Source organism: Sphaerisporangium corydalis (assembly GCF_025506355.1).
Taxonomy (GTDB): domain Bacteria; phylum Actinomycetota; class Actinomycetes; order Streptosporangiales; family Streptosporangiaceae; genus Sphaerisporangium; species Sphaerisporangium corydalis.
The window spans coordinates 57146-168873 of record NZ_JANZYP010000008.1; the positions used below are offsets into that span (position 1 = coordinate 57146).

The 111728-nt window shown below is 71.6% G+C and carries 107 protein-coding genes (2 of these 107 running past the window's edge); 60 read left to right on the top strand and 47 right to left on the bottom strand.

From position 1 onward, the window contains the following. Positions 1-894, top strand: the 3' portion of a protein-coding gene (locus tag NYZ98_RS08265) for an MBL fold metallo-hydrolase (RefSeq protein WP_262841968.1). 81 nt of this gene lie to the left of the window's left edge; 894 of the gene's 975 nt are visible here — the last part of the coding sequence; its start codon lies off the left edge, out of view; its stop codon occupies positions 892-894. 301 nt (positions 895-1195) lie between these two features. On the opposite strand, the gene cysS is transcribed toward NYZ98_RS08265, so the two are convergent. From cysS to NYZ98_RS08300, 7 genes are all read right to left on the bottom strand, one after another. Next, positions 1196-2590: a cysteine--tRNA ligase gene (cysS, locus tag NYZ98_RS08270; protein ID WP_262841969.1), complete on the bottom strand. Its 1395-nt coding sequence runs from the start codon at positions 2588-2590 to the stop codon at positions 1196-1198. 133 nt (positions 2591-2723) lie between these two features. Next, positions 2724-4583, bottom strand: coding sequence for a sigma factor-like helix-turn-helix DNA-binding protein (locus NYZ98_RS08275; RefSeq protein WP_262841970.1), 1860 nt, complete (start codon positions 4581-4583; stop codon positions 2724-2726). Between the two features lie 69 nt (positions 4584-4652). Then, positions 4653-6722, bottom strand: a complete 2070-nt coding sequence (locus NYZ98_RS08280) for a UvrD-helicase domain-containing protein (protein WP_262841971.1) — start codon at positions 6720-6722, stop codon at positions 4653-4655. Between the two features lie 11 nt (positions 6723-6733). Continuing rightward, the gene (locus NYZ98_RS08285) at positions 6734-9238 is read right to left on the bottom strand and encodes a hypothetical protein (protein WP_262841972.1); all 2505 of its coding nucleotides are present in this window, start codon (positions 9236-9238) and stop codon (positions 6734-6736) included. 69 nt (positions 9239-9307) lie between these two features. After that, on the bottom strand, positions 9308-10060 hold the full coding sequence (locus NYZ98_RS08290; protein WP_262841973.1) for a class I SAM-dependent methyltransferase: 753 nt from the start codon (positions 10058-10060) through the stop codon (positions 9308-9310). A gap of 167 nt (positions 10061-10227) precedes the next feature. Next, entirely contained in the window at positions 10228-11310 is a 1083-nt protein-coding gene (locus tag NYZ98_RS08295; protein ID WP_262841974.1) for an ABC transporter substrate-binding protein, read from the bottom strand. A gap of 144 nt (positions 11311-11454) precedes the next feature. Then, positions 11455-11676, bottom strand: a complete 222-nt coding sequence (locus tag NYZ98_RS08300) for a putative acetyltransferase (protein ID WP_262841975.1) — start codon at positions 11674-11676, stop codon at positions 11455-11457. A gap of 105 nt (positions 11677-11781) precedes the next feature. Between NYZ98_RS08300 and fdxA the strand changes: the two genes are divergently transcribed. The 3 genes from fdxA to NYZ98_RS08315 all read left to right on the top strand — a co-directional run bounded on the left by fdxA (position 11782) and on the right by NYZ98_RS08315 (position 13975). Continuing rightward, a complete protein-coding gene (gene fdxA / locus NYZ98_RS08305; RefSeq protein WP_262841976.1) occupies positions 11782-12108 on the top strand; it encodes a ferredoxin in 327 nt (108 codons plus the stop codon). A gap of 119 nt (positions 12109-12227) precedes the next feature. Next, on the top strand, positions 12228-13307 hold the full coding sequence (gene dapC / locus NYZ98_RS08310; protein WP_262841977.1) for a succinyldiaminopimelate transaminase: 1080 nt from the start codon (positions 12228-12230) through the stop codon (positions 13305-13307). A gap of 143 nt (positions 13308-13450) precedes the next feature. Further along, on the top strand, positions 13451-13975 hold the full coding sequence (locus tag NYZ98_RS08315; RefSeq protein WP_262841978.1) for a DUF4178 domain-containing protein: 525 nt from the start codon (positions 13451-13453) through the stop codon (positions 13973-13975). Here the strand turns inward: NYZ98_RS08315 and NYZ98_RS08320 are convergent. Next, the gene (locus NYZ98_RS08320; protein WP_262841979.1) at positions 13972-14799 is read right to left on the bottom strand and encodes a hypothetical protein; all 828 of its coding nucleotides are present in this window, start codon (positions 14797-14799) and stop codon (positions 13972-13974) included. The two genes, NYZ98_RS08315 and NYZ98_RS08320, sit on opposite strands and share 4 nt — an antisense overlap. 56 nt (positions 14800-14855) lie before the next feature. On the opposite strand from NYZ98_RS08320, the gene NYZ98_RS08325 reads away from it, so the two are divergent. From NYZ98_RS08325 to NYZ98_RS08340, 4 genes are all read left to right on the top strand, one after another. Beyond that, on the top strand, positions 14856-15692 hold the full coding sequence (locus NYZ98_RS08325; protein ID WP_262841980.1) for a 2,3,4,5-tetrahydropyridine-2,6-dicarboxylate N-succinyltransferase: 837 nt from the start codon (positions 14856-14858) through the stop codon (positions 15690-15692). Continuing rightward, positions 15685-16758, top strand: coding sequence for a succinyl-diaminopimelate desuccinylase (dapE, locus tag NYZ98_RS08330; protein WP_262841981.1), 1074 nt, complete (start codon positions 15685-15687; stop codon positions 16756-16758). The genes NYZ98_RS08325 and dapE overlap by 8 nt, the downstream gene beginning before the upstream one ends. A 317-nt stretch (positions 16759-17075) precedes the next feature. After that, positions 17076-17837, top strand: coding sequence for an LOG family protein (locus NYZ98_RS08335; protein WP_262841982.1), 762 nt, complete (start codon positions 17076-17078; stop codon positions 17835-17837). A gap of 45 nt (positions 17838-17882) precedes the next feature. After that, complete coding sequence (locus tag NYZ98_RS08340; protein WP_262842080.1) at positions 17883-18470, top strand: LOG family protein; 588 nt, start codon at positions 17883-17885, stop codon at positions 18468-18470. Between the two features lie 36 nt (positions 18471-18506). On the opposite strand, the gene NYZ98_RS08345 is transcribed toward NYZ98_RS08340, so the two are convergent. Continuing rightward, positions 18507-18791, bottom strand: a complete 285-nt coding sequence (locus tag NYZ98_RS08345) for a hypothetical protein (protein ID WP_262841983.1) — start codon at positions 18789-18791, stop codon at positions 18507-18509. 74 nt (positions 18792-18865) lie between these two features. Here NYZ98_RS08345 and NYZ98_RS08350 point away from each other — a divergent pair, with 74 nt between their 5' ends. Continuing rightward, complete coding sequence (locus tag NYZ98_RS08350) at positions 18866-19864, top strand: hypothetical protein (protein WP_262841984.1); 999 nt, start codon at positions 18866-18868, stop codon at positions 19862-19864. 11 nt (positions 19865-19875) lie between these two features. Beyond that, positions 19876-20433 carry a DNA-3-methyladenine glycosylase I gene (locus NYZ98_RS08355; protein ID WP_262841985.1) on the top strand — a complete coding sequence of 186 codons (558 nt, stop codon included), beginning with the start codon at positions 19876-19878 and terminating at the stop codon, positions 20431-20433. Between the two features lie 70 nt (positions 20434-20503). Here the strand turns inward: NYZ98_RS08355 and NYZ98_RS08360 are convergent, their stop codons facing one another. Both NYZ98_RS08360 and NYZ98_RS08365 read right to left on the bottom strand, forming a co-directional pair. Next, entirely contained in the window at positions 20504-21325 is an 822-nt protein-coding gene (locus NYZ98_RS08360; RefSeq protein ID WP_262841986.1) for an enoyl-CoA hydratase-related protein, read from the bottom strand. Continuing rightward, positions 21325-22113 carry a PaaX family transcriptional regulator gene (locus NYZ98_RS08365; RefSeq protein WP_262841987.1) on the bottom strand — a complete coding sequence of 263 codons (789 nt, stop codon included), beginning with the start codon at positions 22111-22113 and terminating at the stop codon, positions 21325-21327. Before NYZ98_RS08365 ends, NYZ98_RS08360 begins: the two co-directional genes overlap by 1 nt. A 181-nt stretch (positions 22114-22294) precedes the next feature. On the opposite strand from NYZ98_RS08365, the gene NYZ98_RS08370 reads away from it, so the two are divergent. Then, positions 22295-22462 carry a DUF3117 domain-containing protein gene (locus NYZ98_RS08370; protein ID WP_114033903.1) on the top strand — a complete coding sequence of 56 codons (168 nt, stop codon included), beginning with the start codon at positions 22295-22297 and terminating at the stop codon, positions 22460-22462. A gap of 105 nt (positions 22463-22567) precedes the next feature. Continuing rightward, positions 22568-23995, top strand: coding sequence for a leucyl aminopeptidase (locus NYZ98_RS08375; RefSeq protein WP_262841988.1), 1428 nt, complete (start codon positions 22568-22570; stop codon positions 23993-23995). A 144-nt stretch (positions 23996-24139) separates the two neighbouring features. On the opposite strand, the gene NYZ98_RS08380 is transcribed toward NYZ98_RS08375, so the two are convergent. Further along, complete coding sequence (locus tag NYZ98_RS08380; RefSeq protein WP_262841989.1) at positions 24140-24790, bottom strand: O-methyltransferase; 651 nt, start codon at positions 24788-24790, stop codon at positions 24140-24142. A gap of 179 nt (positions 24791-24969) precedes the next feature. Here NYZ98_RS08380 and sigE point away from each other — a divergent pair, with 179 nt between their 5' ends. The 4 genes from sigE to NYZ98_RS08400 all read left to right on the top strand — a co-directional run bounded on the left by sigE (position 24970) and on the right by NYZ98_RS08400 (position 28545). Further along, positions 24970-25629 (top strand): RNA polymerase sigma factor SigE, encoded by a 660-nt coding sequence (sigE, locus tag NYZ98_RS08385; RefSeq protein ID WP_262841990.1) that lies wholly within the window; start codon positions 24970-24972, stop codon positions 25627-25629. After that, the gene (locus tag NYZ98_RS08390; RefSeq protein WP_262841991.1) at positions 25626-26141 is read left to right on the top strand and encodes an anti-sigma factor family protein; all 516 of its coding nucleotides are present in this window, start codon (positions 25626-25628) and stop codon (positions 26139-26141) included. The genes sigE and NYZ98_RS08390 overlap by 4 nt, the downstream gene beginning before the upstream one ends. A 172-nt stretch (positions 26142-26313) precedes the next feature. After that, entirely contained in the window at positions 26314-28038 is a 1725-nt protein-coding gene (locus NYZ98_RS08395) for a S1C family serine protease (protein WP_262841992.1), read from the top strand. A 120-nt stretch (positions 28039-28158) separates the two neighbouring features. Then, positions 28159-28545 carry a sec-independent translocase gene (locus NYZ98_RS08400; RefSeq protein ID WP_262841993.1) on the top strand — a complete coding sequence of 129 codons (387 nt, stop codon included), beginning with the start codon at positions 28159-28161 and terminating at the stop codon, positions 28543-28545. A gap of 85 nt (positions 28546-28630) precedes the next feature. On the opposite strand, the gene NYZ98_RS08405 is transcribed toward NYZ98_RS08400, so the two are convergent. Beyond that, the gene (locus tag NYZ98_RS08405) at positions 28631-29770 is read right to left on the bottom strand and encodes an Mrp/NBP35 family ATP-binding protein (RefSeq protein ID WP_262841994.1); all 1140 of its coding nucleotides are present in this window, start codon (positions 29768-29770) and stop codon (positions 28631-28633) included. Positions 29771-29893: 123 nt separating this feature from the next. On the opposite strand from NYZ98_RS08405, the gene NYZ98_RS08410 reads away from it, so the two are divergent. Further along, positions 29894-30337, top strand: a complete 444-nt coding sequence (locus NYZ98_RS08410) for a MarR family winged helix-turn-helix transcriptional regulator (protein WP_262842081.1) — start codon at positions 29894-29896, stop codon at positions 30335-30337. A 42-nt stretch (positions 30338-30379) separates the two neighbouring features. Here the strand turns inward: NYZ98_RS08410 and NYZ98_RS08415 are convergent, their stop codons facing one another. Together NYZ98_RS08415 and NYZ98_RS08420 are read right to left on the bottom strand one after the other, a co-directional pair. Then, on the bottom strand, positions 30380-30874 hold the full coding sequence (locus NYZ98_RS08415; RefSeq protein WP_262841995.1) for a DUF1003 domain-containing protein: 495 nt from the start codon (positions 30872-30874) through the stop codon (positions 30380-30382). Continuing rightward, a complete protein-coding gene (locus tag NYZ98_RS08420; RefSeq protein WP_262841996.1) occupies positions 30871-32139 on the bottom strand; it encodes a magnesium transporter MgtE N-terminal domain-containing protein in 1269 nt (422 codons plus the stop codon). Before NYZ98_RS08420 ends, NYZ98_RS08415 begins: the two co-directional genes overlap by 4 nt. A gap of 143 nt (positions 32140-32282) precedes the next feature. On the opposite strand from NYZ98_RS08420, the gene NYZ98_RS08425 reads away from it, so the two are divergent. Then, a complete protein-coding gene (locus NYZ98_RS08425; protein ID WP_262841997.1) occupies positions 32283-33245 on the top strand; it encodes an EamA family transporter in 963 nt (320 codons plus the stop codon). Between the two features lie 192 nt (positions 33246-33437). Here NYZ98_RS08425 and NYZ98_RS08430 read toward each other — a convergent pair whose 3' ends face one another. Continuing rightward, positions 33438-33719 (bottom strand): hypothetical protein, encoded by a 282-nt coding sequence (locus NYZ98_RS08430; protein WP_262841998.1) that lies wholly within the window; start codon positions 33717-33719, stop codon positions 33438-33440. A 478-nt stretch (positions 33720-34197) separates the two neighbouring features. On the opposite strand from NYZ98_RS08430, the gene NYZ98_RS08435 reads away from it, so the two are divergent. Further along, on the top strand, positions 34198-35304 hold the full coding sequence (locus NYZ98_RS08435) for a methyltransferase domain-containing protein (RefSeq protein WP_262841999.1): 1107 nt from the start codon (positions 34198-34200) through the stop codon (positions 35302-35304). Positions 35305-35381: 77 nt separating this feature from the next. Here NYZ98_RS08435 and NYZ98_RS08440 read toward each other — a convergent pair whose 3' ends face one another. Both NYZ98_RS08440 and NYZ98_RS08445 read right to left on the bottom strand, forming a co-directional pair. Further along, a complete protein-coding gene (locus tag NYZ98_RS08440; protein WP_262842000.1) occupies positions 35382-35759 on the bottom strand; it encodes a hypothetical protein in 378 nt (125 codons plus the stop codon). Between the two features lie 462 nt (positions 35760-36221). Continuing rightward, complete coding sequence (locus NYZ98_RS08445) at positions 36222-36551, bottom strand: hypothetical protein (RefSeq protein ID WP_262842001.1); 330 nt, start codon at positions 36549-36551, stop codon at positions 36222-36224. Positions 36552-36775: 224 nt separating this feature from the next. On the opposite strand from NYZ98_RS08445, the gene NYZ98_RS08450 reads away from it, so the two are divergent. Next, on the top strand, positions 36776-37990 hold the full coding sequence (locus NYZ98_RS08450) for a hypothetical protein (protein WP_262842002.1): 1215 nt from the start codon (positions 36776-36778) through the stop codon (positions 37988-37990). Positions 37991-38341: 351 nt separating this feature from the next. On the opposite strand, the gene NYZ98_RS08455 is transcribed toward NYZ98_RS08450, so the two are convergent. Then, positions 38342-38482: a hypothetical protein gene (locus tag NYZ98_RS08455; RefSeq protein WP_262842003.1), complete on the bottom strand. Its 141-nt coding sequence runs from the start codon at positions 38480-38482 to the stop codon at positions 38342-38344. Positions 38483-38505: 23 nt separating this feature from the next. Here NYZ98_RS08455 and NYZ98_RS08460 point away from each other — a divergent pair, with 23 nt between their 5' ends. After that, positions 38506-38697 carry a hypothetical protein gene (locus NYZ98_RS08460; RefSeq protein WP_262842004.1) on the top strand — a complete coding sequence of 64 codons (192 nt, stop codon included), beginning with the start codon at positions 38506-38508 and terminating at the stop codon, positions 38695-38697. A gap of 118 nt (positions 38698-38815) precedes the next feature. Here NYZ98_RS08460 and NYZ98_RS08465 read toward each other — a convergent pair whose 3' ends face one another. Together NYZ98_RS08465 and NYZ98_RS08470 are read right to left on the bottom strand one after the other, a co-directional pair. Beyond that, positions 38816-38962, bottom strand: a complete 147-nt coding sequence (locus NYZ98_RS08465; protein WP_262842005.1) for a hypothetical protein — start codon at positions 38960-38962, stop codon at positions 38816-38818. Positions 38963-40022: 1060 nt separating this feature from the next. Then, positions 40023-40703 (bottom strand): ATP-binding protein, encoded by a 681-nt coding sequence (locus NYZ98_RS08470; protein WP_262842006.1) that lies wholly within the window; start codon positions 40701-40703, stop codon positions 40023-40025. Between the two features lie 176 nt (positions 40704-40879). Between NYZ98_RS08470 and NYZ98_RS08475 the strand changes: the two genes are divergently transcribed. The 3 genes from NYZ98_RS08475 to NYZ98_RS08485 all read left to right on the top strand — a co-directional run bounded on the left by NYZ98_RS08475 (position 40880) and on the right by NYZ98_RS08485 (position 43421). Further along, positions 40880-41704: a helix-turn-helix domain-containing protein gene (locus tag NYZ98_RS08475; protein ID WP_262842007.1), complete on the top strand. Its 825-nt coding sequence runs from the start codon at positions 40880-40882 to the stop codon at positions 41702-41704. Further along, complete coding sequence (locus NYZ98_RS08480) at positions 41694-41900, top strand: DUF397 domain-containing protein (protein WP_262842008.1); 207 nt, start codon at positions 41694-41696, stop codon at positions 41898-41900. The genes NYZ98_RS08475 and NYZ98_RS08480 overlap by 11 nt, the downstream gene beginning before the upstream one ends. Before the next feature lie 351 nt (positions 41901-42251). Further along, the gene (locus tag NYZ98_RS08485) at positions 42252-43421 is read left to right on the top strand and encodes a serine hydrolase domain-containing protein (protein WP_262842009.1); all 1170 of its coding nucleotides are present in this window, start codon (positions 42252-42254) and stop codon (positions 43419-43421) included. Positions 43422-43532: 111 nt separating this feature from the next. On the opposite strand, the gene NYZ98_RS08490 is transcribed toward NYZ98_RS08485, so the two are convergent. Next, the gene (locus NYZ98_RS08490; RefSeq protein WP_262842010.1) at positions 43533-44234 is read right to left on the bottom strand and encodes an SDR family oxidoreductase; all 702 of its coding nucleotides are present in this window, start codon (positions 44232-44234) and stop codon (positions 43533-43535) included. Between the two features lie 92 nt (positions 44235-44326). Between NYZ98_RS08490 and NYZ98_RS08495 the strand changes: the two genes are divergently transcribed. Then, entirely contained in the window at positions 44327-44896 is a 570-nt protein-coding gene (locus tag NYZ98_RS08495; protein ID WP_262842011.1) for a TetR/AcrR family transcriptional regulator, read from the top strand. A gap of 137 nt (positions 44897-45033) precedes the next feature. Further along, the gene (locus tag NYZ98_RS08500) at positions 45034-45981 is read left to right on the top strand and encodes an HpcH/HpaI aldolase/citrate lyase family protein (protein WP_262842012.1); all 948 of its coding nucleotides are present in this window, start codon (positions 45034-45036) and stop codon (positions 45979-45981) included. A 56-nt stretch (positions 45982-46037) separates the two neighbouring features. Here the strand turns inward: NYZ98_RS08500 and NYZ98_RS08505 are convergent, their stop codons facing one another. Together NYZ98_RS08505 and NYZ98_RS08510 are read right to left on the bottom strand one after the other, a co-directional pair. Next, positions 46038-46595: a DUF6529 family protein gene (locus NYZ98_RS08505; RefSeq protein WP_262842013.1), complete on the bottom strand. Its 558-nt coding sequence runs from the start codon at positions 46593-46595 to the stop codon at positions 46038-46040. A 21-nt stretch (positions 46596-46616) separates the two neighbouring features. Continuing rightward, positions 46617-47303 carry a hypothetical protein gene (locus NYZ98_RS08510; RefSeq protein ID WP_262842014.1) on the bottom strand — a complete coding sequence of 229 codons (687 nt, stop codon included), beginning with the start codon at positions 47301-47303 and terminating at the stop codon, positions 46617-46619. A 161-nt stretch (positions 47304-47464) separates the two neighbouring features. On the opposite strand from NYZ98_RS08510, the gene NYZ98_RS08515 reads away from it, so the two are divergent. Together NYZ98_RS08515 and NYZ98_RS08520 are read left to right on the top strand one after the other, a co-directional pair. Continuing rightward, on the top strand, positions 47465-48496 hold the full coding sequence (locus tag NYZ98_RS08515) for a CPBP family intramembrane glutamic endopeptidase (RefSeq protein WP_262842015.1): 1032 nt from the start codon (positions 47465-47467) through the stop codon (positions 48494-48496). 271 nt (positions 48497-48767) lie between these two features. Further along, positions 48768-51920 (top strand): YML083C domain-containing protein, encoded by a 3153-nt coding sequence (locus NYZ98_RS08520; protein ID WP_262842016.1) that lies wholly within the window; start codon positions 48768-48770, stop codon positions 51918-51920. Here the strand turns inward: NYZ98_RS08520 and NYZ98_RS08525 are convergent. Continuing rightward, positions 51910-52323: an NUDIX hydrolase gene (locus NYZ98_RS08525; RefSeq protein WP_262842017.1), complete on the bottom strand. Its 414-nt coding sequence runs from the start codon at positions 52321-52323 to the stop codon at positions 51910-51912. The two genes, NYZ98_RS08520 and NYZ98_RS08525, sit on opposite strands and share 11 nt — an antisense overlap. 27 nt (positions 52324-52350) lie before the next feature. On the opposite strand from NYZ98_RS08525, the gene NYZ98_RS08530 reads away from it, so the two are divergent. From NYZ98_RS08530 to NYZ98_RS08540, 3 genes are all read left to right on the top strand, one after another. Then, positions 52351-53031, top strand: coding sequence for a DUF6758 family protein (locus NYZ98_RS08530; protein WP_316249541.1), 681 nt, complete (start codon positions 52351-52353; stop codon positions 53029-53031). Between the two features lie 102 nt (positions 53032-53133). After that, positions 53134-53853, top strand: coding sequence for an MBL fold metallo-hydrolase (locus tag NYZ98_RS08535; protein ID WP_262842019.1), 720 nt, complete (start codon positions 53134-53136; stop codon positions 53851-53853). A 202-nt stretch (positions 53854-54055) separates the two neighbouring features. Then, positions 54056-54910 carry a RecB family exonuclease gene (locus tag NYZ98_RS08540; RefSeq protein ID WP_316249542.1) on the top strand — a complete coding sequence of 285 codons (855 nt, stop codon included), beginning with the start codon at positions 54056-54058 and terminating at the stop codon, positions 54908-54910. A 39-nt stretch (positions 54911-54949) separates the two neighbouring features. Here the strand turns inward: NYZ98_RS08540 and NYZ98_RS08545 are convergent, their stop codons facing one another. Further along, a complete protein-coding gene (locus NYZ98_RS08545) occupies positions 54950-55831 on the bottom strand; it encodes an alpha/beta fold hydrolase (protein ID WP_262842020.1) in 882 nt (293 codons plus the stop codon). Between the two features lie 208 nt (positions 55832-56039). Next, positions 56040-57827 (bottom strand): DEAD/DEAH box helicase, encoded by a 1788-nt coding sequence (locus tag NYZ98_RS08550; RefSeq protein WP_262842021.1) that lies wholly within the window; start codon positions 57825-57827, stop codon positions 56040-56042. 385 nt (positions 57828-58212) lie between these two features. Here NYZ98_RS08550 and NYZ98_RS08555 point away from each other — a divergent pair, with 385 nt between their 5' ends. Next, entirely contained in the window at positions 58213-58926 is a 714-nt protein-coding gene (locus NYZ98_RS08555) for a ferritin-like domain-containing protein (RefSeq protein ID WP_262842022.1), read from the top strand. 400 nt (positions 58927-59326) lie between these two features. Here NYZ98_RS08555 and NYZ98_RS08560 read toward each other — a convergent pair whose 3' ends face one another. The 4 genes from NYZ98_RS08560 to ligD form a co-directional block, all read right to left on the bottom strand. Continuing rightward, positions 59327-59557, bottom strand: coding sequence for a DUF3107 domain-containing protein (locus tag NYZ98_RS08560; protein WP_262842023.1), 231 nt, complete (start codon positions 59555-59557; stop codon positions 59327-59329). Between the two features lie 112 nt (positions 59558-59669). Next, the gene (locus NYZ98_RS08565) at positions 59670-60290 is read right to left on the bottom strand and encodes a TetR/AcrR family transcriptional regulator (protein WP_262842024.1); all 621 of its coding nucleotides are present in this window, start codon (positions 60288-60290) and stop codon (positions 59670-59672) included. 160 nt (positions 60291-60450) lie between these two features. Then, positions 60451-60681: a hypothetical protein gene (locus tag NYZ98_RS08570; protein WP_262842025.1), complete on the bottom strand. Its 231-nt coding sequence runs from the start codon at positions 60679-60681 to the stop codon at positions 60451-60453. A gap of 60 nt (positions 60682-60741) precedes the next feature. After that, positions 60742-61650, bottom strand: coding sequence for a non-homologous end-joining DNA ligase (ligD, locus tag NYZ98_RS08575; RefSeq protein ID WP_262842026.1), 909 nt, complete (start codon positions 61648-61650; stop codon positions 60742-60744). Positions 61651-61829: 179 nt separating this feature from the next. Here ligD and ku point away from each other — a divergent pair, with 179 nt between their 5' ends. Then, positions 61830-62750 carry a non-homologous end joining protein Ku gene (gene ku / locus NYZ98_RS08580; RefSeq protein WP_262842027.1) on the top strand — a complete coding sequence of 307 codons (921 nt, stop codon included), beginning with the start codon at positions 61830-61832 and terminating at the stop codon, positions 62748-62750. Between the two features lie 246 nt (positions 62751-62996). On the opposite strand, the gene NYZ98_RS08585 is transcribed toward ku, so the two are convergent. Continuing rightward, positions 62997-63470 (bottom strand): hypothetical protein, encoded by a 474-nt coding sequence (locus NYZ98_RS08585; RefSeq protein ID WP_262842028.1) that lies wholly within the window; start codon positions 63468-63470, stop codon positions 62997-62999. A 350-nt stretch (positions 63471-63820) separates the two neighbouring features. Between NYZ98_RS08585 and NYZ98_RS08590 the strand changes: the two genes are divergently transcribed. Both NYZ98_RS08590 and moeZ read left to right on the top strand, forming a co-directional pair. Continuing rightward, the gene (locus NYZ98_RS08590) at positions 63821-64762 is read left to right on the top strand and encodes an alpha/beta fold hydrolase (RefSeq protein WP_262842029.1); all 942 of its coding nucleotides are present in this window, start codon (positions 63821-63823) and stop codon (positions 64760-64762) included. Between the two features lie 117 nt (positions 64763-64879). Continuing rightward, complete coding sequence (gene moeZ, locus NYZ98_RS08595) at positions 64880-66058, top strand: adenylyltransferase/sulfurtransferase MoeZ (protein WP_262842030.1); 1179 nt, start codon at positions 64880-64882, stop codon at positions 66056-66058. A gap of 35 nt (positions 66059-66093) precedes the next feature. On the opposite strand, the gene NYZ98_RS08600 is transcribed toward moeZ, so the two are convergent. Next, on the bottom strand, positions 66094-66399 hold the full coding sequence (locus tag NYZ98_RS08600) for a winged helix-turn-helix domain-containing protein (protein WP_262842031.1): 306 nt from the start codon (positions 66397-66399) through the stop codon (positions 66094-66096). Then, positions 66399-66893 carry a hypothetical protein gene (locus NYZ98_RS08605; RefSeq protein ID WP_262842032.1) on the bottom strand — a complete coding sequence of 165 codons (495 nt, stop codon included), beginning with the start codon at positions 66891-66893 and terminating at the stop codon, positions 66399-66401. Before NYZ98_RS08605 ends, NYZ98_RS08600 begins: the two co-directional genes overlap by 1 nt. A 124-nt stretch (positions 66894-67017) precedes the next feature. Between NYZ98_RS08605 and NYZ98_RS08610 the strand changes: the two genes are divergently transcribed. From NYZ98_RS08610 to NYZ98_RS08655, 10 genes are all read left to right on the top strand, one after another. Continuing rightward, positions 67018-67737, top strand: coding sequence for a hypothetical protein (locus NYZ98_RS08610; RefSeq protein ID WP_262842033.1), 720 nt, complete (start codon positions 67018-67020; stop codon positions 67735-67737). After that, positions 67731-69032 carry a S8 family serine peptidase gene (locus tag NYZ98_RS08615; protein WP_316249543.1) on the top strand — a complete coding sequence of 434 codons (1302 nt, stop codon included), beginning with the start codon at positions 67731-67733 and terminating at the stop codon, positions 69030-69032. The genes NYZ98_RS08610 and NYZ98_RS08615 overlap by 7 nt, the downstream gene beginning before the upstream one ends. A 10-nt stretch (positions 69033-69042) precedes the next feature. After that, positions 69043-69948 (top strand): hypothetical protein, encoded by a 906-nt coding sequence (locus NYZ98_RS08620; protein ID WP_262842034.1) that lies wholly within the window; start codon positions 69043-69045, stop codon positions 69946-69948. Next, on the top strand, positions 69942-71141 hold the full coding sequence (locus NYZ98_RS08625) for a S8 family serine peptidase (protein ID WP_262842035.1): 1200 nt from the start codon (positions 69942-69944) through the stop codon (positions 71139-71141). The genes NYZ98_RS08620 and NYZ98_RS08625 overlap by 7 nt, the downstream gene beginning before the upstream one ends. A gap of 102 nt (positions 71142-71243) precedes the next feature. Then, complete coding sequence (locus tag NYZ98_RS08630) at positions 71244-71618, top strand: hypothetical protein (RefSeq protein ID WP_262842036.1); 375 nt, start codon at positions 71244-71246, stop codon at positions 71616-71618. 32 nt (positions 71619-71650) lie between these two features. Beyond that, entirely contained in the window at positions 71651-71953 is a 303-nt protein-coding gene (locus NYZ98_RS08635) for an MGMT family protein (protein ID WP_262842037.1), read from the top strand. Positions 71954-72024: 71 nt separating this feature from the next. Further along, on the top strand, positions 72025-74988 hold the full coding sequence (locus NYZ98_RS08640) for a CDP-glycerol glycerophosphotransferase family protein (protein ID WP_262842038.1): 2964 nt from the start codon (positions 72025-72027) through the stop codon (positions 74986-74988). Between the two features lie 535 nt (positions 74989-75523). Then, positions 75524-76162, top strand: a complete 639-nt coding sequence (locus NYZ98_RS08645) for a type II toxin-antitoxin system PemK/MazF family toxin (protein WP_262842084.1) — start codon at positions 75524-75526, stop codon at positions 76160-76162. A 635-nt stretch (positions 76163-76797) separates the two neighbouring features. After that, the gene (locus tag NYZ98_RS08650) at positions 76798-77667 is read left to right on the top strand and encodes a GNAT family N-acetyltransferase (protein WP_262842039.1); all 870 of its coding nucleotides are present in this window, start codon (positions 76798-76800) and stop codon (positions 77665-77667) included. A gap of 253 nt (positions 77668-77920) precedes the next feature. Further along, positions 77921-79486, top strand: a complete 1566-nt coding sequence (locus NYZ98_RS08655) for an aminotransferase-like domain-containing protein (protein WP_262842040.1) — start codon at positions 77921-77923, stop codon at positions 79484-79486. Here the strand turns inward: NYZ98_RS08655 and NYZ98_RS08660 are convergent. Continuing rightward, positions 79476-80378 carry a DMT family transporter gene (locus tag NYZ98_RS08660; RefSeq protein ID WP_262842041.1) on the bottom strand — a complete coding sequence of 301 codons (903 nt, stop codon included), beginning with the start codon at positions 80376-80378 and terminating at the stop codon, positions 79476-79478. The two genes, NYZ98_RS08655 and NYZ98_RS08660, sit on opposite strands and share 11 nt — an antisense overlap. A gap of 333 nt (positions 80379-80711) precedes the next feature. On the opposite strand from NYZ98_RS08660, the gene NYZ98_RS08665 reads away from it, so the two are divergent. Continuing rightward, a complete protein-coding gene (locus tag NYZ98_RS08665) occupies positions 80712-83939 on the top strand; it encodes an ATP-dependent helicase (protein WP_262842042.1) in 3228 nt (1075 codons plus the stop codon). A gap of 74 nt (positions 83940-84013) precedes the next feature. Further along, a complete protein-coding gene (locus tag NYZ98_RS08670) occupies positions 84014-87307 on the top strand; it encodes a DEAD/DEAH box helicase (RefSeq protein WP_262842085.1) in 3294 nt (1097 codons plus the stop codon). Positions 87308-87556: 249 nt separating this feature from the next. Here the strand turns inward: NYZ98_RS08670 and NYZ98_RS08675 are convergent, their stop codons facing one another. After that, complete coding sequence (locus NYZ98_RS08675; protein WP_262842043.1) at positions 87557-88102, bottom strand: helix-turn-helix domain-containing protein; 546 nt, start codon at positions 88100-88102, stop codon at positions 87557-87559. A gap of 65 nt (positions 88103-88167) precedes the next feature. Between NYZ98_RS08675 and NYZ98_RS08680 the strand changes: the two genes are divergently transcribed. Next, complete coding sequence (locus tag NYZ98_RS08680; protein ID WP_262842044.1) at positions 88168-89094, top strand: alpha/beta fold hydrolase; 927 nt, start codon at positions 88168-88170, stop codon at positions 89092-89094. A 290-nt stretch (positions 89095-89384) separates the two neighbouring features. Further along, positions 89385-90245: a hypothetical protein gene (locus NYZ98_RS08685; protein WP_262842045.1), complete on the top strand. Its 861-nt coding sequence runs from the start codon at positions 89385-89387 to the stop codon at positions 90243-90245. Positions 90246-90391: 146 nt separating this feature from the next. Here NYZ98_RS08685 and NYZ98_RS08690 read toward each other — a convergent pair whose 3' ends face one another. Beyond that, the gene (locus NYZ98_RS08690) at positions 90392-90796 is read right to left on the bottom strand and encodes a hypothetical protein (RefSeq protein WP_262842046.1); all 405 of its coding nucleotides are present in this window, start codon (positions 90794-90796) and stop codon (positions 90392-90394) included. A gap of 324 nt (positions 90797-91120) precedes the next feature. Here NYZ98_RS08690 and NYZ98_RS08695 point away from each other — a divergent pair, with 324 nt between their 5' ends. Together NYZ98_RS08695 and NYZ98_RS08700 are read left to right on the top strand one after the other, a co-directional pair. Next, positions 91121-91948, top strand: a complete 828-nt coding sequence (locus NYZ98_RS08695) for a helix-turn-helix domain-containing protein (RefSeq protein ID WP_262842047.1) — start codon at positions 91121-91123, stop codon at positions 91946-91948. Beyond that, on the top strand, positions 91936-92151 hold the full coding sequence (locus tag NYZ98_RS08700; protein ID WP_262842048.1) for a DUF397 domain-containing protein: 216 nt from the start codon (positions 91936-91938) through the stop codon (positions 92149-92151). The genes NYZ98_RS08695 and NYZ98_RS08700 overlap by 13 nt, the downstream gene beginning before the upstream one ends. A 131-nt stretch (positions 92152-92282) precedes the next feature. On the opposite strand, the gene NYZ98_RS08705 is transcribed toward NYZ98_RS08700, so the two are convergent. The 4 genes from NYZ98_RS08705 to NYZ98_RS08720 all read right to left on the bottom strand — a co-directional run bounded on the left by NYZ98_RS08705 (position 92283) and on the right by NYZ98_RS08720 (position 98145). Then, positions 92283-93401 (bottom strand): type III PLP-dependent enzyme domain-containing protein, encoded by a 1119-nt coding sequence (locus NYZ98_RS08705; protein WP_262842049.1) that lies wholly within the window; start codon positions 93399-93401, stop codon positions 92283-92285. 144 nt (positions 93402-93545) lie between these two features. Next, a complete protein-coding gene (locus tag NYZ98_RS08710; protein ID WP_262842050.1) occupies positions 93546-95252 on the bottom strand; it encodes an IucA/IucC family protein in 1707 nt (568 codons plus the stop codon). Further along, the gene (locus tag NYZ98_RS08715) at positions 95249-96979 is read right to left on the bottom strand and encodes an IucA/IucC family protein (protein WP_262842051.1); all 1731 of its coding nucleotides are present in this window, start codon (positions 96977-96979) and stop codon (positions 95249-95251) included. Before NYZ98_RS08715 ends, NYZ98_RS08710 begins: the two co-directional genes overlap by 4 nt. Continuing rightward, the gene (locus NYZ98_RS08720; protein ID WP_262842052.1) at positions 96976-98145 is read right to left on the bottom strand and encodes an ATP-grasp domain-containing protein; all 1170 of its coding nucleotides are present in this window, start codon (positions 98143-98145) and stop codon (positions 96976-96978) included. Before NYZ98_RS08720 ends, NYZ98_RS08715 begins: the two co-directional genes overlap by 4 nt. 222 nt (positions 98146-98367) lie before the next feature. Here NYZ98_RS08720 and nudC point away from each other — a divergent pair, with 222 nt between their 5' ends. Beyond that, entirely contained in the window at positions 98368-99339 is a 972-nt protein-coding gene (gene nudC, locus NYZ98_RS08725) for an NAD(+) diphosphatase (protein WP_380706777.1), read from the top strand. Between the two features lie 27 nt (positions 99340-99366). Here nudC and NYZ98_RS08730 read toward each other — a convergent pair whose 3' ends face one another. Together NYZ98_RS08730 and NYZ98_RS08735 are read right to left on the bottom strand one after the other, a co-directional pair. Further along, on the bottom strand, positions 99367-99612 hold the full coding sequence (locus NYZ98_RS08730; protein ID WP_262842053.1) for a mycoredoxin: 246 nt from the start codon (positions 99610-99612) through the stop codon (positions 99367-99369). A gap of 214 nt (positions 99613-99826) precedes the next feature. Beyond that, positions 99827-100789, bottom strand: a complete 963-nt coding sequence (locus tag NYZ98_RS08735) for an alpha/beta hydrolase (protein WP_262842054.1) — start codon at positions 100787-100789, stop codon at positions 99827-99829. Between the two features lie 228 nt (positions 100790-101017). On the opposite strand from NYZ98_RS08735, the gene NYZ98_RS08740 reads away from it, so the two are divergent. The 5 genes from NYZ98_RS08740 (at position 101018) to NYZ98_RS08760 (ending at position 105042) form a co-directional block, all read left to right on the top strand. Next, positions 101018-103084, top strand: coding sequence for an ATP-dependent DNA helicase UvrD2 (locus NYZ98_RS08740; RefSeq protein ID WP_262842055.1), 2067 nt, complete (start codon positions 101018-101020; stop codon positions 103082-103084). Beyond that, entirely contained in the window at positions 103081-103953 is an 873-nt protein-coding gene (locus tag NYZ98_RS08745) for an acyl-CoA thioesterase (RefSeq protein ID WP_262842056.1), read from the top strand. Before NYZ98_RS08740 ends, NYZ98_RS08745 begins: the two co-directional genes overlap by 4 nt. Positions 103954-104064: 111 nt before the next feature. Then, entirely contained in the window at positions 104065-104394 is a 330-nt protein-coding gene (locus NYZ98_RS08750; RefSeq protein ID WP_262842057.1) for a hypothetical protein, read from the top strand. 127 nt (positions 104395-104521) lie between these two features. After that, positions 104522-104791, top strand: a complete 270-nt coding sequence (locus NYZ98_RS08755; RefSeq protein WP_262842058.1) for a WhiB family transcriptional regulator — start codon at positions 104522-104524, stop codon at positions 104789-104791. A 56-nt stretch (positions 104792-104847) separates the two neighbouring features. Further along, entirely contained in the window at positions 104848-105042 is a 195-nt protein-coding gene (locus NYZ98_RS08760) for a hypothetical protein (RefSeq protein ID WP_262842059.1), read from the top strand. Between the two features lie 298 nt (positions 105043-105340). On the opposite strand, the gene NYZ98_RS08765 is transcribed toward NYZ98_RS08760, so the two are convergent. Then, positions 105341-106312, bottom strand: coding sequence for an NADP-dependent oxidoreductase (locus NYZ98_RS08765; protein WP_262842060.1), 972 nt, complete (start codon positions 106310-106312; stop codon positions 105341-105343). A 171-nt stretch (positions 106313-106483) separates the two neighbouring features. On the opposite strand from NYZ98_RS08765, the gene NYZ98_RS08770 reads away from it, so the two are divergent. Next, positions 106484-107467 carry a GlxA family transcriptional regulator gene (locus tag NYZ98_RS08770; protein ID WP_262842061.1) on the top strand — a complete coding sequence of 328 codons (984 nt, stop codon included), beginning with the start codon at positions 106484-106486 and terminating at the stop codon, positions 107465-107467. Positions 107468-107494: 27 nt separating this feature from the next. On the opposite strand, the gene NYZ98_RS08775 is transcribed toward NYZ98_RS08770, so the two are convergent. Then, positions 107495-108838 carry an ABC1 kinase family protein gene (locus NYZ98_RS08775; protein WP_262842062.1) on the bottom strand — a complete coding sequence of 448 codons (1344 nt, stop codon included), beginning with the start codon at positions 108836-108838 and terminating at the stop codon, positions 107495-107497. After that, entirely contained in the window at positions 108835-109884 is a 1050-nt protein-coding gene (locus NYZ98_RS08780) for a ThiF family adenylyltransferase (RefSeq protein ID WP_262842063.1), read from the bottom strand. Before NYZ98_RS08780 ends, NYZ98_RS08775 begins: the two co-directional genes overlap by 4 nt. Before the next feature lie 356 nt (positions 109885-110240). Here NYZ98_RS08780 and NYZ98_RS08785 point away from each other — a divergent pair, with 356 nt between their 5' ends. Both NYZ98_RS08785 and NYZ98_RS08790 read left to right on the top strand, forming a co-directional pair. After that, positions 110241-110756 carry a M48 metallopeptidase family protein gene (locus NYZ98_RS08785; protein WP_262842064.1) on the top strand — a complete coding sequence of 172 codons (516 nt, stop codon included), beginning with the start codon at positions 110241-110243 and terminating at the stop codon, positions 110754-110756. Further along, entirely contained in the window at positions 110750-111340 is a 591-nt protein-coding gene (locus tag NYZ98_RS08790; RefSeq protein ID WP_262842065.1) for a glycosyltransferase family protein, read from the top strand. The genes NYZ98_RS08785 and NYZ98_RS08790 overlap by 7 nt, the downstream gene beginning before the upstream one ends. Positions 111341-111364: 24 nt before the next feature. Here NYZ98_RS08790 and NYZ98_RS08795 read toward each other — a convergent pair whose 3' ends face one another. Continuing rightward, on the bottom strand, positions 111365-111728 hold the final stretch of the coding sequence (locus NYZ98_RS08795) for an endonuclease/exonuclease/phosphatase family protein (protein ID WP_262842066.1). Its footprint extends 608 nt past the window's final position; 364 of the gene's 972 nt are visible here — the last part of the coding sequence; its start codon lies off the right edge, out of view; its stop codon occupies positions 111365-111367.

Below are 111728 nucleotides of genomic sequence, written 5' to 3' on the forward strand. Positions count from 1 at the left end.
CTGACCTGCCCGCTCCCCGACTTCCGCGAGGTCGTGAGCGTGGCCTGGCACGGAGGCTTCCGTCCCGACATCGGCGACGCCGACCAGATCCCCGTGCTACGGGCCGGGCTGCCGGCCGCCGGCGCGGGCGACGTGGCGGTGACCTGGGTCGGGCACGCGACGTACGTGCTGCGCATCGGCGGCCTGACGGTGCTGACGGATCCGGTGTGGTCGCGCAAGATCCCCGGGGTGCGCCAGCGGCTGACCCCGCCGGGCGTCGCGTGGAGCGACCTGCCGCCGGTGGACGCCGTCGTGATCAGCCACAACCACTACGACCATCTTGACGCCCCGACGATGCGCCGCCTGCCGAGGCACACCCCGGTCTTCGTCCCGGCGAACCTGGCGAGCTGGTTCACCAAGAAGGGGTTCACCGACGTCACCGAGCTGGACTGGTGGGAGGGCGCCCGCGTCGGCGAGGTGAGCTTCGACTTCGTGCCCGCCCACCACTGGAGCCGCAGGACGCTGTTCGACACGTGCAAGTCGCTGTGGGGCGGCTGGGTGCTGACCTCCGGCGACCAGCGCGTCTACTTCGCCGGCGACACCGCCTACGGGGACCGCTTCAAGCTCATCGGCGAGCGTTACCCGGGCATCGACCTCGCGCTGATGCCCGTGGGCGCGTACGAGCCGCGGTGGTTCATGCACGTGTCGCACGTGGACCCGGCCGAGGCCGTGCAGGCGTGCGCCGACGTGGGGGCGCGGCGGATGGCGGCCATGCACTGGGGGACGTTCGTCCTGTCGGGCGAGCCGTTGATGGAGCCGCTGCGGGAGACCCGCGCCGCCTGGCTCGCCGCGGGCCGCGACCGCGCCGATCTGTGGGACCTGGCGATCGGTGAGACCCGTACCCTTGTCGTCTGACCGATCTTCGATCCGAGCCCGCCTCTGGGCAGGGCTCGCATCCGAGCAGAGCACCGATGGCACGGGCATCCGCCCCGGCGTGCCGGACGTTCACCACGTCCGCCGCGGGGTGGAGCGCCTCAGGGGGCGCCCCGTCCCGGGGGGGGGGCCCCCCGGGGGGGGGGGGGCCACACCCCGCCGCCCCCGGGGGCCGACGCGCCGGGGGGGGGGCCCCCCCCCGGGCCCCCCCCCCCCCCCGGCACGACCGGGGCGGCAGGCAGGCGCTGAGCGGCGTCAGGCGTAAGGCTTAAGGCGTCATGCGTCAGGCCAGGGACCAGGTCTGGCCGTCGGAGGTGTCGGTGACCTTCACGCCGAGGGCGGCGAGCTCGTCCCGCAGGCGATCGGAGGCCGGCCAGTCCTTGGTGTCCCGGGCCTTCGCGCGCGACTCCAGCAGCTCGGCCGCGCCCGCTGGCAGGACCGCGACGACCGGCGGCTTGCCGATGTCGACCGCGAGGTCCAGGCCGAGGACGTGGTCGAGGTGCAGGAAGGTCTCCAGCCGGGACCCGGGGTCCACCGTCTCGTCGCGCTCCAGCTCGCGGACCACGCGCAGCGCCGTCGGGGTGTCCAGGTCGTCGTCGAACGCGGTCAGGGCCCGCTCGGCGTAGGCGGCGGCGATCGGCTTGCTGGGGAACTCGGCCCACTCGGCGACCCGCTGCCGCCACCGCCGCAGGGTGCGGTCGGCGGCGTGCAGGGTGTCCCAGGTGAGGTTCATCTGCTGCCGGTAGCGGTGCTCCAGCAGCGCGAGACGGACGGCGAGCGGGTCGAGGCCGGCGGCCTCCACGTCGGACAGCAGCACGACGTTGCCGGTCGACTTGGCCATCTTGCGGCCGTCGAACAGGACGTGCTCGCCGTGCACCCAGTGCTTGACGACGTCGTGGCCGACGGAGGCGTTGGACTGGGCGCGCTCGTCCTCGTGGTGCGGGAAGCGCAGGTCCTTGCCGCCGGTGTGCACGTCGATGTGCTCGCCGAGGAGGCGCAGCGACATGGCCGAGCACTCGATGTGCCAGCCGGGGAAGCCCCGGCCCCAGGGGGTGTCCCAGGTCATCTCGCGGTCGGAGCCCTTCCACAGCGCCCAGTCGGCGTGGAAGCGCTTGCGGGGGTCCACGCCCTCGACGCGGTGGCCGGGCTTCAGCGCCTCCAGCCGGTTCCCCGAGATCTCGCCGTACGTCGGGAAGCTTCGCGCGTCGAAGAACACCGAACCGTCGTCGACCGCGTAGGCGTGACCCTTCTCGATCAGCCGGGCGATCAGGTCGATCATCAGGTCGATGGTCTCGGTGGCGCGGGGGGTGTGCTCGGGCGTGCGCAGGTTGAGCGCGGCGGTGTCGCGGCGGAAGGCGTCCTCGTAGAAGCGGGCGATCTCCATGGCCGAGCGGCCCTCGCGCCGGGCCTGCTGCAGGACCTTGTCCTCGCCGGTGGCGTCGATCTCCTCGTCGTCCACGAGGTGGCCCACGTCGGTGATGTTCTGACAGACCACCGACCGCACGCGGTGCTGCTCCAGGACCCGCCTGATCAGGTCCGACAGGAGGTACGACCGGAGGTTGCCCACGTGGGCGTATCGATAGACGGTCGGCCCGCAGGTGTACATGCGCAGGACGCGCGAGTTCGCCGGCATGATCGTCTCGAGCTGCCTGGACCTGGTGTCATACAGCCGCAACATGTCAACGAGCTTAGGTCATGGATCACGCCGTGTCCGTGGTCCCGGCACCCATATCGGGAACACCAGGCTCACGCCGCCCCGGGCTCCAGGAGCGCCAGGTTCACGACGCCCCAAGGTCCGGGAGGGCCGGGGCTCAGCCGGCCTCGGGGTCCAGGAAGGCCAGGATGTCGCGGTCGCCGCGCTCGCGGAGCCGGGTGAGCACCTCCTCGCGCGAGGCGCCGTCCGGCAGCCCGATGCGCGCACCGATCAGGCGCAGGGCCTCCGCCTCCGAGGCCACCGGTGCGGTGTACCCGATGAGGTGCAGCGCCATGTTGATCGGCGGCAGCCCGGTGGCGGCCTGCGGCAGGTAGCGGGTCAGCAGCTCGCCGCCGTCGGAGACCGTCAGGAAGATCGAGTCCCCCTCGCCGGCGTTGTAGGCGGCCAGCACCGGCCGTACCGACCCCATCGTGGGCTGGTTGTGCCAGCTGATCACGACGTCCCCCGACGGGGTGGAGGTGGTGAGCTGCCCGCCCGGGGCCATGCCGAGGTGGGCGGCGAACCCGGTCGGCAGCGGCGACCCCGACCCCCGCAGATGCTCGGCGTTGACGTCGACCCGGTGCCACCAGCGGCCGTCCCGGCTGCGGAAGGACCGGCGGGTCATCGACACGTCCCGGCGCGGCTGGTACGGCTCGGCCTGCTCGGGGGCCGCGACCCGCACCCAGCCCCGCTGGGTGCGCTCGAACCCCGGCCCGCCCGCGTACGCGCGCACTGAGCTCTCGCTGACCTCGTACCGGGTGGTCAGGTTGGCGACGATGGTGTTCACCGAGGCCTCGCCGCCGGCCCGCTCGATCTCGCGCGCGATCATCTCGCGGATGCCGATGTACTCCTCGCCGCCCCAGCGCGTCAGCCCGTACCTGTTGCGGTCGACGCGCAGGAAGCGCTCGTCGGCGGTCAGCTGGTTGCGGATGCCGACGAGGCTGTAGTCCTCGCCGATGCGGGTCTGGATCTCCTCGGGGCTGAGCGGCCCCTCGGCGACGGCGAGCACGGCCTCGGCCTTCTCGTTGACGCTGCGCGGCCAGGGCACGACGTGCCCCTCCAGGATGCGCAGGTGCGGGACCGAGGCGAGCCAGCGTTCGGCGACGTCCTCCCTGACCCCGAGCTGGGCGACCATCGTGACCGCCTCGGGGAGCTTCACCGGGCCGTCGGTGAAGAGCTGGCGGGTCTTCTCCTTCAGCTCGTCGGCGCCCCCGGCCACCAGCCAGCCGTCCACCTGGTCGTATCCGGTCAGCAGGGTGCGGATGAACCGCCAGGTCGGCACGCCCAGGGTCGTCAGCTCCGTGCGGTGCCAGGGCACCGCGGCGGCCAGGTCGTCGGCCGGGACAGCCGAGCCGAGGCGCCCGCGCAGCCAGGCGAGGTGGGCGGCGAGCGGGGTGGCCTCGGGGGTGGCGAGCCGGGCCTGGACGTGGTCGCGCAGGTCGCGCTCGATCTGCCGGATGCGCTCGCGGGTCACCGAGAACCGCTGCGCCAGCTCGTCCAGGGTCACGCGGCGCTCGGCGTAGACCCGGTCCTTGGCGATGGCGCGCTGCCGGTCGTCCAGCGCGGCGAAGATCTCGTCGATGAGCTCGGCGATGGGCCGGTCCGGCTTGGCCGGGGGCGGGGGCACCGGCGGGGCCGCGCGCCCGGCCTGCGTCTCGGAGGCCACCAGCCGCGACAGGACGCCGGTGAACAGGGCGTGGGCGACCTCACGGGCCTCCGGCGTGCGCAGGCTCTTCTCCGGGTCGGTCATCCGTAGCAGGGGCAGGATGTCGCCGAGCGGGAGGTGCCCCCAGCACGTCACGGCGAGATCGGCCAGCCGTCCGGCCACCTGAGCGGTTCCGACGATCAGGCAGGCGCGTTCGAGGGGGAGCGCCTGCCACCACGCGTCCGGCAGACGGGTGTCGCTCGCGATCGGCTCGACCTGGCTGGGAGCTGTCCAGCGCAGGGGAGGCACGATGTCGCTAAGGCTCAAATTCATGGAGGTCCAACCGGAATGGGACTTGGGTCGGGACGAGACGTGGTCTTATCCGCAGTTCAGGTTATTGGGTCACGGCGGCAGAAAGGGACTTGCCCGGCCGGAGTAGGACACATACAGCCGCTCGGCGGCGCGCATGCAGGCCATGTAGAGCAGTCCTCGTTCCCGTTGCAGGTCATGGGCCCGCGCGGTCGGATCCTCGGCGGCCGGGGTGAGCGTGTCGGCCGACGGCACGATCCCGTCGGCGACCCCGACGAGGGCGACCCGCCGGAACTCCAGGCCCTTCAGCCCATGGAACGTGGAGACCCGTACGCGCACCTCGGCGGTCGCCAGCGCCGCCTTGGCCTCCTTGACCAGTTCGCCCGTGCGGGCCGCGACGGCGATCTCCTCGGCGGGCACCCCTTCGTCCAGCCATCCCCTGACCTGGCCGGCCAGACCGGTCATCTCGGTCTCCCGTGAGGTGTACTCCCGTACGGCCGGGCGGGTGCCCGGGTGGGTGGCGCGGAAGCCGACGAGCTCGGTGATGCCGTCGACCAGGCCGTCCGCCGGGCCGCCGCCGCGCAGCCGCACGCCCCAGGAGAGGATCTCCTGCGGCACGCGGTGGGAGATGGTCAGCCGGTGCGGCTCGGCGGTGATCCCGAGGGTGCTGAGCGGCACGCGGGTGTCGAAGACCCGCTGGTGGGGGTCGCCGACGATGAACAGGTCGTCGGGCGAGGGCGGCACGGCCGCGCGCAGCAGCCGCCACTGCGCGGGGTGCAGGTCCTGCGCCTCGTCCACCACGATGTGCCGGTACGGCTCGCGTCCGGGAGCGTCGTCGCCCAGCAGGTCGCCGGTGGTGCGGCCGAGGAGCGTGGAGGCCTCGGAGGCGAGCTGGAGCAGTGTGCGCCTGCCGGAGGCGCGCAGCCGCCCGGTGACGTGCTCGATGGCCTTCCAGACCGCGGTGCGGTCCTCGTAGTCGAGCTCGACGCTGCGGCCGGGACGCTTGGCGGCGAGGTACTCCTGGGCGGTGCACAGGTTCTGCGCGAGGATCACCTGCTCCCACTCGCGGAGCAGGAACGCCGGGCTGTGCAGGTCGCCGGAGATCTCCGAGGCTTCCTGCCACAGCGTGGCCAGCCCGGGACCGCCGACCAGCAGCGGCGGCCGGCCCTCGGCCTCGGCCACGATGCGGTGGGCCAGGCGCTCCACGTTGCCGACCTCGATGCGCCCGCGCACGTCCTCGTCGTCGATCAGCAGGTCGAGCTTGGCCGAGGCGTCGGCGGCGACGCCCTGGGAGAAGGTCACCAGAAGCACCCGGCCGGTGCCGGCCCTGGCCAGATGGGCGGCGCGGTGCAGCGCCACCAGCGTCTTGCCGGTCCCGGCGCCGCCGGTCACGAGCACCGGTCCCTCGTACCCGTGGCGGTGGGCGAGGCGGTGCTGGGTGGGGTAGAGGAACGTGCACCAGTGCGGGGTGTTGAGTATCTGGTCCAGGACGCTCGGGTCGGGCACGAACGCGGCCCGGTCGGGCGTGCGCTCCAGGGCGGTGGACAGGTCGGTGACGTCGACCTCGCCCGCCGGGACGGCCACGTGGGAGTCCAGGGCCCGCCACGCCTCGGCCACCGTGCCGCCCTGGCCGAGCACCGACAGCGGGGTGAACTGGGTCTCGGGTAACAGCGGTTCCAGCGCGTCGAGGTTGGCGTCGGTGGTGATCAGCCGGACGAGGGGGATGAGCCGGGCGTCGATGCCGAGCCCGAGCAGTTCGGCGTCGGAGACGTGCGCGAACAGCCGCCAGCCCGTCGAGTCCGCCGACCGGCGCAGCGCGGGCTCCACGCGTTCCAGGGCCTCGGCGTTCCAGATCTCCGCGACCCCGATGGCGGTGTTCACGGCGAAGCGGTGCCGCTGGGCGTAGGACCAGGCCTCGCTGTCGGGCAGCACGCCGAGCATCCAGAAGACGTCCTTCTGGCGGACCACCACCGCGCGGTACTGGTCGGCGAGCCGCAGCGTGGCGACCCTCGGGTCCCGGGTGTTGCGCACCCGCTCGGGGTGGGGCGCGGAGGTGGTGTTCTGCAGGAACCGGCGCATGGCGATCACCGCGTCCCGGCGCACTGGCCTGGCCAGTGCGTCGAGGTCGCGGGGGACCTCGGGGGCGATCGCGAGCCGGGGCACCGCGGCTCCCGTCAGACCATCAGGGACAGCAGGTCGCGGTCCCCGCGCTCGCGCAGCCGGTTCATCAGGTCGGGCAGCCCCACGGGTCCGGTCATGCCTATGCGGGTCGCCAGCACCCTGATCGTCTCTTCGAGCGACTCGGGGTCGCCCTTGGCGGTGTGCCCGGAGAGGCGCAGCGCCGTGGTCCCCTTGTCCAGGTCGCCGGTCGCGGCGGGCACCAGCCTGGCCCGCAGGACCTTGTCCTCCTCGGCGACGGTCAGGAAGAGGTGGCCCCCTGGTTGCGCTCCCATGTCGTGCAGGAGCGGCCCCAGCGACTCGACGACCGGGCGGGCCTGCCAGCTCAGCGTGACCTCACCGGCGGCGCTCATCACCGTGTGGCTGTCGCCGGGCGAGAGCCCGAGATAGGAGGCGAACCCGCTCGGCAGCGGGCACTCCCCGCCGGTGAGCTGCTCGGGGGCGATGTCGACGCGCAGCCACCACAGCCCGTCGGGGTGCCGGAAGCACTTGCGGGTCATCGAGACGTCCTTGAGCTGGCCGGTCGGCACCGAGCGCGGCCCGTCGGCGTCGCCGGGCTCCTCGGCCGCGTCGACCTTGGCCGTCTTGCCCTTGCCCTTCTTGGTGCTCTGGATGCGGAGCTGGGGGACGTCCTCCAGCCACTCCTTGGCGACCTCAGGGTGGATGCCCAGGGTCGACACCAGTTCCAGGGCCCTCGCCACCGTCGGCGGGCGGTCGGCGTTCAGGATCAGGGCGCAGGTCCGCTCGCGCAGCTCGGCGATGTCCCCGGCGACCAGCCAGTCCTCCTGGACGCTGTACCCCGGCAGCGTGGCCAGGACGAACTGCCAGGCCGGGACGTCCAGGGAGCGCAGCTCCCGGGTGTGCCACTCGGCGGCGGTCATCAGGCGCGCCTTGGGCGCGGCGACGCCGAGCGTCCCGGGCAGCTTCTCCAGGTGCTCGGTGTACGGCGCGGCGTCGGCGCTCTCCAGCCAGGCGGCGAGCCGGGCGCGCAGCCCCTCCTCAAGGGACACGATGTCCTCGGGGGTGACGGCGAACAGCTTGGCCAGTTCCTCGGGGGCGGCGGGCGCGTCGGCGAAGACGTGGTTCTGGGCCACGGCCCAGGTCTTGTCGTCCAGGTCGGCGAAGGCCGCGTCGATGAGCGCCGGTACGTCTCCCTCGGCGGGCCCTGGGTCGCCGGAGCCCGCCGGGGGCTCCTCGCCGCGCGCCTCGGGACCGTCCTGCTCCCGTGCCTGCTCGCCGTCGTCCTCGCCGTCCGGCGCCGGACGGTCCTCGCGGGACGCGTGGCGGTTCGGGGCGGTCACCGGGCCGCGCGTCGTGTCGGTGGGTTCCCGCGCCTCGTCGGCGCCCGGGGTCTCGGCGTCGGGGGAGGGACCGGCCGCGGCCTCCGGCTCGGCCGGGCCGCTCTGCGGGTCGTTCGGGGCGGGCTTCTCGTCAGACCCGGACGGAGCGGACGGGCCAGGCTTGCCCGACGAGTCGGGCGCTTCGGGCTTCACGGGCGGTCCGCCCGGGGTGAACGGCCGGGGGCCGGTGCCGTACGCGGCGAAGTCTGGCGTGAACGGGGCAGGGGGGTCGAACGACTCCGGCTCGGGGACGAACGGGCGCGGGGCGACCCCGAAGCCCGGCGCGTCGGTGCCGAACGAGGGGGAACGCGTGCCGAAGGGCGGCGCGTCGGGGGAGGAGAGGGACCGCTCCGCGCGCGGCGGCGGTGTGAACATCGAGGTGCGGGACGGGGCGCCGTCGCCCGCCCGGGTGGCGCCCGGCTGGCGCTTGGGGACGTGCTGCTCCAGCGCCGCCTCCGCCATGCGCGCCGCGGCGAGGCCGAGCGGGTCTCCGGGGTCGATCGAGGAGGCCCGCTGGCGCTTCGGCAGCGCGGGGGCGGCGGGCCGTACGGGGAGCGGGTCCGCCTTCTGGGGCGGCCCGGAGGGCCGGCGGCCCTGTCCGGGGGCCGCCGAGGGCCGTGAGGCCGCCACAGGAGCCTCAGGGGCCGCTGTGGGCCGTCCACCGCCCGTCCGGCGCCCGTCCCGCCCTCCGGCGGCGGCAGGGCGCTCCTCGGCGGCGGAGGGCCGCGAGGCGTCCTCCTCGCCGCTCTGGTCCCCGGTCGGCGTCAGCCGGACGAAGACCGCGGTGAACAGGGCGCTCACGAGCGGCCGTGCGCGGATGAAGGGCTGGTCGGTGAGCTCGCGGCCGGTCAGCGACAGCAGGCCGAACCAGGAGCCCACCCGGTCAAGGGCGATGGAGACCTGCGGCTCGTCGGCCTCGTCGGGGTCCATCACGTGCAGCGCGGGCAGGATGTCGCCCACGGCGGCGGCCGGCCAGTGTTCCATCGCCAGCTCGGTGAGCAGCTCGCCGAGCGCCTCGGCGCCGAGCACGGCGAACACCCGGCTGACGGGTACCGACCGCCACCAGGCGTCCGGCAGGCCGGGGACGTCGCGGAGCTGCGCGAACCCGGTCGCGTCACTCCAGCGAAGCGGAGGGACGAGATCACTCAGGCAGAAGTTCATCCCGTTTCCTCTCCGGTGATTCCGTTGACCAGACCATAGTGTGGCAAATCGCTCGATCGTAGGCGGCGCTCAGGCCAGCACGGCGGCGAATCGCAGCCGCACGTAATCGGCGACCCATCCCGACTCGCGGCGCAGGGCGGGCGCCGCCAGCTCGTTGACCCTTCTCAGCAGCGGCTCCACCGTGGCGGGCGGCACCCCTTCGAGCAGGGAACCCGCGAACACCCTCACCCAGTCGGCGGCCCCGTTGGGACACTCGTCCAGGGGCGTGGGCCGGTCGAAGTATTCGAGCAGCCGCACGGTGAACCCGCACCGCTCCAGGCGGACGGCGTACTCGGCGGGGCTCGGGAAGTACCACGGCAGCTCCGGCTCGGGCAGCCCGTACTCCCGCCAGGCGGTGAGCATCGCCGAGGTCAGCGCCGCGCAGTTGCCGGCGCCGCCCATCTCGGCGACGAACCGCCCTCCCGGGGTCAGCGCCGAGCGCACGCAGCGGATCACCGAGTCGGGGTCGCGGCCCATCCAGTGCAGCGCCGCGTTGGAGAACACCGCGTCGTACGGGATGCTGACGCCGAAGTTGGCGCCCTCGCCCACCATGAAGTCCAGCCCAGGGTGCTGGGAGATGGCCACCTCGATCATCGCCGCCGAGCCGTCCATGCCCATTACGGTGGTCCCCCTGGCCGCGATGTCGGCGGTGAGGACGCCGGTGCCGCATCCGAGGTCGAGGATGCGCTCGCCGGGTCGCGGGTCCAGCAGCTCGATCAGGGGCGCTCCGTGCGCCGAGACGTAGCCGAACGAGCTGTCATAGGCGCGAGCGTTCCACCGCATCAAGCTCGGCGTGTCGTATCGCAAGGCCATCAGCTCGCATTCTCAGACATCGCTTCCCGTGTCCGTAAGTACAGACACTTTAGAGCCTTGATGTCCGCGCGACACATCTGTCCGAAGGCTTGCCCCCACTCGCTTCGGCACCGGCGGTGACGGGGGGAGCGCCGGGGTCAGCTCATGGAGCGCGGCCAGTTGGCCTTCAGGTAGGTCTTGGCCTCGTCGGCCTGCGGGACCGTGAGCAGCACCGGCGTGCCGGTCACGGCGGGCAGTTTGGCCGCGGCGTCCTTGTCGAGCGTGCCCTTCATCTCCAGCGCCTCCATGCGCGCCGGGCGGGCGAAACCTTTCAGGAAGAGGTTCTGGACCTCGTCACCGTAGAGGAACTCCTGCCACAGCCGGGCGGCGGCGGGGTGCGGCGCCTTCTTGTTGATCGCCTGGACGAAGTACGACGCGAGCGCCGCGTCCGCCGGCACCACGACCTTCCAGGCGGGCTTGTCCTCGCCGGCGGTCTGCGCGGCCTTGGCGGCGTTGACGTAGTCCCAGTCGACCAGGGTGTTGGCCCGGGAGGGCAGGCTCAGGCCGCCCGACTTCTTGAGCTTGCTGAAGAACTCCACGCCCCGCCGCGCCTCCGGCCTGCCCGCCTGGAGCGAGGCCGCCATGACGCCGTTGAAGGCCGCCGCGGTCTGCAGCGGGTCGCCCGGCAGCGCCACGGCGTACCCGGGCTTGAGCAGGTCGGAGAAGCTCTTGGGCGCGGCCACCTTGCGCGGGTCGTAACCGATCGACATGTACCCGCCGTAGCCCGCGTACCAGTGCCCCTTGAGGTCCTTGACGCCGTCGGGGATGTCCTGCCAGGCGGCCACCTTGTACGGGGCGAACCGCTGCGCGTGGGCGATGGCGACGTCCATGCCGAGGTCGAACACGTCGGGGGCCTGGGCGGGCGCCGACGTCTTGGCCGCCTCGATCTCGCGTTGGCTGCTCGCGCCGGGTTCGGTGAGGTTGACGCGCAGCCCGTACTCGCCGGTGAAGCGGTCCACGATGGCGCCGTAGTTCACCCATTCGCGCGGGACCCCGATGAGGTTCAGGGATCCCTCCTTGCGGGCGGCCTCGACGAGCCGGTCCATCGTGCCGAACCCCTCGGCGAGGCCGGCGGCGTGCGGATTGACAGGGGGGAGCTTCTTCTCGGTGGTGGTCGCGGATGAGCACCCGGCCACTGCGGTGGCGAGGAGCACGATGGCGGCGGCGGCACGTGTGGTCACGAGACGAATACTCGACGTGATGATCATGCGGGTCGAGCAGGCACGCTGAGGTTTTGGACGGTGTTGGGCACCAGTTGGGCTTGCCGCGCGAAAAGGCGCTCGCGCGAAAAGCGCTAGCGAAGGGTGCTCGCGCGAAAAGGCGCCTCAGCGCTCGGGGACGACCTTGGCCGCGACGACCGCCTGCTCGCGGACGGCCACGAGCGTGCCGTCGCGCTTGCGCACCGTCAGGAGCCCGTCCTGCCAGGATTCGAGGACGCCCACCGTGTCGCGGAAGCCGTCGGGGTCCCTGCGCCGGACGGTGACCTTGCGGCCCACGTCGGAGGGGGAGAGCGTGATGGCCAGTCTTCCGCCAAAGTGCGGTGTCATCTGCTTTGCCCCCCTCCCGTTTCAGACATCAGGCCAGCACGGCAATACTAGGTCTAGCAACCCGCGGTCGAGTCGTGCGAAGGCGCGGAGAAGAAGGAGTCCGAGGTGACCTACGTCATCGCGCAGCCTTGCGTGGATGTCCTGGACAAGGCGTGCATCGAAGAATGCCCCGTCGATTGCATCTACGAGGGCAACCGCATGCTGTACATCCACCCAGACGAGTGTGTGGACTGCGGCGCGTGCGAGCCTGTGTGCCCGGTCGAGGCGATCTTCTACGAGGACGACACCCCCGATCAGTGGAAGGACTTCTACAAGGCCAACGTGGAGTTCTTCGACGAGCTGGGCTCGCCGGGCGGCGCGTCCAAGGTGGGCAAGATCACCCGGGACCACCCGATCGTGGCGGCGCTGCCGCCGCAGGCCGAGGAGCACTGACCCGGTCCCTCGGTGATCAAGAAGCGCCGCCGGGTACCGTGACCATCGGGTCGCGGTACCGGCCGGTGTCACCTCCGGGCACCGGCGGAGACGACCGCGTCGAGCTCTGGGGGTAATCGGTGATCGGGCTGCCTGACTTTCCGTGGGACCGTCTCGTGCCGGCCAAGGAGCGGGCCCTGGCGCATCCGGACGGCATCGTCGACCTGTCGGTGGGCACTCCGGTCGACTCGGTGCCCGCCGTCGCGCGTGAGGCGCTCGCCGCCGCGGCCGACAGCCCGGGCTACCCGCTCACCCACGGCACCGACCGGTTGCGCGTGGCCGCCGCGGGCTGGCTCGCGCGCCGCCACGGCGTCACCGTCGAGCCCGGCGCCGTCCTGCCGACGATCGGGTCCAAGGAACTGGTCGCCTGGCTCCCCACCCTGCTCGGCGTGGGCGCGGGCGACCGTGTGGTCATCCCGGCCCTCGCGTACCCCACCTACGACGTCGGCGCGCGCATCGCGGGGGCGACCCCGTACGCGACCGACGGGTTGCTCGGGGTCGGTCCCGAGCGGGTGCCGCTGGTGTGGGTGAACTCCCCCTCGAACCCGACCGGCCGCGTGCTGCCCGCCGAGCACCTCCGCAAGGTCGTCGCCTGGGCGCGCGAGCGCGGCGCGATCGTGGCCTCCGACGAGTGCTACATCGAGCTGGGCTGGGAGGAGCGGCCGATCTCGATCCTGCACCCCGACGTGTGCGGCGGCTCCCACGAGGGCCTGCTCGCGGTGCACTCCCTGTCCAAGCGGTCCAACCTCGCCGGTTACCGCGCGGCGTTCGTCGCGGGGGACCCCAAGCTCGTGGCGCGGCTGCTGGAGGTGCGCAAGCACGCCGGCATGATCATGCCGGCGCCGGTCCAGGCCGCCATGGCCGCCGTGCTCGACGACGACCGGCACGCCGACGAGCAGCGCGAACGGTACGCCGCGCGACGCGCCCTGCTGCGGCCCGCGCTGGAAAAATCCGGATGGCGTGTGGAGCACTCCACGGCGGGCCTGTATTTGTGGGCGACCGATGACCGTAACTGCTGGGAGCAGGTCCGGGCCCTGGCCGAGATCGGGATTTTGGTTGCGCCGGGCGACTTTTACGGACATGAAGGTTTTTCATATATCCGCATCGCCGTAACCGCGACCGACGAACGGGTCAATGCGGCGGTGCTCCGCCTCCAGTAGGATCCCGCGGCATGACCGTTGCGGTCGTGCTCGCAGTGAGCGCAGCCATATTCGTCGTCGTGCTGGGCGCTTTCCTCGGTACGCGGCGGCCCGAAAGAACGGCTCGACCGGCTCCCCGACCCCCCGAGCCGGCACCCGAGCCGATGTCGTCGCACCCTGCGCTGGCCCGGCCCGTCATCCTGGACCCCGACTACCTCGACCCAAGGACGATCAAGGTCGGGGACGTCATCGACCGCCAGGGGGTCAGGTCGCGCGTGCTCGGCGCGCTCCACCTGTCCTGGCAGGGTGACCAGCGCATCGAATACCTGCTTTCGGAGGGTTCGAGCCACTACCAGTGGCTCTCGGTGCAGGAGCGCGAGGGGACCATGGGCGAGCCGTCCCACCTCGAGGTCTTCCTGTGGACCCCGGTGCCGACCCAGGGCATGGTCCCGGCCAAGAGCATGCTGATCATGGAGGGCGTCGAGTTCTCCCCGATCGAGCGCGGCACCGCCGCCTTCCGCTCCGAGGGCACCACGGGCTACCCCGAGCGGGGCCTGGTCGACTTCGCCGACTACCGCGCCTCGGACGGGCGCCTGCTGAGCTTCAACCGCGTGCAGGGCCAGGCATGGACCGCCGCGTACGCCCAGCCGCTCTCGCCCGGCTCGATCAACGTCGAGCGCATGCTCTAGGCGATCTCCACTTCGCCGTTGGAGGACTTGGCGTCGGTCAGCCAGCCGTCGTGGCCGGTCGCCGACTTCCACGCCACCCCGGCGTACCGCACCTGGCGGAGGCTGTACTTCTGGGCGTGGGCGACCGACCAGGACGCGATCAGCCAGCCCCGGCGCCGCGTCGCGGCGCTGATCTGGTCGCTTTGCGTGGCCTCGCCCAGGGCGCGGGTCAGCTCCTTGCGCGCCTTGGCCGTCTGGGCGGGGGCGGGCTTCTCGGCGGGCGGGTACCAGCAGTGGACGGCCTTCGGTACGCGGCCGGTGAACGCGCCGGCCAGGATCTCGGCGTCCTCCTCGTGCTGGGCGTACGCCGAGCCGTCGGCGGACCGCTGGACGGCCTGGGCCGCCTCGTGCAGCGGGAGCTTCTGGTAGCGCTTGACCTTGACGAGCGCGGCGAAGAACTTGTGGGTCGCGTAGACCGGGTCCTGGAGCTGCTTGACGGTGCCCCAGCCCTGCGAGGGGCGCTGCTGGAAGACCCCGACCGAGTCGCGGTCGCCGAACGGGAGGTTCAGCAGCTTGGACTCCTGGATCGCGGTGACGTAGGCGATCTCCACGGCCCGCTCGGGGAGCTTGCGGCGCGTCGCGACGGCGGCGATGGTCGCGGCCACCTGGGCCTGCTCGATCTCCATGTCGAGGGTGCCCACCGGGGTCTTCACCTGGCAGTGCTCGCCGAGAGCGAAAGGCTTGGCCCGGTTCAAAAGGTGATAAATCCCGAAAAAGATGGCTACGCCGATGACCACGACGATGACGAGGATCGTCAGGACCGCCCTAGAGAATCGCCGTGCCACGCACATGAACCTACCGGCCCCGCCGTGTCCCCCGTGCGGCACTAAGCTCGCCATCCATGAGCGAGACCTTCGAAAGCCCCTTGCCGGCCACCGTGGACGAGTTGTGGGAGCGCCGCGCCGAGCTGTCACCCGAGGACGGGGAGGCGCGCGGCGTGATCGTCGGCGCGGTGGACATGCTCGACACGGGCAAGGCCCGGGTGGCCTTCGTCGACCACTCCTCCGGCGAGGTCGTCGTGGACGAGCGGGCCAAGCGCGCCATCCTGCTCAGCTTCCGGGTCCTCGGCATGGTCAGGAGCCAGGTGGGCGACTTCCACCACAACGACCGCATCCCCCTGAAGACGTCACTGGAAGGCGTCCGCGTGGTCCCCGGCGCCATCGCCCGCTGGGGCGCCTACCTCGCCTCGGGCGTCGTGCTGATGCCCTCGTTCACCAACATCGGCGCCTACGTCGACGGCGGCACGATGGTGGACACCTGGGCCACGGTCGGCTCCTGCGCCCAGATCGGCAGGAACGTCCACCTGTCCGGCGGCGTCGGCATCGGCGGTGTCCTCGAACCCCCGAACGCGGTCCCGGTGGTGATCGAGGACGAGGCGCTGATCGGCAGCCGCTCGATGATCGTCGAGGGCGCGCGGGTCGGCAAGGGCGCCGTGGTGGGCGCCGGCACGATCCTGTCGGCCTCCATGCCCGTCATCGACGTGGAGACCGGCGAGGAGATCAGCAGGGGGCGCGTCCCCGACTGGTGCGTCGCGGTCGGCGGCACGCGCGGCAAGGAGTTCCCCGGCGGCACCTTCGGGCTCCCGTGCGTCCTCGTGCTCAAGCGGCTCACGGCCGGGCAGCGGCACGACAAGGCCGAGCTGAACGACGTCCTGCGCCAGCACGGCGTCAATGCCTGAGACGGCGCCGCTCGACCTCGCAGGGGACGTGGGGGAGCTGACGGCGGCGCTCGTCGACATCGAGTCGGTCAGCGGCGGGGAGCGGGCCCTGGCCGACGCCGTCGAGGCGGCCCTGGCGCCGCTCGCGCACCTCGCCGTCGTCCGTGACGGCGAGGCCGTCGTGGCGCGCACCGCACTCGGGCGCGCTGAGCGGGTGGTCATCGCCGGCCACCTCGACACCGTCCCGCTCGCCGGGAACCTGCCGTCCCGCGCCGAGGACGGCCTGCTGTACGGGTGCGGCACCTCCGACATGAAGAGCGGCGTCGCCGTGGCGCTGAAGCTGGCCGCCGGGCTGCCCGCCCCCACCCGGGACGTCACGTACGTGTTCTACGACTGCGAGGAGATCGAGGTCGCGCGCAACGGGCTGGCTCGGCTCGGCCGCACGCGCCCCGAGCTCCTGGCGGGCGACTTCGCCGTGCTCATGGAGCCCACGGGCGGCGAGATCGAGGGCGGCTGCCAGGGCACCCTGCGGGCCCAGGTGCTCACCACGGGCAAGCGGGCCCACAGCGCCCGCTCGTGGTTCGGCGAGAACGCCATCCACGCCGTGGCGCCCCTCCTGGCCCGGCTGAACGCCTACGAGGCCCGCGAGCCGGTCGTGGACGGCCTGACCTACCACGAAGGGCTGAACGCCGTCGGCATCGCCGGCGGGGTGGCGGGCAACGTCATCCCCGACGAGTGCGTGGTGACGGTGAACTACCGCTTCGCGCCCGACCGCTCGCTCGACCAGGCGCGCGACCACGTGCGCGAGGTCTTCGCCGGCCATGAGGTGCGGTTCACCGACGGCGCCCCCGGCGCGCGCCCCGGGCTGACCCACCCGGTGGCCTCGGCGTTCACGCGGGCCGTCGGCGGGACGCCCAGGGCCAAGCTCGGGTGGACCGACGTCGCGCTCTTCTCGGCGCTCGGCGTCCCGGCGGTCAACTACGGCCCCGGAGACCCGAACCTGGCCCATCAGCGGGACGAGTACGTGTCGCTGGCGACGATCGCCGACTGTGAACGCAGGATGTTCGCCTGGCTCGGCGCGCCCTGATCCCGCACGGTCTCCGGACGGGTGCGCCGCGCGTGACCGGCTCGGGAACGGCGTTCCGGGGGCCTGGCACGGGCTGCCGCATGATCGCTTCGCGGGCCCGCTGACCTGGTGGCACAAAAGAAAGTGGCTTTCCTCGCCGGCCATTTGGCGGGGAAAGCCACTTTCAGTCCCGAGCAGCACCCTCGGCTCTTAGACGTGGCCTCGAGAACAAACGGTTCCGCTGCTCCAGGCAGATTTTCCAAGAATCTTTGGGGCATGTCCGGGACCTCCAGTTCCGGTAGGGCTTGTACGGTCCGCCGGGCGGTTAGCGTGACCGCATGACCAAAGCACCACGTGAGGAACGCCGCCAGGGACCGTCGCTGGTACGGGGGAAGTTCCTGCCCGACACGACCTATGACGAGAGGCTCCTCGACCAGCGAGGTTCGACCGAGTGGCTGCACATGGACCCCTGGCGGGTCCTGCGCATCCAGGCGGAGTTCGTCGAGGGCTTCGGGCAGCTCGCCGACCTGCCCCCCGCCGTCACCGTCTTCGGGTCGGCCCGCACCCCCGTCGAGAGCCCCGACTACGCCCTCGGCGAGCTGCTCGGCAAGGCACTGTCCGAGGCCGGATACGCCGTGATCACCGGCGGCGGTCCCGGCTGCATGGAGGCGGCCAACAAGGGGGCGCGCGCGGCCGGCGGGGTGTCGGTGGGGCTCGGCATCGAGCTGCCCTTCGAGCAGAAGCTGAACGACTACGTCGACCTCGGCATCGAGTTCCGCTACTTCTTCGTCCGCAAGACGATGTTCGTGAAGTACTCCTGCGGGTTCGTCGCCCTGCCGGGCGGCTTCGGCACGCTGGACGAGCTTTTCGAGGCCCTGACGCTGGTGCAGACCCGGAAGGTGACCTCGTTCCCGGTGATCCTGCTCGGCACCGCGTTCTGGGGCGGCCTGATCGACTGGGTCCGCGAGACGCTGCTGTCCACCGGCAAGATCTCCGAGAAGGACCTCGACCTGATCCGGGTGACCGACGACGTGGACGAGGCGGTACGGGTGATCGTGCAGGCCGACCAGGAGCGCAAGGTCGTCCCGCATGACGTGTGACCACCGGGCCCGTCCGGCGGCCTGTGTAGGGTTACGCGGGTGACAATGGCGATTTGCGTGTTCTGCGCCTCCAGCCAGAAGATCGACAAGAGGTACCTCGATCTGGCCACCGAAGTGGGCACCGAGCTGGGGCGGCGCGGTCACACGCTGGTCACCGGCGGTGCCGTGGTGTCCTGCATGGGCGCGGTGACCCGGGCCGCGCGGCGGGCCGGCGGGCGCACGGTCGGGGTGATGCCCCAGGTCCTGGTGGACCTGGAGATCGCGGACGCCGACTCGGACGAGCTGATCATCACGGACGGCATGCGGGAACGCAAAGGGATCATGGACGCCCGGTCCGACGCGTTCCTGGTGCTGCCCGGCGGCATCGGCACGCTGGAGGAGCTGTTCGAGATCTGGACCTCGCGGGTGCTGGGCATCCACGACAAGCCCCTGGTGATCCTGGACCCCTGGGGACTGTACGACCCGCTGCGGGCGCTGGTGGACGGCATGTACGAGCAGGGCTTCACCCGCCCCGACGTCTTCGACGCCATCTCCTGGACCGCCACCCTCGACGAGGCCCTGACCCACCTGGAACGCCCCTCCCACCCCCTGACCCCCACCCCCGGCGAACTCGGCGAATCCACCCCGGGCTAGGCCGCACCGAGCCCACCCGGTCCTAACCGCGCCGGGCTAGGCGAGGCCGCGCCGGGCCAGGGCCGGGGGGCGCCGGCCGGCGAGCGACTCGGTCATGTCGAGGGCCATCCGCACCTGGTCCTGGCAGTCCGTCCTGAAGACGCGCGCGCCCAGCCAGGCGAACACGGCCGCCGCCGCCACCTGCGCGGTCTCTTCGCCGGACAGGGTCACCGCGACCGTACGGCCCGCGCGGGCGTGCCGCTCGGCCTCGGCAGGGGTGCGGGCCTCGGCCCAGGACGGGTCGAGGGGATGATCGGGGCCGGTCACCAGCACGGGCGTCATGTGGCCGATCGTGTCATGCCGGGAGCGAGGGCAAGCGGGCGCGCTCAAAGGCACCCATGTGGCACGATTCGTATGTGCTGGTCCTACTCGTCGTCGCCGCGCTCGCCGTGCTTCTTTGCGTGGTGATGGTCTCGCAGGGGCGCGGTGGCGAACTCACCGAGTTCGCCCCGGACGTGCCCCCGCTGGAGCTTCCCGACCCAGGGCAGCTGACAGCGGTCGACTTCATGTCGCTGCAACTGCCGGTGAGCCTGGTGGGCTACCACACCCAGAGCGTCGACGAGACGCTCATGCGGGCGGCGACGGCCATCGGTGAGCGTGACACCCACATCGCCGTGCTGGAGCAGCGCGTCGCCGAGCTGCTGGCGGGCCGCCTCCAGGCGCGGCAGGAGTCGTACACGCGGCCGTCCTGGGCACCGGACGGCGAGCCGGGGAACGGCCAGGAGACCGCCACGGGGCCGTTCCAGCCCGGCGGCAACCTGTTCGACCCCACGGTGCCGAGCCCGGGTTCACCCGGCGTCGCGGCCCCCGAGCGTGCCGCCACCGAGGACCCCCTCGGCCCCCCGTCCACGACGGCCACCACCGCCGGGCCGTCTCGCGATGGCGCGTCAGCGGTACCGCCGGGAACGGCCGGGATCACCCACGCGGAGCCGCGGGCCCCGGCCACGGGCGGGATCGGTCTCGACCGGCCGCAGGCCCCGGCCGGGCTCACCGACCAGGAGCCCCGGCTTTCTCCGCAGGACGCGCACAGCGCCTTCATGCCGCCCGTCATGGAGCGCGAACCCATCCCGGCTCCGGAGCCGATCAAGGACGCGGACCCCGCCCCCCTGGTGGCGGCGGGTGAGGGCCGTGGCCTCCTCGGGGCCCCGGTCGGCGAGCCTGAGCCCGCCGACGCTCCGGACACCGGACCTGATCTCCCGGCCGCCGGCCCGGTGGCTGCGGGCGACGGCATCGACGCGTCCAAGGGGCCGGGCGCGGGGTCGAAGGAGGGGGCGGGCAAGCACGAAGGGGAGGCCGTCGAGGACCGCCCGTCCGGCGAACGCGGCGTGGTCAGCCCCCGGCACCGGAGCTTGTAACCTCGGGACTTGTGACCCCTGAGCCTGTTCGATGCGGGTGGGCGACCAGCGCCCCCGACTACGTCCTGTACCACGACGAGGAGTGGGGCCGGCCCGTCCGGGGCGACGACCTGGTGTTCGAGCGGCTGGCCCTTGAGGCGTTCCAGTCCGGCCTGTCCTGGCTGACGATCCTGCGCAAGCGCGAGAACTTCCGCAAGGCGTTCGCCGGCTTCTCCATCCCCGCCGTCGCCGCGTTCGGCGACGCCGACGTCGAACGGCTGATGGCCGACGCCGGCATCGTGCGCAACCGCGCCAAGGTGGAGGCGGTCATCGCCAACGCCCGGGCCGCCATGGAGCTGCCCGGCGGCCTCTCCGAGCTGGTCTGGCGCTTCGCCGACCCCGGCCTGCCCGCGCCGGCGTCGCTCGCCGAGGTCCCGGCGACGACCGCCACGTCCAAGGCGCTGGCCAAGGAGCTCAAGCGCCACGGCTTCCGCTTCGTCGGCCCGACGACCGCCTACGCCCTCATGCAGGCGATCGGCCTGGTGAACGACCACATCGCCACCTGCTGGGTACGCGACGCCGGCGCCTGACCGGCCCCCGGGCGGCGCGTTTCCGCGCCTCTGAGCCCGCCGGGGCCGATGCCACGCGAGCCCGCCGAGGTCAGTGGCCCTCGAAGACCGGGATCTGCTTGGCGAGGAAGGCGCGGGTGGCGTTGTGGTGGTCGTCGGTCTTGGCGCAGGCGTCCTGGAGGTCGGCCTCGACGTCCAGGGAGTCCTCCAGCGTGTGGGCGGCGGAGAAGTCGAGCGCCTGCTTGATCGCCCCGTACGCCAGCGTCGGCCCCTGGGCGAGCCGCACGGCCAGCTCGCGGGCGCTCGCGGACAGCTCCGCGTCGGGCACCACGGAGGTCACCATCCCCAGCCGCAGCGCCTCGGCCGCCCCCACCGGCGCCCCGAGCAGCAGCAGCTCGCGCGCCTTGGCGGGCCCGACCAGGCGGGGGAGCGTCCAGGACGCGCCGGAGTCGGGGGCCAGGCCGATGCCGCTGAAGGCCATCGCGAACTTCGCGCCCTCGGCGGCGACCCGGAAGTCGCAGGCGAAGGCCAGCGAGGCCCCTGCGCCCGCGGCGATGCCGTTCACGGCGGCCACCACCGGCTTGCCCATGCCCGTGATCGCCATGATGATCGGGTTGTAGTGGGCGCGGACGGTGCCGTCAAGACCCGCGCCCGCGTCCAGGTTGGCGGCATGTTCGCGCAGGTCCTGCCCGGCGCAGAACCCCCTCCCCGCGCCCGTGAGCAGCACCGAGCGGGCCTTGGGGTCCTCCCCGGCCCTTTCCAGCGCCTCCAGCAGGGCGGCCTTGGTGACGAGGGTCAGGGCGTTCATGGCGGCCGGCCGGTTCAGCGTGATGGTGGCGACGCCGTCGTCCACGGAGTACAGGACGTGCTCGCCGGCCGCCTCGGCCGTGCTGGGGTCAGGTCGCTGATCCATCAATGGACTCCTTTGTCCAGGTTGCGGTCGACGAAGGCGGCCGCCGCGGGCAGCAGCCGGGCGGCCTCCTGCTCGAAGTAGGCGCGTGCCTTGTCACCCGGCCAGGCCGGGGGCAGGAGCTCCGGCGGGAGGCCGGGGTCGCGGAACAGGAAGTTGCGCCACCCGTGGACCAGTCTGCTACGGGCGGCGAAGATCTGGTCGTCAGGGGCGTCGCAGGCCAGCGCGCCCACCAGGTCGACGGCCCGGCCCGTCCACTCCTCGTAGGCGCGGGCGATGGCGCACAGGTCCCAGGCGCGGGCGACCATCTCCTGCGGGTCGCCGTCCAGGGTGCTCTCGAACCGGTCCGCCGGCACCCCCTGGTCGTCCAGCAGGGCCTCCAGCTCGGGCGAGGGGCGCGGACCGATCCACGTCGTCTCCGACAGGGGCGCGTACCCGAGGAACGACAGGTCGGCGCGCAGCCGCTCGCGCTTCGCGCGCTCACGTACCGGCTGGAACACCAGCACGTGCCAGCGTCCGGGCCAGGGGGCCGAGCCGGTCCTGTAGATCCGCACGGCGGTCTCGTCCAGGCGCCTGACCCCCTTGGGCGTCAGCGCGTACCCGGGTCCCTGAGGGAGCCGCACCGGGGCGAGCCAGTCCTGCCGGACCATCCTGGAGATCGCGGTGCGGACGGCGGGCGCGGCGATGTCGAGGGGGGCGAGCAGGCGGACCAGAGCCGCCACGGACGCACGTCCGGAACGGATGCGCAGGTGGTCTCCGTAAAGGTCGAAAAGTGCGGCACGGGCGTTCACATAGACCAGTTTGATCGGCGCAAGGGCCCCGGACAACGCATTCTGGGAGGAGATCGTTACCCATGCGCGCTCGCGAGGCGGGATAATGGGACGTCACAGAAGACATGAAAGCGGCGGGCGGCCGGGGCGCGGACAGGCGCGTGCCGGCAGAGCACAGGCCGAGGCAGGAAGGGAAACACGCATGGCGGCGATGAAGCCGCGGACTGGCGACGGTCCGCTGGAGGTCACCAAGGAAGGACGGGGCATTGTCATGCGGGTCCCTCTGGAGGGTGGCGGCCGGCTCGTCGTCGAGCTCTCACCGGATGAGGCCAGAGCCCTTGGCGACGCGCTGAAGAACGTCGTCGGCTGACATACCCCTGACACAACCCACCGACACAGGCGACTTGACGGCCCCGGCGGCCGGGACGCGCCCCCACGCCGGGGCTGTCGCACATCCATGCAGGGGAGGACCTCCATGCCCATCGAGACCGTGCTGAGATTCACCGATCCGGCGCGTGACGCGGACCTGCTCGCCGTGCCCTTCGGGAGCGATCTCACCGCGGACGTGGAGCTTCCCGTGCCGGTGGCCGCCCTGCTGGCGCACCACGAGTCCAAGGGCGAGCCGGGCGAGATCGTCGAGATCCCGGTGGCCCAGGGCGAGGGGGTGCGGCGGGTGCTGCTGTACGGCATCGGCGACGGATCCCCGCGCGCCCTGCGCAAGGCGGGGAGCACGGTCGCGCGCCGGGTCAGGGGCCGGCGGTCGGTCGACGTGGTCCTCCCGGCCGGCGCGGGGCCCGCTGGCTGGTCGGCCCTGGCCGAGGGCGCGCTGCTCGCCTCCTACACGATGCGCATCGGCAAGACCCGCGCCAAGGCCGTCGAGGAGATCCGCCTGTCCGGGCCGGCCGAGGCACGGCAGGCGGTGGAGCGGGCCGAGGTGATCGCCCGCGCGACGGCCCTGGCGCGCGACCTGTCCAACACCCCCTCCTCGGAGAAGGACCCCGCGTGGCTCGCGGCCCGCGCCGTCGAGGTCGCCGAGCGGTCGGGGGTCTCGGCCAGGATCTGGGCGCCCGACGAGCTGGCGTCGGGCGGGTTCGGCGGCATCCTGGCCGTCGGTCAGGGGTCGGCCAGCCCGCCGCGGCTGATCGAGCTGTCCTACGAGCCGGAGGACCCTGACGGCATCCACGTCGTGCTGGTCGGCAAGGGCATCACCTTCGACAGCGGCGGCCTCTCGCTCAAGCCCACCGAGAGCATGAAGTTCATGAAGACCGACATGGCGGGCGGCGCGGTGGTGATCTCCGTGCTCGGCGCGCTGCGCGACCTCGGCGTGCGCACCCGCGTCACCGGCCTGGTCGCCGCGGCCGAGAACATGCCGTCCGGCTCGGCGCAGCGGCCCGGCGACGTGATCACGCACTACGGCGGGCGCACGGTCGAGGTGCTGAACACCGACGCGGAGGGCAGGCTGGTGCTCGCCGACGCCCTGGCCTACGCCGACGCCGTCCTCGACCCCGACACGGTGGTCGACCTCGCCACTTTGACCGGGGCGATCAGCGTCGCACTCGGGCGCGACCTCGGCGCGGTCTTCTCGACCAGCGACGACCTGGCCCAGGAGCTGATCGCGGCCGGCGCGTCGGCGGGGGACCCCCTGTGGCGGATGCCGCTGATCGACGACTACCGGCCGGCGCTCGACTCCCCGGTCGCCGACCTGGCCAACATCGACGGGGAAGGCAGGTTCGGGGGCGGCTCCATCACCGCGGCGCTGTTCCTGCGCGAGTTCGCCGGCGGGCGGCGCTGGGCCCACCTGGACATCGCGGGGGTGGCCCGCAGCACCGCCGACGACGGCGTGCTGACCAAGGGCGCGACCGGGTTCGGCACCCGCCTGCTGCTGGAGTGGCTCACGTCCTGACCAGGACGTCCGCGCGCCGCCCGTCACGGACGGGCCCGGTCGGTTCCGGACGGGCGCCGTCGCTACCGGGGCGGGCGCCGTCGGTTCCAGGGCGGGTGCCGTCGGTTCCAGGGCGGGTGCCGGTGCGGGTGGGTGCCGGCCGCGTCAGTTGGCGATCTTGATGGCGGCCAGGAGGCCGTCGCCCAGGGGCATCATCAGGGCGCGGAGCCGGTCGTCTCCCTTGATCAGTTTGCCGAGCTCGCGGATCGCGACGGTCTCGGGGTCGCGCTGCGCCGGGTCGGCCACCCGGTTGTGCCACAGGGCGTTGTCGAAGGCGACGATTCCGCCGAGCCGCAGCAGGCGCACCGCCTCGGCCAGGTAGTCGCCGTACTCCTGCTTGGCGGCGTCACAGAACACCAGGTCGTAGCCGCCGTCGGCCAGGCGCGGCAGCACGTCCAGGGCCCGCCCGCCGATCAGGCGGATCTTGCTGCCGGAGAACCCGGCCTCGGCGAAGGCGTGACGGGCGAGCCGCTGGTGCTCGGGCTCGACGTCGACGCTGGTCAGCGTGCCGTCCTGGCGCATGCCGCGCAGCAGCCACAACCCGGACACACCGCATCCGGTGCCGACCTCGACCACGGACCTGGCGCTGATGGCGGTGGCGAGGAAGCACAGGGCGGCGCCGCCGCCGGGCAGGATGGGAACGGCACCCGCCTCGACACCGCGCCGTCTGGCGGCGTGGAGCACCTCGTCCTCGGGATGGAACTCCTCCGCGTAGGCCAGCGTGGCCTCCACCGGATTCGTCGGCGTCGGGGCCATCGGCCTCTCCTCCCCCGCTTTCGCCGTACGCACGTATTGGTCGCAGCCTAGGGGAGTCGGGGCCGAACGGGAACTCACGCCACAACGGGTACGTTGCACGCTTTGAACGACCTTTGTTCAAGGACACGGTCCGGCCTCGTTGGTTCATGGGTACGCAGGAAGGGACGAAAGCAGGCACTATGGCTGTAGCGGTGGTCCCGGAGAGAGGAGTGCTGGTGGACGACTACCACCAGGCTGATACTCCCGACAGTGCGTTTCCGGGGGGAGACCCCCGGCTGCCCGATGAAGGTTGGACACCTCCAACCTGGGAGGAGGTGGTCCGCGCCCACTCGGCGCGTGTCTACCGCCTGGCCTACAGGCTGACCGGCAACGTCCACGACGCCGAGGACCTCACTCAGGAGGTCTTCGTCCGGGTGTTCCGTTCGCTGTCCAGCTACACGCCCGGCACCTTCGAAGGCTGGCTGCACCGCATCACCACCAACCTCTTCCTGGACATGGCGCGCCGCAGGCAGCGCATCCGGTTCGAGGGCCTCGGCGAGGATGCCGGGGAGCGCCTGCGCGGGCGCGAGCCGTCACCGGCCCAGGTGTTCGACGACTCCCAGATGGAGCCGGACATCCAGGCCGCGCTCGACGCGCTCCAGCCCGAGTTCCGCGCCGCGGTCGTGCTGTGTGACATCGAGGGCCTGTCCTACGAGGAGATAGCGGCGACGCTCGGCGTGAAGCTGGGCACGGTCCGCAGCCGAATCCATCGCGGTCGCAGCCAGTTGCGTGAGGCGCTCGAACACCGGGCGCCCCGTCGCGACGGACTCCCCCCGACCGTAAGCAGGGAGGGAGCATGAGCCATCTCGGAGAGCGCGCGTCCGCGCTCATGGACGGTGAGCTTGGTCACACCGAGCGCGAACGCGCCCTGGCGCATCTGACGCTCTGCGCGGACTGCCGTGCCGAGCTGGACGCGATCCGGGCGCTCAAGAGCCGTCTTCGATCACTCGACCCGCCCGCCGTCCCGGCGGACCTCACGATGTCCCTGTTGCGGATGTCGGAGCCTGGCGGGCCGCTCCCGCCCAGGGTGCGTCCCTTTCCAAGTCCGTCTTACTCGCTGACCAGCGCTCCGATCGACAACCGGCCGCGCAGGAGCGGCGGATTCGCAGGGCCCGGGCGCGGCGGCGGCAACCGCCGGGCGGGCTACGTCGCGGTCGGCGTCGCCTCGGCCGCCGTCGCGCTGGGCACGCTGTTCATGGTCGGCGGACCGGACAGCAGGCCGTCGTCTCCGTCGGTGGAGATGTTCGCCAACCAGCACCGCACCCCTGCCGGGCAGTTCGTGCCTGGACAGGTGGGCCGGCCCTCGCCGTAGCCCTGAACGGGGTCGCGGACCCAGGCGCCTCTCACCCCCTGCCCGTGCGGTCCGCGCCGACGCGGGCATACGATCGGATGGACCCCGGCGGACGGGACTTATGCCGCACGTATGGGGTCGGAGCGAGAATCTGGCGTAGCCCACGTTGACTGGCCTCGGGAGTGAGCGTTCGATGACCGACGAGACACGTGCCTTCGAGTCCGGGGACGTGGCCACTCCCGCCGGCCGCTCCTGGGAAGGTCCGGCGTCGGGATCCACGGGCACCGGCCCGATGCGCGTGCGGCCGGAGTTCCTCCCCGCCGGGCAGGGATGGCCGCAGGCCGCGCCGGTCTCGGGCCCCGACGCCTTCACCGGGCCGAACCCGTTCGCGGCGAGCGGCCCGGCACAAGACCCATTCGCGCCGGGCGGCCCGGGACGTGACCCGTTCGCGCCGGGCGGCCCGGGACGTGACCCGTTCGCGCCGGGCGGCCCGGGACGTGACCCGTTCGCGCCGGGCGGCCCCGGGCGCGACCCGTTCGCCCCCGCCGCCGACGCGGGGCGCGACCCCTACGGCACCGAGAACACCGGTCCCATCCCGTTCGCCCCCGATCCGCAGCGGCCGGCGGGCGACGACGTCTCGGGGTGGGGCAACCCGTCCGGCGGGCCGCTTCCGCCGACACCGGCGCCCGGCGGTCCGTACGGGCCGCCGCCCCCGCGCAACCCCTTCGGCATGGGCCCCGGCTGGGCCCCGCCCCCGGCCCCTCCCCAGTCGGAGTACACGGCGGCCCCCTCGGGCCGGCCGCCGAGGACCGGCACGCTGGCCGTGCTCGCCGTCGTGATCGCCCTGGTCGCCTCGACGGCAGGCAGCCTCGGCACCTACCTGCTGACCAGGTCGGGCGGCGGCGGCGTCGACCCGACGTACTCCCTCGGCACGCCCACCGGCGCGATCGTCAACCGCGCCCCCGACTCGGTGGCCGGCGTGGCGGCGCGGGTCCTGCCGAGCGTGGTCTCCCTGGACGTCAAGGGCAACAGCGAGGCGGGCACCGGCTCCGGCTTCGTGATCAAGGGCGGTTACATCGTCACCAACAACCACGTGGTGGCCGCGGCGGCGTCGACCGGCGAGATCAAGGTCACGTTCAGCAACAAGAAATCCAGCTCCGCCAAGATCGTCGGACGTGATCCCAGCTCGGACATCGCCGTCGTCAAGCCCGACGACACCTACGGCGCCCCCGAGATCACCATCGGCAACTCCGACCGCGTCGTCGTGGGCGACCCCGTCATCGCCATCGGCTCGCCCCTCGGCCTCACCGGCACCGTGACCACGGGCATCGTCAGCTCGCTCAACCGTCCCGTCACGGCGGGCGGCGAGAGCGGGTCGGAGTCGTCGTTCATCAACGCCATCCAGACCGACGCGGCGATCAACCCCGGCAACTCGGGGGGCCCGCTGGTCAACGCGGCCGGCGAGGTGATCGGCGTGAACTCCGCGATCGCCACGCTCGGCAACTCCTCCTTCGGCGGCCAGAGCGGCAGCATCGGGCTCGGGTTCTCCATCCCGGTCAACCACGTCCGGCGGATCGCCGAGGAGCTCGTCACCACCGGCACCGCCAAGAAGTCCCGCATCGGCGTCCACCTCGACGAGAACTACCAGGGCGAGGGCGTGCGCATCGCCACCGCCCCGCAGGACGGGCAGGAGCCGGTGATCTCCGGCGGCCCGGCCGACAAGGCGGGCCTGAAGGCGGGTGACGTCATCCTGGAGGTCGACGGGACCCCGGTGACCCAGCCCTCGGAACTGATCGTCACGATCCGGAGCAAGGCGCCGGGCGACAAGGTCACCGTCAAGTACCAGCGCGGCGGCCAGGAGAAGACCGTGACCATGGTCATCGACGCCGTGCCGGTCCCGACGCCCCAGCCGTCCTGATCGCGTGTTCCCGGTGGTGCCCCTCGGCGGAACGGGGCATTAGTCTGGGGAGAGCCAGGTCGCCGTTGGACGGTCCCGGTCAACGGCAGGCGTCGGCACAGGAGAGCCAAGGAGATCACCGTGTTCGGACTCGGCTGGCCTGAGGTCTTGGCACTAGTGGTCGTCGCCCTGCTGGTCTTCGGCCCTGACAAGCTCCCGCAGGCGGCGTCACAGGCGGGCCGCACGCTGCGGCAGCTCCGCCAGATGGCCAACAACGCCAAGAGCGACCTCCAGGAGAACCTCGGCCCGGAGTTCGCGAACTTCGACCCGACCGACCTGCACCCCAAGAACTTCGTCAGGAAGCATCTCCTCCAGGACCTGGAGGACGACTGGAACCGGCCCGCCGCCGACCGCTCCTCGCCCGCCGACGAGACCGAGACCCCGCTGTACAACGACTCCTACGCGGCCGCGGCCGCCGGTGAGCTGTCGTACGGCGAGATCCCTCCGTACGACTCCGAGGCCACCTGAGGCCGTGTACGCGTGACGGAGGGGCCGGCCCGGTAAGGGACGGCCCCTCCCTTCGTTCACGCGCCCTGGCGGCCCTGAGGGGCCCTCAGCGGCCCGACGGGGACAGGCCGAGCTGCAGGCCCTTGATGCTGCCGGACTTCTTGCTCAGGCCCTCGGCGATGCGCCGCAGCTCGACCGAGGCCGGGGCGTCGGGGTCGGTCAGCACCAGAGGCTTGCCGTTGTCGCCGCCCTCGCGCAGCCGCAGGTCGATCGGGACCTGGCCGAGCAGCGGGACCCGGGAGCCCAGCGTGCGGGTCAGGCCGTCGGCGACGCTCTGGCCGCCGCCCTCGCCGAAGACCGCGATGCGCTCGTCGCAGTGCGGGCAGGGCAGCCACGCCATGTTCTCGATCACGCCGGCGATCTGCTGGTGGGTCTGGGTGGCGATGGACCCGGCCCGCTCCGCGACCTCGGCCGCGGCCTGCTGCGGGGTGGTGACGACCAGGATCTCCGCGCCCGGCATGCGCTGTGCCACCGAGATCGCGATGTCGCCGGTGCCCGGGGGCAGGTCCATGAGCAGGACGTCCAGGTCGCCCCAGTAGACGTCGGCGAGGAACTGGTGGAGCGCCCGGTCGAGCATCGGCCCGCGCCACACCACCGGGGTGTTGCCCGGCGGCTTGAACATGCCGACCGAGATCACCTTGATGTCATGCGCCACCGGCGGCATGATCATGTCCTCGACCTTGGTCGGGCGCTCGCTCGTCCCCAGCATGCGGGGGATGGAGTGCCCGTAGATGTCGGCGTCCAGTACCCCGACCTTGAGGCCCGACACCGCCATCGCCGCCGCGAGGTTGACGGTGACCGACGACTTTCCGACGCCGCCCTTCCCGCTGGCGACCGCGAAGACCCGCGTGAGCGAGCCGGGCTTGGCGAAGGGGATCTCCTTCTCCGGCCCGCGGTTGCCGCGCAGCTTGGTCTGCAGCGTCTTGCGCTGCTCGGTGCTCATGACGTCGAGTTCGACGTGGACGCCGGTGACACCGCCGACCTTGGACACGGCGGCGGTGACTTCGCGGGTGATGGTGTCGCGCATGGGGCAGCCCGCGACGGTCAGGAAGACGCCGACCCGCACCACCCCGTCGGGGGAGATATCGACGCTCTTGACCATGTCAAGGTCGGTGATCGGCCGGCGGATCTCGGGGTCGTTGACCGTTGCCAGCGCAGCCATCACCAGATCTGGGGTTGGTGCCATGGATCCATGCTACGAACCCGGGACCGATCCGACGAACTCCGGCTCCTCCGGTAGGGGCCAAGAGAGGCCTAGCGGGAGGGTGTATGTGCTTATGCAACCTTCTAGGATGACCGCGTGACGTCCATGACGGCGGAGATCACCCCCCAGCAGCTCATCGTCTGGCGCATGTTGCAGCGGGCGCAGGTCGGGATCACCCGGAGCCTGGAGACCGAGCTGCTGAGCCGGCACGACCTGGCGCCGGCCGCGTACGAGGTGCTGCACCAGCTCTCGGAGGCCCCCGGGCGGCGGCTGCGCATGAACGACCTGGCCGAAAGGGTGCTGCTGTCGCGCAGCGGGCTCACCCGGCTCATCGACCGCCTCCAGCGGGACGGCCTGGTCGAGCGCGAGGCCTGCACGAGCGACGCGCGGGGGCTGTACGCCGTGCTCACCGAAGGGGGTGAGCGACGTCTCACCGAGGCGACCCCCACCTACCTGCGGGCCGTCAGGGAGCGGTTCCTCGACCTGCTGTCCGAGGAGGAGCTGCGGCAGTGCGCCGCCATGCTCACCAAACTCTTCACGGGCGCCTGACACCGAGCGCCGTACGTGCGCCTCTGCCGCCCGCCGCGCGCCTCACTGTGAGCCGGTGCCGCCGCGATCCGCGCCGGTGTCGCGGAGGTCCTCCACCAGGCGTTCGAGCTCGCCCCTGATGTAGTCGCGGGTGGCCAGCTCGCCCAGGGCGATGCGCAGCCCGGCGATCTCCCGGGTGAGGTACTCCACCTCGGCCTGGTTGCGCTCGGTGGTCATCCGGTCCTGCTCGCTCTGCACGCGGTCCCGGTCGGCCTGCCGGTTCTGCGCGAGCAGGATCAGCGGCGCGGCGTACGACGCCTGGAGCGAGAGGATCAGCGTGAGGAAGATGAACGGGTAGGGGTCGAAGGTCAGGTGCCGGGGCGCCACGGCGTTCCACAGCACCCAGACCGCGATGAACACGGTCATGTAGACGAGGAAGCGGGCCGTGCCGAGGAAGCGGGCGATCCGTTCGGACAGCCGCCCGAACGCCTCGGGGTCGTAGTGCGGGCGGATGGTGCGGCGGAGCTCGCGTGGCTGGTCCAGCCGGTTGACGGTCACCGATCACCCTCCGGTGGCGTGGCGGCCCCGTTGCCGGGCGAGTGCTCGTCGCGCTCGCGCCAGCCGGGGGGCAGCAGGTGGTCGAGGACGTCGTCCACGGTGACCGCGCCCACGAGCCGCCCGAGCTCGTCCACCACCGGTGCCGCGACCAGGTTGTAGGTGGCCAGGAACGAGGTGATGCCGTGCAGGGGCAGGCCGGGACGTATCGGGTCGATGCTGTTGTCGATCGCGGCGCCCAGCAGCGTGGACGGCGGTTCCCGCAGCAGCCGCTGGAAGTGGGCGATGCCCAGGTACTTGCCGGTGGGGGTGGCGATCGGCGGCCGGGTGACGTACACCTGCGCGGCGACGGCCGGGGTGATGTCCTGGCGGCGGATCTCGGCGAGCGCCTCGGCGATGGTCGCGTGGGGCGGCAGCACGACGGGTTCGCTGGTCATGATGCCGCCGGCGGTGTTCTCGGGGTAGGTCAGCAGGCGGCGCACCGGCGCGGCCTCGCGGGGCTCCATGAGCGCCAGCAGCGCCTCGGCCTGCGCGGGCGGCAGGTCCTGGAGCAGGTCGGCGGCGTCGTCTGGGTCCATGGCCGCCAGCACGTCGGCCGCGCGCTCGGCGTCCAGGCGGCTCAGGATGCCGATCTGGTCGCGTTCGGGCATCTCCTCCAGTACGTCGGCGAGCCGCTCGTCGTCCAGCGCGGCGGCCACCTCCGCCCTGCGCTTGTCCGGCAGGTGCCGCAGGGCGTTGGCGAGGTCGGCGGGGCGGGTCTCCTCGAAGGCGGCCAGGAGGCTGGCCGCCCCCTGGTCGGTCTGCACCGAGCCGAACCCGACGACCTCCGGCCAGTCCACGACGAGCGTCTCGCCTCGGCGGCGGCGCAGGCCACGGCCGGTGCCGCCGCGGAGCACGGCCACCTTGGTGACGAGCCAGTCGCCGGTCCTGGTCCGCTCCATGGCGAGGTCGTACACAGTGACCTTCTCGCCGCCGACCTCGACGGTGAGGTCGAGCAGCTCACCGATCGCCAGGGACTCGGTGGAGTGCTTCTCGAAGCGGCGCAGGTTGATGCTGCCGGTGAAGATGACGGCGTCGCCCTCGATGTTGCGCACCCGCGTGATGGGGAGGAACACCCGGCGGCGCGGCTGGACCTCCAGGACCAGGCCGTGCACGCGGGGCGGGTCCTGGGGCCGCATGGCCACCACCACGTCCCGGACGCGGCCGATCTGGTCGCCCGCAGGGTCGAACACCGGGGTGCCGGCCAGCCGGGCGACGAAGATCCTCACTACCGCAGCGTACGAGGTGGCGTTGGATCCGCCGCGTCGGCCCCCCGTAAAAGCCGTCTCAACCTACGACCTCTCCTTGATCTCACCAAAGCCGACATGACAGTATCAAAACCATCTAACGGTCATTACTTGGATGGTGGCATATGAAGGGCGCGGCGCTGGCGGTAGCCGTCCTCTCGGCGTGGTGCTTTGGGTTCTCCGGGTCCATGGCGAAATTCGTCGGCGCGGGCGGCCTCACCCCTTTGCAGGCGGTCTGGGTGCGGATGGCGGGCGCCGCCGTGCTGCTCCTGGTGATCCTTGCCCTGTTCCGGCCGAAGGCCCTGCGCGTCCCGCCCGGCCGGCGCCGCTTCTTCACCGCGTACGCGCTGATCGCCGTGGCCGGGGTGCAGGCGCTGTTCTTCCTGGCCATCACGCGGCTGCCCGTCGGGGTGGTCCTGCTGCTTGAGTACACGGCGCCGGTGCTCGTGGTGTTCTGGGTCCGGTTCGTGCGTCGCGTACGGCTGCCGCGCTCGGCGTGGGCCGGGGCGGTCATCGTCCTTGTCGGCCTCGCGGTCGTCGTCGAGATCTGGCACGGGATGGTCCTGGACGGCCTCGGCCTGGTCCTCTGCCTCATCGCGGCGGCGTGCTGCGCGGGCTACTTCCTCATGAGCGACTCCTACGGGGCCGACGTCGACCCGCTCGGGCTGATCGCCTGGGGTCTGGCGGGCGCCGCCGTCGTCCTGTTCCCGATCTCCCAGGCGTGGGACATCCCCTGGGGGGCCTTCGGGACCACGGTCACCATCGGCGGCCACACGCTGCCCGTGCTCGCCGCCGCCCTGTGGCTGATCGCGGTCGCGACCGTTCTTGCGTACATCACAGGGGTAATCGCGGTCCGCCGCCTGTCGGCCGCCGTCGGCGCCACCGTGGCGTCCCTGGAGGTCGTCACGGGGGCGATCGTCGCCTGGTTCCTGCTCGGCGAACACCTCGGCGCCGCCCAGATCACCGGCGGCGTCATCGTCCTCGCCGGCGCCCTCCTAGCCCAAACCGCCACCTCCACCGCCCCCCAAACCCCCGACCCCATCCCCCACGCCCTCACCCCCACCCCCGAAACCACCTCGAAGGCATGATCCCCGCCTCCGGCTAAGGTCCTCGCCTTTGGCTCGGGCTGTGTCTCCCAGGGGGTCTACGACCCCCCTTCGACCCCCCGGCGCTTCGCCGATCGGTCGGGCCGGGGGCTGCGAAGGGACGTGGCCAGCGGATCGCTTTGAAGTCGGCAGTGCGGGGGGCTCGACCGGTCGCTTCTGTGCTGAATTGGCTCCTCAGCCGAGGAGGCTGGGGGTCTCCTGCTGGGCGAAGGTGATCACTATGTACCTGCCGTTGGAGTAGCTGACCACTGGGCGTCCGAGCATGTCGCCCACGCGGCGGGCGACCGCCTGGAACATCTCCACCATCTCCGGCGTATCGGCGCTCACCCTGAACCGCCCGCTGGTGACGAGTTGCTGGGCCACGAGGGACGCGAAGTTCTCCTCCCCACGGGCCTTCTCCTCCCCACTGAGAGGGGTACGCCGAAGCGCGGGTCGCGTGTCAAGAGGGTGGTCCATCACTGATCTCCTTATGTTCACCGGGCTTCCAGGATGTCATCCGGGCATCCCTCCTGGTCTGCTTTTGGGTAGTTGATGGCTACATGGGGGCTGCTGACAGAGGCGACCAGAATCTGATTAATGGGAGTAGCCGGGAAAGACTTCCGGATGGTTGTAGGTTGGTATTAGTTGGTGTGCTCTTATTCTAGTAGGCGAGGCGAGCGCGTAAGCATTTATGTCATGACAAGGCCGAATCTCGTCATATCCGGGGTTTTGAATTTGCCTCGCCAATTCATATCGGTCGCGTTACTATCGAGCTGCTGACCGGCAGGGAAAGAGGGATTCGCGGAACCGAACGGGAGCTGCCAATGGGCAAGGATGACGGTAAGGGTGGCGGGGGACATGAGGGTGATCCGAAGAGGGACAAGCCGTTCGTGCCGAAACCCCCGCGGAAGCAGGACGGGGACGGCCAGGTGACGGGCGGCGGGAAACGCGGCAAGTGAACCCGTGGCGGCGTGTCGAGGCCCTAGCGGACGAGCTGGCCGGCAATGGTGAACTGACCGACAAGGTGTGGCGCGAGGCGCTGCACGCTGTGCCGCGTCATCTTTTCGTCCCGGCTGTGGCCTGGGTCAATCCCTACGAGGCTCCGGGTTACCGGATCGATCGGGAGCGGGATCCGGACTCCTGGTGGACCGCCGCCTACGCCGATCTTTCGATCATCACACAGCTCGACGACGGAATGACCGAACTCGGAGGGGGGAGTAGCGGGGACTACACGTCCTCGCTGTCCGCGCCAGGAGCGGTCGTGGAATTCCTCGAACTCCTGGACCCCTACGACGGCGACCGGGTACTGGAAATCGGTACGGGCACGGGATGGACCGCCGGATTGCTGTCTCACCGGGTCGGGGACACGAACGTGACCAGCGTCGAGATAGACCAAGCCGTTCTCGCGGTGGCGGCGACGAATCTGAAGGAAGCCGGTTACGCTCCCCGGCTCGTCCACGGGGACGGAGAGAAAGGCCGCCCCGAGGCGGCGCCCTTCGACCGGGTACATGTCACGTGCGGTGTGGTCACGGTCCCTTACGCGTGGGTGGAGCAAACCCGCCCTGGCGGGACGATCGCGTTTCCGTGGATGCCCGAATTCGAGCCGGGTCACAAGGTCTCGCTCACCGTGGGGCGCGATGGCACCGCTACCGGAAGATTCTCGGGAGGCGCCCGATACATGATGCTCAGAGGCCAGCGGACTCCCGATTCGCCGACGTACGAAGGCGCTTATCGGAAACGCGAGGCGACGCTCGACCCGCGCCGGATCTTCCGGTCCGGCTACGGCTTCGACGTGGCCATGGCCGGATGCCTTCCAGACGTCTCGGTGGCCACGAACGACGGCGGACCGTTCGAAGTCTGGCTTTGGGCCGGGGGATCCGGCGCTCATCTGAGCGGCTCGGACGTCCGGCAGTTCGGGGATCGGAGCCTCTGGGACGAGGTGGAGGGCGTGTTCTTCCGATGGGTCGGGTGGGGACACCCCGAACGCAGCAGATTCGGAATGACCGTCACCGCCGAGGGCCAACATATCTGGCTCGACCTTCCGGACAACCCGATCGCCTAGGCCGGGCAACGGTCTGCCCGCGTACGGCTTGGTCGGTGGGGTGAGGGGGGCCGGTCGTAGGTGTGGCGGTGTTGTGTTCAGTCGGGTGGGGTGGGGGTGAGGCGGATGATCGCGGAGGTGGTCGACCAACGGGAGGTGAGTTCGGGGGAGTTGACGGCGTTGAGGCGGTCCTTGGCCAGGAGGGCTATGACCGGCGCCTCCGCCTCGGCTGATTGGTCGACCACCGTGACGGCGGCGGTGAAGGAGATCAGTTCGGCGCCGTTGTCCTTGCTGCGGAGCGTCACCCGCACGCTGGAGGCGTCGGCGAGGCCGGGCAGGGACTGCTCCTCGCCTCCGGTGACGAGGTAGATCGCACCGTCGTGCCAGACGTGCCAGGCCAGCCGGTCGCGCCCGGACAGCGAGACCCACAGGACGCTCGACTTCTTGGCACCCTCTTCGATCAGCGAAAGGCTCACACCGAGCAATCTACGACGCGTCCCCGCCGCAATCTACGGACGCGGTCACCGTCGCAGACTCCGGCGATGCCTTCGGAAGGACGGCCGACTCGATGGTCATCGAATTCGGACAGGCTTGTGCCCATGGATATCCAAGGCGCCGGGCCGGTGGAGCTGGGTTCTCCGGATGCCGGGCCGGTAGACGTGAGCGTTCCGGATGCCGGGCCAGGAGACGTGAGCGTTCTTATAGGTATCGAGTCCGCCTGCGGCGGTCGCGGGCGGCGGTCTGGGCGGATCGATCGGTCGGGCGTGCGACTCTTCAGCCGGTCCCGGCCGCTCGCCCACCCGGCCCGCCGCCACCGACCGCCGTGCGGGGGTCGGTGGCACCCGAGGCCCCCCTCGGACCACTAGGCGCCGGCTGCCTTTCGTCGTCCACCGGCGAGCTGCGACTGGTGCGACGGAACATCAATCCGCTGGCACCCCTCAGGAATCATGCTGTTCTCCCGCCTCGATCGAACTTTTGTTCGTATTACTGTGGTCATCGCTGATCGCGCGAGCGTCCCGCCGGGAACCGGCTTGGCGGACCGCGACGATCGCCGCCACCACGGCGCTCAGCGTCCCCACGGCCGCGGCCACGCCGGGGAGCAGGGCGCCCGTGATGATGAACGCGATGCCGGCCGCTACGAGTAGGGCACGGCGGAAGGGGCGGCTTTTGGGCATGACGGGATTCTCCGTTTGGTCGATGGTTGTTTTGGTTCCGCTCGGCCAGGCGAGGTGCCCGACCAGTACTGGTACCAGCCAATCCAACGCCACGGTGACCTTGCTACCTCGGGGACAAATCGGGTCGGGTGCCAGGGAAAAAAGGACAGGCCCGGACGGCGGCCTGGCTGTATGGACATCGGCGGACGCGCCCTGACCGTACGATCAGCGAATGGACTGCCACCCATATACGGGTGGTCGGCGTCATGGCGGACCGGGGGCGTCGGAGCGAGCGCATCGATATGTGATCTCACAGCACTTTGGAAAGGGTGCTTGCCATGCCTGAAGAGGCAGACAACACGCCCGAATGGGCAGGCGAGATAGGTACGGTGGCCTCGTGGGAGGCCCTGCGAGTCCTGCTGGGGCGCATGCACGTGAAAGCCGGCAAGCCCTCGCTGCGCCTCATGGCCGACAGGACCGAGAAACTGACCGGGGAGCTGAAGGTATACAGGACCACGAAAACCACTATCGGCGACGTCCTCAAGGGCACCAAGAAGCCCAAGATGAATGCTCTGCTTGGCCTCGTGTGTGCGCTCGGCGTCAAAGAGCAGCATTGGCCGCTATGGCGCGAGGTCTGGGCTCGCCTGGAGTCGTCAGAGATGCGAAGCGTCGGCGACGACGCCATCGATGCCGAGCTGGCGGAGGCCAGGCAGGAGGTGGAGCGCCTGCGGGCCGCGAATGAGGAGTTTCGCGCCAAGCTGCTCCGTGTCCAGGACGATCACGGACGCGAGTTGAGGGAGCTGGAACACCATTACGCGCAGGTGGAGCGCGGGATGCGCGGGAAAATCGAGATGCTCGACCTCCTCCGCGTCGCTCAGGCGCAGGAGATGGAGCGCTTGCGTGTCGTGAATGAGACGTTGCAGGCCAAGCTGTCCTGTGTCGAGGACAATCACGGACGCGAGTTGCTCGGTGTCCAGGACGATCACGGACACGAGTTGCTCCGTGTCCAGGGTGATCACGTACGCGAGTTGCTCCGTGTCCAGGACGATCACGGACGCGAGTTGAGGGAGCTGGAACACGGTTACGCGCAGGTGGCAAACGGGCTGCGCCAGGAAATCAAGATGCTCGAACGGGAAGCTCTCCGCTGCACCGGGCAAACGTTCCGCCTCATGCGGGTAGCCGCTGATGCCCAGGCAAAATCCGATGACCTTGCCGCCAAGAACACCCTCATGTGGGAGAAGACGCTTGTCGCCCAGCAATCCCACCACTATGCCGAGCGCCGCGTGGAGTCCCTTGAAGAGGAGATCACTGAACTGAACTCTGAAATCAGGCGACTTAATGCCGAGCTCGTGGAAGCGGTGCGCGCAGATCGCGACTGGGCCGAAGCACGGGCAGACTTCGCCGAGAAGCAGAGCGGCGACGTCGAAACGACGTTGGAGGCGCCCTGCGCCTATTTTGAGACGACGTCGTCGTTGCCTAAGTTGCCGGAGTTGGTGGAGACCCGCCTTATGCACCCAATCTACCCGCCCAAGCGCTGGCCGCCCCTCCGCTGAGTTCGCATCGGTGCGGACATTCACGGACAGGGCTTTTACGTCCTGGCGCAAGCGCGAGCGCCAGGACGACGTCGAGGGCTGAGACGGCCCCCTCCGCCGGTCACGGCCCCTGGTTGCTGAACTTCAGCCGACCATGCCTCGATAGGTCCACAGCGTTAGGTCCACCAGATGTCGGGATCGGTGTCCGGCTCGTAGACTGCCCGCGAGGCCTCGCCGGGCACGACCTGTAAGTGCCCCGTCTCCCTCGTGCTCGGGGTCGACCGTCATCCCGTCCAGCGGGCCGCTCGTCAACGTCACCCGGCGCTGTGTCATGCCGCCATCCTCGCGCCTGGCTGAACGAACGCCGTACCTCTAGATATGGATCGCGCACCCGAGCACCACGGTGGTGGCGTCGTCCCGCTCGCCGTCGCGGCTCTCGCGGGCGGGGGCGGCCAGGGCCTGCGGCTCGCGCGTGTGCCAGAGTGCCAGCGTTTCCACAACCTCGTGCGTCACCTGGTCGTGTAACGCCGTCGGAGGTGAGCAGCATCAGCGCCGGGGTGTCGGCCCACGCCTCGGCGACCGTGGCCACCGCCGCCGTGGTCACGATGGTGCGCACCCATTGGGCCGCACGCCGGGTGACCTCGCCGGTACGCCCGCACATCGCCCGCTGCTCGGCGAGGTTGTGGTCGACCGTGAGGGGCCGGAGCTGGCCGCCGTCCAGGGCGTAGGTGGGCGGTCCCCCACCCAGGCGATGCGGACCAGGTTGTCCTCTGCGGTGGCCACCACGGCGACGGCGTCCAGCTCGGGCTCGCCCCGGCGCCGGATCGGCGACCAGTTCGGTGGCGGTCAGCACGCCGGCCAGGGGCCCCGCCGGGTGGCGATGCGGGCGGCCGCCTCGGCGAGCAGCGCGGCGACCGACAAGACGAGCTCGGTGTGACCGATGCCGTCGATCACGGCGGCGGCCGTGGTGCCATCGGCCAGGACGCGCACCACGGCGGCGTCGCCGCTGGGGCCAGCGGCGCCCGGTCTGGCTCGCCACGCCGGTAGTAATGCTGATGCGGTCGGTCGTGGTCTTGATGGCGCCAGAGCCTACGGAGGTGGCCGCGGCAACCCTTACGTTCGGCTAACGCCCGTGTGGCTACCGGTTGGTAACGGGACAAAGCCACGCTCTGTCCGCACCCTGAGCAGCGCTACGAGGACGGGGGACGGCTTTGAACAGAGTGCCGAAGGCTCGGCGAGCAGGTCATGCAGCCTGAAAAAGGGCAGGCTCACGCCGCAGAACGGGACGGCTTTCCTTTTTGAGGGCATCACCCCGCAGGGGTGGGGAGCTGCCCCGGGCGCCTACAGCCCGGCCGGCAAGCCACGCGGTTAGTCCCGCGGAGACGGTCAGGCTGGCGATTTGGAAGAGCGTCGGCTCGTAATCCCAGCCGGAGGTGGCCGACAGTACCGATGCCACGGTCGTGAGGAAGGACGTGATGAGCGGCCACACCCGGCTCTGTCGCCTGCCTCGGCGACGGCGTGAACGACCACCCATAGCTCCAAAAATACCCGATGACCATCCGATCCGCTCAGCACTTGGGAAAGGACATCACGACGATGAAGCGGATACAGCCTGGGGCTGAATAGAGCCGGGGCGACGAGGGCAGGGAGCCAGGGGCAGCGGCGGCGACGGGGGCCGGGAGCGATGGTGGCGGGGGCGGAAGGGCCGGGAGGCCTTGGAAAAACTGCCCGAGCCGAAGGCGAGGACCTTCATTTCAGTGCTCGCATGGTCCCGGATCCTCTCGCCAAGCATTACGTCGCGTTGCCGAAAGAATCGGAGCGCCTGCCGGCGCGCGCTTTCCAGGAGGCGACCCTCACCGCTGATGATCCCCGCCGACCCGCGCGCCGGCCCTCTCGCGACTTCCGCGAGTATGTGCCGAAAGGGTCGGCTGCTTTGTTGCGCTGCGGGAAATGTGCGAGCACGGTTGCTCAACCGCAGGCCAGGACTAAAGGACTTATGAGTCCTTAATTCGTCCCCTTGGAGAGCGGCAGCAAGGGATAGGAAGTACTGCCCCTAGGTCTTTCTAGGGGCATTCACCTTGCTGCCGCTTCCGTCGGGTGGCGCCACATCGCCATCGGGGATCGGTTCGACGCCCAGCGACTGAGCCGCTTTGCTGAGCCCCTCGCCATCCAGTCCCCAACGGTGGATGGGGCGCCACACCTCGTGCTGCCCACGGTCGTGTTCGACACTTGCCGTGACCGTCTGGGCAGCGAGTCTCGCGGTCCTGCGCAGGCCGCTTTCCCGGCCGGTGGGCTCGGATGACGCCCCTTGTCCTGGGCATGTGACGCCCTGTCCGGGAGTCTTCGGTTCGTATGCCACCTGAAACCAAACGGTGCGCCCTGCGTCGTCTTCGTACACGCCCCACTCACACGAGATCGTCTCCACGAGCATCAGGCCCCGGCCGCCTTCGGCGAGTAGGTCCCCATGGATGGGAGGAGCCATCTCACCACCCATGTCGACCACGTCAACGTGGATGCGATCGAAGCAATCCGCGATAGCGAGTGTGACTCGTCCACCATGTCGAGAGTTGGAGTGAACTATGGCATTTGCCACGACCTCAGAAGCCAGCAGGGTGACGTCGTCCAGGGCGGGATGATCCTTGCCGAGTTTCTCTCTCACGTACTCGCGTGCGAGAGAAACCGACTCGGGTGTACCGACTAGATCTTTGACGCCTAGCAGGCTTCCTGTCGTCATACGCTGGCCTTTTCGTTTCGCCGGATATGGGTCCGCGCGTTGTTCAGACTTCGCTTTACCAGAGTGGCAACAGGGAGCTACGATCGGTAGCGGATTCAGTCGACATCCTGACTACAGTTCTTGTCAGCAAGTCTGTCGGTTGACCAAATGCCCGCTTTCGGACAGGTAGGTGAAATTTGTCTCCCGGTAGGGATATCGATCCCCACGAGTCCCCGCGCGCCCTGTTCGCTTTCGAGCTGCGCCACCACCGGAAGACGGCAAAGCTGACACAAAGACAGCTCGCTGAACGCCTGGGGTTCTCCGACTCCATGGTCAACCTCGTCGAGTTGACCAAGCGGCCTCCATCGCGCCGGTTCGCGGAACTTTGTGATCGCGCTTTAGGGCTCGACGGCACCATGACCAGGCTCTATACCGCTACAACGTGGACGCAAGCGCCAGAGCATTTCCGGCCATGGCTGGAGGAGGAAGAGGACGCCACGGGCCTGCGGAGCTGGGAACCCGCCATCGTCCCGGGTCTTTTGCAGACTGAGGCCTACGCGCGCCACATCCTTGCCGCTTCACCCGGCATAACCAGCGAAGAACTGGAGGAACGGCTCGCGGGCAGGATGCAACGCCGCTCGATCCTCAACCGCGTCAAGCCACCTGCCATCGGTGTCGTCATTGATGAGGCCGTCATACGTCGGATTGTCGGCAGCGCGGCTGTCATGGACGAACAGTTGAGGTTCTTGCTTGAGATCGCTCAGCATCCGCAGGTGACCATTCAGGTCGTGCCCTGGACGACAGACGTCCACTGCGGGCTCGTAGGCGGGTTCATAATCGCAGAACGGAACGGATCCGCCTACGCGGCATACGCGGAGGCTCAACCTTACGGGCGCACCGTAGACGATCACACGACGATCGCCCGGCTCATCCGCCGATATGACGCGATCAGAGCTGAGGCCGTACCGTTCAAACAGTCACTCAGGCTCATAGAGGAAGTGGTGAACAAACGTGGCTCCTAGCCCCTGGGGCGCACACTGGCGCAAGAGCACCTTCAGCGGAGATGAGGGCGGCAATTGCGTTGAGGTCGCCTCGAATCTGCCTGGCCTCGTCGCAGTCCGTGACAGCAAGAACCCGACCGGTCCGTCCCTGGCCTTCGCGCCTGGTGCCTGGGCCGCGTTCGTGAGTGGAGTCAAGGTCGGCGCGTTGGACGCTTGATCCCTCGGTCGTTGATGGGAGAGCCCTCGCTGCGTGGTGTCGGCGGGGGCTCTCGCGTTTCGGATCGCTCGCAGTACGACCAGGCCCGGCGGGCCGGTTCTGAGAGGGATGTGCGGGACCTCCGATTCCTGACATGTACGTAGACCGGGCCTCCGATCGTTCCCGACCTGTAGTGGACCGGACCTCCGATCGTCCCGGCCTGCAGGTGGATCAGGGGCCGGCCAGGCCGGTAGGCCCTAGATAACTGCCCGAGCCGGAGGCGAGGACCTTTTCGTGGTCGGGGGCGGCAGTGATTCGTGGTCGGGGGCGGCAGTGAGTTCTGGGGGTTGGGGGAGTCTTAGGTTTGTTCTGATGGTTGAGGAAGGGTGGTTGACGGTGGGGCTCGTCGATTTTCTGGAGACGCACGTCGGTAAGGGGCCGGTGCCGGGGGCGGTGGGATTGATCGCCCGGGGGGATCGGGTCGAGGTGGCGGTGGTCGGGTCCGTCGACACCGAGGGCATTGCGCCGATGGCGCGGGACTCGATCTTCCGGATCGCGTCGACCACCAAGCCGATCATCGCCGCCGCGGCCATGATGCTGGTCGAGGACGGCCTGATGGCGCTGGACGACCCGGTCGCGCGGTGGCTGCCCGAGCTCGCGGAACCGGTCGTCGTCCGCACGCCGTCCGGCCCGGTCGAGGACGTGGTCCCGGCCGAGCGGGCGATCACCGTGGAGGACCTGCTCACCTTCCGCTCCGGCTACGGCCTCGCGTCCGACTTCTCGCTGCCGGCGCTCCAGCTTCTGATGGCCGGTCCGCAGCGGCACATACTGGCGCCGCGGCTCGTCGAGGCGCCGGACGAGTGGATGGCGTCCCTGGCCCGTGTTCCGCTGCTCTACCAGCCGGGCGAGGCCTGGCTGTACAACACCTCCTCCGACATCCTGGGCGTGCTGATCGCCAGGGTCTCGGGCCGTACGCTGCCCGAATTCCTGGACGAGCGGCTGTTCGAGCCGCTCGGCATGCCCGACACCGGGTTCTACGTGCCGGACGGGAAGCGCGATCGGTTCACGAGCATGTACCGGCCCGACGCCTCGGGCGGTGTCGAACTGGCCGACGCCCCCGGCGGGCAGTGGAGTTCCCCGCCGGCGTTCCCGTCCGGCGGCGGCGGGCTGGTCTCGACCGCGGACGACTGGCTCGCCTTCGGCCGGATGCTGCTCGCGGGCGGGGCCGTGGACGGCCGCCACCTGCTGTCGCCGGAGTCGGTGCGGCTGATGACCACCGACCACCTGACCCCGGCCCAGCGTGAGGCCGCCAGGTTGTTCCTGGAGGGGAAGGGCTGGGGGTTCGGCGGCGGGGTCGACGTCGAGGGACCGGATCCGTGGAACGCGCCGGGCCGTTACGGCTGGATCGGCGGCAGTGGGACGGCGGCGCACGTCATCCCGTCCACCGGTACGGTCACCATCCTGCTCACCCAGGTCCAGATGGCCGGGGCGGCCGCGCCCGACCTGATGGTGGACTTCTGGCGGTACGCCGCCGGCGCCTGAGACCGGGTTGCGGTACCCGGCGTGTGACGACCCGCCGTACAGGGTCGCGCCGCCGGGCAAGGTCCCGCGCGTGAGGGCCCGCCCGCCAGGGCCCCGTGCGTGAGTGTGGGCTCAGCCGGCGAGCTGGGGGTAGAGGGCGGGGATGCCGGCGGAGAGGCCGGCGTGGACGTTGCGGGTGAGGTCGTCGGCGAGCACCTCGAAGGCGTCGGACTCGATGCCGTCGAGGGCCTGGTCGGCGACGCTCTCCGGCGACGACTTCGGCGCGTCGACGCGGGCTGCCATGTCGGTGTCGATGTAGCCGACGTACAGCCCGGTGACCCCGATGCCGCGATCCCGCAGGTCCAGCCGCAGGGAGTTGGTCTGGGACCACAGGGCCGCCTTGGACGCGCTGTAGGAGCCGGAGAGCGCCGCCCACGAGAGCACCGAGGCGACGTTAAGGATGTGCCCGCCGCCGTTGCGCTCGATGATCGGGACGAACGCGCGCGCGGTGTTGAGCGGCCCGTAGAAGTTGGTCTCGAACTCGCGGCGGACGTCCTCCACCGGCGCGTCCAGGAACGACGCCCCCACGAACGCGCCGGCGTTGTTGATCAGGATCGTGACGTCCTGGGCGCGTTCGGCGGCCGCCGCGACCGAGGCGGGGTCGCCGACCTCCAGGGCCAGCGGGACGGCGTCGGGGTGCGTGACGGTGCGAGGGTCGCGGGCGGTGGCGTAGACGGTCTTCGCGCCCCGGGCGTACAGGGACGCCACCAGCGCCTTGCCGAGGCCGCGGTTGCCTCCGGTGACAAGGACGGTCGAGCCTTTGATCGCGGTCATGGGATTCTCCCTCAGGAAGGAAACCGATCGGTTTCCCGGTCACTGTAAACCGATCGGTTTCCATCTGGCAAGCCCGGCGGTAACCTGGGGATATGACCTCGACAGAGAAGGCGTCGTCGCGCGAGCGGCTGCTGGACGCCGCGGCCGGGCTCTTCTACCGCGAGGGCGTCGGCGTCGGCGTCGAGGCGCTGTGCCAGGCGGCCGGGGTGTCCAAGCGCTCCATGTACCAGATGTTCGGCAGCAAGGACGAGGTCCTGGCCGCGAGCCTGGAACGAAGCGCGTCCGGGTTCCACATGCTGGTGTTCCCCGAGCCCGACGACGACCGGCCCCCCCGCGAGCGGATCATGCACGTCTTCGAGCGGCTGGAGGAGGTGGTGCGGTCGCCGGAGTACGTCGGCTGCCCGTTCGTGGCCACCGCCGTCGAGCTGAAGGACGCCGCACACCCCGCGAGCGTGGTCGCCCGCGCGGCCAAGCGGGAGATGACCGCCTTCTTCCGCGGCGAGGCCGAGCGCTGCGGCGCCCGCGACCCCGAGACGCTGGCGCGGCAGCTCACCATGGTGTTCGACGGCGCGAGCACGCGGGTCGTCGTGCATGACGAGCCCCTGGACGGCCTGTCCACGATCACGGCCGCCGCCCTGCTGGACGCGGCGGGCGTGAGCTGACACCCGCGAACTGACGGGCGTGAACTGGCGGGCGTGAGCTGACACCCGCGAACTGACACCCGTGAACTGACACCCGTGAGCTGACACCCGTGAGCTGACGGCGCGCCGCTGAACGCTCAGGGGACTACCGTGATCGCATGCGTTCGCGTCGTTCCTGTCTCGCCGTGCCCGGCAGCAATCCGCGTTTCCTGGAGAAGGCCCAGGGGCTCCCCGCCGACGAGGTCTTCTTCGACCTGGAGGACTCGGTCGCCCCGCAGGCCAAGGAGGGGGCCAGGAAGAACATCGTCCAGGCGCTGCGCACCGGCGACTGGACCGGCAGGACGCGCGTCGTCCGGGTCAACGACCTGTCGACCGCGTGGACGTACCGCGACGTGATCGAGGTCGTCGAGGGGGCCGGGGACGCGCTCGACTGCCTGATGCTGCCCAAGGCCGAGGACGCCGGCCACGTCGCCTGGCTGGACACGCTGCTCACCCAGATCGAGAAGGCGGTCGGCCTGCCGGTCGGGCGCATCGGCATAGAAGCGCAGATCGAGAGCGCCAGGGGCCTGGTCAACGTGGACGCCATCGCCGCCGCGTCGCCGCGCCTGGAGGCGCTGGTCTTCGGGCCCGCCGACTTCATGGCCTCGATCAACATGCGGACGCTGGTCGTCGGCCGGCAGCCGCCCGGGTACACCGAGGGCGACGCCTACCACTACATCCTGATGCGGATCCTGATGGCCGCCAGGATGCACGACCTCCAGGCCATCGACGGCCCGTATCTGCAGATCAAGGACCTGGACGGGTTCACCATGGTCGCGCGCAGGGCGGCGGCGCTGGGGTTCGACGGCAAGTGGGTGCTCCACCCGACGCAGATCGAGGCGGCCAACGAGGTGTTCTCGCCCGCCCAGGAGGACTTCGACCACGCCGAGCGGATCCTGGAGGCGTACGAGCACGCCACGACGGTGGACCGTCGTGGCGCGGTGATGCTGGGCGACGAGATGATCGACGAGGCCTCCCGGAAGATGGCGCTGGTCGTCGCCGCCAAGGGCCGGGCGGCGGGGATGTCGCGGACGAAGCACCCCGAGCCGCCCGCCCAGAACGCCTAGAGCATAGAACGCCTAGAACGCCCTGGAAACGTCCTGGAAAACCGTCCCTGACCGGCCTAGAACGTCACACCGAACGTGGTGAAGAACCAGAAGGACGACGTCAGCCACAGCCCGGTGAGCGCGGTGAAGGCGAGCCCGCCGAGCACGGGCAGCGCCCACCCCGGCAGGTCCCGCTTGGGAAGCGAGAGCATCTTGGCGACGAACACGCCGTAGAAGAAGGTGCCGAGCAGCGAGTGCACGAGCACGCGGGTGGTGTCGAACTGCGCGCCGAGCGCGTACAGGCAGTGGAAGGCCACGGGCACCGACAGCAGGAACGCCACGCGTCCCGACCAGCGGTGCAGGGTGCCGGTCCACGAGGGCGCCTGGACGCCGGGGAGCTTGCCGTACATGGCCAGCGCGGAGAAGATCTGGACGAGCGCGAGCACGAAGGACCCGGTGGCGAGCCAGGCCTTCATGGCCAGGGTCCCGGAGAACCCCGACAGGCCCACCGCGTAACCGGTGGGGGTGTGCGCGCGGCCGTACACGCCGAGGGCGACGGCGACCAGGCCGCCCACGAGGAGGGGCACGAGGTAGGGCGCGAAGCTCTGCTTGCGCACAGGCTGGGGGATGGTCATGGGAGCGGTCCTTGTCAGAGGTCAGAGGTCGTCGAAGAAGGCGTCGGTGTCCTCGGGCCGGAGCTCGGCCCCGTCGACGGTCACCGGGGAGCCGGGGGTGAGCTTCGGAGCCGGGTACGGGGCCTCGTCGACGCCCAGGAGCCCTACCTGGCGCCCGCCCGGCAGGATGATCCAGCCGCCGACGACCTTGGCGCCGCGTACGGTGGCGGTCGCGCGGTACAGGCCGGAGGGCTTCTTGACGAGCGGCGCCGAGAAGCGCCACTTGGCCTTGCCCACCTGGAGCCTGCCCTGCGCCTTGCCGTTCCCGAGGGCCGCGGTGATCAGCGAGCCCTTTCCGGCGAGGGTGACCGTGTTGTTCTCGGCGGTGCCCTTGAGCCAGGACTCGATACGCCCGTCGCAGAAGTACGCGATCGCCTTGCCGTTCTTGATCGAGAGCGCGACCAGCCCGCCGTTGCCCTGGGCGACGCCCGCGTAGTCGGCGCGCTTGGGGGTCGGGTCGGCCGGTTCGGCGGCGTCGGTCGGCGCGGCCGACGGCGTCGCCTGGCCCGGCGGCGCGGACTCGGGGGACACCGAGGTGGTGACCTTGGCGGCCGGCGCGCTGGAGGCGGCCGTGTCGGTGCGCGGTGCGGTCGTGACGCTCAGCACGCCCAGCCCGACGACGAGGACCGCTCCCGCGCCCAGCGTGTGAAAGGGCCCTAGCCGTTTCATGATCTCTCCTGAGATTTCGGTTGCTCGTTGAAGGTTGGGGCCTGCGGTCGCGGCTGTCTATGAAGAAAGACACACACCAGGGCCCGGGCCCAGGAAGGGTGGAGCGCCTACACAGGCATCCGACCGCCGGGACATGTGACCGGGTGAGGAGAATGACGGTCATGCACGATCCGTCACAGGACCGCCAGCCGCCGCAGGAGCCGGGGCCCTCGGGACCGGGGCGGTCGCCGGTGTATCCCTACTATCCGGGCGCGCAGCCCTGGCAGGGGCCGCCCGCGCCCGCGCCCCGGGTCGTGCCGGCGCCGCCCGGCACGCGGTACGACCATCTGGCCCGCACGCCCGAGTACCGCCGGTGGCGCACGGTCGTCGGCACGGTGGTCGTCGCCGTGGCGTTCGTCGGCTCGGCCTACGTCGTGCTCCTCGCCGCCTGGATCGTCGCGCTGATCCTCGGCGTCAGGATCATCGCCGATGGGGGCGAGCGGCTGTTCGGCGACCCGGTGTTCGAGGTGGCGGTGCTGCTGCTGTCGATCGCCGTGGTCCTGCCGGCGGTCTACCTGACCGCGTGGCTGGTCCAGCGGCGCCCGCCCGGCACCCTGTCGTCGGTGCTCGGGCGGCTGCGCTGGCGGTGGCTGCTGACCTGCGTGGGGGTGGCCCTGGTGGCGCTGGTCCTCGGCCAGACCGCGATGGTGGGGACCTACGCGGTGACGGGCGAGGACCTCGGCGGGCTGTTCGGCTGGGTGGGCTGGGGGCGGTTCCTGTCCGGCGCGGTGGTGATCGTGCTGCTGGTGCCGTTCCAGGCCGCCGCGGAGGAGTACGTGTTCCGCGGCTGGCTGCTCCAGGCGTTCGGCGCCTTCTTCACGACCCCGTGGCCGGGCATCCTGCTGGGCGCGGCGGCGTTCACCTCGCTGCACGCCTACACCGACTGGGGCATCATCGACGTGTTCTCCTTCGGCGCGCTGATGGGCTGGCTCGCGGTCCGCACGGGCGGCCTTGAGGCGCCCATCGCGCTGCACACGGTCAACAATCTGGTGAGCTTCCTGCCGTCCGCCGCCGCCGGTGAGCTCGGCGACGCGCTGCGTCAGGGCGCGGTGCCGTGGCAGGCGCTCTCGGGGACCGTGGTCCAGTTGGGGTTCTTCGCCGTTGTGGTCGTGATAATCGCCCAGAAGCGGGCAATTCCGACCGTCTCTAGATAAATCTGACTAGAGAGGTCTCGCCAGAAGGGGCCTCGGCGTGTTGCCCTGGAAGCGTGCGGGCCGGCAGTCGGTCCCCAGGGAGGTGCGCGCTGGCGGCGAGGGCGAGAGCGGCCATCATCCCACCCGGTTGTGTGATCACTGGGCATGGGTTGGGTATCGGTACGATCGCAGGTGATCTGTGGTCAATGAAACCGATGCACTGGATTCGGTGGAACGGTCCTGGATCACCGCCTTCAGACTGGGTTAGGCTGCCGACAAGGAGGTGCTGAGCGTGGCCTCGGGCCCCCACGACCCGCGCTCGTCATGGTGGTCGGCGGACGACGATGCCGACCACGCGGGCACGTCACGCCCATCCGGGTCCCAGCAGGCCCACACACCCCCTCCGACCCTGCACCACTCCCCGCCGGACCCCTCGGCCCCGCGCTCCAGCGGCCTGCCGCTCGACTCGCCGTGGGCCCTGCCGCCCTTCGGGGCGCCGACCCCCGGCGAGGAACCCCCGGTCCCCGAGGAACCCGAGCCGCCGAGGCAGCCGTCCGCCGGACGCCACCCCTACGCGCGGCCGTACGGCGGCGAACCCCGGCACAGCGCGGGCCACGCGTCCCCTGAGACCTTCTCTGAGCCCTCCCCGGCCTGGGAGCCCCACCGAGACCAGGGGGCGGCCCCGGCGGGCCACCAGGACCCCTCAGAGGGCGGCGGCCCCGATCCTGACGAGCCGGCCTGGCCGCCGCGCCGGCTGGTGAACCGCCCGGATCGGCTGGTCGCCTCCGGCCCCCCGCGCAAGCCTTCCCGCCCTGCGGAACCCGCCCATCGCCCTCCCGAGCCCGCCCCCCGCGCACCCGAGCCCGCCCCCCGCTCTCCCGAGCCCGTATCGCGTCCTCCCGAGCCCGCCAGGGAGCGCCCGGGGATCAGGTTCGGCCCCGGCATCCCGGCCGAGCCGGAGAACACGGCGGAGCCCGGCGACCCGGACGAGGAGCACATCGGCAGGCCGCCGGAGGGACGCCCACCCCGTCCCGACATCCTGGTGGCGTCCGGCCCTGCCCGGCCGCGCGCCGCCGCGCGGGGCCGCCACCACCGCGACCAGACCGCGCCCAAGCCCCAGCGCCCGCCCCGGCGGCGCGGCCCCGGGCGCGGGCTGCTCACCCCGATCTTCGTGGTCGTCGTCCTGCTCGCGACCGCCGGACTCGGGCTGGTGATCGTCAACTGGGTGAACTCCCCGACGAGCTCGGGCCTGCGCCTGGCCGCCGGCGACGGCGGATCGGGAGACCAGGCGTTCGTGGCGCCCCCCGGCATCAGCGGCAACGGCTCCAGCCAGGTGCTCAACGCGGTCACCTCCGTCGGCTCGACCGTCGTCGCCGTCGGCAGCGACACCACCAGCCCGGTGCCGCGCCCGCTCTTCCTGGTCTCGCCGGACGGCGGGAAGTCCTGGCAGCTCGGCAGGGTGACCGGCCCGGCCGGCTACCAGCCCGCCGGGTCGGCCGGGCGCGTCGCCGGCGGCGACGGCCGCTGGCTGGCCGCGGGCACCGAGGCCCCCGGCGCGTCCGGGGCCGCCGCGCGCGGCATGTGGACCAGCACCGACGGCCGTGCCTGGACGGCGGTCGACCCCTCGCGGCTGTCGGTCTTCTGGGCCGGTGACCGGATCACCGACCTGGCGCGCACGGCCGGCGGCTTCGTCGCCGTCGGCTCCACGACCCTCCAGGACGGCGGGAACGGCCCAGTGGCCTGGGTGTCCCCGGACGGGCAGAGCTGGAGCCGCGTGGACACCGGGCAGATCGGCGCCACCGACAAGGTGCGGGCCATCCGCGCCGTGGTGGCCAAGGGCGACGCCGTCGTGGCGCTGGCCGACCCGGGCAAGGGCGACACGACCTCGGTCATCCTGCGCTCCCCTGACGGCGGCAGGACCTGGCTCCGCACGGCCGCCGCCCTGCCCGGCGTGCGGCCCGAGCCCGGCGCGCTCGCCGTGGCGAGCAAGGGGTTCCTGCTCGTGCCCACCCTGCAGAAGTCGGACGCGGGCGAGGTCCGGGTGTATTGCTCCCAGCTCGGCGACGAGTGGCGGCAGTGCGGGGTGATCGGCGGGCTCGGGCGCGAGGCGACCGGCGTGCGCGGCCTGGCCAGCTCCGCCGCGGGGGTCGCGGCGGTCGCCGAGTCGGGCTGGGAGCGCTACGGCGTCTTCACCAGCGAGGACGGCAAGAACTGGACCGAGAGCAACAACCTCGGCCAGATCCCCGGCACGCTCCGCGGCCTGGCGATCACCGACGCGGGCACCCTGGTGGCCGCCGGCGATCAGCGGGCGGGCGGCCTGGACAACCTGCCGGTGCTGATGACGGCGGCCAAGGGCAAGGGCGCCGCCCCGGTGCCGCTCTCGGAGATCAGCGGGCTGACCCGCTCGGCCCGCGAGACCACCTCCCTGGTCGCGGCCGGCGACTCGTTCGTCGCCGTCGGCTCGGTCAAGGGGGACGCGGGCATCTGGACCAGCGCGACCGGCCAGAACTGGAAGGCCGTGAGCTCGCCCGCGCTCGGCGGCGCGGGCAGGCAGTCGCTCAACGACGTCGCGCACGGCCCGCAGGGGTGGCTCGCGGTGGGCAGCACCACGGCCGACTCGGCGTTCGTCAGGCCGCTGCTCGCCACCTCCGCCGACGGCCGTTCCTGGCGCGCGGCCCCGGAGTCCCCGGCGCTCGGCGCCTCGGGACGGTACGCCGTGGTGCCGCGCGTGGTCGCGGCCGGCCCCAAGGGGTACGTGCTCGCGGGCGACGACAGCGGCCCCGGCGGGGTCGTCGCGGCGCTGTGGTTCTCCGCCGACCTGCGCCGCTACTCGCGGTCCGCGCCCGAGAGCCTCCCGGCGGGCGGCGCCGACGTGCGCATCCAGGACGTCGTGGCCACCTCGGGCGGGTACCTCGCGGTCGGCGGTTCGGGGACGACGGGCCGTACCTCCGGCGTGGTCTGGGTGTCCGACGACGGGCTGAACTGGACGGCGCGCAAGCGCGTGATCCCCGAAGGGGCCCGCTCGGCGAGCCTGCGCCGGGCCGTCCTGCGGGGCGACGACGTGGTGGCCGTGGGCAGCGCGCAGAACGAGAAGGGCGTCGAGCAGCCGTTCGCGGCGGTCTCGGGCGATGACGGGGTCACCTGGGAGTACTCCTGGCTGCCCGCCGACGCCCAGGCGGACGTGCTGGACCTGACGTCCTCGGAGTCCGGCCTGGTCGCGGTGGGCTCCTACGGGCCGCCCGCGACCGGCGACAGCGCGGTGTGGACGTCCCAGGACGGCCACGACTGGCAGCGCCACGCCCTGACGGGGGACGGCATGACCGGCGACGGCGCGCAGTGGCTCAGCGCGATCGCCGTGATCGAGGACAGGGTCGTCGCACTCGGCCGCTCCACCACCTACACCTCCGACCACCTCACCCTGTGGCGGACGTCCTTCAGTCGCTGACCCGCCCGTCCGAGGGCGTGACGACGCGCCAGTCGGTCAGGGCGGCAAGGAGGCCGGAGGTGAGCGGGAGGCGGTCAAGGCCGGCGAGGGGGAACCAGCCCACGCCGGCCGCGTCGTCGCCCGCACGGGGCGTGCCGCCGGTGGGCACCGCGTAGTAGTCGTGGATCTCGTACACCACGCCGCCGGGGCCGGGACGCTCCACGCTGCCCGCCCACGCGCCGACCGTGACCGAAAGGCCCGTCTCCTCCAGCATCTCGCGTTCCAGAGCCGCGACGTCGGATTCGCCGGGCTCCACCCGGCCGCCAGGGAGCGACCACAGGCCCTCGCCGGGCGGGTGCCCGCGCAGGACCAGCAGCAGCCGTTCCTCGCCGAGGACGATCCCTCCCACGCATCTCACGCGCATGAGCCAAGATTACGCCGGGATAACGGGATGCCCCTTGACTTACCCGCGTCGGCGGAAGCACCGTGGGTAACTGTGAGAGCCGCGCCCACCTGCCCTCGGTGTTTCGGCACGCTCCGCCCACCTGGCGCGTGGTCGAGCGCCTGGCGTTGCGGCGTGCACGGCGATGTCCTGCCCTTCACCGCCAGGAGACCGTCCACCGAGGCCCTTGACGTGGTACGCAAGGACTCCCGCGTCCCCTTCTGGGTCCCGTGGCCGCTGCCGCCGGGCTGGCTGGTGACCGGGTTCGGCGACGCCGGCGACGAGCGCGACGGCACCCGCGCGGGTGTGGTGGCCCTTTCGGGGCCGTCGGTCACCCTCGGGCCCGCCGACCTGGTGGTCGTGGCCGAGGAGCCCGGCATGGGCCTCGGGGCCGCCTTCGCGGGCCTCGACGCCCCCGATCCGGGGCCGGGTTTCGACGTCGGCCCGCCGAACGCCAAGGTCGACACCGTCGGGCACCCCACGTCCCTGTGGTGGGTGGAGAGCCTGTCCGACCGCGCCGCGTACGTCGGCGAGGCCATGGGCAACTGGTTGTGGGTGATCGGCTGGCCCGCCGAGGCGGGGTGCATGGTCGAGCTCGCCCAGCTCTCCCTGCGCGACCTGAGAGAGCAGGACCAGGAGCTGGACCTGCCCTTCGGCGCCTATTCCCCCCGCCTCGGAGACGAGCCCTGAGGCCCGCGCCGACCCCCTGGGCGGGCGCCCCGCGAGGTTCCCCGGACGAAGTCGCCCGTTTGCTTATCCAGACGGGCTCAAGTGTTCGGTAAGGTCGTGGCCGTGACAGCGCGTATCGAGCGAGTGGTGACCGAGGGCGTCGTGACTATCGACGGCGCCGATTACAAGGTCGAGAACAACACGTGGATCGTGGGCGACGACGAGGAGGTCATCGTCATCGACCCCGCGCGCGACGCGGAGGCGATCCTCTCCAGCGTGGGCGAGCGCGAGATCCTCGCCATCGTCTGCACCGCCGGCCTGCCCGACCACGTCGGCGGGGCCATCGAGGTGGCCGCGCGCGACGAGGCGGTCATCGCCCTCAACCGCAAGGACCGCCAGCTCTGGCGGGAGACCTGGCAGGAGACCTACCCCGACATCGACATGGAGGACGAGGGCATCTTCGGCGTCGCCGACGTCGAGCTCGAGGTCATCTCCACCCCCGGCGTCACCCCGGGCGGCGTCTCGCTCTACGTCGAGGCGCTGGGCGCCGTCTTCACGGGCAAGACGCTGCTGGCCGACGGCCCCGGCAAGCTCGCCGGGGAGTACCCGGCGCTGGCCGACCAGCTCACGGCGATCGGCGAGCGGCTCTTCACGCTGCCCGCCGACACCCGCGTGCTGCCGGCCCACGGCGAGGAGACCACGATCGGGGACCAGGAGCCGCACTTCGACGACTGGCTCGCCGGGTCGCTCACCGGCGGCGGCGCCGACACCACCGCGGCCGAGGGCCCCCTGTCCGACGGCACCCGCGTCTCGGGGATCAAGCTCAACCTCGACGACGAGTGACCCGGGCCGGGCCCGCCTTTCCGGCGTCGCTCGGCCCAGGGAGTGAGATCCGACGACCGGGCCGCCGGCAGCGGCGCGTCCGGCGCATCCGCCGCCCGCAGGGGCGGCCTGTGCCTCGCGGGGCGATGGGAGTGGGCTCACTGTGGGGCAACTCGGCCTGGAAGGCATGCCCAGGCGGCTCTATTCATGCACGCCGTCCCGGTTGAACGCCTGGCTCGACTGCCCTCGGCGTTACCGGTTCACCTACCTCGACCGCCCGGCGCCTCAGAAGGGTCCGCCGTGGGCGCACAACAGCGTGGGCGCCTCGGTGCACAACGCGCTGGCCGGCTGGTGGCGCGAGCCGTACGAGCGCAGGACCACCGCCGTGGCGGGCCTCCTGCTCACCAAAGGGTGGATCACCGAAGGCTTCCGCGACCAGGAGCAGTCCACCGAGTGGCGCGACCGGGCCCGTGCCATGGTCTCGGGGTACACGAGCACGCTGGACCCCTCGGACGAGCCGGTGGGCGTCGAGCGGACCGTCGCCACCCGCACGCACGTCATCGCGGTCTCCGGGCGCCTCGACCGGCTCGACCGGCGCGGCGAGGAGCTGGTGGTGGTCGACTACAAGACCGGCAGGCGCCCGCTGACCGAGGACGACGCCCGCTCCTCGCTCGCCCTGGCGATCTACGCCGTGGCGTCGTCGCGCGTCATGCACCGCCCGTGCCACAAGGTGGAGCTCCACCACGTCCCGACCGGGTCGGTCGCCGCGTGGGAGCACACCGACGAGACCCTCGCCCGGCACATCGGCCGGGCCGAGGAGATCGCGATGGAGGCGTCGGAGGCCGACGAGCGGTACCGCTCGTGGCGGGGGGACGCGGCCCCGGCGCGCGGCGCCCGCGGCGCCCGCCAGGCGGCGCCCGAGAGTGGTCCCGCGACCGTGCCCGCCGAGATCGACGCCGTGTTCGCGCCGAGGACCGGGCCGATCTGCTCGTGGTGCGACTTCCGTCGCCGCTGCCCGGAGGGCCAGGCGATCGGCACCGCGCACCAACCCTGGGACGGCCTGGCCGACCCGGCCTGAGGCCGGGAGCCCGGTGGTCGCGGCCCGGGGGACGCGGGGTCAGGCGGTGGTGTGCAGGAGGCGCTGTTCGGCCTGGTTCCAGAAACGGGTGAGCGCGTGCGCCGTCGTCTCGGGGGCCTCGACCGCCGGGGAGTGCAGCGCGCCGGGCACCACCACGCAGTCGGCGTCCAGGCGGTGGGCCATCTCCGCCTGGATCGTCGGCGACCAGCCGTCGTCGTGCTCCCCGTACAGGACCAGGGTGGCCACGTCGACCTCGTTCAGGTCGTCCAGCCGGTCGGCGGCGCCCAGCACCTGCTCGGCCATCGCGACAAGGGCGGTGGCGGAGTTGGCGAACAGCCGCTTGCGCAGGAAGGCCAGGATGTCGTCGGGGACCCCGGCGACGATGGCCTCGGGCTCCAGGCGGTGGGCCCAGAGGTGCGCCAGCCCGACCTCGGGCAGCTCGCGCAGCATGACGCGGCACGCCTTCTCCCGGGGGCCGGAGATCCCTGCGGGGCCCGAGCTCATCAGCGTGTACGACGCGAGCTTGGTCGCCCCGCCGATCACCGCCTCGCGGGTCACCAGGCCGCCGAAGGAGTGGCCGAGGAGGTGGACCGGCTCGCCCTCGCCGACGACGGCGGCCACGCTGTCGACGTCCTCGCCCAGGGCCTCACAGGTGTAGGCCGAGGGGTCGTCGGGGCCCTCGGTCTCGTACTGGCCGCGCATGTCGATCGCGACGACCCGGCGCCCCGCCTCGGCCAGCGTCTGGAAGATCGCGAGGAAGTCCTCCTTGCTGCCGGTGTACCCGGGGACCAGCAGCGCGGGCCAGCGCTCGGGAACGCCCCGGACGGGCAGCGCCTCCAGGGCCGCGAAGGTGCCCAGGGGCGTCTCGATCTGCTGCGCACGGACACCGGGAGGCAGGGTTAGGAAGCGCGGCGTGCTCACGCGGCACCACGATACTGAGGATTCATCCCGGCAACACCGTCAAACGCTCTACGCAGGTCGCGTGATGGACTTTCAAATCTCTCACCTGATCGGATGGCGCTTCACCGCCGCCGGAGCGCGTTCGAAACGGCGGGCCGCCCGCGAGGGCTTCCCGCCGTTCACACCGCTCAGGCCGCTCGGACCCGCGGTCGTTCATGCTTCGGCCCGTTCAGCTCCTCCGGGGGCGCGGGTAGGTCGGCCGGCGGCGCTGCTTCAGCTCGGAGGCCGCGGAGGGTGCCACGTCGTCATCGTCCTCGATCACCAGACCGGGTGACTGGAAGATGATGGAGAAGGGAGTGGGCGGGATGATCCGCTCCGGCTCCTTGCGGGCGACGGGCGCCTCGGACACGACGGGTGCGAACCGCTCCGTCGTTTCGAACTGCTCGGTTTCGATGAACGCCTCCTGGATGGGCGGCTCGGTCGAGCCGTCGTCGGTCGCCGTGGGCGTGACCTCGGCGAGAGCCTCGGTCAGCGCCGTCCTGTTCGCGCCCCGGCGGGAACGGCGGGGGGCCGGCACCTCGGCGAGGGCGGGCTCCGGCGTCTCCGCCGCGACGGTCACGGACGGTTCGGGCGTGCGGATCGGCTCGGGCGCGAGGATGTCGCCCTCCACGATGTCGGCGGCGGAGATCAGCGCGGGCTGCTCCACGGTGGTGCCGCCGTCCACGGTCACCTCCGGCTCCTGCCCGCCGCGGGTGCGGCGGCGCTGCCGGTTGCGTGCCGGGCGTTCGCGCCGCTCAGGGCGCTCGGCGCGTTCGGTGCGCTCCGGACGCTCGTCGCGGCGGGAGCGGTGCCGGCCGGTCTCGCCGATGTCCTCGATCTGCTCGGCGTCCAGCCCCGCCCGCGACCGCTGGGCGCGCGGGAGCACGCCCTTGGTCCCTGCGGGGATGCCGAGGTCGGTGTAGACGTGCGGCGAGGTCGAGTACGTCTCTGCGGGCTCGGCGAAGTCCAGGCCGAGGGCGTTGTTGATGACCTTCCAGCGGGTGAGCTCCTCCCACTCGACGAAGGTCACCGCGACGCCCGTGCGCCCGGCCCGGCCGGTGCGGCCGATGCGGTGGACGTAGGTCTTCTCGTCCTGCGGGCAGTCGTAGTTGACGACGTGGGTGACGTCGTCGATGTCGATGCCGCGCGCGGCCACGTCGGTGGCCACCAGGACGTCGATCTTGCCGCTGCGGAACGCGCGGAGGGCCTGCTCGCGCTGGCCCTGCCCGAGGTCGCCGTGCACGGCCGCGGCCGCGAAGCCGCGCTCCTTGAGCTGCTCGGACACCATGTCGCAGGCGCGCTTGGTCTCGCAGAACACCATCGTGAGCCCGTGGCCCTCGCTCTGCAGCATGCGACCGACGATCTCGATCTTGTCCATGCGGTGCGTGCGCCAGACGAACTGGGTCGTCTTCGACAGGTCCTGGTCGCCGGCGTCGGCGTTCTCGGCGCGGACGTGCGTCGGCCGGGACAGGTAGCGGCGCGACAGGGTGACGATCTCGCCCGGCATCGTGGCCGAGAAGAGCATGGTCTGCCGCTCGGCCGGGATCAGCTTCATGATCCGCTCGATGTCGGGCAGGAAGCCCAGGTCGAGCATGCGGTCGGCCTCGTCCAGGACCAGCATCGAGACCTGGGTCAGGTCGAGGTGCTTCTGGTTCACCAGGTCGAGGAGGCGGCCGGGCGTGCCGACGATGACGTCCACACCCTGCTTGAGCGCCTCGATCTGCGGCTCGTACGCGCGCCCGCCGTAGACGGTGAGGATGCGCGACCCGAGCTTGCCCCCGGCGACGACGAGATCCTCGGTCACCTGGAGCGCCAGCTCGCGCGTCGGGACGACGACGAGGCCGCGGGGCTTCTTGCGGTTCTTGCGGGGCTTGCCGACGCGCTGCAGCATCGCCACGCCGAAGGCGTAGGTCTTGCCGGTGCCGGTGCGCGCCTGGCCGATGACGTCCTGTCCGCTGATCGCGAGGGGAAGGGCCATCTCTTGAATGGGAAAGGGTGAGGTGATGCCCTCTGTCTCGAGGGCATCAGCGATCTCGGGTATGACTCCAAGGTCTCGGAACGTGGTCAGCTCGGCCTGCCTAAGTCTCCTGCGAAGGCGGGCTTCCGGGACCGCTGGCGCCGAAGGGATCTCGTGCCGGGTCCGCGCGGAAAAGCCAACCCTCATCTCGTCTCGGCGACCGCCGCGGCATAGCTCGCGTGGGGGCTATCAGGTGATGATCTCCCTGAATACATGACTGCGGCCGCACTCTTACAGGGCAGTGTACTCGATACCACAAGAGCGAGCCGATTTCTTCGTGTTCCGTATGGTGAATCACCGTGTCGGGCTGGTCCTGGGCGTGTCCCGGGGCTCGTAGTCTGCACCCATGAGTGATTCCCCTGCCGGTGTCGTCGACCTGCTCGGCGTGCTGGCCTACGCCGAGCTGACCGCGTTCCTCAGACTCGCCGATGACGCGGCCACTCTCGCGCCCACACTGACCGACCGGGCGGCCCTGAGCGGGGTCGCCGCGGCCGAGTACGCCCACTTCCGCCTCCTGCGCGACCGGCTGTCCTGGCTCGGCGTGGACCCCGAGCAGGCCATGGAGCCGTTCGTGGCCTCGCTGGACGACTGGCACGCGCAGACGCGGCCGGGGAACTGGCTGGAGGCCCTGGTCAAGGCCTACGTCGGCACGGGCATCGCGGGCGACTTCTACCGCGAGGCGGCGCGCCGTGTGGACCCCGACACCCGCAAGCTCGTCAACGAGGTGCTGGCCGAGGAGGTCAGGTCGGAGTTCGTGGTGGAGCGGGTGCGCGCGGCGCTGGCCGAGAACCCGAGGCTCACCGGCAAGCTCGCGCTGTGGGCGCGGCGCATGGTGGGCGAGGCGCTGAGCCAGGGCCACCGGCTCGCCGCCGCCCGCCCCGACCTGGCGCTCCTGCTGGTTTCCACCGCGCCGGCCGCCGACGCCGCGTTCGCCGACGAGGAGGACCAGGACGGCCGGGACGCGGCCGCGGACCTCGTCGAGATCGGCCGGCTGTTCGCCCGCCTAACCGAGCAGCACGGCAGGCGCATGGCGGCACTCGGGCTGGTGCCGGGGCCCTGACGCGGGCTGGGTCCGGTGCCGGGGCCCTGATGCGGGCGGGGTTTCGCCGAACCCGTGCGGGGATCGACGGGCGAGAATCGCCGAGCGGTTGTAGCGTTCGAGACATGAGGGCCTCGCGCCGCTACGGCAGTTCCTTGAGATGTGGACCCAATCGCTGGACCTCCCGGCCCGTGTTACGAAGGGGGGGCGCGGACTGCCCGGTCATCAGCCACAGGCGTGATGACGTCCGGCGGTTCCATCGCCCCTGTGGATGCTCGCTCGCCTCACGCGACGCCTGCGAAGGCGTCTGAGGCCGCCTGCAGGGCTCCGAGCCCTGACCACCCGGAGATCAGGGGCCTGAACGCGGGCCTCGCCTCACGGCCGGGCGCTTTGGGGAGCGGGGCCCCCCAAAGCGCCGGGCTCAGAGAGTGCCGCCGAAACCGACCGGACGCGACTGGTCCTCGCCGATCTCGATGAACCCGAGCGCGGCGACGGGCACGATGACGCGCCGCCCCTTGACGTCGGTTATGGAGAAGACGCCGCGATCCGCCGCGAGCGAGTTGCGCAGCTCCTGCTCCACCTCGTCGGTGGACAGGTCGGTCTCGACGATGATCTCTCGGTGCACGGAGCGTACGGCGATCTTTACTTCCATCGGGCTCCCTTTCGACGTCGGCGAGATGTGTTCGCCTCCCATCGTGGCCCCTCGGGGGCCCGATCAGCCGTTTGATCGCGTCAAGCGAACAGCGGCGACGCCGGGGGACGGGCTAGGTGGTGCGCGGGAAGCCGCCGATGCCCCGCCAGGCGAGCCGCGCCATGAGCTGGGTCGCGACGTCCTTGGGAATGGTGCCGTGGCTGGCGAGCCAGTAGCGGGCGCTGACCTCGGCCATGCCGACCAGGCCGACGCCGAGGAGGTGCGCCTCGTCGCTGGAGCAGCCGGTGTCCTCCTGGATCACCATGCTGATCATCTCGGCGCTCTCGCGCAGCGAGCGCTCCATGCGCTGGCGCACGGGGGCCACGTTGCGCAGGTCGGACTCGAAGACCAGGCGGAACGCCTCGCCCTGGCTGGAGACGAAGTCGAAGAAGGCGCCGATGGCGGCCTGGACGCGCTGCTTGTTGTCGGTCGTGGAGGCCAGGGCGTCGCGGCACCGGTTGGCCATGTCGTCGACGTGCAGGTCGAGCAGGGCCAGGTAGAGCTCCAGCTTGCCCGGGAAGTGCTGGTAGAGCACCGGCTTGCTCACTCCGGCCCGCTCGGCGATCTCGTCCATGGCGGCCGCGTGGTAGCCGTTCTCCACGAAGACCTCCTGCGCCGCGTTCAGCAACTGTCGGCGACGGGCCAGCCGGGGCAGCCGGGTGCCCCGGGGCTTGGCATCCGGGGTAGCGGTCACGGAAACTCTCCTTGGTGACGGTTCGCGCGGGGCGCGGTCGGTGACCGTGCCGCTGGTCTCGCTTGTCGAGTCGGGGCGGATCCGTGGCCGGCGGGCGTCCGCCTGCCCTCGCTCCCGTGGATCCGGTTCGGCGTTCACATCCTACGCGCGGGTAACCAGGTCAGCGATAGTCGTCGTCGCCGAGGTCCACCGTGCGTCCCTGGTCGGCGGCGTCTGCGGGGTCCACGTCGTAGGGGATCTCCTTGGGCCATTCACGGCGGTCCTCGCGGACGGTGAGGTGCTGCTCGATGGCGTCGGCCTCGGGGACCTCGGTCTCCAGGGTGTCCGCGGCGTCCAGGGGTTCGAGCGCGTCCAGCGTGGTCTCGTCGCCGCCCACGTCCATCTCCGACATGTTCCCGTCCCTCCGCCGCGGTGTGCTCTGGCCCACCGCTCCTACCCCGACGCGTCCAGCCTAAGGCCCCTCGCCGGTCGCGCTCCGTTCCGGCGGCACCATGAGATCGCCGAATCGCCCGATCCGCTCGAGCACGTCCCCTGCCGTGAAGACCAGGTCCTCGGGCCGCTCGCAGCCCTCCAGCTCCTCCCAGGTGATCGGGGCGGACACGGTCGGCATCGGGTTGGCGCGCAGCGAGTAGGGCGCGACGGTGGTCTTGGCGGGGTTGTTCTGGCTCCAGTCGATGAGGACCTTGCCCGGCCGCAGCTTCCTGGCCATCTGGCTGACGATCTCCTCGGGCCGTTCCCGCGCCAGCCGCTGGGCCAGGGCCTTGGCGTAGTCGGAGGGCACCTCTTCCCGGTGGGCCCACGGGACGTAGACCTGCATCCCCTTGTTGCCGCTGGTCTTCGGGAGGCCGTCCAGGCCGTCCTCGCGCAGGACCTCGCGCAGCCGGAGCGCCACCCGGCGGCACTCCATGATCGTCGCGGGCGCGCCGGGGTCCAGGTCGAACACCATGAGGTCGGGATTCTGCGCCCGGCCGTCCTCGTCGACGCGCCACATGGGCGCGTGGAACTCCAGCGCGGCCAGGTTCGCCAGGTACACCAGCGTGGGGAGGTCGTCGACGACGGCGAAGTCGATGGTCTCGCGGTCCTTGGTGCTCCCGGGCACGGGCAGGCGGGCCGTGCGCACCCATTCGGGGGTGTGCGCCGGGCGGTTCTTCTCGAAGAAGGACGGCCCCTCCACGCCGCTGGGAAAACGTTTCACGGTCATCGGCCGGCCCCGCAGGTGCCGCAGCATGATCTCCGAGACGCGGCTGTAGTAGTCGATCACCTCGGCCTTGGTGAAGCCGGCCTGCGGATACAGCACCTTGGTCAGGTTGGTCAGCGTCAGTTCCCGGTCGCCGACCCTGACCCGCACCTTCTCCGCCACGCGCACCACTTCCTCTGGAGGTTTCTCTTCACGTGCTCAGGTGGGGCGCCGATCCCACGATGCGATGACTGGACCGGATACGGCATTCCACACTGGGTATCTGCCCATTTAGATATTGCTTTGCGCTCTTGCCGCCAGCGAACATCAGTTCGACAGCGGGGCCGAGGTGAGGAGAAGCCATGCGTAGCATCTGGAAGGGTGCCATCTCTTTCGGGCTCGTCACGATCCCCGTGAAGCTCTACTCGGCCACCGAGCAGAAGGACGTGACGTTCCACCAGGTGCACCGGGAGGACGCCGGCCGCATCAAGTACAAGCGGGTGTGCAGCGTCGACGGCGCGGAGGTGCCGTACGCCGAGATCGCCAAGGGGTACGAGCTCCCGGGCGGCGAGGTGGTCGTGCTGACCGACGAGGACTTCGCCGACCTGCCGCTGAGCACCTCGCGGCGCATCGACGTGCTCCAGTTCACCCCCTCCGACCAGCTCGACCCGATCCTGTTCAACAAGTCCTACTACCTGGAGCCCGAGGCCGCGGGGGTCAAGCCGTACATCCTGCTGCGCGACGCGCTGGAGCGCACGGGGCAGGTGGCGATCGTGAAGGTCGCGCTGCGGCAGCGGGAGTCGCTCGCCACCCTGCGGATCCGCGAGGGCGTGTTCGTGCTGGAGACCATGCTCTGGCCGGACGAGGTCCGCGAGCCCGGCTTCGCGTTCATGGACGAGGAGGTCGAGGTCCGGCCGCAGGAGCTCCAGATGGCCGAGTCGCTCATCGAGACCATGGCGGGGGAGTTCGACCCCTCGGAGTACCACGACGCCTACCGCGAGGCGCTCCAGCAGGTCATCGAGGCGAAGGTGGCGGGCAAGGAGCTCGTGCGGCCCGAGGAGACCGAGCAGGCCGGGCCCGCGGTGGACCTGATGGCGGCGCTCAGGGCCAGTGTCGACGCGGCCAAGAAGGAACGTGAGGGAACGGGCGCCAAGCCGTCGGCGGCCGCGGCGAAGAAGAAGACCGCGGGGAAGGCCGCCAAGGCCGATGAGGCCACCGAGAAGAAGGATGAGAAGGACGGAAAGCAGGCCGCGCCCAAGCGCCGCACCCGGAAGTCGGCGTGACCGGGAACGCGTAAAAGCGGGGCCGGTCCAAGAAATGGCAATGGGTGTTCATCGGACCGGCTCCCCGAAGAGGCTCACGAAAGCGAATTCCCCGGCCGGAATCGGTGTCGCGGCGCGGGGATATCCCGGTTACGGGTGGCGGAAGGCCCCGGAGCGGGATTCTGCTCCGGGGCCTCCCGTGTCTCACTGTCGGGTGGCCGTCACCGGGCCGATCGTGGTCCGGTCAGGCCGCGTTGATTCGTTGGATCACCTGTCGTGGTGGTGGTGGTGACCGTGGTGGCGCGGGAGCCAGCGCTTGTCGTCGCGGAAGTAGTCCCTGCCGCCGCCGCCGTGGTCGTTGTGACCGATGATGGCCCGGAAGAAGCGGGCTTCCACGATCTTGAAGTAGCAGTTGCGGTGGTGGCCGCCGTGGCGGTTGAAGTGACGGTGGCGGCGGTAGTTGCGGCCGCCCCAGCCCCCGTCGTCGTCGCCGTCGCCGTAGCCGTGCTCGCCGCCGTATCCTCCGTGGTGGCCGCCGTAGCCGCCGCCGTCGTGGTGGCAGTGGCCGCCACCTCCGTAGCCGCCACCCCCACCGTAGCCGCCGCCTCCACCGAAGCCGCCGCCGAAGTCATCTCCGAAACCCCCGAAGGAGCTGACTGCTGCGGAAGCGTTGGCGCTTGTGGCCGTGGTGGCGCCGAGACCGGCGAGACCACCAGTGAGTGCCGCGGTAACGGTCAGCATTGCGGCGTATTTCTTGACGTCGGGCATTGCGTTTTCCCCCTTGACGCATCGGGTTGCCCAGCGGATGCATTTTCCTCATTTTCGAGGAGAATGCCCGGGTGACTCGTTCATGAGTCTTCCCACTTGTGTTGTTTTCCTAGTGACGCATATGACAAACGGGGATCACTGCCTTTTGGCAGCTACTTAACCTCCCCTTATGTCTTTCAGTTCGATATTTCCCGATTTGCCCGATATTTCCCCCGATCTCTGGCTCCGCGGTCCCAGGGGGTCCCCCTGCCGCGGCGCCTACGGGGAAGCGAGCTGTACGGTGCCGGGTTATCGTCGGAACGGACGGTTAACAGGAGGCGAAGATGCTGGAGGACCCGATCCCGCACTGGCCGGGGGAGCCGCTCGACCTCGGAGGACTGAGCCTCTACGTGCGGTCGACGCCCGCCGGGCCCGCGGAGAAGGCCGTGTTCGTGCATGGGCTCGCCGGATCGGCGACCAACTGGACCGACCTGATGGCCGAGCTGTCGGGCCAGGTCAGGGGATACGCCCTCGACCTGCCCGGAGCGGGCTACTCTCCCGCGCCGCCCGGCGGCGACTACTCCATCGCGGCGCACGCCACCGCCGTCACGCGGCTGATCGAGCACGCCGGGGGCCCGGTCCACCTGCTCGGCAACTCCCTCGGCGGCGCCGTCGCGGTGCGCGTCGCGGCCATCCGCCCCGACCTGGTGCGCACGCTCACGCTCGTCTCGCCCGCCCTGCCCGACCTGCTTCCCCGGTACGGCCCGGCCCGCGTGGCGGTGTCGGCGGCCCCCCGGTTCGGCGAGTGGGCGGTCTCCCGGCTCCGCACGCTGGCGCCCGAGCGCCGCATCGCGGCGACCATGGCCATGTGCTACGCCGACAGCGGCCGGGTCCACCCCATCCGGCTGGAGGACGCCGTGGCCGAGCTGCGCCGCCGCGACGACCTCCCGTACGCGGGGCCGGCGCTGGTCAGTTCCGCCCGCGCCCTGGTCAACGAGTACTTCCGGCGCGGGGAGGACAACCTGTGGCGGCTGGCGGCGCGGGTGACCGCGCCCACCCTCGTCGTGCACGGCCGGCACGACCGGCTCGTGGACCCCCGCATGGCGTTGCGGGCCGGGCGCACCTTCCCTGACGTGCGGCTGGTGCTCCTTCCCCACGCGGGTCACGTCGCGCAGATGGAGTGCCCCTCGCTCGTCGCCCGCCACGTCCGCGTCCTGATGCAGGACGCCGCCCGGCGGGACGCCGGGAACGCGGAGAACGCGGAGAATGCTGCCTCTGTCGGCTAAGATCGCCGATTCGGGAATGCGAGGGCAACCGGGTTAGGTTGTGACAGACGGCTGGGCGCGTAGCCTGACGGGCAAGCCGCCATTTGGGAAGATCCCCTGAAACGGGAGCGTAGAACTGTGTCGTTGCCACCGCTGGTAGAGCCGGCCGACGAGCTGACCGTTGACGAGGTGCGCCGCTACTCTCGCCACCTGATCATCCCCGACGTGGGGATGGCCGGGCAGAAGCGGCTGAAGAACGCCAAGGTGCTCTGTGTGGGCGCGGGCGGCCTCGGTTCCCCGGCGCTGATGTACCTCGCCGCGGCCGGCGTCGGCACGCTCGGCGTCGTCGACTTCGATGTCGTCGACGAGTCGAACCTTCAGCGTCAGATCATCCACGGGCAGTCGGACGTCGGCCGTCTGAAGGCCGAGAGCGCCGCCGCGACCGTGCGCGAGATCAACCCCCTCGTCAACGTCGTGATCCACAACGTGGCCCTCACGACCGACAACGTGATGGACATCTTCGCCGCCTACGACCTCATCGTCGACGGCACCGACAACTTCGCGACGCGGTACATGGTCAACGACGCGGCGGTCCTGTTGGGCAAGCCCTATATCTGGGGCTCCATCTACCGCTTCGACGGGCAGGCGAGCGTGTTCTGGTCCGAGTACGGGCCCTGCTACCGCTGCCTCTACCCTGAGCCGCCGCCGCCGGGCATGGTGCCCTCGTGCGCCGAGGGCGGCGTACTCGGCGTGCTGTGCGCCTCCATCGGCTCGATCCAGGTGAACGAGGCGATCAAGGTGCTCACGGGCATCGGCGAGCCGCTCGTCGGGCGCCTGATGATCTACGACGCCCTGGAGATGAAGTACCGCGACGTCAAGGTCCGCAAGGACCCCGAGTGCCCGCTGTGCGGCAAGAACCCGACGATCACCGAGCTGATCGACTACGAGGCCTTCTGCGGAACGATCTCCGACGAGGCCGCGCAGGCGGCCACCGGCTCCACGATCACCGCCAGGGAGCTCAAGGACATGCAGGACCGGGGGGACGACATCTTCCTGGTCGACGTCCGCGAGCAGAACGAGTACGAGATCGTCAACATCCCGGGCGCGGTGCTGATCCCGAAGGGCGACTTCCTGAAGGGCACGGCGCTGGAGCTGCTGCCGCACGACAAGAAGATCGTGCTGCACTGCAAGTCCGGCGCCCGGTCCGCCGAGGCGCTGGCGGTGCTGAAGAGCGCCGGCTTCTCCGACGCCGTCCACGTCGGCGGGGGCGTGCTGAGCTGGGTCAAGACCGTCGACCCCTCGCTGCCCACCTACTGATCAGGCTCATCTCACGATCCCGCGGCCGGCGGCGCTCAGTCGCCGGCCAGCGTCAGTCCCGACTGGGCGACGATGGCGCCGAGGGCCGCGACGTGGGCCGTGTAGGCGTCCCTGCCCGCCGGTGAGAGCCGGAGCCAGGTCCGGGGGCGCTTGCCCACATGGCCCTTGCGTATCACCACGTACCCGGCGCTCTCCAGAGTGGCGGCGTGCTTGGACAGGACCGAGTCGCTGACCCCGACCTCGTCGCGGACGAAGGCGAACTCGGCCTCCTCCATGGCCGCCAGCAGCGACATGACCCGCAGCCTGGCCGGAGGGTGGATGACCGGATCCAGTGCCGCCATCAGCCCGCCTCGATCTTCGCCGCCATGCGCCGGGTGATCCAGCGGCCGAGCACCGGCCCGGTGGACGCCATGAGGACCGTCATGGCCAGGCCCGCGTACGTGCGGGCGTAGGGGACCCCGGCGCCGGCCAGCGCGACCGCGGCCACCAGGCAGACGCCCACCGACGTCCACACCCACACCAAGAAGACGAACAGCGCCTTCACGGTGACCAGGCTCCGGTGCGGGCGCTGCCGGTTGCCGAACACCATCGCGGCGACCAGGCCGAGCAGGACCAGCACCAGCGTGGTCAGCCCCGCCACCGCCACCGCCCCTGAGGTGCCGGGCTCGGTGAAGAACTGGACGCCGGTGACGACCAGGGCCACGCCCGTCGTGTACCAGTTCGGGAACCAGGGCCGCGCCCGGACCACCCGCGCCTGCGAGGCGCGGATCTCACGGAGGCTGCGGGCGGCCTCCTCGGGCGTGACGTACGCCGTGTCCTCGGGGGTGGCGTCCATGAAACCTCCTAGTTTCCAATTAGGAAAGTACTTTCCACTTTCCATCCTGTCAAGTACTTTCCAAAGGGATGGATCCGGACAGAACGGCCGATGCCCCACCGTTGGGGGCGTTAAGGTCAGGCACGTGAGTGAGTCGCGTACCTGGCCGTCCCTGGTGGTGGCGTCCGCGCTCACGCTGGTCTGCGCGATCGCGGCCGGGGTCGCGGGGGGCGCGGCCGGCGCCGAACTGACCCGGGGCCCCAGCCCCGCCGAGATCCGGCAGGCGTCGGCGGAGGAGACCGCACGCCGCTGGCAGGTCTGGCCGGCCGGCAAGATCTTCCCCGCCTCCATCCCCTACGTGGCCGAGCAGGGCGGCAAGGAGAACGCCCGCAGGGTGGGCATCTCCACCCGCGTCGAATGCTCGGCGGCCGTGGACGCCGCGCTCAGGACGGCGTTGAAGGCCGCCGGCTGCAGGGCCGTGCTCCGGGCGACCTACCTGGACGCGCTCCAGGGCGTCGTGGTGACCATCGGGGTAGCGGCCTTCCCCGACCAGGCGTCCGCGCTCGCGGCCAGGGCGGCGTTCCCGCCGGGCGGCGCGCCCTCGCCCGGCCTCCGGGCCCTGGCGTTCCCGCAGACCGTCGCCGACCGGTTCACCGCCGCCGCCCGGCAGGCGTCGTCGCTGGACCAGGCCGGGCCCTACCTCGTGCTCACCACGGCGGGCCAGGTCGACGGCCGTCCCGCCCGCTCGGTCGGCCACCAGCGTTCCACGATCTTCGCGTTCGCCTCCGACCTGGAGGACCGCGTCCTGACCACCCTGGCGACCCCGGCCCGTCCCGACTGCTCGGGCAAGGACTGGCAGTGCTGAGCCCGCGTGCCCGTCCGGCCGGCCGGGTGCCGGTGGTCCGTGCGCTGCTCGCCCTGCTGCCGCTCCTGCTGCTCGTCGCGCCCCTCCCCGCGCGGGCGGACCAGGTGCGCGGCAGCCAGCGGCAGGTGCTGCGCACCCTGAACGTGCACGACGCGTGGCGGATCACCCGGGGCGCCGGGGCCAGGGTCGCCGTCCTGGACTCGGGGGTCGACCCGCGCCACCACGACCTCGCGGGCTCGGTGGTGACCGGCCCGGACCTCACCAGGGGCGCCAACCCGCGCGGCGTCGCCCCCAGCCGCCTGCACGGCACGTACATGGCCTCGCTGATCGCCGGGCACGGGCACGGGCCCGGCCGCTCCGACGGGGTGATCGGGGTCGCGCCGGCCGCCAAGGTGCTGTCGGTGCGGGTCATCCTGGAGGACGACGAGCCGGGTTTCCGGGTCTTCAACTCCCAGGCGCGCTACGAGAACGTGGTCGCGCGCGGCATCCGGTACGCCGTCGACCACGGCGCGGACGTGATCAACATGTCGATCTCCAAGGACCAGCCGACCCGGCAGGAGCGGTCGGCGATCCGCTACGCGATCTCCAAGGGCGTCGTGCTGGTGGCGGCGGCCGGCAACGACGGGGCGGGCCGCAAGGACGGCCCGTACTCCTACCCGGCCTCGCTCCCCGGCGTGATCTCGGTCGCCGCCGCTGACAGGGGGATGCACAAGGCGTCCTTCTCCAACCGGAACTCGCTGGTCCTGCTGGCGGCGCCGGGAGTGGACATCTTCGGGGCCGGTCCCGGTGACCAGTACTGGGTCGGGCGGGGCACGTCGCAGGCCACGGCGCTCGTGTCCGGAGTCGCCGCACTGATAAAAGCGAAATATCCGCGAATGTCGCCTGCGCTGGTCGCCCAGGCCCTCACCACCGGCACCACCCGCCGCCCGGCCCTGGGCTACGACCCCGGGACGGGCTTCGGCGTCGTGAACGCCGGACGCGCCCTGGCCGAGGCCGCGAGGCTCTCGCGCCACCGGCACACCGCTTTCGGGGCCGGGGTCCAGGACGCCGACCTGCCGATGGCCGACGGCACCGGCGCCGAACCCGGCCCGCTCCAGCCGGTGCAGGTCGTCAGGCGGGACACCAGCATGATCACCCTGTACGGGGGGATCGGGCTGGTGGCCACCGCCTTGGCCGGCGCGAGCCTGACCGCCATGATCATGCTCGCCAGAAGGGCCAGGCGCAGGCGGGAGGACAAGGAACACGGGCAGACGCGGGAGCCCCAGGCGGGTTGGCCCCAGCGGTCGCCGACGTAGCATCAGATGTATGTCGCCTGAGGAGCCGCGGGCGCGGCCGGTGACGCCCTGGCCCGCGCGTGTGAGGGGTGCGCGGAGCGCGGGCGGTCTGACCTCGGGCGGCGCCCCTCGCGTCCAGGGGCGGCCGTGGGCCGGATCCCGGGCGCGGGCCGCGACCGCGCAGGCGGCGTTCGACCGCTTCGAACTCGAACGCGGAGTCCGGTTCCGCACCCTCTTCCTGTTGATCATGGGCACGATCCTGGCGGTCGCGGCGACCAACGTGCTGCTCGGAGTGGTGGGAGTGCTCCAGGAGACCCGCTCGCGCCCCCTCACGGTCGCCGAGCGCGCCCGCTACGCCGAGCAGGACATCGCCCGGCGCTGGTACTCCTGGCAGGCCGAGACCGTCTTCCCGTCCCAGGTGGAATACCTGGGGCTGGCCCGCGTGCGGCAGTACGCCCGGCGCGTGGGCATCGCGCCCGAGGCATCGTGCGCCTCGGTCGTGGACGCGCCCGTGGCCTCGGTCCTGCGGCAGCACCGCTGCCGCAGCATGCTGCGCGCGACCTACGTCGACCAGACCTCGACATTCGTGATGACCGTGGGGGTGGCCGTGCTGGACGACGAGGAGACCCGGATCGAGACCGGGGCCGACCTGCCCGTGGACGACAGGGTGGGCGTGCGCCCGGTGGCCTTCCCCGGCACGGTCACCGCGTCCTTCGGCGCCGCGCAGCGCCAGCGCGCGACCTGGGGCGGCGCCGGGCCGTACATCGTCTTCGTCACCGCCGGCTACGCCGACGGCCGCACCCGCGACGCCATCCCGATGGAGGAGATCTACCACAGCGAGCTGTGGCCGACCGCGCAGTCCCTCGCAGGGACGATCTCCCGGGGGCTGGTCGCGCCGCCCGAGATCCCCCGGTGCACCCAGGGGAACGTGTGTTGAGGGCGTGTTCGCGGCTGCTCGCCGCGGCGGGGGCGCTGGCCCTGGTCGGGCTGCTCGCCGGGCCGGTGGGCGCGGACGACGTGCGCGCCCGGCAGCGCTGGGTGCTCGACGCGGTCAACGCCGAGCAGGCCTGGAAGGTCACCCGTGGCGACGGCGTCATCGTCGCGGTGGTGGACAGCCCCGTCGACCCGAAGACCCCCGTGCTCAAGGACAAGGTCACTTTGGCCCCCGACATGCGCTCCAGCCTGTTCGACGAGGGCACCGCCGCCGTCGGGCCGCACGGCACCGCCATGGCCTCCCTGATCGCCGGCTCCGGGCGGGGCGGCGGCATGCTCGGCGTGGCGCCGGGGGCGCGGATCCTGTCGATCCCGGTGATCTCCGAGGACGATCCCGACTACGACCTGATCGAGCCCGACGACGGCCTGGGCCTGCCCGTCGAGAGCCCGCTGGCCAGGGCCCTGCGCTACGCGGCCGACCACGGCGCCAAGGTCATCAGCATGTCGCTCGGGGAGTACGCCACCCAGCGGGCCGACCGGCAGGCGGTGGCGTACGCGCTCTCGCGCGGGGTGGTGCTGGTGGCGGCCGTGGGCAACGACGGCGACACCGAGTACGCCCGCAAGCAGGGCACCTCGTTCTGGAGCTTCCCGGCCGGCTACCCGGGGGTGATCGGCGTCGGCGCGGTCGACAAGGGCGGCAGACCGGCCACGTTCAGCAGCGACAACCTGTCGGTCCTGGTGGGGGCGCCCGGGGTGGGGGTCCCCGCGGCCATCCCCGGCGGCGGGTACGCCGACATGGAGGGCAGCAGCGCGGCGACGGCGCTGGTCGCCGGGGCGGTGGCGCTGATCAAGGCCAGGTACCCGAACCTGACCCCCGACCTGGTCTCGCGGGCCATCACCTCAACCGCGCGGGGCAGGCCCACCGCCGGCTACGACGACAAGGTGGGCTTCGGCGTCGTGGACGCCGCCGCGGCCCTGACCCGCGCGGGCGAGCTCACCTCCTACAGCGCCTCGCTCCCGGTCCGCGGCGACCTGCACTTCGGGAACGGCACCACGGCCCCCGCGCCCACGCCGCCCGGGCCCGACGCCGTGCGGCTGTGGGTCTACGGGGCGGGCGTCCTGCTCGGGCTCACCGGTTTCGGCGCGGCCGTGGTCGTGCTCACCCGGCGGTCGGAACGGATGCCGGGGTCATCGTGACCGGCTCGGGCCGGGTGGTAAGTGGCATTTTCGCGGCGTTCTGCCCGAAGTAAGCCATTTTCGCACCAAAGATCGGTAAAGGTTCGCTAAGGTTCCCGTCTCGTGGGATACGAGTTACGCGTACAACGCGAATCGCCGCTCGCCTACGCCGATCTGACGCGAGTGACCGGGCAGGCGGACGCCGGCCTGGAGCTGCGGGGAACGCCGGAGGCCGCCGAGGTCTTCGCGCGTCACGACGGCGGCGAGCACGCCATCGCCTCCTGGGGCGGGCGCCTCTACGGCAAGCCGGCCTCCGACTGGGAGGTCGCCCAACTCGCGCGGCTGGCCGGCATGGTCGGCGGCAGCCTGGTCGGCGAGGACGGCGAGGCGTACGGAATCCGTGACGGCATCGTCGAGCAGGTGAACGGCGCGGCGAGCTACGAGTTCGGGAAGCTGGAGGAGATCCTGTCCTTCGGGCCCGTGCCATGGGGCACGTGAGGGCCCGCCCGACGACACCGGCTGGCACACGCGTGAGTGATCCGACACCGTTCGCCGAACGGGTGCTCGACCTGGTCGAGCGCATCCCGTCCGGCCAGGTCATGTCCTACGGCGACATCGCCGAGTACCTCGCCGAAGGCGGACCCCGCCAGGTCGGCAAGGTGATGTCCACGTGGGGCGGCGGCGTCCCGTGGTGGCGGGTCGTGCACGCCGACGGCACCCCGCCGCCCGGTCACGAGAGCAGGTGCCTGACCCACTGGCGGCAGGAGGGCACGCCCCTCAGGGGCGCCCGGGCGGACATGCGCCACGCCCGATGGCACGGGGATCCCCCGTGAGTTCTCAGTAAGTCGCATTACCATTCCAGAGACACCCTTTGTGGTGCGACTGGAAAGGCGGTGCCTCCCCCATGGCCACCGGTGCAACGCCCGCGCAGGCCGGCGACGTCGTCGCCGACCGCCTGCGGGCCGCCCAGGACCTCTATGACAGGGGAGAGCCGCTCGACGCCCTGATCGCGGCCGTCCACACCACGGGCCTGTCCCGGGCCCAACGCCGCAGGCTGCACGCGGAGGCGCTCAACGGCCCCCTCGCCCTGCGCCTGGAGACCGCCGCCAGACGGGACGCCACGCGTCTCCGGCACGCCATCGACCTGCTGCGGGACTACCTCGCCGAGGTGGAGCCCTCGGTCAAGCTGCGCCTGCCGGTCGCACGACGGCTCGCCTGCCACCTCATCGAGAACCGCGACGCCGCCGAACTGGCCCAGGGCGACGAGCTGGCCAACCTGGTCGCCGCCACCGCCGAGCCGTCCAAGCGGGTGCGCAAGGGCCTCGCCTGGTACGCCGACTTGCCGGTCAGCGCGCCCGCGTCGCTGTTCCGGCTGCGCCGGTCCGACCTGGTCCCGGTGACCGAGGTCGACGACGTCTCCTGGCAGGACGGGCGGCTGCGCGTCACCGGCCACGCTTACCTCGTCGGGCTGTCGGTACGGAGCCGCCGCCTCAACCGGGCGACCGTGGTCCTGCGGGGCCCGCGCTGGGTGCCGCCGATCGCGGCCCGCACCAGGCGCGTGTACCACCCAGAGGCGACCTACGGGGCGGGGGAGCCGGGCTGCAACTACGACTGGGCCGGGTTCGTGGCCGAGGTGCGGCCGTGGTCGCTCCGATGGCGCGCGGCGATCCGCACCGCCGTCCACAGCGCCAAGCGGCTGCTGCGGCACCGTCCCGCGGTCCGCGACACGACCACCTGGCGCGCCGACATCGTCATCTGGAGCCGGGGCGCCCGCGCCACCGGCGCCCTGCGCGGCCCCGCCATGGGGCGCACCGAGCGGCCGAGCGGGCTCCGCGTCCGCCCGGGCTGGTGGGTGCGGCCCGCGTGGAACTCCGACCGGGCCCTGCAGATCGTGCTCCAGCCCACCAGGGCCGAACTGACCCGGGTCGCCCACGACGGCGACCAGATCGAGCTGGCGGGCTTCCTGCCCGGCACCACGGCCACCAAGGGCCGCGCCCGGCTCGGCGGCCACCGCATCGCCGCCGACTTCACGCCGGTCGAGGGCGGCACCGAATTCTCGGTCGCGATCGGCGTGCCCGCGCTGATGAAGGAGCGCGACGCCCGCAGGCTCTGGATCGAGCCCAAGGGCGATCCCGCGGCGGCGGTCATGATGGAGGGCGCCCCCGAGACGCACATCGGCGTCGACCGCCGCGAGGTCACCGTCCTGCGCGACCGGCGTGACCGCGTGGTCGTCTCGGCCCACCGCGTCTGGCCGGTGATCACCTCCGCCGGGTGGAGCGAGGACGGTGCCCTGACGCTGGGCGGGTCCTACCCCGACACCGACCCGGGCCCGCGCGATCTCGTCCTGCGCCAGCGCTCAGGCCCCACCTACCGCGTGCCGCTAGAACGGTCCGGTTCGGACTTCTCGGTGACCCTCGCGCCGGGGGCCATGCCGAGGTTCGGGGACACGGTGGCGCTGGCGTCGGGCGCCTGGAGCCTCACGGTCGCCGGCGGCAAGGGGACGACCGCGCCCCTGCGGGTGGGCCACGACCTGCTCGACGTCCTCGACGAGGGCGTGCACGTCGTGGACGGGCGGGAGTACCGCCTGGTGGCGACGCGCTTCGACGTGCCCGTTCTGGTCGCGGCCGAGCGCCGGCCCGACGACGAGAAGGGCGCGGGCGGCGTCTGGTCGCTGCGCCGCGGCCACTACCCCGCCGAGCGGCGGGGCACCCTCCGCGACGCGACGGTGTACGTCTCCTTCGAGGGCCGGTCCTACTCCGACAGCGCGCGGGCGATCTACGAGGAGCGGCTCAGGCGGGGGGACGACCGCGAGCACATCTGGGTCGTCAAGGACGGGGCGTTCGTCCCGCCGGACTCCGCCGCGCTCGGCCTCGGGCCGGGCATCGCGCCCACGGTGGTCCGGGAGGGCAGCCGCGAGCACTACACGGCGCTGGCCCGGTCCGGCCACATCATCACCAACACGCTGCTGCCGCAGTGGTTCCGGGCCCGCGAGGACCAGATCTGCGTGCAGACCTGGCACGGCACCCCGCTCAAGCGGGTCGGCGGCGACCAGCGGCACATGTCCCGCGACCCGAGGCCGGCCGCGTGGTACCGGCAGGCCGCCGAGGTGGCCAACTGGGACCTGCTCGTGACGCAGAGCCCGTGGGCCTCCGAGGTGCTGCGGCGTGCCTTCGGGTACGGCGGGGAGATCCTGGAGTCGGGTTATCCGCGTAACGACGTGCTCGCCGACCACGACCGGACCGAGCTGGCCTCGGCCGTGCGGCGGAAGCTGGGGGTGCCGGCGGGCAAGCGCGTCGTGCTGTACGCGCCGACGTGGCGTGACCACGACCGCAGGAACAGCTCGGTGCGGCTCGACCTGGGGGAGGCCAGGCGGGTGCTCGGCCGCGACCACATCCTGCTGGTGCGCGGCCACATGATGCAGGCGCCGCCGGTGGTCCCTGGGCTGGTGGTGCCGGGGCCGGCGTCGCTGGTGCGGCCCGGGCCGATGAGCCGGGAGTATCCGTTCGCCATCGACGTCACGACTTATCCGGATATGGCGGATCTTTTGCTGATTGCGGATGTTCTGATCACGGACTACTCGTCGGTGATGTTCGACTTCGCCGTGACGCGGCGGCCGATGATCTTCTTTGGCTACGATTTGGAGCGTTACCGCAACTCACGCGGCCTCTATCTTGACCTGCGCACCCAGGCCCCCGGCCCCCTGCTCGCCGAGGGCAACGACGTCATCGAGGCCGTCCGCCTGATCGACGCCCTCTCCGGCGACTACACCGACCGCTACGAGTCCTTCGTCCACACCTACGCCCCCCGAGACGACGGCAAAGCCACCCCCCGCCTCGTAGACCACATCTTCACCACCCCCACCCCCTGACCCCCACCAAAAGGTCCTCGCCTCCGGCTCGGGCAGTTTTCCCAAGGCTTCTCGGCTCTTCCGCCTCACCGCCGACATCGCCGCGCCACCGTTCGCTCCCGGCTCTGTTCGGCCCCGGACCGGATCCACTACGTCGTCACGCTGCCATTCCACACGGCGCCGAGGCGGTGGGACGTGGTACGGCGAATCTGGCGCCGTGGTGCGGCGGCTGGCCGGTCAAAGGTCCTCGCCTTCGGCTCGGCCAGTTTTCCCAAGGCCTCCCGGCCCTTCCGCCCGGCTCTATTCGGTCTCAGGCTGAACCCGTTTGGTGGTGATGATGTCCTTTCCACACGGCGCCGAGGCGGCGGGGAGTGGTGCGGCGAATCGTGGGACCGTTGCACTGCTTTGGGGTGGTCGGGCCGGAGGTGCGATGATCCGTAGTCTCGCTGAAGTCGTTGGTCGCGCCTGAGCCGGCCGGGAACGGAGTCCGCTCGTGGGTGATCACCCGATCGCCGTGGTCGTCGTGTGCGTCGCGCTGCTCGTGGCGGCCGGGGTCGTGGTCCTGCTCGTCCGAGGCCGATCCGGGGGGATACGGCCGCGCCCTGGCGGTAGACCTCGACCGGGTCCGGGTGGGAAGACACCTCGACCGGGCCCAGGTGGGAAGGCGGCTCGGCCAGGCTCCCGTGGGGAGGCGCCGCGGCCGGGTGCCGGTACGGATGCGCAGAGACGGCCTGGTGGTGGTCGGAGAGGGCCGCTTTCCGGGCGGAGGATCCCGCTTCCGGGGCGGAGGCGTCCCGCCGCGCCGCCCGGCGGTCGGCGGCCGTCCGTTCACTCACGCCCGCCGAGCGCATCATGGGAGTCGCGGCCCGCGCCCGGCCAGATCTGGTGGGCCGATGTGCCGTACTCGGACGGGACCGGTTCCAAGGTCCGTCCCTGTCTTGTCGTCCGTACTCACCCGAGTGGCGTTGAAGTACTGAAGATCACCAGCCAGGACAAGTCCGACCGAAGCGACCACCTCTCGATCCCCACGGCCGGCTGGGATCCGCACGCGACCAAGGACAGCTGGCTCGACCTGTCGGAGACACATTTCGTCCCCGACCATGACTTCGAACGCCGCGCCGCCTCCACATGCGACTCACGCACCTGGAAACGCGTCACCCGAAGCCAGTCCACCGGCTTCGTCTACGAAGGCTGACCACCCGCCCACAACCAGCGACCCACCGCAGAACGGCGCCGACTTCGCCGCACCACGTCCCGCCGCCTCGGCGCCGTGTGGAATGGCAGCGTGACGACGTAGTGGATCCGGTCCGGGGCCGAATAGGGCCGGGGGCGACGAGGGCGAGGGGCCGGGAGCGATGGTGTCGGGCCGTTGAGGGCGAGGCGGAGTGGCGCGGCGGTGGGGCGGAAGGGCCGGGAGGCCTTGGAAAAACTGCCCGAGCCGAAGGCGAGGACCTTTGACCGGCCGGGCGCCGCACGACGGCGCCGACTTCGCCGTACTACTCCCCGCCGCCTCGGCGCCGTGTGGAGAGGACATCACCACGACCAAACGGGTTCTGCCTGAGGCCGGATAGAGCCCGGGCGGGAGGGCCGGGAGGCCTTGGGAAAACTGGCCGAGCCGAGGGCTAGGACCTTTGACCGGCTGGCTGCCGCAGGCGGCGCCGGAGGCATGTCGGCCCGTGCCAGGAGGGGACGGCCGCCTAGCCGTCCTGCCGGTCCCGTGTGCGGTCGTTCAGGTCGTGACCCGGGGAAATTGGGTGGATATATCCGGATATTTGGTTGATGATGCCGGACGGGTGGGTTCCAGGCCTGAACGCTTCTCGGGGGTGCCATATGGAATCGGTGTTCACCGGCGAAGTGAGCGTGACGGACGTGTCCGTCCGGCGGCTCGGCCTTCACGATCTGCGTGACTGCCTGCTGCTGGCCATCGACCGTCAGTGGCTACCCGAAGAGGCCAAATGGCGCCTGCTCTTCGAGGTCGGCGAGGTCTACGGCATCGACGACCCCGCGGGGGGCCTCGCCGGGACGGCGGTGCTGACCCGCTACGGCCGGCGGCTGGCCGCGGTCAGCATGGTGCTCGTGGCGTCGAGGTACGGCCGCATGGGTCTCGGCCGCCGCCTCATGCTCCGCGCCCTGGACGAGGCCGGTGGCGCCACCGTCTTCCTCACCGCGACGCGGTACGGCCGAGGCCTGTACGAGAAACTGGGCTTCGAGGCCGTCGGCACCGTCGCCAGGCACATCGGCCACCTGCGCCTCACTCCCGCCGACCTGACCCACGCCGGGATCCGTCCCGCCCGGCAGGCGGACCTGGGGGCGGTCATCGCTCTCGACGCGCACGCCTCCGGGGCGACGCGCACCCACCTGATCACCCGCCTGTTCACCTTCGCGGAACGGCTCCGGGTCGTCGAGCGCGGTGGCGAGATCATCGGATTCGGCGCGGCGTGGCGCAACGTGGACAGCGTCGTCGTCGGCCCGGTGATCGCCGAGACCACCGCCCTCGCCCGGACGCTGATCACCGGCCTGGTGAACGGCCTGTACGGCCCGGTCCGCCTGGACATCGACACCCGCCACGCCGAGCTGGCGGCCTGGGCGGAGTCGCGCGGCGCCCTCCGGGTCGACGCCACGGCCCTGATGGTCCACGGCGGCCCCCTCCCCGGCGCCCGCGACCACATCTTCACCCCGGTGATGGTGGCCCTGGGCTGACCCGCCCCCGCGCATGGCCGAACCTCCGAGACGAGTCCGAACCCCCGCGCGAAGGCCGTACCCCCCGCGAGGCAGGCCACACGAAGGGCCTACGCTCCGGTGATGGTGGCCATGGACCGGCCCACTCCCGCGACCGGACGAGGTCCACCTGACGGGAACAGGGTCCAGTGGCAGGGCCATTCAGAAACGATCTCTTCCATTGGTGCCTTTCCTTTGGCAAGGTGGGTGGGACTCCAAGCCCACGAGGTGACAAATGACCACATCCCGCCCAGCGCGTCCGCCGCAGGCCGTCCAGGGCTTCGAGCGGTCGGAGGGCGAGGTGATCGCGTCCTTTGGGACGTGGGCCACCGGCACCGGCCCGATCTACCGCAGGCTCGCCGACGGCATCCGCAAGGCCATCGAGGGCGGCTCGCTGCCGCCCGGCCAGCGCATCCCCTCAGAACGCCAGCTCGCCACCGTTCTACGCGTCAGCCGCACCACTGTCGTGGCCGCGTACGAGGCACTGCGCGACGCGGGGCTGGTCGAGAGCCGCCGGGGGAGCGGCACCCGGGTCGCCGCGACCGCCCGCCCCACGAGGTCGATATCGGACGGGCGCGTGCCCGGCGGCACCGGCTCGTCCATGTACCAGCGCCTCATCGAGGGCCCCGGCGACCTGATCTCGCTGACCTGCTCGGCGGAGGGCGCCGTCCCCGAACTGGTCGCCGCCTTCCGCGAACTCGCCGGCGCCGACCTGGCCACCGCCTTCGACGAACCCGGCTACCACCCCGCGGGGCTCCCCGAACTTCGCCAGGCCATCGCCGACCACCTGACCGCGACCGAGCTGCCGACCACCCCCGACCAGATCCTCGTGACGACGGGCGCGCATCAGGCGCTCGTGCTGGTCTCGGAGCTCTACCTCCGCCCAGGAGGCACCGTGCTCGCCGAGTCGCCGAGCTGGCCCGGCTGCCTCGACGTCCTCCGCTCGCGCGGCGCCCACATCGTGACGGTGCCCCTGGACGACGAGGGCCCGGACGTGCGGCTGATGGCCGAGGCGCTCGCCGACCGCCGGCCGGACCTGGTCTACCTGATGCCCACGTTCCACAATCCCACCGGCGTACTGATGTCGGTGGCGCGCCGGCGCCGTATCGCGGAGCTCTGCGCGCGCCACGACGTCCCGGTCATCGAGGACAACGCTTACATCGTCCAGACCGCCGCCGTCGCCCCCGGGCCCTCCCCCGACGCCTCGCGACCGCTCGGCGAGCCTCGCGACCTGCCCCGCCTGCTCGCCGCGTACGCGCCCCGCGGCGCCGAGGTGCTCTCGGCCGGTTCGCTGGCCAAGGTCATCTGGGCGGGCCTGCGCATGGGATGGGTGCGCGGCCCCGCGGAGATCGTCGAACGGCTGGCCAGGCGCAAGGCGCTCGCCGACCTCGGCAGCCCCGTCATCGACCAGATGCTCGCCGCCCGCCTGGTCCCCCAGCTTCCCCGCATCGAGGCGGCCCGCGCCCCCGAACGGGAGCGGCGGCTGGACCGCATCGAGAAGCTCCTCCGCGACCGGCTGCCCGAATGGCGCTGGCGCCGTCCGTACGGCGGCAGCGGGCTGTGGATCGAGCTGCCCGGGGTGGACGCCACCGAGTTCTCCCACGTGGCCCTCAGGCACGGCGTGGAGGTGGTGCCGGGGGCGGTGACGGACCCTTCGGGGGCTCATGACCGGTTCATGCGCCTGCCGTACACGTTCACCGACGAGGTGCTCGACCTGCTCGTGGACCGGCTCGCCCGCGCCTGGGCGGAGATCGGCAGGCACGGCCCGGTCGACACCCGCCCGGTACGCGTCATCGTGTGACCACCTTCGCCGGCTCAGGGAGCGGCGCGGGCCTGCGCGGGCGCAGGCCGAGGAGCAGCCCGCCGATGACCAGGGCCGCGCCCGCGAGGTCGGGGACTCCGGGGTGGCCGGTGCCGAGGATCACGCTGGACACGATCGCGCCGATCGGCAGGAACCCGGAGAACAGCCCCGCGCGCTCGGCCCCGAGCCGGGGCAGCGCGTCGTACCAGCAGAAGAACGCGAACGCGGTGACCACGATGGCGAGGTAGGCCAGCGCCAGTGCCTCGTTCATGGTCGGGGCGCGCAGCGCGGCCCGCCCGTCCACCGTGAGCCCCGTCACCATCAGGAGCGGCACGGCCGCCATGGTCGCGTACGCCGAGACGCGGATCGCGCCGAGCCTCGGCAGCAGCGGGACCGCGAGCAGGGAGAACCCGATCTCGCACGCGAGCGCGCCGAGCGCGAGCAGCATGCCGAGGGGTGTGGCGCCGCCCAGTCCCGTGGCGACCGCGGCGCCGCACGCTACCACCGCGGCGGCGGTCACCAGGTGCGCGGTCGGCCGCCGCCGTTCCATGAGCGGCCCGATGACGGCGAGCGCGATGGGCACGGTGGCGACGATCGTGCCGACGGTCGCCGGGTCGGCGTACCGGGTCGACTCGATGACGAAGATGTTGAACGCCGCGAGCCCGACGACGGCCAGGAGCACGACGAGCGCGAGTTCGCGTGCGCTCAGCCTCAGGTGTTCGAGCCCGCGTACCCGCATCACGGCGAGCAGCAGGAGCGCGCCCGCCGCGTACCGCAGGGCCTGGCCGCCGTAGATCGGGTAGTCGTGCAGCGCGGGCGACACGGCCGTCAGCGTGCCGACGCAGAACATCGCGGTGGCCGCACCCACCGCGCCCTTCATGTTGTTCGTCATGCGGTACCGCTTGCGCGGAGAGTGCTGGTCATGGGCATGTTCGTCCTCCGTGAGCCGCTTGTCCGCTGGCCATCGTGGCAAGCGGACCGGCCGGGAGACAGCTCCATTCACCCCCAAAGCGGACCTTACGGAGACGGCGGTGAGTTTCATGCCGTGTCGGTACCGAAGATCGGCCCAACCCCTCGATAACGTGGTCTGTCGCGCGCGGACGGGGATCGGGACACGCGCCGTCCCCGCCGAGTCGGCACGATCTACCCGTGTGGTCTGGTGGAATAGCGTGTTGTGAGTGGTCAGACCTACCGTCTGGTGCGGCGGGGAAGCACGGGGCAGGCGATGCCCCCTGTTCTCGACGGGCAACAGCGCGCGGTGGTGCGTCATCAGGGCGGCCCGCTGCTCGTGCTCGCGGGCCCCGGCACCGGCAAGACCACCACGATCGTCGAGAGCGTCGTCGACCGCGTCGAGCGGCGCGGAGCCGACCCCGAGCGGGTGCTGGTGCTCACCTTCAGCCGCAAGGCCGCCGAAGAGTTGCGCGAGCGTATCACCGCCCGCATGCGCCGCACCACGCGAACGCCGCTCGCGCTCACGTTCCACAGCTACGCGTACGCGCTGTTGCGCCGTGAGGCCGTGCTGGCGGGCGACCCGCCGCCCCGCCTGCTCACCGGCCCCGAGCAGCTCCTGGAGATCCGCCGCCTGCTGCACGGCGAGCTGGAGGACGGCGCGCGCGAGTGGCCCTCCGGGATGCGCGAGGCGCTGAAGACGCGCGGGTTCGCCGAGGAGCTGCGCGACTTCCTCGCGCGCGGCGCCGAGCGCGGCCTGGACGGCGACGACCTCGTCGTGCTGGGTCGCGAGCACGGCCGCACCGACTGGGTGGCCGCGGGCCGTTTCGCCTACCGGTACGCCGACCGGTTCGACCTCGACCCCGCCCCCGCGCTCGACTACGCCGAGCTGATCCGCGCCGCCGCCGGCCTGCTGAACGACGTGGAGGTGCGCCGGCGCGAGCGTGCCGCGTACGACATCGTGTTCGTCGACGAGTACCAGGACACCGACCCGGCGCAGGAGTTCCTGCTCCAGCAGCTCGCGGGCGACGGGCGCGACCTGATCGCCGTCGGCGACCCGGACCAGTCGATCTACGGCTTCCGCGGGGCCGACGTGCGCGGCATCCTCAACTTCCCCGAGAGGTTCCGCACCGCCGAGGGGCGGGAGGCGCCGGTCGTCGCGCTCCGCGTGTGCCGTCGCAGCGGCCCCGACCTGCTCACCGCCTCCCGCCGCGTCGCCGCCCGCCTCCCTGCCCCCCCGACCCCCGCCCGCCCCCACGACGACCCGCCCGCCGGCGTCCCGGCGGCCCGTGACGGAGAGCGTCCCCAGCAGGCGCCCACGGCCGAGGAGCGCAGGCGCGGCGACGGCCACCGCGAGCTGATCCCCGTGGCGGGCGCCGACCCCGGTGAGATCCGGGTGCTGCTGGCCGACAGCGAGACGCAGGAGGCCGCGGTCGTCGCCGACACGCTGCGCCGGGCCCACCTGCTCGACGGCGTCCCCTGGTCCCGCATGGCGGTGCTCGTGCGCTCGGCCGACCGCCAGGTGCCGATGCTGCGCCGCGCCCTGCTGACCTCCGGGGTGCCCGTCGTGGTGGCCGGCGACGAGGTGCCCCTCATCCAGGAGCCGGGCGTCCGCCCCCTGGTCACCTTGCTGCGCATCGCGCTCCACCCCGACGCGCTCGACGTCGCCACGGCCGAGGAGCTGTTCACCGGCCCCCTGGGCGGCACCGACGCGATCGGGGTCCGCCGCCTGCGCCGGGCGCTGCGCGTCGCCGAGCTGCAGTCGGCCGCGCTGGAGACCGGCGGCGTGGCCATGCCGCCGCGCTCGTCCGACGAGCTGCTGGTCGCCGCCGCGCGTGACGCCCGCGAGCTCATCCCCGTCGAACCCCATGTGGGCGCGTGCGCCGCGCGCGTCGCCGCGCTGATCGCCGTCGCCCGCGAGGCCGTACGCCGGGGGGACACCGCTGAGGAGGCGCTGTGGGCGATCTGGCAGGCCTCCGGGCTGTCGGAGCGCTGGACCGACGCCAGCCTCGCGGGCGGGGCCCGGGGCGCCCAGGCCGACCGCGACCTCGACGCGGTGGTGTCGCTGTTCGACTACGCCGCCCGTTTCGTCGACCGCCTCCCGCACGCCGGCGCCGAGGTCTTCCTCGACGACCTGGTCTCCCAGGAGATCGCCGGCAACTCCCTGGCCGAGCACGCCCCCGACGGTGACGCCGTCCGCATCCTGACCGCCCACCGCTCCAAGGGCCTTGAGTGGGACGTCGTGGTGGTCGCGGGGGTCCAGGAGGGCGTGTGGCCCGACCTGCGCCTGCGCGGGTCGCTGCTCGGCGTCGAGGAACTGGTCGAGCTGGCCGAGGGCTCGGTGCTCGACGGGGCCGACGTGGCCAGCGCCGCGCTGGCGTCCAAGCTGCTCGCCGAGGAGCGCCGGCTGTTCTACGTGGCCGCGACCCGGGCGCGCCGCCGTCTGGTGGTGACCGCCGTGGGCGGCGAGGACACCGACGAGCGGCCGTCCCGGTTCCTGTCCGAGCTGCTCCCGGGGGCGGTCGAGGAGGCCGCCGTCGACGACCGCGCACGCTGGCTGAGCATGTCCGCCCTGGTCGCCGACCTGCGCTCTGCCGTGTGCGACCCCACGCGGCCCGAGTCGATGCGCACCGCCGCCGCCGGGCACCTCGCGCGCCTGGCCCGCTCGGGCGTCCCCGGCGCGCACCCCGACGAGTGGTACGCGCTCACGCCCATCTCCGACGACCGCGCGCTGACCTGGCCGGAGGGCATCGTCCGGGTCTCCCCTTCCGCGGTGGAGAACTTCACCAAATGCGGCCTGCGCTGGCTGCTGGAGACCGCCGTCGGCGCCTCGGGCACCGACATGTCCCGCAGCCTGGGCAGCGTCATCCACGCGATCGCCGTGCTGGCGGTGGCCGGGCAGGCCGGCGAGACCCTGGGCAAGCGCCTCGACGAGATCTGGGACGAGCTGGACTTCGGCGGGGTCTGGTTCAACCGCAAGCAGCGCGTGGTGGCCGAGCAGATGGTCGGCCGCTTCCTCACCTGGCAGGAGGAGAACCCGAGGGAACTGGTCGCGGTCGAGGAGGCGTTCACCGCCATACTCTCCGAGGACGTCCAGATCAAGGGGCGGGTCGACCGCGTGGAGCGCGACGGCGACGGCCGGGCCGTCATCATCGACATCAAGACCGGCACCACCAAACCGTCCGACCAGGACCTCGACCGCCACCCACAGCTCGGGGTCTACCAGCTCGCCACGCTCCTCGGCGCCTTCGAGCGCCACGGCATGTCCGAGCCGGGCGGCGCCGCGCTCGTCCAGCTCGGCAAGGCCGCGGGCAAGGACGCCAGGGAGCAGAAGCAGGGCGCGCTCGGCGACGACCCCGAGCCCGGGTGGGCGCGCGGCATGGTCGAGACCGTGGCGACGGGCATGGCCGCCGGGGTGTTCACGGCCAGGGTCAACGACGGCTGCCGCACGTGCGCGGCCAAGGCGAGCTGCCCGGTCAACGACAGCGGGGGCCAGGTGTGCTAGGCCCCCACCCGCCGGACACCGACGAGGCCGGCACGGGCGCGGGCGAAGGGGACGCCGAGACGGCGCGTCCCGCGCTGATCGGGCCGGTCGAGCTGGCGGAGCGGCTCGGCATCCCGCCGCCGACCCCCGAGCAGGCCGCCGTCATCGAGGCGCCCAGGGAGCCGATGGTCGTGGTCGCCGGCGCCGGCTCCGGCAAGAGCGAGACCATGGCCGGCCGCGTCGTCTGGCTGGTCGCCAACGGGCTGGTCCGCCCCGAACGCGTGCTCGGCCTGACGTTCACCCGCAAGGCCGCCGCCGAGCTGGCCGCCCGCGTGCGCAAGCGGCTGGCCCGGCTCGCCGAGGTCGGGCTCGCCCCGGCCGAGATGCTGGACGCCGAGCCGACCGTCTCCACCTACCACGCCTACGCCGCCCGGCTGGTCACCGACCACGCGCTCCGCGAGGCGCTGGAGCCGACCATGCGCCTGGTCAGCCCCGCGGTCTCCTGGCAGATGGCGGCCCGTGTGGTCGGCCGGTACGACGGCCCGATGGACCGCGTCGACCTGGCGCCGCCCTCGGTCACCGCCGCGGTGCTCGACCTGGCGGGCGAGCTGTCGGAGCACCTCCGCACCGCCGACGACGTCCGCGAGGTGGGCCACTGGCTCGACGAGCGGTTCGCCCTGCTCGACGGCAGGCCGACGCTCGCGCAGCGCCGCCCGGTGCGCACCCAGGACATCCGCGAGCAGTTCCTGCCCCTGGTCGACGCCTACAACCGGCTCAAACGCAGCCGCGAGGTCATCGACTACGGCGACCAGATGGCGCTGGCGGCCCGCATCGCCGACCGGCACCCCGAGGTCGGCATGATCGAACGGGGCCGGTTCTCGGTGGTCCTGCTCGACGAGTACCAGGACACCAGCCACGCGCAGCTCGTCCTGCTTCGCGCGCTTTTCGGCGGCGGGCATCCCGTGACCGCCGTGGGCGACCCCTGCCAGTCGATCTACGGCTGGCGTGGCGCCTCCTCGGGCAACCTCAAGCGGTTCGTCCACGACTTCCCCACCACCACGAACGAGCCCGCCGCCGTGCGCCGGCTCGCGGTCAGCTTCCGCAACGGCGAGCGCGTCCTGGACGTCGCGGCCCGCGTCCAGGTGCCGCTGCGCGAGGAGGCGCGTGAGGTGCCGGTGCTGGTGCCCGGCGTCAACCGCGTCGGGCGCGGCCGGGTCGTCTCCGCGTTCCACCAGACCGCCGAGGACGAGGCCGCCTGGATCGCCGACGGCGTCCACCGCATGCTCGGCCACGAGACCGCGCCGGACGGCCTGCCCTGGGGCGAGGGGGAACGCGACCGGCTCCGCGAGAAGATCAAAATCGGCGGCACGTGGGGCGGGCCGATGGCCCTGCAGCCGCAGGACGTGGCGGTACTCGCCCGCAAACGCGCCCAGTTCCCGGCGCTGCGCCGCGCCCTTGAGGCCCGGGGCATCCCGGTCGAGGTGGTGGGCCTCGGCGGCCTGCTGACCGTGCCCGAGGTGGCCGACCTGGTGGCGACGCTGCGCGTGCTGTACGAGCCGACGGCCGGCGACGCGCTCGTACGGCTCCTCGCCGGCCCGCGCTGGCGCATCGGCGTCGCCGACCTCAAGGTGCTCGGCGACCTGGCCAGGGAGCTCACCGTCGCGAACCGCGGCGGGCCCTCGGCCGACGACCCGCTCGAACAGGTCGTCGCGGACATGGCCGAGGAACGCGGCAGCCTCGTCGACGCCCTGGACGAGCTGCCCGACCAGCCCGAGTCGCTCGAACCGTTCTCCCCGCTGGCCCGCGCGCGGCTGCCCCGGCTCGCCCAGGAACTGCGCACCCTGCGCGCGCACACCGGCCAGCCGCTCCCCGACCTGATCACCGAGATCGAACGGCGGCTCGGCCTGGACGTCGAGGTCGCCGCCCGGGGCGGCGGCCCGCTGACCGCCCGCGCCGACCTGGACGCCTTCCTGGACGCCGCGTCCCGCTTCGCCGGCGACGCCGAGGACCCGACGCTGGGCGCCTTCCTCGCCTACCTCAAGGCCGCGGAGTCGGAGGAGTTCGGCCTGGAGGCCGGCCGGGTCGGCGAGACCAACAGCGTCAAGCTGATGACCGTGCACGCCTCCAAGGGGCTGGAGTGGCCGGTCGTGATCGTGCCGGGGCTCTCCCAGCTCACCACCCAGCGGGGCGCGCTGGCCAAGGGCAGCGTCTTCCCCGCGACCCCGGTGACCAACTCCCGGTGGACCGAGAACCCGCGCAAGCTGCCGTACGCCCTGCGGGGTGACCGGTCCGACCTGCCCGAGCTGCGCGGGCTGGAGAAGGACGACCTGGCGGAGTTCGACGAGCGTTGCCGTGAGCGCGACCTGATGGAGGAGCGGCGCCTCGCCTACGTCGCCGTCACCCGGGCCCACTACCTGCTGATCGCCTCCGGCTACCGCTGGGGGACGGCCGCCCGGCCGCTCGACCCGTCCGACTTCCTGCTGGAGGTCCGCGAGGCGTCCGGCCAGGCCGCCTACTGGGCGCCCGAGGTCGGGGAGAACGAGGCCAACCCCCTGCTGGCTGAGCCGGCGGCGCAGGAGTGGCCCGTCGCCCAGGGAGGCGAGCGCCACGAAGCCGTCCAGGGCGGGGCCGATCTGGTCATGAACGCCATCAACGGCAGCGCCCCGCCCGCCACGCCCGGGCCCCCCTTGAAGGACTGGGAGCACGACCGCGTCCGCGCCTGGGCGCGGGACACCGAGCTGTTGCTGAAGGAGCGCGACCAGGTCAGGCGCCGGGGCGGCGCCGTCGTGGAACTGCCCGCCCACCTCACCGTCTCCTCCCTGGTCACCCTCGCGGCCGACCCGGCCGCGCTGGCCCGGCAGATCCGCCGCCCGCTGCCCCACAAGCCCGCGCCGCTGGCACGCAGGGGCACCGCCTTCCACCGCTGGCTGGAGGGCCGGTGGGGGCAGCAGCGCCTGATCGACGACTTCGAGCTGCCCGGCGCGTCCGACGACCTGTCGGGGGTGGACGCGCATCTCGCCGAGCTGCAGGCCCGGTTCGAGGAGAGCCCGTGGGCGGGCATCGAGCCGGTCGACCTGGAGGTGCCGTTCGAGACCATGATCGGCGACCGGCTCGTGCGCGGCCGGATGGACGCGGTGTTCCCCGAGGGCGACGGCTACGTGGTCGTCGACTGGAAGACGGGAGAACGGCCCCGGGGCGTCGCCGCCCGTGCGGCGGCCGTCCAGCTCGCTGCCTACCGGCTGGCCTGGGCCCGGCTTGAGGGCGTCGCCCTGCGAACCGTCGGCGCCGCCTTCCACTACGTCCGCGCCAACGAAACCGTCCGCCCCGTCGACCTCCTCGACGCCAAAGGCTTGGAACGCCTCCTCACCTCCATCCCCGAAGAAAAATAAGACACTTTCCCTCGCCGGCCCCCTAATGGTCCTCGCCTCCGGCTCGGGCGATTTCCCGGCCTACCGGCCCATCCGCCCCGCCTGCCGAGTCTGCGGAAACGCGGAATCCAGGCATGTGGAAACGCGGAAGTAAAATGACATAGCCGCAGCTTGGACGGGGTACCGACAAGGCCGGCGAGCAGGCCACTGGGAGGCAGGACATCACCCCGGTCCGCCCTCTCCCGAGGAGATCGACGGAGCTCCCGAAGCTCAGGGGCCTGTCGGGGGTGGGTCCTCGGCGGGGAACAGGATCGGGCTGAGCAGGTGGCGGGTGCGGGTGGGGGAGGGCTCGTTCCCCAGCCGGGACAGGATCACCTCTCGTAGCTCGCCGATCATCTCGGCGCGCTCGTCCTGGCTGAGCCAGAGGGCGTGCTGGCGGTAGCCGACGAGGTCGGCCGCCGGGTCGGCGTGGTCCCGGTCGAGGTAGGCGTTGAACTCGGCCATCAGGATCGCCATGGCCAGGGCGAACACGCGGCGGTGGTCCTCGAGCGACGTCGAGGCCGCCGTGCCCGCGTCGATCACCGCCTGCGCCCGGCGCAGCCGGTACCGGCGCTCGACGGCCCCGCGCACCCGCTGCTCACCGTCCACTTCCAGCAGACCGCCGTCGGCCAGCAGGCCCACGTGCCGGTAGACGGTGGCCGTCGAGACGTCGGGCAGCAGGGCGCACAACTGGGCGGTCGTGAGGGCCCGTCCCCCGGACATGGCGTGCACGACGCGGAGCCGCACCGGATGCAGAAGCAGGTCCACCGTGTTCATGGCCATACGATCTCACGTCTGATACCTTTCTCAAAGTTAAGAATAGATCGAGCCTAGGAGTCGCCATGACCCCCCCAACGCCCCCGACCGAGGCGGCCGTCGCCCCGCCGCTGGGCCGCCTGTACGACGTCGAGGGACGGCGGCTGATGCTGTACCGCTCCGGCGACGGCGGCCCTGCCGTGGTGTTCCTGCCGGGGGCCGCCCTGGTCGGACTGGACTTCCTGAACATCCACGAGAGGACCGCCGAGCTGACCACCAGCGTGGTGTACGACCGCGCGGGCACCGGCTGGAGCGAACGGGTCGAACTGCCCCGCAGCGCCGCCGACGTCACCGATGAGCTGCACGGACTGCTCCGCGCCGCCGAGGTGCCCGGCCCGTATCTGCTGGTCGGGCACTCTCTGGGCGGGGCCTACGCGCGCCACTACGCGCGGCGCTTCCCCGGCGACGTGGCAGGCCTGCTCCTGCTGGACCCCTTCCACGAGGACATGGCCGCCCGGGCGCCGCAGCAGGTGCGGGAGATGCTGGAGAAGTTCAAGAACCCCGAGCTGCCGGAACCGACGGAGGCTCAGCTCGAAATGGGCCGGGGGCAGCTTGAGCAGCAGTTCGCGAAGTGGCCGGATGCCGTACGCGGGCCGCTCGTCGACCTCCACCTCGCCTCGTGGCGCACGGGGTGGGACGAGGGCAGGAACCTGTACGACGAGGTCTCCGACGAGCTCCGGCACGCGCCCGACATGCCCGACGTGCCCGTCATCGTGTTGACCGCCCTGGGACACGACGCAACGCAGGCCCAGCTCTGGCCCGAAGAGGTCCTCCGCGAGATCAACGACGGCAAACGGGCCCTGCACGCCGAGCTGGCCGCGTCCGTCCCGGACGGCGAGCAGCGAGTACTCGACGACGCCGGCCATGCCTGGCTCCACGAGGAACGACCGGAGATCATCCTCCAGGCCATCAAGGACCTCCTCCACAAGACCCGCGCCCGCCTCCAACACTGACTCCGGACATCCACCGGGCCCCGGCACTGCCCGCCCGAGGCCGGTCCGACCTCAGCATTGAGCCCGGGAGGCCCGCCCGGCCTCAGCATTGAGCCCGCCGGGAGGCCCGCCCGGCCTCAGCATTAGCCCCCGAGGCCCGCCCAGTCCCAGCATTGAGCCCCGGAGGCCCGTCCGGTCTCAGCATTGAGCCCCGGAGGCCCGTCCAATCTCGGCGCTTGGCTTGCGGACATCCGACCGGCATCGGCGCTGATCGCGCGACACGCCGGCGGTGCGGACGTAGAGTCCGTCGCATGACGACGGTGCTCGTTCCCCCTTCATCGGTGCGCGCCGCTTTCGCAGCCGGGCGGCCACCTGGATCACCCCCCGCGCCGCCCACGACGGGCTTTCCCGACGGGGACCAGCGTCCCTACTTCTTCCTCTCCTACGCTAGAAAACCTGTCGAGCAGCTGAGGGAAGTGTCCCGTCTTCTACATGAAATATCCCGTCTACCTTTTGGCGAGGGGCATGCTCGGCTCACGACCTGGGTCGTCCGTATTCTTTCGGAGGATGACCTTCTCCCAGCGGACGACCTCGGCACGGCCGGAAGGCTTTTGGTGATCAAATTCAGCCCTGAGCCGGTCGCGATTCCGCCCACGTTCGTTCCGTCAGTGTGGGAACTCGAACGGCTCCTCGCCCTGCCCATGACGGACGACCTGATCCCGCCTCTCGTCAAGAACGTGATCACAAGGGCCACACTGGCGCGACAAAGCGACTTCCCGGTCCTCTGGCCCCCGCCACACCTGCACCGCCAACTGTCCGCCACGCCAGATCCCTTCACTACACCGGACGTCACGCGGAATCCGTTCGCCACCTTGGACGTCGCACCGAATCCCTTCACCACACCGGGCTCCACACCGGATCCGTTAGCCGTCCTGGACGTGGGTTCAGCGCCGGCCGGCCCGTCGGCGACCTCCCGAGCGTTCCGCCGCCGCGTCGTGTGCGGGTCGGTCTTCGCCATCACCCTGTCCGCCCTGGCCGAGGCCGTCCTGTCCCACCGTGAGGTCGCCGAGTTCGTCAACCTCACCACCGGCATCGACCCCTGGATGATCGCCCTGCTCACCGCCACCCTCGCCGGCCTCACCTTCGACAAGCTCTATCCCCCCGAGGACTGAGCAAGGGCCTCGCCTTCGGCTCGGGCAGTTTTCTAGGACCCCTGCCGGCCTTCAGGCGGAGGCCGGCTGCACGCGGGCGACCGCGGTGGTCACGGACGGAGGTCGATCCGAGCCGGCAATGGCGACCGGAATTCACCTCGGGTCGGCTATGAAGTCGGCCGGGCGGTAGGTGGACGGACGTGAAGGTCGTCTCGGGAGAGTTGGGCCAGCCAGCGGAGGATCTCGGAGATCTGGTTGATGGGGAACTGGAACTCCGGGAGGTCGCGCGCGGGAGTGACCAGGAAGGCCGTGCCCCAGACCCTCGTTCGTACGGTGACCTTGGCGCGGCCCAGGCCATCAGGGCCATAGACGACCATCTCGGTGGGGTTGTAGGCGCGCCTTGGCGGGATCGTCTCGGTGCCGATCGCGAGCCGGACCCTCTTGAAGATGCGGCACCGGATCCCGTCGTCCGCAAGATGGCGGTAGAGGATCGAGAGCAGCCCGGCATCCTCGTCGGCCCGCCTCTCGGAAACGGTGTTGTGATCGGCCCGGTGCCCGTCGTCGGTGCTCATCGATCATGATCCATTGGGCATAGGCAGGCCGGGCCGGTGCCTTGAGGTCGATCCTCTTCGTCGTCACGGCCCCTACCCGCGGGCGCGGTTGGAATTGGTACGGCGAAGGCGGTGCCGTTGTACGGAGGCAGGTCTGGCGCATGATTTCGGGCATCCCAGGTGATTTCCAGCGTCATAATCCACACCATTCCTCGGAGAGTTCGGTTTCTCTCACCAAGGCTGGCGCCTACCCTCTACTCTCCGTAAGGGAATGGTGACAACAGCGTTGCGATTCTCTGGTTGTCTCCTATCGCGTTCCGTTGTATTCCGTTGCGTGGAGGTCAGATGCCGCGACAGCCAACGATCAATCCGGAGACTTCGCCGGCGGCTCGGTTCGGGTTCGAGCTGCGGAGACTCCGGCAGGAGATGCGCATCACCCAATCAGAGTTGGGGCGTAGAATCGGTTATACGGGCGCGGCGATGGGGGCGATCGAGCGTGGGATACGCCTTCCCCAGCAACGAGACCTCGTTGAGCGGTGCGATGTCGCTTTGGAGGTTGATGGAGCCCTGGTTCAAGTATGGGAACAGTGCCGGTCCGACGGCAACCAACGCTGGTTCTACCCATGGCTGGAAGCCGAACAACAGGCCCTTACGCTTCGGACAGCCCAACCGAACCTGGTGCCGGGTCTGCTCCAGACGGCTGACTATGCGCGGGCGATCTTTCTAGGGAGACCAGGTACGTCAGCAGAGGAAGTCGAGAAGGCGGTCGAGGCCCGCATCGATCGCCAAGTTCTCTTCGAGCGCAAGCACCCGCCGGTCATGTGGGCTGTTCTCGATGAGGTGGTCCTTCAGCGGCCCGTAGGTGGTCCGACTGTCATGGGAGGGCAGTTGAAGCACCTCTTGGCCATGGCAGAGCATCCTTGTATCACGCTCCAGGTAGTCCCCGTGATGGCGTCGTGCACCGCAGGATTGCTAGGAGGGTTCTTTCTCGCACAGCTACGCGACGGCCGCGAGGTCGCCTATTTGGAGTCCGCAGGCAAAGGGCAAGTGATCTCCCAACCCAGAGAGGTGCGGGACGTTCAGCTACGGTATGAAGCGATACGAACGAGTGCGCTTCCGCACATGGAGTCCCTGGATCGGATCAAGGAATGGATGCAAACATGGACGACCTGATTAGTGCCAGATGGGTGAAGTCCTCTTACAGCGGTGATAACGGTGGCGAGTGTGTGGAGGTCGCCTTCTTGTCTGCTGGCAGGATGGGGATTCGGGACAGTAAGTGGGCGCGTGGGCCGGTGTTGTGGTTCGGGGCCGCTGAGTGGGATGCGTTCCGGGAGAGTGTGAGGCGCGGCGGGTTTGGTGGGTCGGCTGCCATCTGAGGTGGAATGGTTCCTGCTGGATGGAGCGCCTTCCCTGATCTTGGGCGGTCCTTGCGGAAGTGCCGGTAGGCCGGGGTTATAGAAAATCGTGCGTAGCTCCTTGTTTTGGGGCGTACGACGTCACCGTGTTGTCAGGTGAGGTGGTGGAAGGTCGGGTGGGGGTGCATGAGGAAGTCGTGGTGGGAGATGGTCCAGGCGTAGGCGCCTGCCATGCCGAAGGCGATGACGTCGCCCACGTTCACTGAAGTGGTGATCTGGCGGGCGAGGACGTCCTTGGGGGTGCAGAGCTGGCCGACGACGGTGACCGGTTCGTCGGTTACGCCCGAGCCGGTGCGGCCCGTGGGGAGTACGGCGAACGGCTGGTCGTGGCCCTTGGCCGCCGGGGTGCGCAGGTGGTGGGTGCCGCCGGTGACGACGGCGAACGCCTCGCCGTGTACGCGCTTCACGTCGATGACCCGGGTTAGGTACCAGCCGCAGTACGCGGTCAGCGCGCGGCCCGGTTCGATCCGGAGCGTCTCGCCGGGGCGCCACATCTCGGACAGGCCCCGGCCGTACGCCTCCCAGTCGAACCGCTCCTCGGGGTCGTCGTACGACACGGCCATGCCGCCGCCGAGGCCGATCTCCGGCCAGGTACCGGTGTCCCGGCCGAAGGACAGGACGGCCTTGGCGAGGTCGAGCATCTCGGGGGCGTGCAGCCCGCTGGCCAGGTGGGCGTGGATCCCGCGCGTCCGCACGCGGTCTCGGTCACGGGCTCGGACCAGTTCCAGGCACTCGTTGATCCCTTCGGGGTCCATGCCGAACGGCGTCGCGCCGCCGCCCATCGCCAGGGCCGCGCCCGCGACGGGGACGTCGAGGTTGACCCGCAGGAGGATGTCCGCCGCCCTGCCCGTGCCGATCAGGCGGCGCAGTTCGCCGGGGCTCTCGACGTGCAGACGGTGGACGTCCAGGGTCAGCTCGGCGTCGGTCTTCCCCGGGCCGCCGAGCGCGAGCGGCGCCCGAGGCAGCACCGAACGCACGTGGGCCACTTCGCCGCCTGAGGAGACCTCGAACCCGTCGACGTGCGGGGCCAGGGTGCGCAGCAGTGCCGGATCCGGGTTGGCCTTGACCGCGTAGTACAGCTCGATCCCCGGCAACGCCCGCCGCACGCCGGCCGCGTGCGCGTCCAGGGCGGGCAGGTCGTACACGTACGCGGGCAGGGCATCGGCGAGGCGCATGGCCCGCTCGCGAACCGCCTCAGGAAGAACGATCACATCGGCCGCCGCTTGGGTGGGGTCATGTGGGGCCTCCGGCCGGACTGGGTCACATCGGCCTCGGTCACGTTGGCCTCCGCTTGGGCGCGGTCACGCTGGGCTCTGCGCGGGTCTGGTCGCGTCGGAAATCGGTCGGGCGGGGGGTCATGTCGGGATTCCCGCGAAGGGGTTGCCGACGGGGACGTAGCCGGTGTCGCGGTCGGCGGAGCGGGTCCAGCGGGCCGTCAGGTTGGCCTTCGCGGGGAGCGGGACCCCGGCCAGCAGGTCGCGCAGGGGGAGCGGGTGCCCGTGCTCGCCCGCGTACCGGGCGACGCGCTCGCGTGCGTCCGCCCACAGCGCGCGCAGGAGTACGCCCCCGTCGCCGGGCGCCGCCGCCCCCGCGATGGTGGCCGCGATCTCCGGCAGGTGGTTCACCATGAGGCAGTACACGACGCGGTTCCAGCCTCGCGTGGCGTCGTAGGTCGCCGCCCTGGCGACCTGGCCGGGCAGGCCGGAGACGTCGTGGCGCCCGGCGACGAGTTTGGTGCCCTCCAGGTCGCGGAACACGGCTTCGACGGGCATGCCTTCGGCGTCGATGCCCACGAGCACGTTCTGCAGGTGGGGCTCCAGCACCACGCCGTGCCGGAAGTAGGCGTCCAGGACGGGCAGCGCGACGTGGTCGACGTAGGCCCCCCACCACCGCGACGGATCCCGCCGCAGCGCCCCCGGCACGTCCCCGCCGTCCGGCGCGGCCAGGGCGCCCGCCAGTACGGGCGTGACGCCGGGGCCGGTGACCTCCCACGGGCTGGAGCGGACGATCACTCCCAGCCCTTCCAGCAGGCGGGTGCCGAGCGACGCCGACCGGTACCCCGGCTCGCGCAGCCAGCGGGTCCCCGGGAAGCGCCGGCCGAGGTCGGCGAACACCGGTCCCAGGCGCGTGCTGAGTTCGGCGGCGGCCGTCAGCTCGTACCAGGCGTTCTTCCGCACGCAGTTGGTTATCCGTACATCGATGCTGAATTTCAGGCATTTGCCGATCTGCGGCTCGTACACCGTCCGTACCGAGGACGTGGGGACCGCCGGCAGGGCGCTGGGCCCGAGGTCCACGAGCCGGCCGTCCGCGAAGGGCGCCGCCAGCTCCGCGCCGAGCAGTTCAAGTTGCCACGGGTGCGCGGGCAGGAGCGTGTACCCGGGCGGCGCCTGGCCGAGGCCGTCGAGCACCTGAGGGTCGCCCCCGGTCGCCAGCAGGTCGTCCCGTACGCCGAGCAGCCGCGTCGGGAAGGCGGCGTGCGCCTCCGGGGCGTACCGCACCCACCCGGACCCGCCTCTGGACTTGGGGGAGGGATGGAACGGGTGCCCGTAGACCAGCGACTGCTCCGAGGCCAGCCACGGGTCCTCGGGCGGGGTGGTGCCGGCCCGCGCCCGCAGCAGCGTCGAGATCGCCGCCCGGCTCTCGGTCACCTGCCCCGCGAACTCCTCGTTCGCCCCCGCCGGCGCATCTTCTCCTGCGGAGTCCCGGTTCGGCGCGTTGTGGCCTGTGCCGCCCAGTTCGGATTCGACCAGTTGTACGAGTTCGTCGACCGAGAGAGGGCTCCACGAGCCGGTGTCCAGGCGTTCGGCCGGGCCGTCGAAGCGGAGGGCGAGCCCGCCCGAGGTGGGGACGCGGATCAGGTCGCCCGCCATGCGCAGCAGCAGGTACGGACCGGCCGGCCAGACCTGGCCGCGCGGGCCGGCGACCTCCCGCACGCAGCAGCGCAGCAGGGCCGCGAGCGCCGCCTCCTCCGCGACGTCCTCCACCGCGCCGCGCGACGGGCCGGCGGAGGGGCTGAGGGAGGTGGGGCCGGCGCCGGGGGAGGCGAGCACGACGCCGTTCATGGTGTGGCCTCTCTGCGGGGGTGGCGGCGCAGGTAGTTCGGGCCGCTCGTGCCGTAGTGTTTGTTGATGTCGGCCGCGCCGATGCGCGCGCGCTCCACCAGGGTCCCGGCGCTGACCATGGACTTGCCGACCAGCCGCGCGGCGTCCAGCGTCCTGGCCCGCAGGAGCCGGGCCATCGGGTGCCCGCCGTGCTCGGCGAGGGCTTGGGCGAGGGCCTCGGCGACCAGCTCGCCGTGCCCCGCGCCGAAGGCGATGGCCGCGGCGGCGAGGTGCAGGGTGATCGTGACGAACACGTCCGCGAGGGCGTGCGGGTCGCCGGTCAGCAGGCGCCGGTCGGCGAACTCCGGCACGGCCAGGCCCGCCGCCACCAGCCGGTCCGGCGAGGCGAGCAACCCGTCGTTGTCCTTGACGAGCAGCCGCATCGTCCCCTGGTCGCCGAAGACCAGGGCGAGGTTCTGCTGGTGGGCCTCCAGGGCGACGCCGTAGGTGACGAACAGCCGGACGTTCCACGTGAAAAGCAGGCGCAGGTACCCGGCCAGCAGCGCCGCGACGCTCCCGCCCCGGTACCGCGCGGCCAGGTCGTCCACGACCCGATCGCCCGGGGACGGCGCGAGCAGGCCGTCCACCGTCCGAGGGTCCTGAGACAGGTCGTCCACGACCCGAACGCCCAGGGACGGCGCGAGCAGGCCGTTCTCCGTCCGAACGCCCGGGGACGGCGCCAGCAGGGCGGCGATCGGGATGATCTCTCCGGGCGGCAGGTGGCGGACCATCCAGCCGAGGTACTCGTGCCCGGCGTGCGCGTAGGTCTGCTCGTCGGCCAGGACCACGTCCAGGTCAGGTTCCCTGGCCAGCACCTCGCGCAGCAGCCGCTCCGCCCGCGCGCCGTCGCCGAGGGTGCCGGGCCGGATGGACCGGCGGTTGCGCGCGCCCAGGGTGCTGGTGGCCAGCGGCAGCTTCAGGTGGGTACGGGCGCCGACCTCGACGGTGCGCATCGACAAGGTAGGACGTACCACCAGATGCGGCTCGTCCCGGACGGTCACCCCGGGGATCTCCCGTACGGCGGGCAGCGTCAGCGGATGCACGGGAAACAGCGCGTGCGCGGAGTCGCTCGAAGGCCACCAGTCCGGCAGGTCCCCCGAGCGGGTCACCAGGTCCGCGTCCACCTCGGCCCAGCGGAGCGGGAAGCTCGGCGCGAACTCCGGGGCGTACGCCGCCACCTCCTCGTCGGACAGGCCGATGCGCGCCCGCGACGTCGGGTACACCGGATGGTCGCCGAACGCGCCGAGCGCCTCGTACACGATCGTCTCGCGGGGCCCGGGGCGGCGCAGGCGGGTGAGCACGTGCTCGCGGTGCCGGTCGTGCAGGTCGTACGCGCGCAGGGCCGCGCGGCACTCCCCGGCGAAGGCGGCGACCCCGTCCGCGTCGGCGGGGGCGGCCTGCGCGACGAGCGCGTCCAGCACCTCGCGCAGCCTCAGCGCCTCACCATCCGCGACCACGAAGTCCTGATACAGGTGGCCGGGCGCGAGCCGTACCCGCCGCCCCGAGGGCAGGACGAGCAGCACCCCGTCCTTGGTGCGGGTCATGCGGGCGGCCAGACCGCCGTAGTCCTCGCGGAGCAGCGCGTCCAGCACGCGCGCGGCGAGGTACGGCTCGGCGGGACCCCGCCCGCCCGGTCCAGGGGCGGTGCCGACGGCCCACCCAGGGCATTCGACGCTCGCGCGGGTCACTCGATCACCCAGGGGGAGCGGGCACGGAAATCGCCGATCGCCCGGTCCACAGCGGCCACGTCAGGGCCGGTCGCGCGGACGACGCCGAGGTAGTCGCGGTTGGTGCGGGTCAGCTCGACGGTGTCGCCGACCGCCCGCAGCGGCCGGTGCCGGAGCCGTACGCCGCCGGCCGTCGTCTCGGTCACGTCGCCGGGGGCCCGCTTGACGACCCCGGACCGGTCGGCGACCAGGCTCACCGCCGCGCCGTGCCCGGTGACGTGCGGCGGCTCCCCGGCGGGCTCGCCGAGGTGGACGCGCAGGATCCACTCGAAGAGCGGCACCCCGAGCAGCTCGGCGAGCAGGAAGTCGCACGTGTCGCCGATGGCCCGGTAGTTGACCTCGATGACGCGCGGCCCGCGCGCGGTGAGGACGTACTCGGTGTGGCAGGCGCCGAACCCGGCGCCGATCGCCGCGAGCGCGCGCAGGACGTGTTCGCGGGACTCCTCCCCGGGCGTGCGGGCCGAGGGGTCCCAGTCGAGGCGTTCCTCCACGAAGTGCGGGAGCGGGCCGAGCGTGGTGCGGAAGCCGCCAAGGACGTGCAGGGAGCGGCCGTCGCCGAGCGTTTCGAGGGTGCGCAGCGGCCCCTCCAGGTATTCCTCGGCGACCAGCGTCGCGCCCGGTCGGCGGGCACGGATGCCCGCGACGGCGCGGGCCAGCTCGTCGCGGTCGCCGGCCAGCACGACGTCCTCGCTGGCGACGCCTTCGCGCGGCTTGACGACGGCCGGGTACGGCAGGGCGTCAGGGATCGGGTCGCCGGGCGCGATGCGCGCGGACCGGACGGACTCCACTCCGGCGGCGGCCAGCAGGTGACGGGTGAGCGCCTTGTTCTTGGCGGTCAGGCAGGCGCGCCAGTCCTTGGCGGGCAGCCCGAAGTAGCCGGCGGCGAGTGCCGTCTCCGCCTGGAGGTGGTCGGAGTTGGTGAAGATGGCGTCCGGCGGGTGGTGGCCGGCGATCGTGTCGATCACGGCGCGGGCGTCCCTGACGTCGGCTCGCAGCGTCTCCACGCCGGGGTGGCGGTCCGGCCGGTCGGTGAGCAGGGTCACCTCGCATCCCAGCGCACGGGCCGCGGGGAGGAATCCACCGGTGACCGAGTCGGTCGGATTGAGCGCGGTGAAGTACAGCCGCACGCAGGACACCCCCGGATCAGGTAAGGCTAACCTAACCAGCGCATCTTAGCCGCACGGAGATCCATCCGCTGCTGGACATGGTAATCAGGCTGAATGTCCGTGTTGTCGCGGGGCTGCCCGAGCACGCCTCGTGAACGGCCCCGGGGCGGCGGGGTGTGGACAACGTTCCGGGCGCTCCGCGCAGGCGGCATAGGATGGGCAGCCTGCCGGAAGGAGGCGCGCGTGGAGGAGATCCCGCAGGGTGAGGGGCTGCTCGGACCCCTGCTTCTGGCGCGAGGCGGGGTGGACAGGTCCGCCGTCCACCGCAACGACGAGGCCTGGCTGAAGACCGCATGGGCCGACCCGGCGTCCCGCGTCCTGCTCGTCCACGACGGCGAGACCCTGATCCGCCGGCACAACGGCACGGCCGACCTGGTGTTCCTCGCCCCTCACCAAGCCCCGCCCGGCGAGCGCTACCTTCTGGGCGTCGACGCCGACGACGTCGCGTACTTCGCGGTCGCCGTCGACACGCTGCCGCGCCCCCCGGAGGGCACCGAAGTCGCCGGCGCCGTCCAGGACGTGCTCGACTGGGCCGACATCGCCTCCGAAGGGCTGCGGAAGGCGGGCGCGGCGCTCGGCGACCGCGACGCCGGCCTGCTGGTCAACGCGGTGGCCCTGGAGGGGTGGCACGCGACCCACGACCACTGCCCGAGGTGCGGCTCCCCGACGACCGTCGTCGCCGGCGGCCACATGCGCGTCTGCCCGGACGACGGCAGCCAGCACTTCCCGAGGGTCGACCCCGCGGTCATCATGCTGGTCCACGACAAGGACGACCGCTGCCTGCTGGCGCGCGGCCCGCAGTGGCCGGAGGGACGGTTCTCGGTCCTCGCGGGTTTCGTGGAGCCCGGCGAGTCGCTGGAGCAGGCCGTCGCCCGTGAGGTGCTCGAAGAGGTGGGCATCACCGTCACCGCGCAGCGCTATCTGGGCAGCCAGCCGTGGCCGTTCCCCCGCAGCCTGATGCTCGGGTTCTTCGCGCGGGCCACCACCACCGAGATCACGTGCGACTCCGAGGAGATCGTCGAGGCGTTCTGGGTCAGCCGGTCCGAGCTGCTGGCCGCCGTGGAGAAGGGCGACATCCGGCTTCCCCCGGGCGTCTCGATCGCCCGTCGCCTCATCGAGACGTGGTACGGCTCCGCCATCCCCGGCGACTGGTGACCCGCCGGGGCGGCGGGCGGAGGACGGTCAGGTCCTGATGCGGGCCAGGTGGCCCTTCAGCTGGATGACGGAGGGGTTGGTGAGCGCGGTGCCGTCGTCGAGGACCACGGTGGGGACGACCTGGTTCCCGCCGTTGACGCTCATCACGAACTCGGCCGCCTGCGGGTTGGCCTCGATGTCGATCTCCTGGTAGGAGATGCCTTCCCGGGTGAGCTGGCTCTTCAGCCGCTTACACGGACCGCACCAGCTTGTGGTGTAGACCTTGAGCGCCATAGCGTGATTTATCCCTTCACGTCCTCCGAGTGGCGTTGCACTAGCTGGCAACACTCCGAGCCTCGCTCGTGTTCCCGGTCCGCGACCGCTCGTGTTCCCGGCCCGCGACCGCTCGTGTTCCCGGTCCACGACCGCTCGTATTCCCCGGCCCGCGACCGCTTGCGTTCCCGATCCGCAGCGGTCCGCGACCTGGTCGAACCGCCTTGGAACCGGCCTACCGCGCGCCGACCTTGCGTAGCCCGGGCAGGCGGCTTCCCGCCTTCTGTCCCTGCGCCTTCGGCGCCGGCGCGGCCAGCTTGCCCGCGACCCATTCCTGGATGCCCGTCGCGACGCCGGGCTCGCGGTAGAGCAGCATGCTGTGGTTGATCCCCGGCACGATGCGGATGTTCATCGCCACGCCCACCTGGTTGAGCTGCTCCTTCAGCAGCTCACTCTGGTACGCGGGCACGAACTCGTCCTTGGAGTGCACGGTCAGCATGGGCGCGTCGTGCGCGCTCGCGTGCCACGGCACCTCCATGCTGGACCAGACCCGCGCGCAGGGACCGGTCGGGCGGCAGCCGCCCGCGAGCGCGATGGCCGCCTGACGGAGCTTGCGCTGGTCGTAGTCGGCCCCCTCGTCTCCGTCGGAGTACGCCGTGAGCGGGGAGACCACCGGTGACACCCCGACGACGCCGCGCAGGCCAGGGATGCCGTCCTTGTAGGTGCCGACCGAGGTCGCGATGTGACCGCCGGCCGAGAACCCGATGATGACGTAGCGGTCGGGGTCGAAGGAGAAGTAGTCCGCGTGCCTGCGGGCGGCGGAGATGGCGGCCAGCGTGTCGTCGCGCTGGGCCGGCCAGGCGGCCTCCTGCGCGAGCCGGTAGTTGATGTTGAAGACCGTGTAGCCCATCTCGGCATATAGGCGGGTGACCTCGGCCATCGGCTTCTTGTCGCCGCTGTTCCACCAGCCGCCGTGGATGACGAAGACCCCCGGCCTGCGCCCGGCGTTGGGCTGCCACCACACGTCCATCCGCTGGCGGGCCGACTCGCGCCCATAGGAATAGGTGCGCACGACGGTGGCGGCGAGGGCGTCCTCGGTGGGCACCGGAGTGGGGGTGGGCGTCGACGAGGCGGTCGCACCGGCCGGTAGCGCGGCGGAGGGTACGAGGAGGACGGCTGCCAGAGCGAGTGAACCCACCGTTACCGCACTTCTCACTGGGCTCTTTCCTTCCCCGGAATCATGGCACCTCATTGTGGGGCAAAACGCCCCGGTTGTGCACGCACGATCGCCGGATTCGCGCACAGCCCACAGCCATGATCACGCACGTGAGGCCCAGAGTTGTGCACAGGCGAAGCGACGCGCGCGGTTCGCTGCTGGAAGGATGATGCCAGCACACCCGTCCGCATCGCACGTTAGGAGGCCCAGTTGCAGCGCGAAGACGCACTCGCCGGGCTCGACCCGGAGCAGCGTGAGGTGGCCGAGACGGTCAGGGGACCGGTCTGCGTGCTCGCGGGCGCGGGCACGGGCAAGACCCGGGCGATCACCCACCGCATCGCCCACGCCGTACGGACGGGTGTCGTCGAGCCGCACAGCGTGCTGGCCGTCACCTTCACCACGCGCGCGGCGGGCGAGCTCAAGCAGCGGCTGCGCGAACTCGGCGCGCACGGCGTGCAGGCGCGCACCTTCCACGCCGCCGCGCTGCGCCAGCTCACCTACTTCTGGCCCCGCGTCATCGGCGGCGACCCGCCGAAGGTGGTCGAGTCCAAGCTGCCCGTCCTCATCGAGGCCTGCCGCGAGCTGCGCCGCAACCCCGACCGGGGCGAGCTGCGCGACGTCGCGAGCGAGATCGAGTGGGCCAAGGTCACCCAGGTCGGCCCCGAGGACTATCCGGCGCTGGCCGCCAAGGCCGGCCGCACACCGCCGGTCCCCGCGGAGGAGGTCGCGCGGCTCTACGAGGCGTACGAGACGCTCAGGCGCCGGCGCCACCTCGTCGACTTCGAGACGATCCTGGAGCTCACCGCCGCGGTGATGACCGAGCACGACGAGGTCGCCTCCCAGATCCGCCGGCAGTACGGCTACTTCGTGGTCGACGAGTACCAGGACGTCAACCCGCTGCAGAAGCTTCTGCTGGACACCTGGCTTGGCGGGCGCGAGGACATCTGCGTCGTCGGCGACCCGAACCAGACGATCTACTCCTTCAGCGGCGCGACCCCGCGCTACCTCACCAACTTCGCCGTCGAGCATCCCTCGGCTGCGGTCGTCAAGCTCGTCCGCGACTACCGTTCGACACCCCAGGTCGTCGGCCTGGCCAACAGCCTGCTCGCCAAGGCGCGCACTCCCCATCGCCTGGAACTGGTCGCGCAGCGGCCCGAAGGGCCGGCGCCCGTCTTCGCCGAGTGCGACGACGAGCCCGCCGAGGCCGAGACGGTGGCCAAACGCGTCAAGGAGCTCGTGGCCAAGGGCGTGCCCACGCGCGAGATCGCGGTGCTGTTCCGGGTCAACGCCCAGTCCGAGGCGTACGAGCAGGCCTTCACGCAGGTGGGCGTCCCCTATCTCCTGCGCGGCGCCGAGCGGTTCTTCGAGCGCCCTGAGGTGCGGCAGGCGGTCGTGCTGCTGCGGGGCGCCGCCCGCTCGGCCAACGACGAGGAGCCGCTCGCGCAGGCCGTCCACGGCATCCTCGCCGGCATCGGCCTCACCGTCGAGCCGCCCGGCGGCGGGTCCGCGCGGGAGAAGTGGGAGTCGCTGAACGCCATCGCCGAGCTGGCGGAGGACCTGGCGGCCGAGGGCGGTGACCTGCCGCGCTTCGTCGCCGAGCTGGAGCGCCGCGCGACCGAGCAGCACGCCCCGCCGATCGAGGGCGTGACGCTCGCGTCCCTGCACGCCGCCAAGGGCCTGGAGTGGGACGCGGTGTTCCTGGTCGGCCTGACCGACGGCATGCTGCCGATCATCTACGCCGAGCGTCCCGAGCAGGTGGAGGAGGAGCGGCGCCTGCTGTACGTCGGCGTCACCCGCGCCCGCGCGCACCTCCACCTCTCCTGGGCGCTGGCCCGCTCGCCGGGCGGGCGCAAGGCCCGGCGCCCGTCGCGCTTCCTCGACGGGCTCACCGGCCCCGCCTCGGGCGGCGGCCGTACGGCCGCGCCGGCGCGCGAACGGCGCTCCGCGCAGGCCCGCGTCGCGACGACGATCCAGTGCCGGGTCTGCGCCAAGACGCTGACCGTGGGCGCCGAGCAGAAGCTCGGCCGCTGCGCGACCTGCCCCGCCGATTTCGACCAGGAGCTGCTCGAACGTCTCAAGCTGTGGCGGGCGGAGGCGGCGAAAGAAGCAAAAGTGCCCGCCTATGTGGTGTTCACAGACGTTACGCTCCAGGCGATGGCCGAGCGGGTCCCGCTCTCACAGGAGGACCTGCTCGCGATCGCCGGAATCGGCCGCGTCAAACTGGAGCGGTACGGCGAGGCCGTACTGGACATCTGCCGCGGAGGGGAAGTGACGTGAACGAAGCGCTCAAGGAGGTGCTCGACCTGCTCGACCTGGAGCAGATCGAGTGTGACATCTTCCGGGGGCGGAGCCCGGAAGAGCGCATCCAGCGGGTCTTCGGCGGGCAGGTGGCGGCGCAGGCGCTGGTGGCGGCCGGGCGCACGGTGCCCTCGGACCGCACGGTCCATTCCCTGCACGCGTACTTCATCCGGCCGGGCGACCCGGTGATCCCGATCGTGTACAACGTCGAGCGCGTCCGCGACGGCCGGTCGTTCACGACCCGGCGCGTGGTCGCCATCCAGCACGGCAAGACCATCTTCACGCTGTCGGCGTCCTTCCACATCCACGAGGAAAGCGTGAGCCACCAGGCGGCGGACATGCCGTCGGTGCCCGGCCCCGAGACGCTGCCGCTCTTCCGCGACCGCATGCGCGGGCTGGTCGGGGACACCGAGCCGTGGCGCGACTGGCTGGCCAAGCCGCGCCCGGTCGACGCGCGGTACGTCACCCCGCTCACCTGGGAGGCCCACCGCGACCCCTCGCTGCGCGGCTCCGAGACCCAGGTGTGGTTCCGCTACGACGCCGACCTGCCCGACGACCCGCTGCTGCACGTCGTGCTGGCCGCCTACGCCTCCGACTACACGCTGGTCGACACCGTCCTGCTCGCGCACGGGCTGGCGTGGGGCGCCTCGAACGTCACCGGCGCCTCGCTCGACCACGCCATGTGGTTCCACCGGCCGCTCAAGGTCGACGACTGGGTGCTGTACGCCCAGGAGTCACCCTGGTCCGGCGGCGCCCGCGGCCTCGCCCAGGGACAGATGTTCACCCCCTCTGGGGAGCTCGCGGTGTCGGTGGTTCAGGAGTGCATGATCCGTGTAGCGAATCCGTGAAATCGCAGGTAGAAAATATGTTGCCGGGCTGCATGGTCCACGTTTAGAGTCGTGCACAAGCCGGTCGGACGACCACTGTCCGGCCCCGCAAACGAGAGGGAGGTGACCACTGTGAAGCTGACTATCATTCCGACGCCCGCCACGCCGTGGCTCGCTTCCCTCAGTGGCAGCGCCGTTGTCCACACCGCTGGCCGCGCCATCGCTCCGATGACGCCGGCCACCCTCGGCCTCATGGTCGACGGTGCGGCGAAACTGCGGCATGAGAAGACTGCCCGCGTCCAGGCTGCCCTGGGCTCGGCCGCCTTCGCGTACGCCACCCCCGTCATGGTCACCGACCGTCCGGCCGTCTTCGGCCGCCCGGGAAGCGACCCGCAGACCACGAGCTCCGCCAATGGTGGGGTGCAGGGTCCGCCACCCTGGAGGCAACCGGTCATAACCTGACCGGTTGAAAGCCTCCAGGCCGCGGATCCGTACCCAGGATCCGCGGCCTTCTTGTTGTTCGGCCGCCAGATCCGACCACCACAAGAGGTAAACGACCAGATCAGACAGCAGCAGAAAGGTGACGCAGATGGCGGTTTGGACGACCATGGACCTGGTCGACGAAGCCGATATCCCGTGTCGTACCGACCCCGACCTGTGGTTCGCCGAGTCCCCCGACGACGTCGAGTTCGCCAAGGCACTCTGTGGTGGGTGCCCGATCCAGAAGGCCTGCCTGGCCCGCGCGCTGGAGCGCGAGGAGCCGTGGGGCGTCTGGGGCGGTGAGCTCGTCATCAGGGGAGCGGTCGTACCCAAGAAGAGGCCGAGGGGCCGTCCCCGTAAGACTCCGGTCGCGGCCTGAAGTACACGCAGAAAATCAGCTCAACCACAGCTTGAAGAATCGAAAGGACCACTCCGATGAGCTTCATCCCCGCAGGTACCGGCGAACTGCCTTATATGTATAAAGAACTGGTGCAGGACCGAATACAATCTCTGCACCGCGAAGCCGAGGAACAACGCCTCGTCTACCGCATCCAGCGGATCCGCAAGGCCCGCAAGCAGGCAGAACGCGCCTCCGTACGCCTGCGCAACGCACTCGCCCGCATGGCGTGAGCGACGTGACCGGCTGACCGCGACACCCTGACGTCACCGCCTCCCGGGGCGCAGGGAATCGCGGCCGGAGAATGACAATCGAAAGGGCCGGCCCGGAAGAATCCGGGCCGGCCCTTTCAATTACCCCCAGAATCGTCCACCATTCCCACCGCCGCACGATCGCTGAGGCGGGCCGTGGCCGGAAGGGTGCCGTCTGAACCGAGGGGGCTGTGGCGGGGAGGATGCCGTCCGAGACGGTTGGCACGGGCGGCCGGAGGAGGCACGCTCGGACGTCGGCCGGACGGCCGCCCGCAAAGGATCATGGGCCGACGGTCAGGACGATCTTGCCGGTGGTGCGGGCGGTCTCGCCGAGTTCGTGGGCTCGCGCCGCCTCCGCCAGCGGCAGGACCGTGCCGACCTCGGCGCGCAGCAGCCCATCGGTAACCAGCCCCGCGATGGTCTTCATGCCGGCGTGGTCCGGCTCGACCAGCAGGAATCCCGACCGGACGCCGGCCCGCCCGGCCTCGTCCGGGGGCGGGACGTCGGCCGGGGAGGCGAGCGTGATCAGGACGCCGCCCTCGCGCAGCACCCGCAGCGACCGGCGCCCGTAGTCCCCGCCGACGGTGTCCAGGACGACGTCCACGTCCCGGACCGCCTCGGCGAAGTCGGCCGTCGTGTAGTCGATCACCTCGTCGGCGCCCAGTTTGGAGAGGAACGGGTGCTTGGCCGCGCGGGCGGTCCCGATCACGTACGCGCCGAACGTCTTGGCGATCTGCACGGCCAGGTGGCCGACGCCCCCGGCGGCGGCGTGGACCAGGACGCGCTGCCCGGCACGCAGGCCCGCCGTCTCGGCCAGGCTCTGCCACGCCGTCAGCGCCGCCAGCGGCAGGGCCGCCGCCTCCACGTGGTCGATCATCGGCGGCTTTCGGGCGAAATGCCGCGCGGGGCCGGTGACGTACTCCGCGTAGGCGCCCGCCTGGTGCGGGAAGCGCGGCATGCCGAACACCTCGTCCCCGGGCCGGAACAACGTCACGCCGAGCCCCACCTCCTCGACCACCCCCGACACGTCGTAGCCCAGGATGACCGGGTCGCCCCACAGGCCCAGCCCTCCGTGGGACCGCGCCTTCCAGTCGGTCGGGTTGACCCCGGCCGCGCGCACCCGCACCAGGATCTCCGTCGCCCCGGGGCTCGGGCGGTCCACCTCGATCTCGGTGAGCACCTCCGGCCCGCCCCAGGACCGCGGGCTGATCGCCCGCATCCGAGGCCCGGTTCCCCTGCTGTCCTCGTTCATCCGCTGTCCCGTTTCTGCGAGGGGGCGCATCGTGTGTCCCGTCCTGCGAGGGGCGCATCGTGTCCCGTTCCTGCGAGGGGGCGCGTCGTGTCACGCGCTCCGGGACCAGCCTGCCCAGGGGGAGGACCACCAGAAAGTGGCCAGTTGGCCATCATGTGACAGGATCTGGCCATGCATCGTGTCGTCGTCCTCGCCCTCGAAGGCGTCATCCCGTTCGAGCTGGGCATCCCGGCGCGCATCTTCGGCGGCGCCCAGGGGCCGGGCGGCGAACCGCTCTACGAGGTGATCACCTGCACCCTGGACGGCCGGCCGGTGGGCACCTCGGCGGGCTTCGCGATCGTCGTCGAGCACGACGCCACCGCGCTGGCCACGGCGGACACCGTGGTAATACCGCCGTCCGCCGCCTTCGGCGAGGTCGGTGAGCCCGGTGCCCTCCCTCCGCCCCTGGCCGCCGCCCTCGCGCTGATCCGGCCGGGCACCCGCGTCGTGTCGATCTGCACCGCGGCGTACGTGCTGGCCGCCGCGGGCCTGCTGGACGGCCGGGTCGCGACCACCCACTGGCAGGAGGCCCGGCACTTCCAGCGGACCTTCCCCCGGGTGCGGGTCGACCCGGACGTGCTGTTCGTGGACGGCGGCGACATCCTCACCTCGGCGGGCGCCGCCGCGGGCGTGGACCTGTGCCTGCACCTGGTGCGCCGCGACCACGGCAGCGCGACGGCCAACCAGGTGGCCCGCCGCTGCGTGGTCCCGCCCTGGCGGGACGGCGGCCAGGCGCAGTACATCGAGCAGCCGGTGCCCGAGCCGTCGGCGGCCACCGTCGCGCTCACCCGCGCCTGGGCGCTTGAGCACCTGCACGAGCCGCTGTCCCTGCGGGAACTCGCCGCGCACGCGCGGATGAGCGTGCGCACCTTCACCCGGCGCTTCCGGGCCGAGGCCGGCATGACCCCGGGCCGCTGGCTCACCGCCCAGCGGGTGGAGCTGGCCCGGCGGCTGCTGGAGACCAGCGACCTGACGATCGACCACATCGCCGACCGGGCCGGTTTCGGCACCGCCAACTCCCTGCGGCAGCACCTGCGCGCCGCCATCGGCATCTCGCCGATCGCCTACCGCCGCACCTTCCACGCCGCGCCCGCCCCCGGCACCGACCCTGGGTGAACCGGCCTGCCTGACAGGGCCGCCGTTCTAGGAGGTGGCCAGGGCGGTGGGCCTGCCCTCGGGGTCGTCGTCGGAGAACCCCGGCACCCAGCGGACCACCTCGTCGCGGAACCGCGCGGTGGTGCCGAGCTGGCACAGCACGCCGATGCCGGCCGCGTGCACCCGGTTGATCAGCACGTACGACGGCGGAAGGTTGAGCTGGCGCACCACGTTCGTCGGGCGCAGGTCGGTGACGGTCGCGACCTGCCGCTGCAGCCACTCGCGGCTGAAGGTGAACTCCTCCACCTGCGTCGGCTCGACGTACGGGGCCAGGAAGGCGCGCAGGGCCTCCTCGTCGACCTCGATGTGCGGGCGGATGAACCCCTCGTCGCGCAGCCCCTGCACCACGGTCGGCATGTCGCCCTTGTTGAAGATGCGGGTCAGCGTGCCGAAGACCTCGGGATACCCCTCGGGCATGCGGTTCACGGCGCCGAAGTCGAGCACCCCCAGCCGGCCGTCGGGCAGCACGCGGAAGTTGCCGGGGTGCGGGTCGGCGTGCAGCATGCCCGCGCGGGCGGGGGCGCTGAACAGGAACCGCACGAACAGCAGCCCGGTATGGTCGCGCTGCTCCTTGGTCCCCGCGGAGATGACCTTGGAGAGCGGGGTGCCCTCCATCCATTCGGTGACCAGGATCTGCTCGTTGGCGGCGATGACGTCCGGCACGAAGAAGTCGGGATCGTCCAGGTAGGCCTGGGCGAACCCGTGCTGGGCCTCGGCTTCCCTGAGGTAGTCGAGCTCCTCGGAGATGCGCTCCCTCAGCTCGCCCAGCACGGCCTTGATGTCGAGGCCGGGCAGCAGCACCCCGAACAGCTTCCCGAGCCGGGCGAGCTGGTTGAAGTCGGTCAGCAGCGCCTTGCCGGCCCCGGGGTACTGGATCTTGACGGCCACCTCCCGGCCGTCGTGCCAGACGGCCTTGTGCACCTGGCCGATCGAGGCGGCGGCGGTCGGGGTCTCGTCGAACTCCAGGAAGTTCTCCCGCCAGTCGTCGCCGAGCTGCTCGGTGAGGACCGCGCGCACGGTGGAGGCCGGAAGCGGGGGCGCCGCGTCCTGCAGCTTGGTCAGCGTCGCGCGGTACGGCCCGGCGATCTCGGGCGGGAGCGCCGCCTCGAAGATCGACAGTGCCTGACCGAGCTTCATCGCACCGCCCTTGAGCTCGCCCAGGACGCGGAAGACCTGCTCGGAGGTGCGCTGCTGGATCTCCTGGGCGACGATCTCGGCGGACTTCCCACCGATCCTCTTGCCCAGTCCCAGGGCGGTGCGGCCGGCGAACCCCAAGGGGAGCGTCGCCAGCTTGGCGGAACGCGTCACGGCGTGCTGGGGGAAGTCACTCACGCGACCATTGTTAGCGGTCCGAACTGGTTTCGACTACAACGACATTGTGGATGTCTGCTCCAGGAGCGTTTTTTCCAACGCCAATCAGGCATTACGTCAACTGTGCTATTCGTCACAACGGGCTCCAGGCCGTCGACAGAACCCAGCGCGTGACCGGCCGCCTGGGCCGCGACCAGCGTTGACAGTACGGTGTCGCACGCGATCTCCCCGGCGGGAAAACCGCCGAGACGCGCCCCGACCGCCGGCCAGGACGGGTCACGGTCGCGCCGGATCAATTCCAGGCAGTGCAGGCAGGAGGTGCGCCCCGGCAGGACGAGAGGGCCGACCGAGCCGACGCCCTCCCCGGCGGTCACCAGAAGGTGCGGGATCCGGAGCGCCACGAGCTCCCGGGCCACCACCGCGTCGAGCGGTCCCACCGGCGCGAGGACGACCAGATCGGGGCGGCGCGCCCCGTCGGTGAGCTGGGAGGCCGTGCGGCCGGTCCACGCGTTGACACCCGGCGCCACCCGCAGGGCCACCGCCACCGCGCCGTCCTCCCTGCTGCCGCCGGTCTCGGCGTACGACAGCCCGCCGGGGACTACGTCCTGGTCGCGGGCGGTGCCCGGGTCGACCACGCAGAGATGGCCGACGCCGGCCGCGGCGAGCAGGGCCACGACCTGGGCGCCGATCCGCCCCGCCCCGTACACCCGGACGTAGGCCCCGCGGCGGCGGTCGAGCGCGGTGAGACCTCCGTCACCGGCGTCGGCGGCCGACAAGGAAAGGGCGTCGAGGTCGGGCCCGAGCCGGTCGCGCTCGGCCGAGGTCAGCCCGCGCAGCGGTTCCGGCCGCACGGCGGCGTCGTCGAGCACGCCGCGCTCGGTCAGCAGCCGCACGACCTGGCGCACGGTGCCCTCGTCGAGATCACTCCGGCCGATCAGCTCGTCGAGCGTGCGGGTGCCGTCCAGGCTCTCCACGAACCCGCGCATGCGGGGGTCGAGGTCGGTGAGCACCACCGCGCGGAGCGGATGGACCCCGAGCTGCAGCGTGCGGGCGTCACGTTCTAGCAACCGCAACGCCGGTTTGAGCCTGGGCCGCACCGGTTGCCGCCCGGAGGCGTCCGGACGGGGGAGGGGCGGAAAGGGGGAGGTGGGAGCGGGGGGTGAGGTCACGATCGCGCAGCCTGGCACACGGCCGCCGGCCACCGGAGCCCGATCACGCCCCCTGTGGACAACCTTTCCGCCATATCCGGCCGGAACCCCCGTGCCGGGCGGGGCTGTGGACGGACCGCGCCCCTCCGTACCTCACCGCCCCGTGGGGCGGATGTGAGTCCTGTGGTAGCTGAACATTACGCGAACGCGGATTGACCAGGGAAAACGTGATTCACCCCCTGTGGAATCCCAGAACTCTCGGCTACCGTGCATATGTGCCCCCCGAGACAGTCGAGGTCCGCCGGAGTGCACGCCGACGGCGGACCGTATCCGCATATCGCGATGGCGACAAGACCATCGTGCTCCTGCCTGCCGGTTTGAGCAGCATGGACGAGGAACAATGGGTGCGCCGGATGCTCGACCGGCTCGCCGCGAAGGAACAGCGACGGCGCCCGAGCGACGACGACCTGCTCGAACGGGCCAGGGACCTGGCCGCGCGCTACCTGGACGACAAGGCGTGCCCGACCAGCGTGCGGTGGGTGGAGAACCAGCGGCACCGCTGGGGGTCGTGCACGCCCGACCACGGCAGCATCCGGCTCTCGACCCGGCTACGCGGCATGCCCGCCTGGGTGGTCGACTACGTGATCATGCACGAGCTGGTCCACCTTCTGGTGCCCAGCCACGGCCCCCGCTTCTGGGCGCTGGTGGAGCGCTACCCCAAGGCGGAGCGGGCCCGCGGTTTCCTCGAGGGCTACTCCATGGCCGCCAACGGCTCCACGGAGGAATGTTGAGGCTCGCGGCCGTACTGGTCACCCCCGCCATGGGCAGGGCGGCTCCGCCCGGGGTCGACCCCGCCGAGTTCCTGCTCGCCCTCGCCGAGGACACCTACGAGATCGTGGCCGGGCTCGACCTGGTGGAACCCGTGATCCTCGCCGCCGGCGTGGACGGGCTCGAGGACCTCGCCTGGCCCGGCACCCGCGTCCTGTCGATCCCCGACCCTGGCGGCCCCGCCGAGGCGTTCGCCGCGCTCCAGCCGTACGGCGAGGAGGCGGTCGTGATCAGCGGTGACGCGCCCGACCTGCCCCCGTTGCTGATCGGCAAGCTCTTCCGCGAGCTGGGCCGCGCGTCCATCGCGATCTGCCCGGCCTCGGGCGGCGGCGCGGTGGCGATGGCGGCCCGGCTGCCGTTCCCCTCCTGGGCCGAGGCGGGCATGGACGAGCCCGACGTGGTCGCGCTGCTCCGTAACCAGGCGCCCGGCAGCCGCATGGTGGCCACCGGCCCCGGCTGGCACCGCCTGCGCGTCCCCGCCGACATCGCCCGCCTGGACCCCGGCCTAGAAGGCTGGGACAACACCCGCTCCCTGCTCACCGCCTGAAAGCACCGCGGGAAGCGCGGATGATCAGGGGGCCGGGAGGGAGAGCTCGGTGAGCACGGCGCGATGGTCGGTGTGCGGGACGTCGAACACCTGGTAGCCCCGCACCGACACGCGGTGGTCGGCGAGCACGTGGTCGATCGTGATCAGCGGGGGCACCCGCTTGCCGGCCGGCCAGGTCGGGATCAGGCCCTCGCCCATGGTGTCGCCGGCGTCGTGGTAACCCCGTGCCACCAGCCGCCGCATCTCGGCGTGGTCCAGGCTCGCGTTGAAGTCACCGGCGAGGATACGGAAAGGCCCGGTCGACGGCCCCGGCGGCAGGGCGCGGAGCCCTTCGGTCCACTGCGTCACCTGCGGGCCCAGCGGCGGGTAGGTGTGCACGTCGACGATC

Excerpts from the sequence above, each read along its gene's own strand:
- NYZ98_RS08315 (WP_262841978.1), top strand. The coding sequence starts at position 13,451 with ATGTCGTCGCACCCTGCGCTGGCCCGGCCCGTCATCCTGGACCCCGAC.
- NYZ98_RS08555 (WP_262842022.1), top strand. The coding sequence starts at position 58,213 with ATGAGTGATTCCCCTGCCGGTGTCGTCGACCTGCTCGGCGTGCTGGCC.
- NYZ98_RS08770 (WP_262842061.1), top strand. The coding sequence starts at position 106,484 with ATGCATCGTGTCGTCGTCCTCGCCCTCGAAGGCGTCATCCCGTTCGAG.
- NYZ98_RS08760 (WP_262842059.1), top strand. The coding sequence starts at position 104,848 with ATGAGCTTCATCCCCGCAGGTACCGGCGAACTGCCTTATATGTATAAA.
- NYZ98_RS08755 (WP_262842058.1), top strand. The coding sequence starts at position 104,522 with ATGGCGGTTTGGACGACCATGGACCTGGTCGACGAAGCCGATATCCCG.
- NYZ98_RS08430 (WP_262841998.1), bottom strand. The coding sequence starts at position 33,719 with ATGGACCACCCTCTTGACACGCGACCCGCGCTTCGGCGTACCCCTCTC.
- NYZ98_RS08485 (WP_262842009.1), top strand. The coding sequence starts at position 42,252 with ATGGTTGAGGAAGGGTGGTTGACGGTGGGGCTCGTCGATTTTCTGGAG.
- NYZ98_RS08335 (WP_262841982.1), top strand. The coding sequence starts at position 17,076 with ATGACCAAAGCACCACGTGAGGAACGCCGCCAGGGACCGTCGCTGGTA.
- NYZ98_RS08470 (WP_262842006.1), bottom strand. The coding sequence starts at position 40,703 with ATGACGACAGGAAGCCTGCTAGGCGTCAAAGATCTAGTCGGTACACCC.
- NYZ98_RS08290 (WP_262841973.1), bottom strand. The coding sequence starts at position 10,060 with ATGCGGTGGAACGCTCGCGCCTATGACAGCTCGTTCGGCTACGTCTCG.
- cysS (WP_262841969.1), bottom strand. The coding sequence starts at position 2,590 with ATGTTGCGGCTGTATGACACCAGGTCCAGGCAGCTCGAGACGATCATG.
- NYZ98_RS08685 (WP_262842045.1), top strand. The coding sequence starts at position 89,385 with ATGACGACGGTGCTCGTTCCCCCTTCATCGGTGCGCGCCGCTTTCGCA.
- NYZ98_RS08730 (WP_262842053.1), bottom strand. The coding sequence starts at position 99,612 with ATGGCGCTCAAGGTCTACACCACAAGCTGGTGCGGTCCGTGTAAGCGG.
- dapE (WP_262841981.1), top strand. The coding sequence starts at position 15,685 with ATGCCTGAGACGGCGCCGCTCGACCTCGCAGGGGACGTGGGGGAGCTG.
- NYZ98_RS08510 (WP_262842014.1), bottom strand. The coding sequence starts at position 47,303 with ATGAAACGGCTAGGGCCCTTTCACACGCTGGGCGCGGGAGCGGTCCTC.
- NYZ98_RS08275 (WP_262841970.1), bottom strand. The coding sequence starts at position 4,583 with ATGAATTTGAGCCTTAGCGACATCGTGCCTCCCCTGCGCTGGACAGCT.
- NYZ98_RS08600 (WP_262842031.1), bottom strand. The coding sequence starts at position 66,399 with ATGGCGGCACTGGATCCGGTCATCCACCCTCCGGCCAGGCTGCGGGTC.
- NYZ98_RS08675 (WP_262842043.1), bottom strand. The coding sequence starts at position 88,102 with ATGAACACGGTGGACCTGCTTCTGCATCCGGTGCGGCTCCGCGTCGTG.
- NYZ98_RS08425 (WP_262841997.1), top strand. The coding sequence starts at position 32,283 with ATGAAGGGCGCGGCGCTGGCGGTAGCCGTCCTCTCGGCGTGGTGCTTT.
- NYZ98_RS08550 (WP_262842021.1), bottom strand. The coding sequence starts at position 57,827 with ATGGCCCTTCCCCTCGCGATCAGCGGACAGGACGTCATCGGCCAGGCG.
- NYZ98_RS08690 (WP_262842046.1), bottom strand. The coding sequence starts at position 90,796 with ATGAGCACCGACGACGGGCACCGGGCCGATCACAACACCGTTTCCGAG.
- NYZ98_RS08680 (WP_262842044.1), top strand. The coding sequence starts at position 88,168 with ATGACCCCCCCAACGCCCCCGACCGAGGCGGCCGTCGCCCCGCCGCTG.
- NYZ98_RS08560 (WP_262842023.1), bottom strand. The coding sequence starts at position 59,557 with ATGGAAGTAAAGATCGCCGTACGCTCCGTGCACCGAGAGATCATCGTC.
- NYZ98_RS08340 (WP_262842080.1), top strand. The coding sequence starts at position 17,883 with ATGGCGATTTGCGTGTTCTGCGCCTCCAGCCAGAAGATCGACAAGAGG.
- NYZ98_RS08390 (WP_262841991.1), top strand. The coding sequence starts at position 25,626 with ATGAGCCATCTCGGAGAGCGCGCGTCCGCGCTCATGGACGGTGAGCTT.
- NYZ98_RS08395 (WP_262841992.1), top strand. The coding sequence starts at position 26,314 with ATGACCGACGAGACACGTGCCTTCGAGTCCGGGGACGTGGCCACTCCC.
- NYZ98_RS08380 (WP_262841989.1), bottom strand. The coding sequence starts at position 24,790 with ATGGCCCCGACGCCGACGAATCCGGTGGAGGCCACGCTGGCCTACGCG.
- NYZ98_RS08325 (WP_262841980.1), top strand. The coding sequence starts at position 14,856 with ATGAGCGAGACCTTCGAAAGCCCCTTGCCGGCCACCGTGGACGAGTTG.
- NYZ98_RS08695 (WP_262842047.1), top strand. The coding sequence starts at position 91,121 with ATGCCGCGACAGCCAACGATCAATCCGGAGACTTCGCCGGCGGCTCGG.
- NYZ98_RS08370 (WP_114033903.1), top strand. The coding sequence starts at position 22,295 with ATGGCGGCGATGAAGCCGCGGACTGGCGACGGTCCGCTGGAGGTCACC.
- NYZ98_RS08515 (WP_262842015.1), top strand. The coding sequence starts at position 47,465 with ATGCACGATCCGTCACAGGACCGCCAGCCGCCGCAGGAGCCGGGGCCC.
- NYZ98_RS08710 (WP_262842050.1), bottom strand. The coding sequence starts at position 95,252 with ATGAACGGCGTCGTGCTCGCCTCCCCCGGCGCCGGCCCCACCTCCCTC.
- NYZ98_RS08620 (WP_262842034.1), top strand. The coding sequence starts at position 69,043 with ATGTCGCCTGAGGAGCCGCGGGCGCGGCCGGTGACGCCCTGGCCCGCG.
- NYZ98_RS08660 (WP_262842041.1), bottom strand. The coding sequence starts at position 80,378 with ATGACGAACAACATGAAGGGCGCGGTGGGTGCGGCCACCGCGATGTTC.
- NYZ98_RS08525 (WP_262842017.1), bottom strand. The coding sequence starts at position 52,323 with ATGCGCGTGAGATGCGTGGGAGGGATCGTCCTCGGCGAGGAACGGCTG.
- NYZ98_RS08410 (WP_262842081.1), top strand. The coding sequence starts at position 29,894 with ATGACGGCGGAGATCACCCCCCAGCAGCTCATCGTCTGGCGCATGTTG.
- sigE (WP_262841990.1), top strand. The coding sequence starts at position 24,970 with ATGGCTGTAGCGGTGGTCCCGGAGAGAGGAGTGCTGGTGGACGACTAC.
- NYZ98_RS08285 (WP_262841972.1), bottom strand. The coding sequence starts at position 9,238 with ATGAACTTCTGCCTGAGTGATCTCGTCCCTCCGCTTCGCTGGAGTGAC.
- NYZ98_RS08450 (WP_262842002.1), top strand. The coding sequence starts at position 36,776 with ATGCCTGAAGAGGCAGACAACACGCCCGAATGGGCAGGCGAGATAGGT.
- NYZ98_RS08665 (WP_262842042.1), top strand. The coding sequence starts at position 80,712 with ATGCCCCCTGTTCTCGACGGGCAACAGCGCGCGGTGGTGCGTCATCAG.
- NYZ98_RS08345 (WP_262841983.1), bottom strand. The coding sequence starts at position 18,791 with ATGACGCCCGTGCTGGTGACCGGCCCCGATCATCCCCTCGACCCGTCC.
- NYZ98_RS08490 (WP_262842010.1), bottom strand. The coding sequence starts at position 44,234 with ATGACCGCGATCAAAGGCTCGACCGTCCTTGTCACCGGAGGCAACCGC.
- NYZ98_RS08530 (WP_316249541.1), top strand. The coding sequence starts at position 52,351 with ATGCCCCTTGACTTACCCGCGTCGGCGGAAGCACCGTGGGTAACTGTG.
- NYZ98_RS08300 (WP_262841975.1), bottom strand. The coding sequence starts at position 11,676 with ATGACACCGCACTTTGGCGGAAGACTGGCCATCACGCTCTCCCCCTCC.
- NYZ98_RS08650 (WP_262842039.1), top strand. The coding sequence starts at position 76,798 with ATGGAATCGGTGTTCACCGGCGAAGTGAGCGTGACGGACGTGTCCGTC.
- NYZ98_RS08790 (WP_262842065.1), top strand. The coding sequence starts at position 110,750 with ATGTTGAGGCTCGCGGCCGTACTGGTCACCCCCGCCATGGGCAGGGCG.
- ku (WP_262842027.1), top strand. The coding sequence starts at position 61,830 with ATGCGTAGCATCTGGAAGGGTGCCATCTCTTTCGGGCTCGTCACGATC.
- NYZ98_RS08570 (WP_262842025.1), bottom strand. The coding sequence starts at position 60,681 with ATGTCGGAGATGGACGTGGGCGGCGACGAGACCACGCTGGACGCGCTC.
- NYZ98_RS08495 (WP_262842011.1), top strand. The coding sequence starts at position 44,327 with ATGACCTCGACAGAGAAGGCGTCGTCGCGCGAGCGGCTGCTGGACGCC.
- NYZ98_RS08405 (WP_262841994.1), bottom strand. The coding sequence starts at position 29,770 with ATGGCACCAACCCCAGATCTGGTGATGGCTGCGCTGGCAACGGTCAAC.
- NYZ98_RS08505 (WP_262842013.1), bottom strand. The coding sequence starts at position 46,595 with ATGACCATCCCCCAGCCTGTGCGCAAGCAGAGCTTCGCGCCCTACCTC.
- NYZ98_RS08590 (WP_262842029.1), top strand. The coding sequence starts at position 63,821 with ATGCTGGAGGACCCGATCCCGCACTGGCCGGGGGAGCCGCTCGACCTC.
- NYZ98_RS08655 (WP_262842040.1), top strand. The coding sequence starts at position 77,921 with ATGACCACATCCCGCCCAGCGCGTCCGCCGCAGGCCGTCCAGGGCTTC.
- NYZ98_RS08375 (WP_262841988.1), top strand. The coding sequence starts at position 22,568 with ATGCCCATCGAGACCGTGCTGAGATTCACCGATCCGGCGCGTGACGCG.
- NYZ98_RS08640 (WP_262842038.1), top strand. The coding sequence starts at position 72,025 with ATGGCCACCGGTGCAACGCCCGCGCAGGCCGGCGACGTCGTCGCCGAC.
- NYZ98_RS08700 (WP_262842048.1), top strand. The coding sequence starts at position 91,936 with ATGGACGACCTGATTAGTGCCAGATGGGTGAAGTCCTCTTACAGCGGT.
- NYZ98_RS08500 (WP_262842012.1), top strand. The coding sequence starts at position 45,034 with ATGCGTTCGCGTCGTTCCTGTCTCGCCGTGCCCGGCAGCAATCCGCGT.
- NYZ98_RS08585 (WP_262842028.1), bottom strand. The coding sequence starts at position 63,470 with ATGCTGACCGTTACCGCGGCACTCACTGGTGGTCTCGCCGGTCTCGGC.
- NYZ98_RS08605 (WP_262842032.1), bottom strand. The coding sequence starts at position 66,893 with ATGGACGCCACCCCCGAGGACACGGCGTACGTCACGCCCGAGGAGGCC.
- NYZ98_RS08765 (WP_262842060.1), bottom strand. The coding sequence starts at position 106,312 with ATGAACGAGGACAGCAGGGGAACCGGGCCTCGGATGCGGGCGATCAGC.
- NYZ98_RS08360 (WP_262841986.1), bottom strand. The coding sequence starts at position 21,325 with ATGGATCAGCGACCTGACCCCAGCACGGCCGAGGCGGCCGGCGAGCAC.